At 46.3% G+C, this 83,509-nt stretch carries 67 protein-coding genes, 1 tRNA gene, 1 pseudogene and 3 riboswitches (1 of these 72 only partly in view); of the genes and pseudogenes, 27 read left to right on the top strand and 42 right to left on the bottom strand.

Annotated elements, in window-relative coordinates; genetic code table 11:
• Positions 1-241: 241 nt before the first annotated feature.
• The 6 genes from H6F56_RS05440 to fraC form a co-directional block, all read right to left on the bottom strand.
• Complete coding sequence (locus H6F56_RS05440) at positions 242-598, bottom strand: helix-turn-helix domain-containing protein (RefSeq protein WP_190665816.1); 357 nt, start codon at positions 596-598, stop codon at positions 242-244.
• A gap of 137 nt (positions 599-735) precedes the next feature.
• Entirely contained in the window at positions 736-1,422 is a 687-nt protein-coding gene (locus H6F56_RS05435; protein WP_190665815.1) for an SAM-dependent methyltransferase, read from the bottom strand.
• Between the two features lie 85 nt (positions 1,423-1,507).
• A complete protein-coding gene (gene larE / locus H6F56_RS05430) occupies positions 1,508-2,338 on the bottom strand; it encodes an ATP-dependent sacrificial sulfur transferase LarE (protein ID WP_190665814.1) in 831 nt (276 codons plus the stop codon).
• A 40-nt stretch (positions 2,339-2,378) separates the two neighbouring features.
• Positions 2,379-3,152 (bottom strand): ABC transporter permease, encoded by a 774-nt coding sequence (locus H6F56_RS05425; RefSeq protein WP_190665813.1) that lies wholly within the window; start codon positions 3,150-3,152, stop codon positions 2,379-2,381.
• A 47-nt stretch (positions 3,153-3,199) separates the two neighbouring features.
• A complete protein-coding gene (locus H6F56_RS05420; RefSeq protein ID WP_190665812.1) occupies positions 3,200-4,276 on the bottom strand; it encodes a DUF5357 family protein in 1,077 nt (358 codons plus the stop codon).
• Between the two features lies 1 nt (position 4,277).
• On the bottom strand, positions 4,278-4,892 hold the full coding sequence (gene fraC, locus H6F56_RS05415; RefSeq protein WP_190665811.1) for a filament integrity protein FraC: 615 nt from the start codon (positions 4,890-4,892) through the stop codon (positions 4,278-4,280).
• A gap of 115 nt (positions 4,893-5,007) precedes the next feature.
• Between fraC and H6F56_RS05410 the strand changes: the two genes are divergently transcribed.
• Positions 5,008-6,141, top strand: coding sequence for a cob(I)yrinic acid a,c-diamide adenosyltransferase (locus tag H6F56_RS05410; RefSeq protein WP_190665810.1), 1,134 nt, complete (start codon positions 5,008-5,010; stop codon positions 6,139-6,141).
• 295 nt (positions 6,142-6,436) lie between these two features.
• On the opposite strand, the gene H6F56_RS05405 is transcribed toward H6F56_RS05410, so the two are convergent.
• The 6 genes from H6F56_RS05405 to H6F56_RS05380 all read right to left on the bottom strand — a co-directional run bounded on the left by H6F56_RS05405 (position 6,437) and on the right by H6F56_RS05380 (position 11,559).
• Positions 6,437-7,075 carry a lysophospholipid acyltransferase family protein gene (locus H6F56_RS05405; protein WP_190665809.1) on the bottom strand — a complete coding sequence of 213 codons (639 nt, stop codon included), beginning with the start codon at positions 7,073-7,075 and terminating at the stop codon, positions 6,437-6,439.
• Positions 7,076-7,165: 90 nt separating this feature from the next.
• A complete protein-coding gene (locus tag H6F56_RS05400) occupies positions 7,166-8,089 on the bottom strand; it encodes a phosphate ABC transporter substrate-binding protein (RefSeq protein WP_190665808.1) in 924 nt (307 codons plus the stop codon).
• Between the two features lie 104 nt (positions 8,090-8,193).
• Positions 8,194-9,075 carry an ACP S-malonyltransferase gene (gene fabD, locus H6F56_RS05395; RefSeq protein WP_190665807.1) on the bottom strand — a complete coding sequence of 294 codons (882 nt, stop codon included), beginning with the start codon at positions 9,073-9,075 and terminating at the stop codon, positions 8,194-8,196.
• A gap of 33 nt (positions 9,076-9,108) precedes the next feature.
• Positions 9,109-10,107 (bottom strand): beta-ketoacyl-ACP synthase III, encoded by a 999-nt coding sequence (locus tag H6F56_RS05390; protein ID WP_190665806.1) that lies wholly within the window; start codon positions 10,105-10,107, stop codon positions 9,109-9,111.
• A gap of 116 nt (positions 10,108-10,223) precedes the next feature.
• Positions 10,224-11,261 (bottom strand): phosphate acyltransferase PlsX, encoded by a 1,038-nt coding sequence (plsX, locus tag H6F56_RS05385; protein WP_190665805.1) that lies wholly within the window; start codon positions 11,259-11,261, stop codon positions 10,224-10,226.
• Positions 11,262-11,349: 88 nt separating this feature from the next.
• Positions 11,350-11,559: a hypothetical protein gene (locus tag H6F56_RS05380; protein ID WP_190665804.1), complete on the bottom strand. Its 210-nt coding sequence runs from the start codon at positions 11,557-11,559 to the stop codon at positions 11,350-11,352.
• A gap of 93 nt (positions 11,560-11,652) precedes the next feature.
• On the opposite strand from H6F56_RS05380, the gene H6F56_RS05375 reads away from it, so the two are divergent.
• Positions 11,653-12,954 (top strand): D-alanyl-D-alanine carboxypeptidase, encoded by a 1,302-nt coding sequence (locus tag H6F56_RS05375; protein WP_190665803.1) that lies wholly within the window; start codon positions 11,653-11,655, stop codon positions 12,952-12,954.
• 105 nt (positions 12,955-13,059) lie between these two features.
• On the opposite strand, the gene lptC is transcribed toward H6F56_RS05375, so the two are convergent.
• The 4 genes and pseudogenes from lptC to metG all read right to left on the bottom strand — a co-directional run.
• Positions 13,060-14,265: an LPS export ABC transporter periplasmic protein LptC gene (gene lptC / locus H6F56_RS05370; RefSeq protein ID WP_190665802.1), complete on the bottom strand. Its 1,206-nt coding sequence runs from the start codon at positions 14,263-14,265 to the stop codon at positions 13,060-13,062.
• Positions 14,246-14,854, bottom strand: coding sequence for an NYN domain-containing protein (locus H6F56_RS05365; RefSeq protein WP_190665801.1), 609 nt, complete (start codon positions 14,852-14,854; stop codon positions 14,246-14,248). Before H6F56_RS05365 ends, lptC begins: the two co-directional genes overlap by 20 nt.
• A gap of 134 nt (positions 14,855-14,988) precedes the next feature.
• A complete protein-coding gene (locus H6F56_RS26125) occupies positions 14,989-15,615 on the bottom strand; it encodes a CAAD domain-containing protein (protein ID WP_242031875.1) in 627 nt (208 codons plus the stop codon).
• Between the two features lie 53 nt (positions 15,616-15,668).
• Positions 15,669-17,136 (bottom strand): annotated as a pseudogene (gene metG, locus H6F56_RS05360) (methionine--tRNA ligase); the annotation flags it as partial.
• Positions 17,137-17,895: 759 nt separating this feature from the next.
• Between metG and H6F56_RS05355 the strand changes: the two are divergent.
• The 3 genes from H6F56_RS05355 to H6F56_RS05345 all read left to right on the top strand — a co-directional run bounded on the left by H6F56_RS05355 (position 17,896) and on the right by H6F56_RS05345 (position 19,602).
• The gene (locus H6F56_RS05355; protein ID WP_190665799.1) at positions 17,896-18,618 is read left to right on the top strand and encodes a lysophospholipid acyltransferase family protein; all 723 of its coding nucleotides are present in this window, start codon (positions 17,896-17,898) and stop codon (positions 18,616-18,618) included.
• Between the two features lie 82 nt (positions 18,619-18,700).
• Complete coding sequence (locus H6F56_RS05350) at positions 18,701-19,540, top strand: alpha/beta fold hydrolase (protein WP_190665798.1); 840 nt, start codon at positions 18,701-18,703, stop codon at positions 19,538-19,540.
• Positions 19,531-19,602: transfer RNA gene (locus H6F56_RS05345), tRNA-Lys, on the top strand. Before H6F56_RS05350 ends, H6F56_RS05345 begins: the two co-directional genes overlap by 10 nt.
• A gap of 173 nt (positions 19,603-19,775) precedes the next feature.
• Here H6F56_RS05345 and H6F56_RS05340 read toward each other — a convergent pair.
• The gene (locus H6F56_RS05340; protein WP_190665797.1) at positions 19,776-19,940 is read right to left on the bottom strand and encodes a hypothetical protein; all 165 of its coding nucleotides are present in this window, start codon (positions 19,938-19,940) and stop codon (positions 19,776-19,778) included.
• Positions 19,941-20,666: 726 nt separating this feature from the next.
• Here H6F56_RS05340 and H6F56_RS05335 point away from each other — a divergent pair.
• The 3 genes from H6F56_RS05335 (at position 20,667) to H6F56_RS05325 (ending at position 26,458) form a co-directional block, all read left to right on the top strand.
• The gene (locus H6F56_RS05335; protein WP_190665796.1) at positions 20,667-21,086 is read left to right on the top strand and encodes a hypothetical protein; all 420 of its coding nucleotides are present in this window, start codon (positions 20,667-20,669) and stop codon (positions 21,084-21,086) included.
• Positions 21,087-21,089: 3 nt separating this feature from the next.
• Positions 21,090-23,234: an ATPase domain-containing protein gene (locus tag H6F56_RS05330; protein WP_190665795.1), complete on the top strand. Its 2,145-nt coding sequence runs from the start codon at positions 21,090-21,092 to the stop codon at positions 23,232-23,234.
• A 254-nt stretch (positions 23,235-23,488) separates the two neighbouring features.
• On the top strand, positions 23,489-26,458 hold the full coding sequence (locus tag H6F56_RS05325) for an EAL domain-containing protein (RefSeq protein WP_199312582.1): 2,970 nt from the start codon (positions 23,489-23,491) through the stop codon (positions 26,456-26,458).
• A 265-nt stretch (positions 26,459-26,723) separates the two neighbouring features.
• On the opposite strand, the gene H6F56_RS05320 is transcribed toward H6F56_RS05325, so the two are convergent.
• Positions 26,724-26,933 (bottom strand): RNA-binding S4 domain-containing protein, encoded by a 210-nt coding sequence (locus tag H6F56_RS05320; RefSeq protein ID WP_190665794.1) that lies wholly within the window; start codon positions 26,931-26,933, stop codon positions 26,724-26,726.
• A gap of 653 nt (positions 26,934-27,586) precedes the next feature.
• Between H6F56_RS05320 and H6F56_RS05315 the strand changes: the two genes are divergently transcribed.
• Positions 27,587-28,222, top strand: coding sequence for a methyltransferase domain-containing protein (locus H6F56_RS05315; protein ID WP_190665793.1), 636 nt, complete (start codon positions 27,587-27,589; stop codon positions 28,220-28,222).
• A gap of 140 nt (positions 28,223-28,362) precedes the next feature.
• On the opposite strand, the gene H6F56_RS05310 is transcribed toward H6F56_RS05315, so the two are convergent.
• The 3 genes from H6F56_RS05310 to H6F56_RS05300 form a co-directional block, all read right to left on the bottom strand.
• A complete protein-coding gene (locus tag H6F56_RS05310; protein WP_190665847.1) occupies positions 28,363-28,581 on the bottom strand; it encodes a hypothetical protein in 219 nt (72 codons plus the stop codon).
• Between the two features lie 110 nt (positions 28,582-28,691).
• A complete protein-coding gene (locus tag H6F56_RS05305) occupies positions 28,692-28,994 on the bottom strand; it encodes an NfeD family protein (RefSeq protein WP_190665792.1) in 303 nt (100 codons plus the stop codon).
• A gap of 480 nt (positions 28,995-29,474) precedes the next feature.
• Positions 29,475-30,644: a pyridoxal phosphate-dependent aminotransferase gene (locus H6F56_RS05300; protein WP_242031863.1), complete on the bottom strand. Its 1,170-nt coding sequence runs from the start codon at positions 30,642-30,644 to the stop codon at positions 29,475-29,477.
• A 243-nt stretch (positions 30,645-30,887) separates the two neighbouring features.
• Between H6F56_RS05300 and ptsP the strand changes: the two genes are divergently transcribed.
• Positions 30,888-33,419: a phosphoenolpyruvate--protein phosphotransferase gene (gene ptsP, locus H6F56_RS05295; RefSeq protein ID WP_190665791.1), complete on the top strand. Its 2,532-nt coding sequence runs from the start codon at positions 30,888-30,890 to the stop codon at positions 33,417-33,419.
• Positions 33,420-33,544: 125 nt separating this feature from the next.
• Positions 33,545-34,609: an ADP-ribosylglycohydrolase family protein gene (locus H6F56_RS05290; protein WP_190665790.1), complete on the top strand. Its 1,065-nt coding sequence runs from the start codon at positions 33,545-33,547 to the stop codon at positions 34,607-34,609.
• Between the two features lie 182 nt (positions 34,610-34,791).
• Here the strand turns inward: H6F56_RS05290 and H6F56_RS05285 are convergent, their stop codons facing one another.
• Both H6F56_RS05285 and acnB read right to left on the bottom strand, forming a co-directional pair.
• Positions 34,792-34,995 carry a hypothetical protein gene (locus H6F56_RS05285; RefSeq protein ID WP_190665789.1) on the bottom strand — a complete coding sequence of 68 codons (204 nt, stop codon included), beginning with the start codon at positions 34,993-34,995 and terminating at the stop codon, positions 34,792-34,794.
• Between the two features lie 147 nt (positions 34,996-35,142).
• Positions 35,143-37,749, bottom strand: coding sequence for a bifunctional aconitate hydratase 2/2-methylisocitrate dehydratase (acnB, locus tag H6F56_RS05280; RefSeq protein ID WP_190665788.1), 2,607 nt, complete (start codon positions 37,747-37,749; stop codon positions 35,143-35,145).
• Between the two features lie 696 nt (positions 37,750-38,445).
• Between acnB and H6F56_RS05275 the strand changes: the two genes are divergently transcribed.
• Positions 38,446-42,681, top strand: a complete 4,236-nt coding sequence (locus tag H6F56_RS05275; RefSeq protein ID WP_206753389.1) for an EAL and GGDEF domain-containing protein — start codon at positions 38,446-38,448, stop codon at positions 42,679-42,681.
• 39 nt (positions 42,682-42,720) lie between these two features.
• Here the strand turns inward: H6F56_RS05275 and H6F56_RS05270 are convergent, their stop codons facing one another.
• Complete coding sequence (locus H6F56_RS05270; RefSeq protein WP_190665786.1) at positions 42,721-44,856, bottom strand: GAF domain-containing protein; 2,136 nt, start codon at positions 44,854-44,856, stop codon at positions 42,721-42,723.
• 408 nt (positions 44,857-45,264) lie between these two features.
• Between H6F56_RS05270 and H6F56_RS05265 the strand changes: the two genes are divergently transcribed.
• The gene (locus H6F56_RS05265; protein WP_190665785.1) at positions 45,265-46,095 is read left to right on the top strand and encodes a pantothenate kinase; all 831 of its coding nucleotides are present in this window, start codon (positions 45,265-45,267) and stop codon (positions 46,093-46,095) included.
• Between the two features lie 152 nt (positions 46,096-46,247).
• Here the strand turns inward: H6F56_RS05265 and H6F56_RS05260 are convergent, their stop codons facing one another.
• Together H6F56_RS05260 and bcp are read right to left on the bottom strand one after the other, a co-directional pair.
• Positions 46,248-46,703 carry an NUDIX domain-containing protein gene (locus H6F56_RS05260; RefSeq protein WP_190665784.1) on the bottom strand — a complete coding sequence of 152 codons (456 nt, stop codon included), beginning with the start codon at positions 46,701-46,703 and terminating at the stop codon, positions 46,248-46,250.
• 130 nt (positions 46,704-46,833) lie between these two features.
• Positions 46,834-47,304, bottom strand: coding sequence for a thioredoxin-dependent thiol peroxidase (gene bcp, locus H6F56_RS05255; RefSeq protein ID WP_190665783.1), 471 nt, complete (start codon positions 47,302-47,304; stop codon positions 46,834-46,836).
• Between the two features lie 392 nt (positions 47,305-47,696).
• Here bcp and H6F56_RS05250 point away from each other — a divergent pair, with 392 nt between their 5' ends.
• Entirely contained in the window at positions 47,697-47,855 is a 159-nt protein-coding gene (locus H6F56_RS05250) for a hypothetical protein (RefSeq protein WP_190665782.1), read from the top strand.
• 189 nt (positions 47,856-48,044) lie between these two features.
• Here H6F56_RS05250 and tyrA read toward each other — a convergent pair whose 3' ends face one another.
• On the bottom strand, positions 48,045-49,130 hold the full coding sequence (gene tyrA / locus H6F56_RS05245) for a bifunctional chorismate mutase/prephenate dehydrogenase (RefSeq protein ID WP_190665781.1): 1,086 nt from the start codon (positions 49,128-49,130) through the stop codon (positions 48,045-48,047).
• A 392-nt stretch (positions 49,131-49,522) separates the two neighbouring features.
• On the opposite strand from tyrA, the gene H6F56_RS05240 reads away from it, so the two are divergent.
• From H6F56_RS05240 to H6F56_RS05225, 4 genes are all read left to right on the top strand, one after another.
• Positions 49,523-50,299 (top strand): cysteine hydrolase family protein, encoded by a 777-nt coding sequence (locus tag H6F56_RS05240; RefSeq protein WP_199312580.1) that lies wholly within the window; start codon positions 49,523-49,525, stop codon positions 50,297-50,299.
• Positions 50,300-50,373: 74 nt separating this feature from the next.
• A complete protein-coding gene (locus H6F56_RS05235; protein ID WP_190665780.1) occupies positions 50,374-50,829 on the top strand; it encodes a cupin domain-containing protein in 456 nt (151 codons plus the stop codon).
• A gap of 152 nt (positions 50,830-50,981) precedes the next feature.
• Positions 50,982-51,326 carry a DUF952 domain-containing protein gene (locus tag H6F56_RS05230; RefSeq protein ID WP_190665779.1) on the top strand — a complete coding sequence of 115 codons (345 nt, stop codon included), beginning with the start codon at positions 50,982-50,984 and terminating at the stop codon, positions 51,324-51,326.
• A 164-nt stretch (positions 51,327-51,490) separates the two neighbouring features.
• Positions 51,491-53,107, top strand: coding sequence for a cation:proton antiporter (locus tag H6F56_RS05225; RefSeq protein ID WP_190665778.1), 1,617 nt, complete (start codon positions 51,491-51,493; stop codon positions 53,105-53,107).
• A 6-nt stretch (positions 53,108-53,113) separates the two neighbouring features.
• On the opposite strand, the gene H6F56_RS05220 is transcribed toward H6F56_RS05225, so the two are convergent.
• From H6F56_RS05220 to H6F56_RS05190, 7 genes are all read right to left on the bottom strand, one after another.
• Complete coding sequence (locus tag H6F56_RS05220; protein ID WP_190665777.1) at positions 53,114-53,689, bottom strand: DUF3124 domain-containing protein; 576 nt, start codon at positions 53,687-53,689, stop codon at positions 53,114-53,116.
• Positions 53,690-53,694: 5 nt separating this feature from the next.
• Positions 53,695-54,372 (bottom strand): potassium channel family protein, encoded by a 678-nt coding sequence (locus H6F56_RS05215; RefSeq protein WP_190665776.1) that lies wholly within the window; start codon positions 54,370-54,372, stop codon positions 53,695-53,697.
• A 117-nt stretch (positions 54,373-54,489) separates the two neighbouring features.
• The gene (locus H6F56_RS05210) at positions 54,490-54,969 is read right to left on the bottom strand and encodes an ureidoglycolate lyase (protein WP_190665775.1); all 480 of its coding nucleotides are present in this window, start codon (positions 54,967-54,969) and stop codon (positions 54,490-54,492) included.
• Positions 54,970-55,128: 159 nt separating this feature from the next.
• Entirely contained in the window at positions 55,129-58,032 is a 2,904-nt protein-coding gene (clpB, locus tag H6F56_RS05205; protein WP_190665774.1) for an ATP-dependent chaperone ClpB, read from the bottom strand.
• 92 nt (positions 58,033-58,124) lie between these two features.
• A complete protein-coding gene (locus tag H6F56_RS05200; protein WP_309236442.1) occupies positions 58,125-59,753 on the bottom strand; it encodes an iron uptake porin in 1,629 nt (542 codons plus the stop codon).
• Positions 59,754-59,893: 140 nt separating this feature from the next.
• A complete protein-coding gene (gene gloA, locus H6F56_RS05195; protein ID WP_190665773.1) occupies positions 59,894-60,334 on the bottom strand; it encodes a lactoylglutathione lyase in 441 nt (146 codons plus the stop codon).
• A 33-nt stretch (positions 60,335-60,367) separates the two neighbouring features.
• Complete coding sequence (locus H6F56_RS05190) at positions 60,368-60,532, bottom strand: hypothetical protein (RefSeq protein WP_190665772.1); 165 nt, start codon at positions 60,530-60,532, stop codon at positions 60,368-60,370.
• Between the two features lie 90 nt (positions 60,533-60,622).
• On the opposite strand from H6F56_RS05190, the gene eno reads away from it, so the two are divergent.
• A complete protein-coding gene (gene eno / locus H6F56_RS05185) occupies positions 60,623-61,912 on the top strand; it encodes a phosphopyruvate hydratase (protein WP_190665771.1) in 1,290 nt (429 codons plus the stop codon).
• A 116-nt stretch (positions 61,913-62,028) separates the two neighbouring features.
• Here the strand turns inward: eno and H6F56_RS05180 are convergent, their stop codons facing one another.
• The gene (locus H6F56_RS05180) at positions 62,029-62,856 is read right to left on the bottom strand and encodes a PHP domain-containing protein (protein WP_190665770.1); all 828 of its coding nucleotides are present in this window, start codon (positions 62,854-62,856) and stop codon (positions 62,029-62,031) included.
• 216 nt (positions 62,857-63,072) lie between these two features.
• Between H6F56_RS05180 and H6F56_RS05175 the strand changes: the two genes are divergently transcribed.
• The 3 genes from H6F56_RS05175 (at position 63,073) to H6F56_RS05165 (ending at position 65,371) form a co-directional block, all read left to right on the top strand.
• Positions 63,073-63,657 carry a TetR/AcrR family transcriptional regulator gene (locus H6F56_RS05175; RefSeq protein ID WP_190665769.1) on the top strand — a complete coding sequence of 195 codons (585 nt, stop codon included), beginning with the start codon at positions 63,073-63,075 and terminating at the stop codon, positions 63,655-63,657.
• A gap of 147 nt (positions 63,658-63,804) precedes the next feature.
• On the top strand, positions 63,805-64,146 hold the full coding sequence (gene trxA / locus H6F56_RS05170; protein WP_190665768.1) for a thioredoxin: 342 nt from the start codon (positions 63,805-63,807) through the stop codon (positions 64,144-64,146).
• A 127-nt stretch (positions 64,147-64,273) separates the two neighbouring features.
• Positions 64,274-65,371: an alkene reductase gene (locus H6F56_RS05165; RefSeq protein ID WP_190665767.1), complete on the top strand. Its 1,098-nt coding sequence runs from the start codon at positions 64,274-64,276 to the stop codon at positions 65,369-65,371.
• Positions 65,372-65,564: 193 nt separating this feature from the next.
• On the opposite strand, the gene H6F56_RS05160 is transcribed toward H6F56_RS05165, so the two are convergent.
• Positions 65,565-67,436 carry a protein-arginine deiminase family protein gene (locus H6F56_RS05160; RefSeq protein ID WP_190665766.1) on the bottom strand — a complete coding sequence of 624 codons (1,872 nt, stop codon included), beginning with the start codon at positions 67,434-67,436 and terminating at the stop codon, positions 65,565-65,567.
• A gap of 301 nt (positions 67,437-67,737) precedes the next feature.
• Between H6F56_RS05160 and gatA the strand changes: the two genes are divergently transcribed.
• From gatA to H6F56_RS05140, 4 genes are all read left to right on the top strand, one after another.
• The gene (gatA, locus tag H6F56_RS05155) at positions 67,738-69,198 is read left to right on the top strand and encodes an Asp-tRNA(Asn)/Glu-tRNA(Gln) amidotransferase subunit GatA (protein ID WP_190665765.1); all 1,461 of its coding nucleotides are present in this window, start codon (positions 67,738-67,740) and stop codon (positions 69,196-69,198) included.
• Positions 69,199-69,280: 82 nt separating this feature from the next.
• Positions 69,281-70,180 carry an alpha/beta hydrolase gene (locus tag H6F56_RS05150; RefSeq protein ID WP_190665764.1) on the top strand — a complete coding sequence of 300 codons (900 nt, stop codon included), beginning with the start codon at positions 69,281-69,283 and terminating at the stop codon, positions 70,178-70,180.
• Between the two features lie 152 nt (positions 70,181-70,332).
• Positions 70,333-73,962 carry a DNA polymerase III subunit alpha gene (locus H6F56_RS05145; protein WP_190665763.1) on the top strand — a complete coding sequence of 1,210 codons (3,630 nt, stop codon included), beginning with the start codon at positions 70,333-70,335 and terminating at the stop codon, positions 73,960-73,962.
• Between the two features lie 147 nt (positions 73,963-74,109).
• Positions 74,110-75,255 (top strand): DnaJ domain-containing protein, encoded by a 1,146-nt coding sequence (locus H6F56_RS05140; protein ID WP_190665762.1) that lies wholly within the window; start codon positions 74,110-74,112, stop codon positions 75,253-75,255.
• Positions 75,256-75,340: 85 nt separating this feature from the next.
• Here H6F56_RS05140 and H6F56_RS05135 read toward each other — a convergent pair whose 3' ends face one another.
• The 6 genes from H6F56_RS05135 to H6F56_RS05110 all read right to left on the bottom strand — a co-directional run bounded on the left by H6F56_RS05135 (position 75,341) and on the right by H6F56_RS05110 (position 82,969).
• Entirely contained in the window at positions 75,341-76,093 is a 753-nt protein-coding gene (locus tag H6F56_RS05135; protein WP_309236441.1) for a universal stress protein, read from the bottom strand.
• Between the two features lie 136 nt (positions 76,094-76,229).
• A riboswitch (cyclic di-AMP (ydaO/yuaA leader) is annotated at positions 76,230-76,353 on the bottom strand.
• Positions 76,354-76,407: 54 nt separating this feature from the next.
• On the bottom strand, positions 76,408-77,247 hold the full coding sequence (locus H6F56_RS05130; RefSeq protein ID WP_190665761.1) for an ABC transporter ATP-binding protein: 840 nt from the start codon (positions 77,245-77,247) through the stop codon (positions 76,408-76,410).
• A 151-nt stretch (positions 77,248-77,398) separates the two neighbouring features.
• A complete protein-coding gene (locus tag H6F56_RS05125; RefSeq protein WP_190665760.1) occupies positions 77,399-78,844 on the bottom strand; it encodes an ABC transporter substrate-binding protein in 1,446 nt (481 codons plus the stop codon).
• A gap of 130 nt (positions 78,845-78,974) precedes the next feature.
• Complete coding sequence (gene ntrB / locus H6F56_RS05120) at positions 78,975-79,823, bottom strand: nitrate ABC transporter permease (protein WP_190665759.1); 849 nt, start codon at positions 79,821-79,823, stop codon at positions 78,975-78,977.
• 149 nt (positions 79,824-79,972) lie between these two features.
• A riboswitch (cyclic di-AMP (ydaO/yuaA leader) is annotated at positions 79,973-80,145 on the bottom strand.
• A 127-nt stretch (positions 80,146-80,272) separates the two neighbouring features.
• The gene (locus H6F56_RS05115; RefSeq protein WP_242031862.1) at positions 80,273-81,673 is read right to left on the bottom strand and encodes an SLC13 family permease; all 1,401 of its coding nucleotides are present in this window, start codon (positions 81,671-81,673) and stop codon (positions 80,273-80,275) included.
• 375 nt (positions 81,674-82,048) lie between these two features.
• A riboswitch (cyclic di-AMP (ydaO/yuaA leader) is annotated at positions 82,049-82,189 on the bottom strand.
• A gap of 429 nt (positions 82,190-82,618) precedes the next feature.
• Positions 82,619-82,969: a low temperature-induced protein gene (locus H6F56_RS05110; RefSeq protein WP_190665758.1), complete on the bottom strand. Its 351-nt coding sequence runs from the start codon at positions 82,967-82,969 to the stop codon at positions 82,619-82,621.
• 249 nt (positions 82,970-83,218) lie between these two features.
• Here H6F56_RS05110 and H6F56_RS05105 point away from each other — a divergent pair, with 249 nt between their 5' ends.
• Positions 83,219-83,509 carry the 5' portion of an ABC transporter substrate-binding protein gene (locus H6F56_RS05105; RefSeq protein WP_190665757.1) on the top strand. 1,353 nt of this gene lie beyond the right edge of the window, so the window shows 291 of its 1,644 coding nt (coding positions 1-291); it begins with the start codon at positions 83,219-83,221; its stop codon lies beyond the right edge, outside the window.

Raw genomic sequence — 83,509 nt, 5'->3', positions numbered from 1 at the left:
GGTCATGACTGCCAAAACCTTGTTTAAGCTGATTGCCCCAATCACACTCACTTTCGCGCCTCGGTAATAGGGCTTAAAGTCATAGACTCGGCTACCGCGATTGCTTCTGCCATGAGTTCGGGTCAGACCTAGTAAAATACCCATTTCGTCAATAAAGATCAGGTCTTCTGTAGCGATGTGTTTGACCTTTTCCCAATACTCTATCCTCCGCTTTTGGACTGACTCTGTCTTCGCTTGGCTACTACGTAACGTTTTTTTTTCGGGTTAGTTGTTGTTTTTGTAATGCACAGCACATCACACTGGCACAGACCCAAACGTTATATTGCTCTCCAAAATACTCGCAGTATTCTGCAAGAGTTGCGTCGGGATGGCGTTGAACCATTGCCGCTAATTCGCTCCCGTACCCATCTAATTTACCCTTCATTCCACCGCCTTGCTTTTTGGGTTCTAGATGACCTTGAGTTTTCTTAAGTTGGAGAAGCTTTTGTACATAGCTTTTCGCTACACCAAATTGAACGGCTACTTTTCTAACCGACGTGTCGCCTCTGTCGTAAGCATTGACTATTTTTTCTCGCAAATCTACTGAGTACGGTTTCATTATGATTCTCAATACCTTTAATGTTCCCTTGAGTGTACCTCATATCTCTCAAAAGCGCTGTATCAATCGGCAAGTTGATATTAAAGTTGGGAATGTAATAAGTTCCTCAGAGTTTTTAAAACTCTTTTAAACTGGGTTTACCCCGGCACACTCACGCGTAACATTTGATCGCCGCCCTTCTGAAATTCATAAGGCACCGGCTGGGTTTCTACTTTGTATCCCCGCGATTCCAATTCCTTCTTCACCGGCTCAACCCACGGCGACACCTCGCCAGATAGCATTAACAGGGGAAAAATCCGCACTTCTGTTGCAACACGGCACATTTCTAACAGTGCAGCTAGATGAAACTCTTGTGAAAGAATATCGGAATTCGTAAACAAAAAATGACCAGATAATGCTAAATCAAATTGGCCGGTGTTGAAGGGCAAAACCGGCAACTGTGCAGTTACATAGCGTCCTTGCTGAAGTCCTGCCGGTAAATCATCCAAAAATTGCCGCAACGCCGTCATTCCGGCTTCCTCAAGCTGCGTTGGCGACTGAGTTTCTCGCCAAATATAGCCGTCTCGATTTGCCTGCACACTTTTGAACACATTTGAATAACTTTCCTCGATGTGCTGGATAATTTCAGAGGTACTAAACTGATAAATTGGATCGCAAGAAATTATTTTGTAACCCAGGCGTGTCATCTCCAGATTAAAACTGGCAGCGCCCCCGGCACAATCAAGAATTAATCGCTGCCGATCTGCTGCGGAAAGGTCAAACATCCTGATATATTCATCAAGGCTGTGTCCCCACGGCACTACATTTCTTAGTTTCACACTCACCGGCTTTTTCCTCTGTCAAAACAAGTATGAGAGAAAACAGGAAGACTGCCGGTTAAGACAACGGCAATCTATGAGAAAAATCTCCTCAGATATTGCCAGATGAAACCAAATCTTTGGTTAAAACTTGATTGAGCTTGCCGCTGCGGTAGCCTTCCAAATCTAGCGTCACATAAAGAAAGCCGAATTCTTGAAAAGCTGCCACCAGTGTCGGCAAATCAGTTTTAATTGTAAATTCCTTGATTTGTTCTGCCGGCAATTCAATTCGTGCCGTTTCTCCTTCAGAACGAACCCGGAGATTTTGCCATCCTAACTGACGTAAATATCTTTCCGAACGACCGACTCTTTGCAGTTTTGCAACTGTAATTTCTTCCCCATAAGGAAACCGAGAACTGAGGCAAGGTTGTGCCGGCTTATCCCACCACGGCAAACCCAATTGTTTTGCGAGTTGGCGCACTTCTGCTTTGCTAACACCAACTTCTGCTAAAGGTGAGCGTGCACCGCGTTCTTTTGCCGCCTGAATTCCGGGCCGGTAGTCATGCAAATCATCTGCATTAACCCCATCTACTACATAAGGATATCCCCGTTGAATTGCCAGAGGCTTTAAGGTATCGTGTAGTTCGCTTTTGCAAAAATAGCAACGATTAACGGGGTTAGATGTGTAATTGGGATTTGCCATTTCATGGGTTTCAATTTCCTCATGAGCAATACCAATTTCAGCAGCTTGGATACGGGCATCTTCTAAATCTTCTGGCAGTAATGAAGGAGATACAGCAGTCACCGCTAAGGCTCGTTCTCCGAGTTCGTCCCAAGCTATTTTAGCAATTAAAGTGCTATCAATTCCTCCCGAATAGGCAACTAAAGCCCGATCCATTTCGGCGAAAATTGTTTTAAGTCGTTCGAGTTTGTCCATTATCATAATTCGATTTTTGTCCTTTGTATTTTAATTTTAGCTTCTCTTAAAACTCTCGACGCCAGAATATCAGGTTGGCGATTGCCAGCAGCAGGACAATGTAAAGCAGTCCATAGCCGGCGTTAAAAAGCAATTCTGTCGGTGGGGGTAAAATCCCATAAACTGCCTGATTTTTTAGATCCAGTCTAGCTAAGTCTGGCAAGACTAAATAAATGCCTTGCGTGACATTTTTGATCGTGGGGTTTTTGCTAATGTCGCCCAATTGCAATAAATCTCGGCTTAAATGCCCCATGACGTAAACAGAAATCGTAAGTGAGGTTGCTAGCAATGAACTGGTAAAAACACCAAAAAGAATGGCAACTGCTGCGAGCAAAGACAGCTCAAAGAAGAGGTAGAGGGCGGCTACTAGAATGCTACCTATGGGATATTTTACCTGATATAAACTCAATATAACCAAATAAATAACCGTCATGAGTGTAACCAGCAAAGCCAGCACGGCTGACAAGCCGAGGTGTTTACCAATAATAAACTCTGAACGGCTAACCGGCTTAGAGATCGTGACAAGTACGGTTCGCTTTTCGATTTCTTTGTTAATCAAGCCGGTGCCAACAAAAACTGCAACAACTAAACCCAATAGACCGATTAATGCGATCCCAAAATCAAGAATAATTTTTTTCTCCGTACCAACTGAAAATTCTTTTAACAAGAGTATTGCAGATGGAAACACAATAAGAAAAAAACCAACAATGTAAAGCACTCGTTCACGAAGCACTTCCCAAAAAACATGAATTGCAATTGTCAAAATTCTGGACAAATTCACTGGTCAATATCCTCTATTCAGTTCCAGATTATTTCTGCTATTTTAATTTAATTTTCTAGTTCAGTTGAGTCTTCTGCAATCGGAGGTTCAACCTCTTCGCATTGGAGGGGGCTGCTTACGCTTTGAGGGAAAGCGGGAAGCTGCTTTGTCGCCCGAGTTGGAGATTTTGTAATCGGCTTAACCCAACAAGTTTTTGTGAAATAATACTCTTCTTCACTTGCTCTCGGCCCTTGCCAAATCGCTTGCAAATTTAAGGTAGATTCTATATTAGATTCATTGACCTCGCTTTGAATGTACCACCAGAAATCTTCTTCAGCATCAGAAAGGCCAACTTGAAGTTTATTTTGTAAGTTATTTGACGGTCTCTCTAAAGTGACTAACCATTCCTTAACCTCTCGCCAAGGCTTTTTCTCCTGTAGGTTTTGTTGAATTTCTAATAGCCCGAGTTGCGCCTCTGTCCAAGATTTGCCTTCTAGTTTATTTTTTACAATTTGCTCAATAGAATTTAGCATTTCTTCGCCTCTTGTTAGTGCCTTTGCTGAAGAATCTAGCTGTACAACAAACCCACTTCTTGTAAAATCATCGATTAATAAACTCGGGTAATCTTCTAACCAATCTCGAATTAGGAAATTAAATTGAATCCAACAACTAATTAGGAAGTGGCATAAAACTATAATAATCAATCTTTGTGTGGTTAGAGTTGCCCTGTAGCTAGCGCGAGCCGGATAAAATAGGTGGGTAACTGTAATTAGGGCAGAAATGATCGGCCAGCTCACGAAGGGAACAGACGGAACCTCATTAGCAACTTCGTCAAACAAAAACACATATAAAAATAAACAAACTAAAGCTCCCGTCACCCAAGATCCTAAAGAAAAGCCGGCAAACCTGTAGGGGTGATCCATCGTCCACCAATCAAGCCCTACAATTAAAAATATCCAACCAAAAAATGATATGATGTCCGACGTTGCCGTTGTTTCAGTATTAAGGGCGTCAGCCAATGATCTTGACAAAAATGCCATCGACCAAGAAAACCCACTAAGTAAAAGTAAGGTTCGCCAGGAAAAAGGACGATTGGGTTTGAGGAAATCCAGCAAGCGCTGAAAAAGATCGAAGGTTTCTTTCACGTTATTGAGGCAATTGAGTTCGTAGAAATAAAATTACTAAGATTATACTGTTACTGCATAAATGTCCCCATAAAATCGCTAGAGATTGCCGCCGGCTAAAAAGCGTAATTCTTTCGGGACTTTTGTGAGTCAAGCTTTTAGTGAGCGGTGTCGAACCGAAAATAATTTTATTTCCAATGGTCAAAATAGCTTCCATAGAAAACTCATTAAGGTTAGCCGGCTTCGCACTGTCTTGAGGGGAATGACGCTCTAAAAAAAGCTGGAACACTTCAAGGGTTTTGTTTTTAATGACAAAGGTTGCCAGAAACGTGGCAAAACTCATTAAAAGCAACCAAGGCATAGGATTGGATGAGCGGTAAAGTGCCGAAAAATTATCATAAAAAATGTAACTGAGTAGTTGAGCTTTTAACTCTCCCGATAACCGGGAAACCATGAAGAAAAAAACGATCCATCCTAAAATGGCTGAAAGTAAATTCATGAAAGCGGCATACTCAACACTTTTTCTGCGGGCAATTTCGAGCCGGCTGTGCAAAACCAAAGCTTCAATAGCGATGGCAATCAGTAGAAATAACACTTGAAATACAATGGCTCGCAGGGGTAAGACAGTAAGAAACATGGCACGGCTGAGAATGAAGGTAAAAGGCTAAGCTTTGGGTGTTTCTATCTTTACCTGTATAGAACTGTACAAGACCTCCGCTAAGATTAAACTGCACCGGCACACACTTGAAACTATGACCAGGATTGGTATTGGCATTCGCACGGCTCAAGCGCGTCAAGAGCGTATCGTTGGCCAGATTCACGTCTACGACGGAGCCGGCAAGGGAAAATCTCAAGCAGCACTGGGCGTAGTTTTGCGCTCAATTGGCTTAGGTATCAACACGTCCCAGACGACTCGAGTTCTGCTGTTGCGCTTCCTTAAAGGGCCAGAGCGAGACTACGATGAAGACGGAGCGATAGAAGCGTTGCAACGAGGTTTCCCCCATCTGATCGATCAAGTTCGCACCGGCAGAGCAGAATTTTTTGGCCCTGATGAAATTACTCGCTTTGATCGGCTGGAAGCGCAACGCGGTTGGGATGTCGCAAAAGGTGCTATTGCCTCTGGTTTGTATTCAGTTGTGGTGCTAGATGAACTCAATCCCGTCCTCGATTTAGGCTTGCTGCCGGTGGATGAAGTTATCCACACTCTCAAGCATAAACCAGAGCACTTAGAAATTATCGCCACAGGTCGCTCGGCACCGGCAGCTTTACTGGAGATTGCCGATCTGCACTCCGAAATGAAACCCCACTACCACAAAAGCGCTGAAGAACACGGCATAGAAGGCATTGAAATTTACACCGGCGCTGGCAAAGGCAAATCCACAAGTGCCCTAGGCAAAGCCTTGCAAGCGATTGGCAGAGGCATCAGTCAAGATAAATCCCACCGCGTCTTAATTATGCAATGGCTCAAAGGCGGGAGCGGCTACACGGAAGACGCTGCCATCGCTGCCTTACAGCAAATTTATCCTAACTTAGTCGATCACCAGCGGTGTGGACGAGATGCGATTGTCTGGCGGGGACAGCAACAAGAACTCGACTATGTAGAAGCAGAAAGAGGCTGGGAAATTGCTAGAGCTGCGATGGCGTCTGGACTCTACAAAACGATTATCCTCGATGAACTCAACCCCACCGTCGATTTAGAACTGCTGCCGGTGGAACCGATTGTGGAAGCTTTGCTGCGTAAACCGCGAGACACAGAAATTATTATCACAGGCCGGTGTCATAATATCCCGGCCTACTTTGACCTCGCCAGCGTTCACTCCGAGGTGTTTTGTCACAAGCATTACGCCAATCAAGGGGTAGAACTGAAGCGAGGCGTAGATTTCTAGCAAATATAGGGGTTTTCAATGAGATGAAAGACTAAGGCAAGTCAGAAAGACATTGGGGGGAAGCCCCCCAAACCCCCATTGGGTGACGGTTGCGTCCCCCAAACCCCCTCCAAAAGGGCTGCTCTGTTGGGTGTCAATATCTCCCTTAAGAACATTCTCTGTTAAAGACTGGGAAAGTCGAGATGACTTTGGGAAGGAAAACTTAATTCATGATAAAATAAACGATTTCCTTTGATTGTCCCCTATCAATTGTTTTGTGACTAGAAAGGGGAGATTTCTCAATCCCCAAATTCCCTCAGCGCCCTAAATCAAGCATCCCGTTAATCGCCTCTGTACACTGGCGCGTTACCTCCTCTAACTCTTCCCGATTGCTGGAACTGGGCGTATCAATTAACTGGCCAATTCGCACCGTCACCGGCACCGGACGCGGCATCGTAGAACCTTTGTGTAAAATTGCCTCAGTCCCCCACAAGCTCACCGGCAGCAGGGGGACTTTTGCCTTCGCCGCAATCAGTGCTGCGCCTAGTTTCGGTTCAGTAATTCGCCCATCAGTTGTCCGAGTTCCTTGTAAAAAAACGCCGGTTGCCCACCCATTTTCCAGGGAAGTTAGCGCCGCCCGAATTGCCTTTCGATCTCCAGCACCTCGACTCACTGGGTAAGCTCCATAAAGCTCAATCACTTGCTTTAAAATCGGAACTTGAAACAACTCCTCTTTCGCCATAAACGCCACAGGTCGCTGCAGGGATGAAGATACAATTGGCGGGTCAAAATAACTGGCATGGTTGCACACCACAATCAGTGGCCCTTCTTTTGGCACATTCTCTGCACCATAAATGCGACCCCGAAGATAAGTGTGGAGCACCGGCGCAACGACTGACCACTTAAATAAGTGGTAGAGAATTAAACTCTCAACAGGTTCACGGGTTTTGGTCACAGAAAACACTCTCTGAGTTATGATTTTTGAGTGTTCAATTAACTCATCATTCAACACTCAATAGCTTATTACGTTTAGACAAACATTTTCTCAATTTGCACTTAACATCGCTTGTTGTCCTTGCGGCGAAGTTGTGTAGCCGAGAAATGCTTTAACAGCAGGACTAGCCGGCTGTTTATAGATATAAAATAGCGTCCGCTGGAAAGGATAATTGCCGGTTCCTGGCATTACTCCATTGATCGGAACGGTTCGCACTGTTTGCTGGTTGGCGACTTGAGCGTAAGTTGCATAACCAATGCCATTACTGCCAAGTGCTCGTAGCAGGCCGGTTGTTTCATCCCTTGGCAGTGTCGTAAAATTCGGGGTATCGCCAAAATTTCCCCCTTTGAGTACCAGTTCTTTAAACGCTTGATGGGTGCCACTAATGGCGGGGCGATTAATTACCTGGATTGCTTCTGCCGGCCCTCCAAGTATTGACCAGTTGTCGATTTTTCCTTGAAAAATATCTTTAACTTGATTGCCGGTTAAGTTGCCAGTGAATAAATTGCTTTTGCTCACCACAACTGCAATTTGATCTGTTGCCACCGGCACAGCGAGTAAACCCTGATTGGTTTCTCCAGCTGTTAACGGGCGTGATATGGCAGCGATCTCAACGTTTCCTGCTAAGAGATTCTCAATGCCGTTCTCTGTACCGCCGGCTCTTGTGGTGACTGTCGTGCCGGGAAACTGCTGTTGAAAGCTTCTCTTGAGGTTTTGATTGATAGTAACCATGCTGGTGGAACCATCAATTCTTACAGTGGTGCCGGCAGGGACAGAACCGGCTGCCGGCGGGGGAAAACGAACGTTATTAGCCGGTGCTGCGCCGACAACTGGCGCAGCCGGTGGTGCGCCAGGGAGTGTGCTGTTCTCCTCGGTTGCCGGCTGCCTCATGAAAAAGAACCAGTAGCCCCCGGCTGCGAGGGCGAGAAACATCAAGATGAAGATAATCGCAGAAGAACCGCTACTTTTAGCCATCGGATTTATTTTAATTAGGCTGTTTCGCGGGACTGACATTTTCCCGCATTCAAAGGCGACGGTAGACTTCTTTATCCTAGAGTTCGCTCGGCCTTTTCCCTATTTTAATCAGGCAATTGCTCAACGCCACTGATATTTTCTAAAGCGATATCAGGGCAGGTGCGTTTAATCAAGCCGGTGAGAACTTTACCGGGTCCGATTTCTACGGCTCGCTCAATGCCTTCTGAGGGCAATCTCAGCATGATTTCTCGCCACCGCACCGAGCCGGTCATTTGCCGCATCAGGCGATCTTTTAAGGCGGCTGCTTCAACTGCCGGTGTGGGATCTACGTTCGAGAGCACCGGCACGGAGGCGTCTACAAAGGGGATGGATTCCAAGACTTGCTGAAATTCTGCTGCTGCCGGTGCCATCAGGGGCGAGTGAAATGCACCCGAAACGTTTAATTTAACGCCACGTTTGCACTTGACATTGGCCAAAACTTGTTCCACTGCTTCTGGGGTGCCAGAAATGACCACTTGAGCGGAACTGTTATCGTTTGCCAGGACAATGTCAGGCGTTTGCTCAATTTCTCGATCTAGCTGCTCACGATCAAATCCCATTAGTGCTGCCATCTGTCCGCCGGCGGCACCATCCATCAGTTCAGCCCGACGTTTGACTAAGCGCAAACCTTGTTCAAAGTCAAGTACCTTTGCCGCATAAAGGGCGACATATTCTCCCAAACTGTGGCCGGCAACCAGATCCGGCTGATGCCCTTTTTCCCGCATCAAATCAGCCAGAATGCTCTCAACGACATACAAGCAAGGCTGAGTGTAAAGGGTGCGGGATAATTTATCTTCCTCGCTTTGGCAAATTTCTGGAACAGACCAACCTAAAATTCCCTCAGCCGCCTCAAATTTGGCTTTTGCTGCCGGCACTTCTAATAAATCGATTCCCATCCCAATGGCTTGAGAACCTTGTCCGGGAAACACCCATGCAGTTTTTGTCATTCGTCAGATTTCAGTGATTACTTGTTAATTGATTTATCGGCCCCATTCAAAAATCGTCGCGCCCCAACTTAAACCGGCACCAAAGCCAGCACTGGCAATAATATCGCCGGCTTTGACTTTGCCTTCCCGCACGGCTTCATCAAGCGCTAAAGGAATGGAAGCGGCGGAAGTATTGCCGTACTTTTCAAGATTGCTGATAATTTTTTGAGGGGGAATTTTTAGACGTTCTGCGACAGCATCAAGGATACGCTGATTGGCTTGATGCAGTAGCAGCCAGTCGATTTGCTCAACACCCAGATTTGCCCGATGTAAAGCTTTTTCGATGACTTCTGGCACTTTTCTAACGGCAAAGCGGTAGATATCTTGGCCGTTCATGGTAATCGGTTGGTAGGTGCCTTTGGCGATAGTGGTGCCTTCGAGCAACGCTTGCGGTTGGGGTTCGTAGGCAAGTTGAAGGCTGCTGTTTTGGGTGCCATCGCTGCGGAGTTCAAATCCCAGCAAGCGGTCGCGTTCATCGGCCTGCAAGATGACAGCACCGGCACCATCTCCAAATAATATGCAAGTGCGCCGGTCTGACCAATCGACCCAGCGAGAGAGGATATCCGCGCCAATGAGTAGGACGTTTTTGTAGACGCCGGTGCGGATAAACTGGCTGGCTGTGACGAGGCCAAAAATAAAGCCAGAACAGGCTGCTGTCATATCAAAGGCAACGGCTTGGAGAGCACCTAACTGGGCCTGAATTTTGCCAGCCGTGCCGAACAAGTCATCTGCGCTAGAGGTGGCCAGAATAATCAGATCAATTTCTGCCGGCGAGATCCCTGCCATCGCGATGGCTTGTTGGGATGCAACCGTAGCCAGATCGGACAATGATTGTTCCGCGTCGGCTAAATGGCGAGAGCGAATGCCGGTGCGAGCGCTGATCCACTCATCCGACGTTTCCACAATCTGACTGAGCCGGTGATTATCAAGGCTAGCTGCCGGTGTTGCTGAGCCACTTCCGGTGATGGCAACGCCTAACCCTAATTGATTCAAAGTTACTCTCCATTGGTGAGTGGGGGCACTATGGGGCTAGTAGAGATTAGGGATTAAGGGCTAGTCCTAAGTCCTGAGTTCTGAGTCCTGAGTCCTGAGTTTCTAGCCCCTAGTGCCTAGTCCCTAGTTACGGCTGATTGCCGGTCTTTTTTTTGATACTTGGACTGAATTCGCTCCAGCACCTGGTTATCAACGGCTTCCTTAGCCAAGCGAATTGCGTGAAAAATTGTGGGTGCTTGGGATGCGCCGTGGCTGATGATGCAAACACCGGCAACCCCTAACAGCAAGCCACCGCCATGTTCAACATGGTCAATTCGCTGCTTGATTCGCTTGAGGTTGGGTTTCAACAGTGCTGTGCCTATTTTGCCGTTAAGTCCCTGCACCAATTCATCACGCAGCACTTGCAGCACGACTTCTCCCACCGCTTCGGCAAACTTTAGCAAGATGTTGCCGGCAAAGCCATCACAAACGATGACATCGAACTTAGCCGATAGCACATCGCGGCCCTCGGCATTGCCAACGAAAGGAATTTGCGGGTTATCTTTCAGAATTTGGTAGGTACGCAGGGCAAGCTCATTGCCTTTACAAGGTTCTTCACCAATGTTGAGTAATCCCACCTTAGGTTCGCTTACACCCAGCACGTACTGACTGTAAATCGTCCCCATTACTGCAAACTGCTCTAAAAATTTGGGACGGCAATCAACATTGGCTCCCACATCGAGAATCAACACTGGTCGATCCGGCACGATGGTTGGTAAAACCGCACCAATTGCCGGTCGGTCAATTCCCGGTAGCCGTCCTAATCGCAACAGGGCGGCGGCCATTGCCGCTCCTGAGTGGCCGGCAGAAATGACAGCATCGGCTTTCTGTTGTTTCACCAAATCCATTGCCACATTAATCGAAGCTTTGGGTTTGCGTTTGAGCGCTCCCAAAGGCTCCTCATGCATTTCGATCGTGCCTTCAGCCGGCACAATTTCTGGCCGTGTGGAGTTGGTGTGTTGCTTGAGGGAGGCTTCTATTTGCTGGGGATCACCAACCAGCAAAACTTCTACGCCCAATTCCTCCTGGGCCTTGAGCGCTCCAGCAACTATCTCGTCGGGGGCGTGATCCCCGCCCATCGCGTCAATTGCAATCCGTGCTCGCGTCGATCCCATTGATCAAAGTCATAGAAACCTTAAAAATTTTACCAGTTGTAGGCCGTATTCAAAACATTGCAGGTCTTAGAGATTGAATTAAAAATTTTCAAATATAGAGATTGAGGGTGGCAAAGGAAGTGAGGAAGTGAGCTTCTTCGTAGGAATTTTTAACATTTAAGTTATGTATGAGGGGGCGAGGGTGAGCCAGGGAGCGCCAGGGTGAGGGAGGAGAGCCGGCACCATTTTGTATCAGTGCTTGGTAATATTCAGCAGGAATCTCAAGCGTAAGGGGTGAAAGGTAAAAGATAAAAGTCATTGGGCTAAGCACTAGAGCTTTGCATTAAACACTCACGAGATTTAGTGCTTTGTGAGTGTAATCGAGTTTAAGTTTTGTAAGGGGATCTGAGGAATGCTGACGTTATTGAGTTCAGGTTTGCTATCTGTGTGGCTGGATATGGCAGGAGTCCAAACACCTGGGCTAGATGCCTTCTCGCTAGTAGCCGGCCCAGGCATTCCTGGATTTGTGATTGCCGGCGATCCCGAACCGGCAACGGACGCCACACTCAAGCAATACCTACAATCTTTGGTGGCAAAGGGAATCGTTAAAGATACTCAAGGTGTATGGATTCAATCGGCTTCAACATTGCTAGCCAGCAACCAGGGGACGGTTCCTCTCCCCGCTGCCTCTCTGACGAAGATTGCCACGTCTCTAGCCGCGCTGGAAAAGTGGGGTCATGCTCATCAGTTTGAGACGTTTGTGAACGCGACTGGGCCGGTTAAGGATGGGGTTTTGCAAGGAGACTTGGTAATTGCCGGCGACAGTGATCCTTTCTTTGTCTGGGAGGAAGCTTTCGCCGTGGGGAACGCTCTCAACAAGATGGGAATCAAGCGGGTGACGGGCAATGTAGTGATTACTCGCAACTTTTCGATGAATGCTGAACCCGATCCCACGACAAGCGGGGAGCATTTCAAGCAAGCACTCGACCCCAGCCTTTGGGAAGAGGATGCAGAATTTGTGTTTTCCAGCTTGCCACCGGGAACCCCTAAGCCAAAAGTTGAGATTGCCGGCACGGTTAAAATTGGCAAAGCCGGCGGCACCCCTGTACTGCGACACCGTTCGCTTTCCCTGGCTGAAATCTTGAGGCAGATGAACATTTACAGTAACAATGAAATGGCTCAGATGTTAGCCGATGGAGTTGGGGGAGCAAACGTTGTGAAAGAACGCGCCGCAAAAGCTGCCGGTGTGCCCCCAGAAGAAATTCAGCTCGTTAATGGTTCCGGACTCGGACAAGAAAATCGCGTTTCCCCCAGAGCCGCCTGTGCCATGTTTATGGCGATTCAACGTTATCTGCAACCGTCTCATTTGACGATTGCTGATCTGTTTCCTGTATCGGGGCAAGATGGTGGCACCCTGGACTACCGGCACATCCCGCCAGCATCTGTGGTGAAAACCGGCACACTTTGGGATGTTAGTGCTCTTGCCGGTGTCCTTCCTACACGCACTCACGGGATTCTTTATTTTGCCATTATCAATCGCGGTGCAGATGTTGATGGTTTCCGCACCCAACAAGATAAGCTGCTACAGCGCCTCCAACAGCAGTGGGGAATCCCCTTAACCCCAGTTGCAGGGATTACAACAAAGCACCCGATTAATCCTGATTTCAGCAGTGCCGGTGCCGCTAACCGTAACGAAGTTCTATTGGGAGGATAGGGGCATGGGGCATGGGGCATGGGGCATGGGGCATGGGGCATGGGTAATCACTACTTTTCTCCCCCTCTCCCCCTCTCCCACTCAAGACTCAGGACTCAGCACTCCTTACTCCCTTCTCCCCTGCTGGGGAATAATCTCCGTAACCACCGGCCCGCCTTGATTGGTTACGGTGACTGTTTGGTCATTTAATTTCCCAACGGCTTTGGTGCCGGCGACGGTAAACTCTGGATCGAGTTGGCGATAAATGACATTGCCTTGAGCTTCAATTCCTTGCGTGGCAAGATTCCAAGTTGCTTGATCCGCTCTCAGTTGGGACTGCCGACGCTGCTCAAATCCCTGAACATTGCCATCTAGATAGCACATCTCTTTTTTTATGTCAAGTTTACCTGTGTCACTGGTAAAGATTAATTGCTCTTGAAGATGCACCACCTTCACAGGCCGGTCTGAGTTGACGATATCGGTTTCTAAGTTCCAACTGAGAGAGTCGCTGGCGACTTGCATAGCCGGTTCTAACAGCGTCACTAAAGCATTTTGTTTGAGCGTGGCAACTTTAGTTTTTAAATCCACCTCGCCTTGATCTGCGGTAGCCCTATCTGTAACGTTGTTTTCTAGATAGCGATCAATCTCAATCGGACGATCTGCGAGCACCAATTGCTTATCCATCTCCCAAATTAGGTGTTCGGTTCGCAATTGCAACACCGGCTCTTTTGTCGTTGCGACCACTTGTCCCGTTAATTCGATGCGACGCGCCCGACTGAACATCCGCCCTTCTTTGGCAGATGCGTCCAATTCTTGATGGGTGCCGGTGAGATTGTTGCGGACAATTAAAAGATCCTGATCAGGAAGCCACTCCAGCTCATCCCCACGCAACACGGCTCCAGTTCGGGTATCGGTGGCGATAATATTTTTCCTGAGAAATATCTTCTTGCCATCCTGCTGCACCTCTCCAGAGTTGCCCTGGATGCGGAAAACCAAGCTGCCATCTTGATACAGTTCCCCGTCAGGATTTTTAACCTGAGCGGTTTTCTGATCTTGGCTGTATTGAGCTTGAGTGGACTTAACTTTCCACTTCAGCCGGCCCTTTTCATCAGCTTGTTCCAGGGTGCTAGCGTTAAGAATTAAGGTGCCATCTAATTCTTTCGGGCGATTTGGAGATGGCTGAGCAACCGGGCTTTTTTGCTGGCCGCAAGCCCCTAAGAAAAGTAAAAAGGCCAAAGACAAAAGACCAAAGAAAGTAACGACTTTTTCCTCTTGCTTCGACTTTTTACTTTTTTTGCTTAACAGCTTTTTACTATCTTCCTTGTTGCTCATCCAGCATACTAATTCCAGACAGCGGGCGGTAAGTATAGTTGGTGTGACGTGGCGTTTTTTGGATATCTTCTTTGATTCCTTCTAAATCAATGTAGCGATCCGCAACATTGATCAAACTGTCGCTCGTCATTGAGCGCAGGCTCACCACTTCCACACGGACACCGCGATAGCTCACAGCGTCCACTGCATAAGCGAGATCCCCATCTCCACTGACTAAAACAGCAGTGTCATAAGCGCCCACCAAAGCCATCATATCAACCGCGATTTCGACATCCAAATTGGCTTTTTTAGAACCATCTGGGAGTTGCACCAGCTCTTTCGAGATCACGCGGTAGCCATTGCGGCGCATCCACAGCAAAAATCCCTGTTGTTTTTCATTGGTGGGATCAACGCCGGTGTAGAAAAAAGACCGCAGTAACCGAGATCCTGCTGTTAACCGGCAGAGCAACTTGGTGTAATCAATTTCAATTCCCAACTGCAGAGCGGCGTAAAACAAATTCGAGCCATCAATAAAAATGGCGACTCGGCCTCTATTTTCTAAAACTTGTTCTGGTGTGAATAAATCGCTGTTTTCTGGTGTACTCAACATGATTGTTATACCTCGGTTTGTTATGAAAAAATTGATACAGCCATTCCTAACGTTTTAGCTCTAAGTTTCCTTGCCATCAGGATAGAAACCTGATGGCTCAGGCACCGGCACTGTGTCGCCTGTGTTGGCGAGCGTTAGGAAGAAATGGATTCGACCGGCTCCAAGCGCTGAAACACCGGCTTAGGTTCGCCCAGCGGCTGGTTAGCCGGCAAGGTTCCCCAGCAAGCGTGGGTGCGATAAGGCGCTGCAACTGCCGTTTCTTGGGCGTCTGGAGCTGGTTGAGAACTTTGAGTTGTGAGCGCTAATGGTTGGGAGTCGCTTGCCGGTGAGAGAGAACTCGCACCCACAAATTGTTCCTTAAGCGCTTTAAACTCCTGATAAAAGGCTTGGCGACCGGCTGTAGAGGTTCCGTAGCGGTAAATAAACCAACTCGTGTATCCTATACCGATCAGTTCCAAAGCAGGAGCTATTAAAGGGATATCATTAATGCCTTCAATCAGTTCAACAATTACATTGCCCATAACAAGTGCGACTAGCACGCCCGCACCTGTCACCACAGGTCCTTTATACTCGTTGAAAAACTCACCCAAATAAGTAGGCGCTTTTAAAAATGGCTGGAGCACTTTTATCCAAACTGTCTCCTCGTCAAAGGAGGGGGGTTTTGGTTGAGATGGCTCCAATCCGCGAGACGCGAATGCTAGATTGACGGTTGTTGGGGGTGTTTGGGCTTTAACTGCCACTTCGCTGCTGTCGGCTCCCATTAGTGCGGGTTGCACCCCAGGAGATGACACTTTGATTGGCTGCTGAACTTTCAAATCCAGCTCAAAACCCAACTGCCGGTAAATATCATTGCTGATATTGGGAATAACCGGCGACAGGAGATATGCAGCAAGTCGCACAGACTCTAAAACGCTGTAGAGTACTTGCCCAACAGCCTCGTGCTGTCCCTGTTTATATAGCGTCCAAGGTGCCTGCTCATCAATATACTTGTTGCAGGCCCTAACGAGGGTTAAGATTGCTTCGCAGCCTTGACTAAAGGACAAGGATTCGTAAGCACTCGTTACTTTATCCCCCAAAGTTAACCCAATCGCTTTGAGGGGGTTATCGTTGGAAACGCTCTCACCGGCAACGTTTGGCACACAGGCGTTGCAGTATTTACGAGCCATCCCTATTGTCCGGTTGAGCAAATTGCCCAAGTCATTGGCCAAGTCCGCATTGAGATTATTAATAAACCGAGTTTCGTTAAAATCGCCATCTTGGCCAAATTCAATCTCCTTTAAGAAGTAGTAGCGGACTGCGTCGGAACCATAGCGGTTGACGAGGGCAATGGGATCAATGGTATTGCCCTGACTTTTCCCCATCTTACGGCCATCTTTTGTTAAAAAGCCGTGGCCAAAGACACAACCGGGCACAGGCAGTTGTGCTGACATTAACATGGCCGGCCAGTAAACCGCATGGAATCGCAGAATGTCTTTACCAATGAGGTGCAGGTTAATGGGCCACCAAGAGGAGAGGGCGTTCTCCAAAGTCGGTTCCTCATCTGGCTCTAGCAGCGCTGTCACATACCCCAGCAAGGCGTCAAACCACACATAAAGGGTGTGGCTGGGATCAACCGGCACCGGGAACCCCCAGTCCAGATTGACGCGAGAGATGGAAAAGTCTTGCAGTCCCCGCTCTACAAAGCTCAGCACTTCATTGCGCCGGCTATCTGGCTGAATAAAATCTGGGCGCTCTTGATAGAGGGTTTCGAGTTGAGTTTGATATTTAGAGAGGCGGAAGAAGTAGTTCTGCTCATCGCGCCACTCGGCTTCCTTGTTGGTGTGAATCGCACAGCGGTGTCCTTCTAGCAGATCCCGCTCTTCTTTAAATTCTTCGCAGGGAACGCAGTACCAGCCTTTTTGCTGGCCCAGGTAGATGTCTCCTTTGTCCCAGACGCGCCCAAAAAATTCCTTGACGATGGCTTCGTGGCGCTTGGCTGTAGTGCGGGTGAAGCGATCATAGTAAATGTCAAGTTTTTGCCAAAGCGCTTCAAATCCTGCTGCGATCTCATCGCAGTATTCTTGGGGAGGACGTCCTGCTGCTTCTGCTGTGCGCTCAATTTTTTGCCCGTGTTCGTCTGTGCCGGTAATCAACAGCACCGGCTTGCCCCGCAAACGTTGAAACCGCGCTAACGCATCCGCTGCGATCGTTGTGTAGGCGCTGCCAATGTGTGGCAAATCGTTGACATAGTACAGAGGGGTTGTCAGAGCAAATGTGGTTTTACTTGTATCGGTATCGTTCATAGTAATTGCCTAAAACAACCCTCATTCCTTGATGAGTATTCATCTATGAGGGGCTTGGAGCCTTTATTGGGTTGTGATTTTCCTGAGGAGGTTGACTCAGCCGTAGATTGGCAGAAAGCCGCAGTACAAGGCTGTGACAAATGTATCAGTATTTCCTTCCTCAATTGTAGACTTAACCCATAATAGGTCAATAAATCTTAAATAGATTAAAAGTCAGCACTCACAAGAATTGAAGATTGCCTAGTAATAAGCTCAAGGGTTCAATGTTTAGCTTTTGCATTAAGTTTGCATTCGCCAGAGGCGAGTTGGTAGGCAAAGGTCGCGGCAGACGGGTGAAACGATATATTTTTTCATCCTGTTAAATATTCAGGTTTTACCGACAGGCTGCTATAAGTATTCCCACAAGCATTCAAAAGTTATCTAACACTAAAGCGGTTGCCGGCTCTGTACTAAACCGTGCATAAGCTGAATTTTTAGGGGATATGTGTCTTTTCCCATTGCTCTATCGCTCACAAGCAACCCCAATTTCTGTCTGCTTCTACTGCCTCGGTTCCTTCCTCGCACTCTCGCTCTTTCACCGCATTGCTTATCAATTTATGAATGGGGTGTGTGAAAAAGATGCCAATCTGGTACAGAGGGAGCTTGGCCTGTAAGGGGTTGGGATGCCTACCTTAAGGTGGAGATTAAGGCCCGTAAAGGAATGTTAAGTTAAATTAGAGCAGATGTTAAATCCTTGGCTTGTATTCCGGGTTCTCAGGTATGTCTTTAGATAGCCCATTGCGTATATCTCAATCGCTGCTGACAGCAACCGGCACGCGAATGTTTGTTTACCATGAGGATCGCATTCCCAGTGGCAGTCCTGCGCTTGTGGTGAGCAATCATCGCAGCTTTATGGATGCGCCGGTGCTGATGGCAGGGGTAGGGCAATCAATTCGGTTTGCGTGTCATCACTATATGGCTCAAGTGCCGGTGTTGCGCGACCTAGTGAATCAGTTCGGGGCGTTTGCCCTAGAGGCACCGGCACACCGGCAGCAAGCATTTTTCCAACAAGCAACGGGACTATTGCAAGCGCGGCAAATGGTTGGGTTGTTTCCCGAAGGTGCCCAAACGATGGTACGAAGCACCCAGCCTGGAGGCATGGCGGAGTTTCATCGCGGCTTTGCCCATTTGGCTTTGCGAGCAAAGGTGCAGGATTTAGTCGTGCTGCCGGTGGCAATCGCTTCCTGCGAAGAAATCATTGTTCCCTGGGTGCCGGTGAAGCTCTTGAGTTTATTTGATCCAACTGAGCCGGCATTCCAGCAAGAGGGCTGGCACCCTATGGTAATTTATAAGCGGGTCAACGTTTTAATCGGGCGTCCGTTTTGGATTACTGCAAGTCAGCGAGAAAGCTACCAAGGCAAAAAGGCAAAAACAGTGGTTGATGACTTGCTCGGTCACACACACAGAGAGATTGCGGATTTACTTCACCAAGGGTGCTACTAAGTTTTTGTTAAACGTCCTGTGTCATTTGTCAGGGAGGCAAATGACCGGCGACCGATGACCCTATTAGATTTGAACGATTATCATGTCTGTAGTTAATAGCCGTCCTTGTTTCCTGACGCCAAAACCACCGAAACCCGACCATCCACTGTTCGTTTTCCTGCCGGGAATGGATGGCACCGGCCAGCTGTTACGCACACAGTTGGGTTATTTAGAGGTGGCTTTTGATATCCGATCTCTGGCAATTTCGCCGGCTGATCTAACGAATTGGGACGAATTGGCCGATCAAGTGGTGGAGTTGATTGCGGCAGAACCCAAATCAGGACAACGGCAGCCTGTTTATTTATGTGGGGAGTCCTTTGGCGGCTGTTTAGCGCTAAAGGTGATGCAGCGAGCTCCCCATCTGGTTGATCGGCTGATTTTGATCAATCCGGCTTCTTCGTTTCGGCGGCAAGCTTGGCTGAATTATGGATCGCATTTGGTTAACTGGTTGCCTGCCGGCATCTATCCGGTTTCGTCAATAGGGCTGGTGCCTTTTTTAACCGCCTATGATCGCATTGAACCCGATGTGCTGGAAGAAATGGTGACGACGCTGCACTTAGTGCCACAAAAAACCAGTGTCTGGCGGTTGTCGTTATTAAGAGAGTTTCAGATTACCGAAGAAGAACTGGCTGGGATCTCTGTGCCGGTGTTGGTGATTGCCGGTGCTGCTGATCGGCTGCTGCCTTCTGTTTCGGAAGCAAAACGTCTGGTGAACTGCTTTCCCAATGCTAAGATGGTTGTGCTTTCTGACAGCGGACACGCTTGCCTGCTGGAAACCGAGGTTGACCTCTACAAAATTTTGCGAAGTCAAAAATTTATAGAAGTCCCAGAGGTTGAACCGGCAGCAGAATCTGCTATCATAAGTAACTCGGTGGGTCACTAGCTCAATGGTAGAGCAGCGGACTCTTAATCCGGTGGTTGAAGGTTCGAGCCCTTCGTGACCCATTTCTCACCATTCTTTCCGTAGCCGGTTTTCATCTCTAACTGAGTAGGGTATGTCAGTCACGCACCCTATAATTGATGATTGGTAAATTTTAATCAAGAATTATTTGAGAAAAGATTTTGTCTAAAACTGTGTGTTTAAAATGACTAATCTTTCTCATGGTTCCACATCTATTTTATGAAAATAGCGGATAGGCAATAAATAGCGCCCAGCCGGCAATAAAGAAAGCAACGAACAAGCCGAGCATCAATGGCAGAGACCAGTCAAAGTCAAAAAGTCCTAAAAGCGGGGTTGCAGAAATCACCAACAGGACAGTAAAAACGAAGAACAGTAAAAACATAGCGCTGTCACCTTAACAATGTGATCTAATCTGTTTTGACGCTCAAACCTTCACTCCGAGAAAACTATCATCTCGTTTACTAAAGTGCTAGGTGCCGGTGAGCGCTTCTACCCTTCTATTTTACCAACGCATCCTTAACTCCAGCTAGCTTTTTAGAAAAACAATCACAGGAATTAAAGATCAGCTCAATTAAGTCCTGATTTTTGTTAAAAATACCCTAGCATTTTACTAAAATTTATGATGACTAGATATTCACAAATATCTGATGTCGGCATGAATTACGTTGATCCCTCATAATAATATTTCCCGAGCAGATTACGCAGCTCATCCAGAGAAAGGATCATTTCATAAGAGCGAGCAGACGGAAGGTACAGTTTCATTGTCAAAACCTTGCTACACAAATCCTAAAACTTCTGACAACAGATAAATTTGAGATTCCCAGTAAATTATCAAGAAAATGAACAATTAAATTAAATTTCAAACGTAATATAAATTATTAAAAATAATTATTAACTTTTTGCAAGAAACCAGAAGGGATCGTCGCGGAGACAACAGCTTCCCACGAGAACCAGAAAAGTCAAACTTTGCCTGAACGTAACTCAATGCTAGAATATAAAACAATAAATTGTGCTGGGTAAAACTGAGGTCGATCTCTGCTCAGCCAAACAGATTCGATAAAAATTTGTAATAAATTAGCGTATATTGTCAGCCATAAGAAGGGTGGACATGACCGAATCCACTGAACAAGGTAAGCACGAAGCAGCACTCCGCCAAATGCAAGCGGAGATGGCACAAGCCGGCAAGCAAGAAATCCTAGAAATTTTCAGTGAGCTTCTAGACCGGCTGTGGGAACGCATCAACTCGCTCATTGGCGAAACTGCCTGTGTTGCTGTGTTCCGTAGTGCCCTCTTAGAAGCCAGTCGCGATCACGCGCTGTTGCAACCCATCGAGATCCATAGCAGTGGGATTAGCCTGGATGGGTTGAACACAACCTTAGATGCCTTAGAGCGCACCGCAGTCCGGACGGGACTTATGGCGTTTACAGATAACGTGATGGCTCTACTAATCGACCTAACCGGAGAAATCCTCTTAGGCAAGGTGGAACCCCTGGTGCAGCAGTTCAAACAAAAACTTGATAAGAGCTAGACCATGAGCAACATCAAACTGGTGCCCACAGGTGTGCCCAATTTAGACACAGTCATGGGTGGAGGCATCCCTGTTTATTCGCTGAATATTGTAGCCGGCCAACCAGGAACGGGAAAAACCATCCTGGTTCAGCAAATGCTCTTTAACCACATCCGCACGAATAGTGCCGACAAAGCACTTTATCTCACCACGCTTTCGGAACCGACGTTAAAAGTGGTGCGCTATATGCAGTGCTTCAGCTTTTTTGACGCAGAAGTGTTCGGTGAGCGAGTAATCTATCAAGATATTGGGCCGTTTATCCGTCAACATTCCCTCGCTGAATTAGCCGATCATATTCTCAACTTAGTTGAAAAGCACCAGCCACAAGTTCTCGCAATTGATTCTTTTAAAGCAATTCGCGATTTATCAACAGATGTTAGCGAGTTTCGCCGCTTTTGCTATGATCTTTCGGTGCGGCTAGCAAGTGCGCGATGTACTGCTTTTCTATTAGGAGAATATGACCGCTCTGACATTGCGGAAGGGGCTGAATTTGCCGTTGCCGATGGAATTCTCTATTTAAACATTGCGCTTCAGGAAGGGGAACAGAGCCGGTTCTTACAGGTATATAAATTGCGGGGTCGGGCGAGTGAAATGGTGCCGTGTCCCTTTCTCATCACAGAGGATGGGGTGCGCGTTCTGAGTTCGATGCTCTCACTCAAGCGCCGAGAAACAGGGCTAGAAGCGGAAAAGCAGGAAATTTCCACCGGCATTGCGGGATTAGACGCTATTTTGCGAGGCGGTATCCCCGGCGGGCGCTCTATCCTGCTCTCTGGCGTTTCTGGAACCGGCAAGACAACTCTAGCTTTGCAGTTCTTGATTCATGGCGCTCAACAGGGAGAAAAGGGGCTGATCATTTCTTTTGAAGAAACTGCCGCTCGTCTGCACCAAATTGCCCAAGGTTTCGGCTGGAATTCGCAAGAGTTGGAAGCCAAGGGTTTATTACGCATTGTATTTATTGCTCAGACTGATATTCGGGTAGAAGAACATTTAGAGTTGATGGTGCAGGAAGTTGAGAATTTTCAACCGGCTCGCATCGTGATGGATTCTTTTTCGGTGTTCCTGCATAAAGTCAAAGACTTGGGAGTGCAGCGAGAGAAAACCTTCCAAGTGGCAACTCTGGTACAACGTGCTGGTGCAGTAGGTTTGCTAATTTCTAATATTCCTGCCGGCGACGCTCACCGGCTATCGCGTTTTGGTGTAGAAGAAACGGTTCTCGATGGCACAATTATCCTCTCAACAGAAATCATTGGTTTGCAGCGCAAACGCTATCTCGAAGTTTACAAGATGCGTGCCAGCGATCACGTTGCCGGTCGTCACCGCATGGAAATTAGAAAACAAGGTTTAGAAGTTTTTTTCCTCTCAACAATGGAGGCGACGGCAAGCGAGACAAAAGCACCCCAGGCACTGACATTTTCTCCCTTAAAAGCAATTGTGCCGGCAGGCATCCTGTACGGTTCTGCTTGGTTGGTGCGTGGGGATCAGGGCGTGGGCAAAACCACTCTCACCCAGCAATTTGCGATGGAAGGGCTGAAATTGGGGGAAAGCGTGCTTTATCTCACCACCGATGCACCGGCTTATCTGCTGCGCCCACAAATGGAAGTTTTCGGCAGCAATATCGATTCCTACCTAGAGTCAGGACATTTGCGGATTTTAGACACCCATGCAACTGCCGGTGAAGACTTTATTGATCTTACAGATATGGATCGCTTTCTTTACGATATCGAGCAGCATCTGCGTTTGATCCCTAAACCGTGCCGGTTGATCATCGACTCTCTTACCCCCCTAGCCATTCAGTACAAAATTAACGATTTCATTAGCTTTATCGAACGTAAAAACCGCCTGTTGCGCCGGCTGGATGTAGCGTTGCTCGATACAATCCTCATCAAAACTCTGGATGAGAACGTCCTCTATAGCCTGCTCAACAGTTACGATACCGTCTTGGATGTTTATATCCCGAACTGGGGCGAAATGGGTCAGGCAGGACAGGGCTTTCGGGCGCTGCAAGTGCGTAAAGCGAGAGGCACGATCGCCGATACCCGTCCCTTTCCTTACAATATCCGCGCCGGCAAGGGAGTGGTGGTGCAGGAAAACTTTTATGGTGACAAATAGAAAACTCAAGAGGGGGCGACACGAACGAGATAACCCTTTGCCCTCTCACGGAGCCGACGCCACAGACTCTAGCGCTCTCCCACTCTTTAGCTCAGGGTATACACGCTTGTTTTATTTTACTGTGTCGAGCAATACTAAAAATATTTAGAGACGTTGACACGGTTCAGCTCGTCAAGCAGAATCCACCTATAACAAACATTTAATTAAATATTAAAATTTAATTAAAATCACAAAATGCTAGCGGGGGCTATGAGATGAAAGATCCGCCTCTCAACGTCTTAGTCATTATAGATAACTTGGAAAATGCCAGTTTCATAAAAAATACTTTAGCCAATTTTGCTGCGGTTTACGTCGAGCTGCTGGACATTCATCAGGTAGAAATAGGGATACAGCGTTTAGCGAAAGGCGGCATTGACGTAATTTTGCTGGATCTCTGTTTGCCAACTATGTGGGAATTGAGCTACCGGCTCACAACTCACGCTCACACTTTAAAAATACCGATTATTATGCTTACAGAAAAAAATGAGGGACAAAACTTCCTCAACTCAAGTGAAATTGATACTCAAGCTTGTATTCTCCCGTACCCCTTCAATGGAGCTGAGCTGATTCATTCCATCGATTGCGCCATCACCCGGCAGCAGTTGCTCACAGAAATAGAAGAGCAAGCTCTACAGATAGAAATAGCCGAAAAGCGAGCACGGAAGTTCGAGGTGCTCTACGAGCTTTCCCGGCAACTGGCTTACACCCTTAACTACGAAGAATTGGTTCGTCGAATGCTAGCGCACCTTTACCGCGCGGTGCCACATGACATTTCAGCGAGCATCTTGAGCGCCGACGACTCGTGCCATTTTTTCATGCAACCAACTTGCCAGATCGAGCCGGCGATTCATGAGCAGATTCAAAAGCGTTTGTTCAAAACCTTTACCCGCATGAGGGGGAACAAAACCCAAGGAGAAGAACAATCATGCGCCATCATCACGCTGCACTCAGACACATTTGATGCCACACGAAAACCCCTGAGTGCTTTGGGTTCGTCTTTCCAAGTCCCGATCATCGATGCCGATAATAACGAAGTCGTGGGGTTGCTCTTTGTTGGCGCACAAGCCGAAGGCGCATTCACCGAAGATCAAGTCAGATTGCTGTACACGGTTGCCACTCAAGCTTCCCTCTCGATTCAGCGCTTGCGAACACTCTTGGCGGTTGAGCAACAACATTTAGAAAGTTTAGTAGAAAATTTACCTGAAGGCGTGTTGCTGTTGGATGCCGGCAGACGTATCGTTTTGGCTAACCCAACTGCTCGCAAATACCTGGCGCTGCTGACAACCCAGAGCGTTGGGGACGCACTGACTCACTTAGGAACACAATCGCTGGAGGTACTGCTACAGCCAAATCCCAAAGAAATTAGCTGTCATGAAGTGGTGCTAGAGGGTGTAACGCGCTCAGTGTTTGAAATCGTGGCGCAACCCCTGAGCGTGAAAGCCGGTTCTCAAGCGAGTAACTGGGTACTCGTGATTCGCGATGTCACAGAGCGTCAACAAGCCGAGGAAATTTCACGACTGCGTGATCGTGCCATCGCCGCTAGCAGTAATGGCATTGTCATCGTTGATGCTAGATTGCCTGATTTACCCGTTATCTATGTTAATCCTGCCTTCGAGCGGATCACGGGTTACAGTGGCGCAGAAGTGATTGGACGCAACTGCCGGTTTTTGCAAGGAAATGACAACAATCAGCCGGCTTTAGAGGAAATGCGTGCTGCTTTAAAAGAAGGAAAAAGCACTAGCGTCGTCTTACGCAACTACCGCAAGGATGGCTGCCGGTTCTGGAATGAGTTGCATATTTCACCGATTTATGACGCTGGCGGCACTTTAACTCATTTCGTCGGGATTCAAACAGATATTACTGAGCGCAAGCAAGTTGAAGAACAACTGCTGCACAACGCATTTTACGATGCGCTTACGAATTTGCCTAACCGCGCCTTGTTTATGGAACGCCTAGAGCGCGCCTTTGAGCGTGCCAAACGATCTGAAAATTATTTATTTGCCGTTCTTTTCTTGGATCTGGATCGCTTTAAAAATGTTAACGACAGTTTAGGACATCTTGCCGGCGACAAGATGCTCATAGAGAGCGCTAAAAGATTAGAGGCAAGTCTGCGAAGTGGCGATACGGTTGCACGTTTGGGGGGGGATGAATTTGCTATTTTGCTGGAAGATATTAAAGGGGTTGGTGAGGCTATCCATGTTGCTGAGCGCATCCATAAGGAATTAACCCTGCCGCTGAAGTTAGATACAGATGAAGTCTTTACCACAGTCAGCATTGGCATTGCCTTGAGTTCAACAGGTTATAACCAGCCTGAAGATATCCTGCGCGATGCTGATATTGCGATGTATCGGGCGAAAGCACTGGGGAAAGCACGTCATGAAGTTTTTGATAAAAATATGCACGCGCGTGCGGTGGCTTTGTTGCAATTAGAAACCGATTTGCGACGAGCGATTGAGCGTCAGGAATTTGAAGTTTACTATCAGCCTATCGTATCTTTAGCAACTGAGCAAATTACTGGTTTTGAAGCCCTAGTGCGTTGGCAACATCCAGATCGGGGCGTCATTTCTCCAGGTGAATTTATCCCCTTAGCTGAAGAAACCGGACTGATTAATTTGATTGGCTGGGGGGTACTCCGCAAAGCTTGCTACCAACTTCGCGCTTGGCAGTTACAATTTCCAAATCATCGACCTTTGAGTGTCAGCGTGAATCTTTCGGGGAAACAGTTTTCTCAACCAAATTTAGTGGAACAAATCGCTAATATTCTTAAGGAAGCGGATTTGGATGCCAGCAATTTGAAGTTAGAAATTACTGAAAGCGCGATTATGGAAAATGTTGAATCTGCATCCGCGATGCTCTGGAAATTAAGAAAGTTGGGTGTTCAACTATATATGGACGACTTCGGCACCGGCTATTCATCTTTGAGTTATTTACGCCGCTTTCCGATTGATACTTTGAAAATTGACCGCTCTTTTGTGAAGCAGATGATGGTGGATGATGAAAGCTTGGAGATTGTACGGACGATTGTAGTCCTAGCAAAAAATCTAGGAATGAATGCGATCGCAGAAGGCGTGGAAACACTGGAGCAATTAACTCAGTTAAAAGCACTGCAATGCGAGTTTGGGCAAGGATATTTTTTCTCTAAGCCGCTAGAGGCTAAGCGCGTGTCTCTTACTTTGTCAATCTAGGGCTTTATCCAGTAAGGGAAGGTGCTTTTCGTCTCTACCTTCCTGGCTAAAGGTTTATTTCTAAGCACAGATAAATACAGATAAATTAACTTAGTTTTAGGCTTCCGCCTCAGCTTCAAATCCCGCCAATCACTGAATTTCCTTGCGGGTCATGTGATCGACACTATTTGTTTATCTGTGGTTTTATCCGTTTAAGATTAAAAGCTGTCCCGGAATAATTTAAGGGTTCAATAACTCGCTGTTGGCACAAAATTATTATAAAGTATCAAGCATTATTTAAATCAACTTCAAAAGTTTCGCCCCCAACGGTAACGCGATCACCTGATACTAATTGCCTGCCACGTCTGGTTTCAAGGATGCCGTTGACTAAAACTTCTCCGCCTTGAATCATTAGCTTTGCTTGCCCGCCTGTATCCACGATTCCTTGCCATTTTAAAAACTGATTGAGCCTAATTATATTCTCATTTTTCGGCATAATTTGTGTTGAGCTAAGCCATAATTGTATTCTTTCTAATTTTAATAGAAAGTGAGGCGCTCTAACCTACCGTTAGTCTTTTCTACAACAACTGGTACAAGCAGTCGAATACTATCAAAATCAGCCGCCTATGCTGAGGGGTGACCCACCCAAGAGAAATACCGCCGGCTCTTTTGTGATGCCGGCGGCTAGGAAACATCTATATTGTCTGGCTTATAATGTACAGCTTGCTTGCTGTGGTTAAATTTAGCCGACTCAGCTGTAGCACCAGAATGATTAATAATGGATTGCCGGCCTCACTTGGGAGGCGTGACAACCACCCAGCGACCCGTTTTGGGGTCGCGATAAGTGGTAAAAGGGTTTTGGCGCAATATTGGGGTTGTGGTTGTAGTTTTGGTTGTTGTTGTAGTCATTTCGATGCACTCCTAAAAGACCTTAAAACTTTCACCCATACAGGGTATTCTATACCAAAAAAAAATGCTGTCTAGTGACTAAAGGAGTATAGGAGTGTGACCGGCTTCATAGTATTATTGTGATTTTAATCGCACTCAAATCTTGCCGGTGATCGCATTAATGCACGCTGACTTCTGCTAAGTCACACGAAACCGTTTGTTCGAGAGTCCAGCTCCCTCTTTATAAGGATAAAATTTCCTATGCACTTACAACAAATACTGCTTTCGATAGTTGCCTTGAGCAGTGTTATCGGCTTAGGGGGAGCTGCACATACTCAACAACTAAAAGTTGCGGCTGAACAGTTTCAAGTTCAGAATGCCGCACCCGTTATTCAACCTCAAGAAAAGCTCTCTGATGTGCCTTATGTGCCAACCCCTTCTAAGGTTGTAGAAGAAATGCTTAACGTTGCGGGGGTCACAGGCAATGATATCCTCTACGATCTTGGTAGTGGCGATGGGCGGATCGTGATTACAGCAGCCCAAAAATTGGGCACCCAAGGCGTTGGAATTGATATTAATCCGAAACTAATTCAAGAAGCTTTTAATAACGCCCAAAAAGCTGGCGTAACAGATCGGGTTCAGTTTTTACAACAAGACTTGTTTACGGCTGACTTAAGTAAGGCAACCGTTGTGACGCTTTACCTGCTTCGCAGTGTAAATTTGAAGCTTCGCCCTAAGTTGCTTAAAGAACTCAAACCAGGCACTCGCATTGTGTCTCACAGCTTTGATATGGGTGACTGGAAACCGGATCGGGTCGTAATTGTTGAAAATAGGGAGCGCAAGCACGTTCTTTACTACTGGGTTGTGCCTGAAACTATCCCAGATCACTTAAGATAAACGGTTCTATAGCGCAGTTGCGGTGAACGGTTTATTTAAAAATCAGAAATCGTAACACGATTAAAATTTGGTGCAAAGTTAAGCAATCAATGCCGGCCTTACAAACTCTACAAAAAAGTGGGGCGTGATGAATTCATCTCTCAGCCGGCGCTGCGATTGATAATATTAATCTGACGATCAACAACGTTTGGATTGTCGGCGGTTCCTGAACCTTCAGGAACCGGAACATCTACATTTTCATCATCGTGACTAGAATCATTCCGGTCAAGATTTAGCGCATCGGAGTAGCTAGCGCGAGAAGTATCGGGTCCCGCATCCGGCGTGAGAAAGCCGGAATCGTTCTGTGGGTTAAAAACCATTTTTGCCACCTGCTCAAGTTCTCTCACAAGTATTAGGTTTATTGGTGAACCGGACATCAGTCTTAGGTAAGAATCTATTTTTGATGACTTTAAGCCGGCTAACCAGAAGACTATTCATTGTCACCGAAGGGTTCAACTAGCAGAGTGATGCGATCAATGCCAACAACCTTAACAACTTCTCCAGGATTTAAAACGGCTTCCAGTGTACACACAGCCGGCCACCAAGTTCCTTGAAAATACACTCGTCCTTTTTTCTTACCGGGGCCTTCGATTACTTCATCAACGGTGGCTTCCGCGCCGGCTGAACCCAAGAAATTGCTGATATCAGAATTGGAAGAATCTACTGTATCTAGCCCGGAGTTGGAGTCTGTATCTTGGGGATTTGGAGCGAATAACTTAGAAAGGTTAAACATTTTCTGTGCCCTGATTGAAGGTTGGTAGTTTTACGGAGAAAGTGAGTGAATTTTTCCTGTCAAATCGGTTTCCTGGAAATTCCTAGCTCATTCAAGTTAAAAGACTTTTTCAAAGGCTGTAGAGTTTTATTGATTTTATTCAATTCTACGGCTTTTGAATTACTCCTTTTAACTCTATTCAAGAAGGCTAGAAATTGGATTCGGCGGTGCTTTAACTCGACCCTTTTAATATATAAAACTTTGAAGAACTGAAGGATCGTTACTGTGCCACAAGCCAAGTCGGTGAAAAACGTTCAGGCGGCAGTCAATTTTACCCAGAGACACATCCAGACAGGCTATATCTTCTAAGGTTGCCGATGGAAGTTAGCGCTACAAAAAGAATGGACAGTTTGCCAACTGGCACCCCCTAATTGTTGAGGCTGAAGGTCTAGCATTTCTAGTGCTTTCATGCTCGACGCCGGCAGTTCAGTTTCTACAGCTTTAGGTACTTAAAATCGCTTGCAACCCACACACCAAGCGTGTAATGCCTTCGGATGCAGTTTCCTGTTGCAAGGCACCGTAGGCAACCCGTAAATAGCACCCATCCTTTATGCCAAACGTTGTACCTGGAATCACCGCCACACCATGTTCGCGAATTAAACGTTCGACTAACTCAATATCATTCTGCTGAGTGTGAATTTTGAGCAGAAAATAGAAAGCACCATCAGCAGGTGGCACGCTGCATACATCAGAGATAATGCTGAGTTTTGCCAGAACAGTTTCTCGAACTTCAGTAATAGTACGGAGCTTTTCATAACAGTAGTCGGCTCCGATTTGCAACACTCCCACAGCCGCGTACTGGGAAACAACCGGCGGACAGATCAAGATCGTATCTTGAATTTTTTTAACTGCAATCAGTAAATGTTCTGGGATTACCATATAACCAATGCGCCACGAAGCAAACCCATAAGCTTTAGAGAGTGAGTAAAGCGAAATCGTATGGGCATTGCTTTTGGGAATAGAGCCGGGAGAAAAATGCTTGACGCCATTATATGTGAAATATTCATACGCTTCATCACTGATGTGATAAATACCATGCCGGCAGCAAATTTCATTCACAGCACGCAGCGCTTCTGGAGGATACACCGCTCCTGTGGGATTGTTAGGTGAAATGGTAACAATAGCACGGGTTTTCTCTGTAATCGCTTGCTCAATCGCATCTAAACGCAATTGATAATTGTTATCCGTTGCAACCGGCACCGGCACGCAGCTTGCCATTGTAATCGCCATTTCATGGTTAAAATAATAGGGCGTTTGAATAATAATTTCATCGCCGGGAGATGTAATAGCGAGAATTGCATTCATAAATCCCATATTGCTGCCGGCAGTAACAACAATGCAGCATTGAGCATTAATGTCAATGTCATTTTCACCCTTGAGTTTGGCGGCAATCGCATCAACTAACTGGGGAATTCCTGCGACAGGTTTGTATTTATGGTTGTCTGGATCGGCCAGAAATTGAGGAATTTGCTCGAAAGCGGCAGCCGGCGGCCCGTAATAGACCACACCCTGTCCCAAAGAAATCGTTCCGGGATAAGCGCGAATGAGTTCTCCCACAACGGGAATAATGGGTGACTGCACAGCCTGCATTCGAGGATTTTCAAAGTACATCAACGTTTAAAGGGATAAATAGAGAAAGCGCACACAGCGCTAGCCAATCGTGGCAGAAAGTGGGTGCCGGTTCAAGGGCATTTTTCCCCTACAATTGGGATAACTTTCTCGTCTGGGTATTCATTTTTGGGCTAATCAAGAAAGTTTTCTTTAGAGAATTGAACTCACCGGCACTCTTTTGGGCTGCTTAAAAATGAGGTGACGATGTCAGATTTAAGCGATTCCTTTAAAAAGGCATGAACAATGGTTGGAATTGTGATTGTGTCTCACAGTGCAAAGCTGGCAGAGGGAGTGCGGGAACTGGCGCTACAAATGGTTCAAGGGGATGTGAAAAGTGCCATAGCCGCCGGCATGGATGATGCGGAAAATCCCTTTGGCACGGATGTGATGCAAGTTTATCAGGCAATAGAGTCTGTTTATAGTGACAGTGGCGTTGTGGTTTTGATGGATCTGGGCAGTGCGGTGATGAGTGCAGAAATGGCTTTGGAATTTCTGCCAGAAGAGCGCAGATCTAAAGTTAAACTGTGCGAAGCGCCGTTGGTTGAGGGAACGATTGCGGCAATGATTCAGGCATCTGCCGGCGCGGATATTGAAGAAGTCATGGCTGAAGCGCGGGGGGCGCTAGGAGCAAAGGCGGCGCAGTTATCAATTGAAATCAGTCACTCAGAGATTGCGACAGATGAGGTAAAGCATCAACAGAGTGAAGTGCAGCTTACGGTTAAAAATCAGATGGGTTTGCACGCCCGCCCTGCTGCGAAATTCGTTGCCACAGCTTGCCGGTTCGAGTCTGAGATCACGGTGCGAAATGTGACTGCATCGAGGATGCCGGTGAATGCCAAGAGTATCAATCAGGTGATCACGTTAAGCGTGCGCCAAGGACAAATGATTGCAATCTCGGCAGATGGATCGGATGCAACAGATGCGTTGGCAGCCCTGCAAGCCCTGGTTGAAGCGAATTTTGGTGAGGAAGTTCATCAGCCAAAACAAGTTTCAACGCCCAACATTGTGCGATCGGGCGCACTTTCGGGCATACCGGCATCAAAAGGCATTGCCATCGGGCCGGTTATTTTATACCACGCTACGGTTCCGGAAATACAGACGCAGTACGCAGAAAATCCTGAAAGCGAATGGCAGCAGTTACAAACAGCCATTCAAACCGCTCGTACTCAAATTCAAATTCTCCGCCAAAAGGCAGCCGCGCAAGCGGGGGAAGCGAAGGCAGCAATTTTTGACGCGCATCTACTGTGCTTGGAAGATCCAGCAATTTTAGCAGCGACGCGAAAGGGCATTTTTGAGGGAAATTTGAGTGCTGCGGCTGCGTGGAAAGCTGCAATTGATGAGATAGTGGCGGCTTACGAAACCCTGGAAGACAATTATTTACAGGCAAGAGCGGCGGATGTGACAGATGTGAGCCGGCGCGTTTTGAGATTGCTTGCCGGCGAGGTATCTACAGCCATTGATTTGAAAGCGCCGGCAATTCTAATCGCAACTGATTTAAGTCCTTCGGAAACCGCACAGTTAGATTTAACTCAAGTGTTAGGTATTTGTACTGTTTATGGCAGTACAACTTCTCACAGTGCGATTTTGGCACGATCTCTAGGCATTCCGGCTGTGATGGGTGTAGATGCACAGTTGTTGCGCTTGGAAAATGGCACGGTGATTGCTTTGGATGGGGAAACGGGACAGATTTGGGTGGAACCTGACGCGGATCTGTTGGGGGAATTGCAAGGAAAACGGGAGAGTCTGGAGGCGCTAGGGCGGGAATTGGCAGCGGTGGCACAGCAGCCGGCAGTTACCCGCGACGGGCATCAGATCCGGGTGATGGCAAATGTTTGTGGGCTTCCTGATGCCAAAAGCGCTATTGCTGCCGGTGCTGAGGGAGTGGGATTATTGCGAAGCGAGTTTCTTTATTTGGATAAAGCGAGCGCTCCGACTGAGGAGGAGCAAGTGCGGGTATATGAGGCAATTGCAGAGAGTTTAGCGCCCCATCCTCTGATTATTCGCACGCTGGATATTGGCGGGGATAAGCCGGTGTCTTATTTAGATTTAGGGCAAGAAGCCAATCCTTTTTTGGGATGGCGGGGAATTCGTTTGCTGTTAGATTATCCGGATTTGCTGATAACTCAGTTACGAGCAATTTTGCGGGTGAGTCACCGGCATCCCATCAAGGTGATGTTTCCCATGATTAGCTGTGTGCGGGAAATCCAAGCGGCTAAGGAGATTTTAGCCACCGCTGCGGCACAGTTGCGATCTGCCGGCATTCCGTTTAATCAAGCGATGGAAGTAGGAATAATGGTGGAAGTGCCGGCGGCAGTGGTGATGGCGGATCAACTGGCTGTAGAGGTGGATTTTTTCAGTATTGGCACCAATGATTTGAGCCAGTATGTTATGGCAGCGGATCGCACAAATCCCAAGGTGGCAAGGCTTGCAGATGCTTTTGAGCCGGCAGTGTTGCGGATGATCGCACAAACAATTGCAGCGGCGCGTCATGCCGGCATTTGGGTGGGGGTATGCGGTGAGTTGGCGTCATCTTCCTTGGCGGTGCCAATTTTGTTGGGATTGGGGGTAGATGAGTTGAGTGTGAGTGTGCCGGTAATCTCTGCCGTTAAGGCAGCGATTTCACGTTTAACGATGGGGGAGGCACAAGCGATCGCCGGTGAGGTGTTGCGGTTGAATTCTGCGCCGGCAGTTAGAGATTATGTTGCCGGTCAGTTGGCAGGGCTAATTCATTGTGATGAGAGGAAATTAGCTAGTAGTCCGCCACAGCAACTTTGACGAGTAGCTCCTCTCAGGAGTAAACTGCTTTCATCCCAGCTATTGCGGTCAAAGCGAAGAAATATATTGTGAATTTGAGTTAAAAAGAAACAAGCTGGGTTTCTAAAGTAAATCTCACTCGTTAAATGCTGTTTCCAACTTCCAACTCAATCATTGGCTGTTTACTGGGAACCGCAGTCGGTGATGCCATTGGGCTTCCCTACGAAGGCTTATCTAAACATCGGCAACGTCGTCTTTATCCGACTGTAACCGGACACCAGTTCCTCTTTGGCAGAGGCATGGTTTCTGATGATACAGAACACATCTGCATGGTAGCTCAAGCCTTAATTATTTCATCTGGGGATGTCCAGACATTCAAGAAAGATTTAGCAAAGCGATTACGTTTTTGGTTACTCGGTTTGCCAGCCGGCATTGGATACGCCACTCTCAAAGCTATCTTAAGATTGTGGTTAGGATTTAAACCTGAACACTCTGGTATTTTCTCTGCTGGCAATGGCCCAGCCATGAGAAGCGCTATTATCGGTGTTTGTTATGGCGATGACTTCCAAAAGTTACGCGAATTAGTCAGAGCATCTACAAGACTTACACATACTGATCCTAAAGCGGAATTTGGAGCTTTAGCTGTGGCGATTGCTGCCCACCTATCCAGCCAACAATCAAATATTTCTCCTCAAAACTACTATCAGACTCTCCAAGAAATTATAGGAGCAGAAGCCAGTGAATTTTTGCAACTAATCAAGAAAGCTTGCAACAGCGTAAACGCTCAACAAACTACAGAATCATTTGCCGTTGAGTTAGGACTTGCGCGAGGTGTTAGCGGCTATATTTATCACACAGTTCCAGTTGTCATTCACGCTTGGTTGAGACATCAGCAAGATTACCCAGGAGCCATCCTGGAAATTGTTCGTTGTGGCGGTGATACAGATACCACTGCGGCAATTTTAGGAGGTATTATTGGGGCATCTGTAGGTCAAGAAGGTATTCCCATTCCTTGGCTTGAGGATTTGTGGGAATGGCCCAGAACTGTCAAGTGGATACAATTGCTGGGAAAGAGATTGGCTAATGTTTCTCATCAAGATGCCGTTTGCACCCCTTTAGAACTTCCGCTCTATAAACTTTTCTGGCGAAATCTTTTGTTTATGATTGTGGTCATTGTTCATGGCTTCCGTAGAATGTTGCCGCCATATTGAGCAACTTCGTGCCGCTCGCCTGCGAAGAGTCTACGCCTAATAACTGCAATGGGTACATCTGATTCCTTCAAAACTTGAACTATTAGGAATTTCTTCAAATAGCAAAGTTTTAATAGACTCAAAAGCTTGCGTACTTTTAAGAGCTTTGATATTTTTCAAAAAGCTCGGTTGATTGAGTGTATTCACTCTTTTTCAAGCTCTGCCAGTGCTGCATCCAAAGTTAGTGGACTTTCCTCTTTGACTTCTATCATGGCACCGATTAGCCCCTCATCCTCAATGGCTTCGAGAAGACGCTGATAATCATTGAAATCGATAATGACCTTCTGGATATGACCTTCGGTGTCAACAATTAATTCTTTGGCAAATGGATAGTTTTCAGCTTTCATTAAGTTTCTAATAATAAGAGGAATGTAACGTGAAGGTTTTTTTGCCTTTGTCTTATTTTTAGGCTATTTTAACAAAAAAAGCCCGCATTGGCGGGCTTAATTGCTATAACCCCAGATTTTTTTAAACCGAGGGGCATAGATTTATGCTTATCGCGTAGCCGCCGGCATCCCCAAAATATCCTCAATTCGGGGCATATCTTCCAGCGCAATCACACGTCCTTCATCCTCAAATCCCGTAATTTGATCGAAATTCAAATAGCGATACAAATCGCCGGCAAAAGGATGAATTTTTTTCGCCACAATATCCATGTATTCCTGGACAGTGGGAACCCGCCCTAACAGCGAACAAACTGCCGCTAATTCAGCAGAACCGAGATAAACTCGCGCATCTTTTCCCATGCGATTGTTAAAGTTGCGAGTCGAAGTAGAAAACACCGTTGTTGCATCCGCAACACGCGCCTGATTCCCCATACATAAACTGCATCCCGGCATCTCAGTTCGCGCGCCGGCAGCTCCAAATGTGCCATAAACGCCTTCTTCTTTCAACTGATACTCATCCATGCGAGTTGGAGGGCAAATCCACAAGCGTGTCTTCACGGCTCCTTCCCCTTCCAAAACTTTCGCACTTGCCCGATAATGACCAATATTAGTCATGCAAGAACCGATAAACACTTCTTGCACAGGATCATTCGCAACTTCAGACAGTAACTTCACATTATCCGGGTCATTGGGTGCGGCAACAATTGGCTCTTTGATTTCATTCAAATCAATCTCGATAATGGCTGCATACTCCGCATCCGGATCGGCTTCCATCAAGACTGGATTTGCTAACCATTCCTCCATTTTTGCTACGCGGCGCATAATCGTGCGAGCATCTTGATAACCTCGCGCCGCCATATTTTTCAACAGCGCCACATTAGATCGCAAATACTCAGAAACCGTTTCCACACTCAACTTAATCGTAGAACCGGCACAGGAACGCTCAGCCGTGGCATCTGTCAATTCAAAGGCTTGCTCAACCTTTAAATCTGGCAAGCCTTCAATCTCCATAATCCGCCCAGAAAAGATATTTTTCTTATTCTGTTTATCGGCAGTCAGCAAACCTTTTTGAATCGCCACATAAGGAATTGCATTCACAATATCCCGTAAGGTAATACCAGGTTGCAATTCACCTTTGAATCGCACTAAAACTGATTCTGGCATATCCAAAGGCATCAACCCTAAAGCCGCAGCAAATGCCACCAAACCTGAACCGGCCGGGAAGGAAATTCCTAGGGGAAAACGCGTATGAGAATCACCGCCGGTGCCTACCGTATCCGGCAATAACATCCGGTTCAACCAAGAGTGAATAATGCCATCACCGGGACGTAAAGCAACACCGGCACGCTGGGCAAAGAAATCAGGCAATTCATGGTGAGTCTTTACATCCACCGGCTTGGGATACGCCGCAGTATGACAGAAACTTTGCATTACCAAATCAGCCGAGAAACCCAAACAAGCAAGTTCTTTCAACTCATCCCGTGTCATCGGCCCTGTGGTATCTTGAGAACCAACGGTTGTCATCATTGGCTCACAAGAAGTGCCGGGACGCACACCGGATAAACCGCAGGCTTTGCCCACCATTTTCTGTGCCAGGGTGTAACCTTTGCCGGTATCAACCGGGGGGCGAGGGCGAACAAAAATTGGGCTAGGATCTAAGCCGAGAGCAATTCGCGTTTTATCGGTGAGTGCTCGCCCAATTAACAGCGGAATTCGCCCACCGGCACGCACTTCATCTAAAATCGTGTCAGGCTTGAGCGTAAATGTTGAAATCACTTCCCCCGTTTCATTGGTGATTTCACCTTTGTAAGGATGAATGGTAATCACCATGCCGGTTTCCATCTGGGTAACATCGCACTCGATGGGCAAGGCACCCGAATCTTCAGCGGTGTTGAAGAAAATGGGGGCGATCGCAGTGCCTAAAATGTATCCCCCAGAGCGTTTATTCGGCACGAAGGGAATATCATTGCCAATGTGCCACAGCACTGAGTTAATAGCAGATTTACGCGAGGAACCTGTTCCGACGACATCCCCGACATACGCCACAGGATGCCCTTTCTGCTTCAACTCTGCAATGGTTTGCACCGCTCCTGGCAGCCGCGATTCCAGCATGACTGCGGCGTGTAAGGGAATATCCGGGCGCGTGGTAGCGTGGGGTGCCGGTGAAAGATCGTCTGTATTTGTTTCTCCCGGCACCTTAAACACGGTGAGGGTGATGGCTTCTGGCAGCTTTGGACGCCCGATGAACCAATCTGCTGTTGCCCAAGAGTCGATGACTTGCTTGGCATAGGGATTGACATCAGACAAAGTTAAAACGTCGTGAAACGCATCAAATATCAGCAATGTTTTGCTTAAGGCTGCGGCGGCGGAGGCAGCGATCGCCGGCTCACTTGACTCTAGTAAACTCACCAACGATTGCACGTTGTATCCACCCATCATGGTGCCGAGAAGTTTCACTGCACCTTGGGGCACAATCAGGGGGCATTCAATCTCGCCTTTCGCAATCGCTGTTAAAAAGCCGGCTTTGACATAAGCGGCTTGATCAACACCGGGCGGGACGCGATCGCGCAATAACTCCAGCAGCGTCTCTTCTTCCCCTGCCGGCGGGTTTTTTAGTAACTCGCACAACTCAGATGTTTGTGGGGCATCCAACGGCAGTGGCGGAATTCCCAAAGCCGCCCGCTCAGCAACGTGTTTCCGATAAGATTCCAGCATTTTGGCACTCTCCACAGATGGCATCAGCACAAGGATTGCAGTGATCGTCGGTGCGTATTCTAATACGCCCTTGTTCTTGAGGTTACTGCCACCTCAAAGCTCGTTACAGTTGGCAGTGAACGAAATTATCAATTCTCGTAAAGTTTTTCACTGTCTTCTTCTCTCCTGCCGTTACGGTTAATTAATATAGGAGAAAATTTAGGCGGGCTATTGTTCTGTAAGCTTTTTAGGTTACTTCGCATTTTTATATAAATTAAGTAATCAAACAGACTTAATCAAAAAATACCCTCTCTCGCCCTACTTTCTTCCCACTCTCAGATTACCGATATCGGTTATTCTTTTTCTCGCTCTCCCCCTAGCCCCTAATCCCTAGCCCCTATTTTGCGGAATCGTTGCATTTTTTTGCCGGCAAAACTTTTTTTCTGGATAAAATTTAAAAAGGCAAGACCGAGACTTTTCTAGCTGTTTTCCGGGATGTTGAATTCAATCTCACGAACTGATCGGCTGACTTAGCGCTTACCACCATCATATCATTGCCCGGACTATTTAATTTCTAGATGAATATATAGATTTTAAATCAGACATAAAAATTTAATTTATGTTTAAGATTAATTAAATATCTTTTCAGATTCATACTCAACGTGTTGAAATTGTCAGCAAAATCTTAATAGATAGCATTTATCATAGATAAGCACTTTGTTCAGCTCCAAAGAACCGTTTGAAATCAAACCTAGCAGTTGGTTGCCGCAATCCAGGCAGGTAGAACAAGTAAACCCAAAACTGGCAAAACTCATGAGCGATAGCCGTGAAGGGGGTATTTCGCCTGTTGTAGCGCAGGCATCCTTGCCGCCCGCCCAGGAAACTAGGCAGGAATGTTGTGGCAAACAGTCTGAATTACCCGGTGATTTTCAGGCATTTGTCAAGTTGATGCCGGTGCCGGTGGCGATCAGCCATGTTGCCACCGGCACGATTTTGGATAGTAATGAACTTTTCTGCCAAATTATAGGAATTTCGCGTCAGCAATTAATTGGACGCAGCAAAACAGACTTTTATTACGATCCGAGTGATCGTCAAATTCTGTTAGAGGCACTGAAGCGAGACGGATCGGTTCATAATTATGAAGTCCGCTTCAAAAAAGCAGACGGCACCCCCTTTTGGGTTGCTGTGTCATTGCAGTCGATAACCTTCAACGACGAACCGGCAATTCTAAGTACCTTCTGCGACATTACCGAACATAAGCGTTCACAAGAGTTGCAGCGTGAAAGTGAAGAACGCTATCACCGACTCTGCGAACTTTCTGCCGATGCGATCATTATCCACGCTCACGGCAAATTGGTTAACATCAATGCTGCCGCGATGAAATTAATGGGGGCGGCGGAACCCCAAGAACTCATCGGAAAACCGATTTTAGATTTTATTCATCCCAACTCACAAAACAATTTTAAATCTTCACTTTTGGATTCTGAACTACAATCTTCAACTCAAAAGATAAAATGCCAAATTCAAAAAATATCGGATAGACAAATTATTGACGTTGAAGTAGTGGGTGCGGCGGTCACTTATGAAACTCAACCGGCAACCCAGCTCATTCTGAAAGACCTCACAGAACAATGTCAGACTCAACAGGCACTCGCGCACGCGAATGAGCAACTCCAAACTATCCTAGAAGCTGTGCCGGGAATTGTTTCTTCGATTAGCTCAGATTTGCGTTATTTGGGAGTTAACCGGCATTTAGCTAAACTTTACAACTTGAACCCAGAAGCTTTTGCCGGTCGAGACATCGGCTTTCTCGGTTCTAGCCCAGAGTTTAACGAATTTGTGCGTCAGTTTTTTGCAAGTTCCGCAACGGAATCTATCCAAGAACTGCCAGCAGAAATTAATGGGGAATTGCGAAATTATCTGATTGTGACTCAAAAATACAATCAGGGCAAAGCCGCATTTTTAGTAGGCATTGATATCACGAACCGCAAACAAGCACAGGCATCACTGCAACAAAGCGAAGCGCGGTTAAAGTTTGCCCTGAAAGCAGCCCGCATGGGGGTTTGGGATTGGGATATCCAAACCGATACCATTAGATGGTCAGATGAAGTTGCAGCCATTTTTGGAATTCAGGATAATTCATTTGCCGGCACTTATAAAGACTACTTGCAATTTATTCATCCTGAAGATTTTGATCGGGTGAGAAATGCCATCGCCCAAACCCTACATGAGGGGGAAGACTATGCGATTGAGCATCGCATTATTTGGTCAGATGGGACTATCCGCTGGGTGGGTTGTCAGGGTGAAGTTTGGCGGGACGATGCCGGCGAAGCGATCCGCCAGATCGGGACAGTTATCGACATTACCGAACGTGCCTCCACAGAAGCCGCTTTAAAAGAATCGGAAGCCAACTTAAAAGCCGTTTTTAACAGTAGCTTGCAGTCGAGCATCCTGATTGACCGCAATTATAAAATTCTGGCCTTTAACAAAACCGCTAATCAAGGAGCCAAAGCAATTTGGCGGCGAGAAATTCAAGTCGGTGATTCTATTTATGACTACGTTTCCCCTGAAGATTTAGACAACTTTAATCGCCATTTTCAAGAAGCTATGCAGGGACGCTCGGTAAAGGTAGAGCGTAATGTCAAAGGAATGACAGACACCGATAATTGGTTTGAAGCCAATTATAATCCTGTGTTTAATGAGCAAGCAGAAGTTAACAGCGTTTGTTTTAGTGCAGTTAATATTAATGATCGGAAACAAGCGGTAGAAGCTCTCGCGAAAAGCGAAGAAGGTTTTCGTTCACTGGTTCAAAATTCTTCGGATTTAATTACTATTTTGGAAGCTGACGGAACCATCCGTTATGAAAGCCCTTCAATAGAAAGAATTTTAGGTTACCAACCTGAACAATTAATTGGCCAAAAAGCCTTTGATTACATTCACCCCGAAGATACGCTAACGGTTCAAAATGGATTTGCTACGGCTATTCAACAAACCGATATTAGTGTAAAAATTGAGTTTCGCTTTCGCCATGCAGACGGTTCTTGGGTGTATTTAGAAGCGATTGGCAGTAACCGGCAGGACAACTGCGTGATCGGCGGTTTTGTTGTCAACTCTCGCGACATCACAGAGCGCAAACAACAGGAAGAACGGCTATGCTTGCTAGAACGCGCCATACATAGTAGCAGCAACGGCATTGTCATCACCGACGCGCAACAACCAGACAATCCAGCGGTTTATGTCAATGCCAGCTTTGAAACCATGACGGGTTACACGGCAGCAGAAGTGATCGGGCGTAACTTGCGGTTTTTGCAAAGTGATGACATCACTCAGCCGGCCTTAAATAAATTACGAACGGCAATTCGAGAGGGAAAAGATTGCAGGGTAACTTTACGAAACTATCACAAAAATGGCGAGCTGATGTGGTTGGAACTGCACGTTGCGCCCGTGTATAACGCTCAAGGTCAGCTAACTCACTTTATCGGTGTACAAACCGACATCACCGAGCGTAAAATGGCTGAGGAACAATTAATTTATAATGCGTTCCACGATGCGCTGACAGGGCTGCCCAACCGAGCATTGTTGATGGATCGGCTAGGACAAGCAATGGCACGAGCCAAACGATCTCCCGATTATTTGTGTGCCGTCCTTTTCCTCGATCTTGATCGGTTTAAAGTCGTCAATGACAGTCTCGGACATACCGTTGGAGATCGGTTGCTCAGAGCAATTGCCAGTAGACTGGAAAGCTGTCTCAATGACTTTAATCCTTCCATTTTTAATTCAGTATTCACTCCAACTTCAAACTCTGAAATTCAAAATTCTCAAAATTCTCTCATAGCACGTTTGGCGGGAGATCATTTCGTCATCTTGTTAGAAGGTATCCAGCAAGTCGATGATGCGATCACTTTGGCTGAGCAAATTCATAAGGAAATGCTCGCTCCTTTCAGCCTCAACCGGCATGAAGTCTTTATCACAACCAGCATTGGCATTGCTCTCAGTTCAAGCGATTATGGCTGGCAGGGCGATGTGCTGCGCGATGCCGACATTGCCATGTACCATGCTAAGGCGCGAGGCAAAGCACGCTATGCAGTGTTTGACAAAGCCATGCACGATCGGGCTGTGGCGTTATTGCATTTAGAAAATGACCTGCGACGGGCGTTAGATCGGCACGAGTTTGTGCTTTACTACCAGCCAATTATCTGCTTAAGCACCGGCAGGATTGCCGGCTTTGAGGCGCTGGTGCGCTGGCTGCACCCAACTCGCGGCATGGTTCCCCCAAGCGAGTTTATCCCAGTGGCAGAAGAAACAGGTCTTATCCTCCCCTTGGGTGTCTGGGTGCTGCGGGAAGCTTGCCGGCAGATGGCTTGCTGGATCGAGCAATTTTCTCAGAAAGCCGGTGAACATGGAACCGCAAATGGGGGGGAAATGAATAATCTCAATCCCTTACCCCTAACTATTAGCGTGAATCTTTCTGGAAAACAGTTCTTGCAACCCAATTTGGTAGAACAAATTGACCAAATTTTGACAGAAACAAATTTAAATGCCGGCTGTTTAAAGCTAGAAATTACTGAAAGTGCGATTGTCGATAATACTGAATCTGCAACCGACACCTTGTTGCAACTCAGAAGCCGGAATATTCAATTGTGCCTTGATGATTTTGGCACCGGCTATTCATCCTTGAGTTATTTGCATCACTTTCCCATCAATACCTTAAAAATTGACCGCTCTTTTGTCAGTCGAATCGGCCTTGAGGGCGAACATACAGAGATTGTTCGGGCGATTGTGATGCTGGCTCATAGTATGGGAATGGATGTCATCGCTGAAGGGGCAGAAACTCTAGAGCATATGTTACAAATTAGGGCTTTGGGCTGCGAATACGGTCAGGGATTCTTTATTTCCAAACCCCTAACTTCTGAAGCGGCAGAGGCGTTGCTGGTTGCTGAGTTGCAATGGTGATATGGATGCGTACAGGCGAAGCATTGGGAGAGAAATTGATCATTGCCCCTCGCCTTTCGCTTTAACCGGCAATTCCACAATAAACTCTGCACCTTCACCAGATGAACTAATGCAGCATAGCCGGCCTCCATGACCTTTTACAATCACCTGATAGCACATCGACAGCCCCAAACCCGTACCTTGTCCTATCGGCTTTGTGGTGAAGAAAGGGTCAAAAATCCGCTCTTGAGTATCTGCAGAAATGCCGGCACCATTATCACGAATAGAAATTGCTATCCAGTCGGGTGCGCTTTGCCAAGTGCGAATTGTTAATTCACCCAACTGATCGGTTGCTTCAACCGCATCTAAGGCGTTGTTGAGTAGGTTGAAAAACACTTGATTAATCTGGCCGGCGCAACATTCCACCTGCGGCAGATTCCCATATTCTTTATGAATAGTCACACGATCTTTGAGCCGGTGTTGCAGCATTGCCAAACTGCTTTCCACCCCCTCATTTAAATTCACCGCTTTAGATTCGGCTTCATCTAAGCGAGAAAAATTCCGCAACGTCAACACAATTCCGCGAATTCGCTCACTTCCTTGCTGCATAGACTTGAGCAGTTGGGGAAAGTCTTGTTGAATGTAATCTAACTCTAATTCCGCATTCAGCCGATCAACGGTTGCGGAGGAATCAGGACACAAATCTGCAACAACATTGATCGCCTGACTCAACACACCTGCATACTCTTGAGCATGGTGCAAATTGGCAAGAATAACGTTGTTTGCATTGTTCATTTCGTGGGCAATGCCGGCTACCATTTGCCCTAAACTGGATAACTTAACACTCTGAATTAACTGCATCTGAGCTGATCGCAATTCCTCTAAGGCTGCCTGCAACTGTTGAGCTTGAGCTTGAGATTTGGCAGCCGTGTCTTGAACTTTCGCGTAGAGTTCAGCTTGCTGAATTGAAATTGCTATTTGATCAGCCAGATCGGACAGCAACTCTATTTCTGAGGGTTGCCAGTTCCGGGGACTGCTGCATTCATGAGCGATCAACAGCCCCCACAAACGATTGGGGAGGGGCGGTTTTTCTGGGTTGTTCAAGTCTTGTGCCGGCTGGGAAGTTGCAGATTTCTCGCAAGTCTGCCCACCCCGACCCATAACAATCGGCACAATTAAATTCGCTTGAACTTGCAAGCTCTCTAAATATTTAACATGACACGGATTTAAACCGGCCTTGTGAATATCCGGAATGCTTCGCACACGCCCTTGCTGATACAGATGCGCGTACTCTTGGGAAAAGCAATTATCCGCTACCATGTCCCTAAAAATCGACGGCCAAGGGATAATTAAATCCTCAACCACTATCTCCCCGTGCCAGTTTTCTTTGAACTGGTAAATGACCACCCGATCTGAGTTGAGGATCTGACGCACGCCTCGCACCGCTGTTTGCAAAATCGTGTTTAAATCCAGGGTGCTGCGAATTTGATTTGTGACTAACCGCAACAAAGACTCTCGCTCAGCTTGACGCCGGCTTTCACTGTAAAGCTGCGCTTGATTAATCGCAATCGCCAGTTGACTGGCAACGCCTTCTAAAAGTTGCTGTTCCCACTCTGTCCACGCACGTTCGCGATCGCATTGCTGCACACCAATTGCCCCATTAACTCGTCCTTGGCAGCGAGTTGCAATCGCCAACATCGACCGAATGCCTAGGGTTCTTCCCAGTCCTCGCGCCCGCCGGCCCAACCCCGGAAACTCCTGAAAGTTTTTTACTGCCAGCGGCTCCGGTTGTGACACTAAAATCTTTAGGTGAGGGTTATCTGCAATAGGCACCTTTACCCCCAACTGCACGGGATAGCCACCTTGGTTATACTCCCCTCGTGTGATAAATGTATCTGCCTCTTCTAACTCATTGACCAGAATGCTCACGCGACTGCACTTGAGGGCTTGACCCAACAATCGGCACGCAGACGTCAGGATTTCTTCAAGATCCAGGGTGCTGCGAACAGAGTTGTTAATTTCATTGAGTAAAGCAGACATCTGAACTTGTTGTTTTAGTTGCAAGGTTTGAATGTCTTGTCTCTCACTATTTTTTGTCAGTGAAGGTGAGTCTTGGGATACTGACTTGTTTCCCTCTGGTAGGTATGAAGTTGAAAGAGGCCAGGGACATGAAGGTGCGTATATTTTGAAAGACATAGGACTTTCCACGAGGAAGTTGGCAATTTGAACCCGTGAAGTAGCTGCAACTTTATTTAAAACCTGAATCTTAAATCTTTATTAAAATTATATAATAGTATTTATAGTTTTGGTAAAGAAACTTCATTTTTAAAAGTAGGGAACCCGATAAAATACTGAGCGTCAAATAATCACAAACAATTAAGATAACGGTTCGTACTTGCATTCATCCGGAAAGTAAAGGGCATAATGCTTAGATGCCTTACTTTGCGCCTCAAAAGAGAACTCGCTCATAATAGAAGATTGCTATATAAAATTGAATATAATATAAATCTAAATTATAAAAATGCTAACGTCAAATGTTTCCTCTCCTCATGGGGTTGCCCCTCCAGCCGGGCAGATCCGGGTATCTGACAAAATATTCCTTCCATGAATCAAGCAAAGCGAGATGGCAAAAGCTGGTTAGCATTGGCAATCGGCAATTCTCGGCTGCACTGGGCGCGGTTCACCGGCAGCACCCTTGAGGGATTTTGGGATACACCTCACCTGCCGGCATCTATAGTTCAGCAGTTGATAGAAAGCAATTTTGAGGCGAATGTCTGGTTGCAAGAAATCCCTGATCTTGTAGAGACAAAGATATTGCTATCAGACAGCAAACCTCCGGCACTTTGGATCGCTTCTGTTGTCCCAGATCAGCTCAAACTTTGGCAAACTTATTCAAACGCGCAGATCATTACGTTGGATAATTTACCGTTATTGGGTATGTATCCCACCTTGGGAATTGACCGCGCTTTGGCTTTGTGGGGTGCCGGCAACCAGTTAGATTGGCCGGTTTTAGTCATTGATGCCGGTACTGCTTTAACCTTTACCGGCGCAGATCAATACCGGCAGCTTGTCGGTGGTGCAATCTTGCCGGGTTTGGGCTTACAGTTGCAGTCTCTTTCACAAAAAACTGCTGCGTTGCCACTTGTCAATACGTCCTCTGAAGCATCTCTTCCCTCACGCTGGGCATTGAATACTCCAGATGCCATTCAAAGCGGAATTATTTACAGTCTTTTAGCCGGCATCTGTAATTTTATTGAGGATTGGTGCCGGCGATTTCCTGATAGTTGTGTCGCACTTACCGGCGGTGATAGTCAGGTTTTATTTATCTATCTTCAAGTCTTTTCTAGGGAAATTGCAGCTAAAATAGTTGTTGATCCTCACCTAATTTTTTGGGGAATTCGTGAGCGAGTTTTTGCTGAGAATTCATCACAGTAAAGTTAAGTCAAGATGAGGGATTAAAAAGGAAAAAAATAAACAACTTTTATTTCTCGCGCAAATCGATAATTTAGGGGCTAACTAGCTAAGTCAGAGTTTTGTTTAGGTGATATAAAATTAGTTGGGATAAGGTTGAGAGTCCCAAATTTTGGTTAAGCTAAGGTAGTGACACCGTTTAAATAGTCTTGTAATTGTTGGGTGTGATCGTGAGCAAGTTTACCTTCTGGCAAGTCTGCCGGCAAAAATGCCCGAACTTCTCCAATTTCTAGACTATCCTCAATTTGCATATTTCCTTGCACTTCTGCTTCTATGAGAATGCAAATAGAATGAATTCTCGGATCGCGATCAGGTGCAGAATAAACGCCAACTAATCGGCGAACTTTTACTAATTCCAGCCCCGTTTCTTCTGCGAGTTCGCGTTTAGCAGCAGTGGCAATATCTTCTCCCCAATTCACAATGCCTCCCGGCAAACCCCACTCACCTGTATCTTGCCGGCGAACTAAGGCAATCTTGCCATCAGGTAATATGGGGATGATGGTAGTGCCGGTGATTGGATGACGGAAAATAATCCCCAGCACGGTTTGCACGAACTGCCATAAACGACGCATAAGTTAGGAAGCTTTCGCTCTACAAGAAGACATTGTTCAGGACGTTTGGCTAGGGTGGGTTGTGCCACACCGGCATCTTTGAAGGTTTTATCAGGATAACTCAAATAGATTCGCTTTAAACAACGTCCCCTCACCCCTTCTCTTGTCCCAAGTCAGCGAGGATTTGGGCGGCGTGGGATTCCGGTTTCACTTTGCGGTAGATTTTTTCAATCCTACCATCTGCACCGATCACAAACGTCGTGCGGTGAACGCCCATAAATTCTTTCCCCATAAATTTTTTAAGTCCATAGCTTTCATAAGCAGTCGCCACTTTGGCATCGAGATCGCACAGGAGGGGAAAGGGCAGTTGAAATTTCTGAGCAAATTTTGTGTGGGATTTGGCATCATCTGGGCTGATACCCAATACCACCACATCTTGAGCCTGATAATTGGAGTGGGCATCTTTAAAACCGCAAGCTTCTTTCGTGCAGCCTGGAGTGTTATCGCGGGGGTAAAAGTAGAGTACAACTTGCTTTCCCCGAAAATCTGCTAAACGAACTGCGTTGCCACCGGCGTCGGGCAGGCTAAAGTCGGGAGCGATATCACCAGGTTGAAGGGTCATCTGTGAATTTTGTCAATGAGTATAAGATTAAATTTTGAGTCGGCAAATTAAGAAAAGAGAAACGAATCTCTGAAGGCTCCGTCACCAAACTGTTATCATATACCTTGCAGATGCGAGTTTGGTAACGTCAGTCGTTGAGCGATCCGGTTGGAGAAAAGTTCAACATTGAGCGGTTGAGAAGTTCACAGAAAGCTTTAGCTGTCAGCCGGCCAAAGTAGTTGAACCTCTCTCACGAGAAAGGAGAACACTCCTAAGTTGGAAAGACCGATTTCTGAGCAAGAAATAGATAACTCTCCACTCAGAACGCTCGTCAAACGCCTGAGTAAGGCACACAGGCAACTCGCACAGCAAAAGTTTAGAAAAGTTCTTGTTTTTTATTTATTGAGGTAAACATGGCAAAACGCCGCAATCCAAAGAAAGAAAAAGCACTGCGTAATCGAGAATATGCACGGCAGTTTCGGAAACAAACAACGACGGGTCGCTTTTCTAGAAGAGAGCGCTCACCCATGAATGCGACAGATCAAGAAGAGTCAACGGGTGGTGAAGAGTAAAGGGTGAAGCATGGCACCGTCATGCTTGTAAAAGCCTAAAGTAGGTTTTTTGTTAGTCCCGTTTCCTTTGTTTCCTTAAAGAGAAAAAGCTGCCAGTATCAACCGGCAGCTTTTTTTACGAGTCGTAAGAAACAGGTCTACAGTTTAGTAAAGTTGTCTGGAATTGAAAAATTTATTTCTGCTAAATAATTAATACTTGCCTTGTTCAACCTCACCGGCAGCGATGATTGCACTCAAAGCATTGAGGACGTGGTTGCTTTCTCGCATGGCGCGATCAGCCTCTTCTCTATACACACTGTGAACTTGTTCAAATTGGCTCAGCAAGGCATCCCGATCTTTTTCTGTGACTAAATTTGCCAGCCGGCTGATGGTGGTTGCCAGTCTCGCAATCGCTTCACAGCGTTCTTCTGTTGCCAGCATGATGTCTACATACAGCGAGGCATCCTGAGCGAAAAGCCGGCTCACTAAATTAATTCCTAGGCGATAAATCGGGCTTGAAAATTCTAAACTGCGAGTAATGTCAACGCCTTCTTCTGCTAAGAAAACACCTAAGCTAAACGTAGAAAAATGCCGAATCGCCTGAACCGCAATCATCATTTGATCATGTTCTTCTGCTGGACAGACAATTAAGTTACTGCCCAGGCTTTTAATTAACTCTAAAAGCCATTGAAACGCTGCTTCGCCCCGCCCCGGACAAGCGACAACTGTTTGAGATAAAAATGATTTAACACCAGGGCCAAACATCGGATGCAAGCCCACAACCGGCCCGCTATGGTACTTCAGCATCGCCTCCACAAAGGGAGTTTTAATGCTAGTAATATCAGCTAGCACAGCAGTCGGTGAAAGATATTTAGCAGTTTGCTCAATTATTTCTATTGTCCGTTCAATCGGAACGCAAACCAAAACAAATTCTGCATCACCTAGCAGGTTCTCAGCTTGGTTCCAGTCATTGCGCCCTAAACTTTTAACTTGATGTCCTGCTGCGGTTAGCTGCTGCGTGAAAAATTGCCCCATCATGCCCCGCCCACCAACCACAACCACGCGTCGCGGAGTGACGTTTGTTGCAGATAAGGGGGCAGTGGCAAGCGCAGCCGCGCAACTGGTAATGACGTTTTCCCAGACAAATTCAGGAACGCCCTCTTGGACAAGTAGGGGTTTCGATTGAGACAGTTGTTCTTCTAGAGAAGGACGTTCAGATTCAGCTAATAGCGAAATTCTTTCCTTTAATAGCTTAATTAGATTTTGGTCGATTTGTTCGAGTTTGTTATTCGTCATTATATATTCCAAGAAAAATAGGTTGGCGGCTCTTCAACACTATTTATATCATTCTCTTTGCCGATTTTACAGCTCTGCACCGGCTCTAATCAGCAGGCAAACGCCAATTTGTTTCAATGCAACAGAGAAAACTGTCAAGCACATCTGTATTCGCTCGTCTTTCCGAGTATGACCCTATTTATAAGTTTTGTTTCATCGGTCGCGCTTCTATAGCCTTCACTGCCAAATTGTGAGTTAAGCTAATGTCTTAAAAGATGGCAGCAATATCGCCAGTATTTTACTGAGTGTTATAGGCAAAAATCATGAGGGAGGCAATCTCTATTTCTAAATGTCAACAAATGTGGAAAGTTACAAAAACTCTTAAAAGAGATTTGGCATGAGCCGGCTTGCTTATGAATATAAATCCCGATTTACGCATTTTAGGAGTTCCCCCTAACGCTTGGGCAGTTGATGAAGCGATTGCAGATATCACCCGCCCTCCCTTGGAACCGCACCCAGTTAATTTAGTAACAGAAACTAAAAAATTACGCCTAGACTTGGCAAAAGCAGCCATTCTTGTGATTGATATGCAGAATGACTTTTGCCACCCAGATGGTTGGTTGGCGCATATTGGCGTGGATGTGACACCGGCACGATCTCCTATTGAGCCTTTACAAGCATTGCTGCCGGCGCTGCGAAAAACCGGCATTCCTGTAATTTGGATTAATTGGGGTAATCGACCGGATTTGTTAAATATTAGCGCTGCCTCACGTCATGTTTACAACCCTGCTGGGAACGGCGTTGGACTCGGTGATCCGTTGCCGAATAACGGTGCGAAGGTATTAGAAGCCGGCAGTTGGGCCGCCGCCGTTGTTGATGAACTTGAACCGTTACCCCAAGATATCCGAGTGGATAAATATCGAATGAGTGGGTTTTGGGACACGCCTTTAGATAGCATCTTACGGAACTTGGGAAAAACCACTTTATTCTTTGCCGGCGTAAATGTCGATCAGTGTGTGATGGCAACCCTGCAAGATGCAAATTTCCTCGGTTATGACTGTATTTTAGTTAAAGATTGCGCCGGCACCACGTCCCCAGACTTTTGCCTGCAAGCAACCCTTTATAATGTTAAGCAGTGCTTCGGATTTGTGACAGATTCTCAAGGGATTTTCGATGCCCTTGAAAATTGAAAATTAAGGATTGAGAATCGAGAAAGAAAGTAAATCAGTTATTCATTCTTTATTCTTCACAGGAGAAACCCCAGATGGATGCCTCTCGTTGCGTGATTCCGGTGGTCAAGTCTCCCAAGGACTATCAAGCATTTCGCATTAGTCCTAATGATACGAATCGTTTAGCCATTGTATTTGAGCCAACAACTGCAAATTTTTCTGTGACGTTATGTGTGGAAATCTTTGATGTTGGCGGAAAAACGCCTCCTAACCGGCATCAATACGCCACTGAAATGTTTTTCATTCTCAAAGGAGAAGGACAAGCAAGCTGTGATGGAAAAACCGTTCCAATTCGTGCCGGCGATAGTATTTTAGTGCCACCCACGGGTATCCATCTGATTGAAAATACAGGTTCTAGCCGGCTGTATGCCTTGTGTATTATGGTGCCGAATGAAAACTTTGCTGAACTGATTCATAGTGGAGTGCCGGTGGAACTGGATGAAGAGGATTTAAGCGTTTTGCGTAGAACAGCAGTGCCGGCTTTTCGCTAATGGCTACGTTAACTATCTGATGGACTAAACTCAAAATCCTGGATAAATTCTTAAAACTGCCGGGATTGCGGTTACAATTACCAAATCTCTTTATTCAGAAGGGTGGGCTTTTAAGGAAAAGATTAAGCGATATCTATCTTGAGGACGTTTAAGTGAGTGTTATTTTACACATTACAAAGCGCGAACAGTGGGAACACGCAAAACCGGCAGGAGTTTATTACAGCCCAACATTAGAGACAGAAGGCTTTATTCACTGCTCAACCCCTCAGCAAATTATCCAAACTGCTAACCTTTTTTTTAAGAATCAAAAAGGCTTAGTTATTTTTTGTATTCAAGAAGAACAAGTTCAATCAGAAATTCGATATGAAGCGGTAGAAAGTAAGCATTTTCCTCACATCTATGGGCCGTTAAATCTTGATGCCGTTATCCAAGTGATAGATTTTGAACCTCAAGAAGATGGTAAATTTGAGTTGCCAGATGCCGTTGCTAATATTTAGCAAGAAACTTCGCTGCTTCTCTCTTGACTATTGGTAATTTTAATTTTTTTTAAATATGGAGTTTCAGCTTATCAAAAAAGCTGAAGTTGAGAGCTAAAGAGGCTTTTCATGGCTAATCTATAACCTTACCAAGCGTTTGGGGTTTATTTCAAGTGACACAAATCATGCCATGCCATTTAGGGCAGTTACTCCTAGCCAACCTAGATGCCGCAGTTAGCAACAGTCAGGAAAATGTTGCTGAATTAGTTATTACTCTAATCATTTTGCTCTTGGGTGCTACCGGCGTTGCCCTTCTAACACGCCGGTTTCGTCTTCCCTACGTTACGGGTTTAGTATTAGCCGGCTTAGCTGTTACTGATTTGCTACCCCGCCGTACTGGACTAGATCCGTCCCTAGTGTTGAATCTTTTCCTGCCTATTCTCATCTTTGAAGCCGGCATCAATACAGATATTAGCCGTCTCCGCAGCACCTTTAAACCAATTGCTCTCCTAGCTGTGCCAGGATCTGCGATCTCATCAGGTATTATTGCTATTCTATTGAAATTTGGCCTCGGACTCGCTTGGATACCCGCGATACTTCTAGGAGTCATTTTGGCAAACACTGATACAGTTTCAATGATTGCCATTTTTAAAGAAATGCCTGTCCCCTCAAGACTTTCGACAATTGTTGAAGGAGAAACCTTATTCAATGATGCCACAGCCCTAGTTTTGTTTAACCTAGTTTTACAAGTTTATTCAACCGGCTCACTGACATTTCTAGAAGGAGTCCAAGGGTTTTTATTTATCGCTATCGGAGGCATCATTATAGGGTTAATCTTAGGTTATTTGAGTATCCCTATATTTGCTCGCTTAGATGACCCCCTAAGCAGTCTTTTACTAACAGTTGCCGTTGCCTTAGGAACTTTTCAGGTCGGCCAATCTCTCGGTGTTTCCGGTGCTGTCGCAGTCGTTGTGGCTGGATTAATTTTTGGGAATCTGGGGCTTTCTCGTACCACTTCTGCTTCAACTCGCATTACCTTATTAAGCTTTTGGGAATATGCAAGTTTTAGCGTCAACACCTTTATTTTTCTGCTGATTGGTGTAGAAATAGATTTAATCACGCTCTGGAACGCGTTACCAGCTGTTTTACTTGCTGTTTTGGCTTTTCAAGCTGGTCGTATTCTCTCAGTTTATCCGCTGCTGGCAGGGATTCGTTGGATAGATCGCCCAATTCCCCTACCCTGGCAACATTTACTCTTTCTAGGTAATATTAAAGGTTCGCTTTCAATGGCTTTGGCATTAAGCTTACCCACCACACTACCAGGGCGTGAAGGTTTTATCGCTATAATTTACGGCTGTGTGTTACTGTCCTTAGTCGGACAGGGTTCAAGCTTGCCTTGGGTAGTAAAACGCTTAAATTTATCTAAGTTTTCAGAAGCAAAGCAGCAGATTGAAGAATTGCAAGCTCAGTTAATCACGTCTAAGGCAGCACAAGATGAATTAGACACCTTGTTGAAGTCAGGAGTATTGCCAAAATCTGTTTATGAAGAGATGCGCTCAGCTTATCAAGTGCGGGTAGCCGGCGCGGAAAAATCGCTACGGGAAATTTACAATCGCCGCCCAGATGAGTTTGATAACAAAAGTGGTGAAATTGGGAAACTTGATGCTATTCGTCGGCGTTTATTGCTAGCAGAGAAAGCAGCACTCAACGAAGCAATCCGCACGCGAATTCTTTCAGAAGAAATTGTGCGAGGCCGGCTAACAAAACTAGATGAGCAGTTACTTATATTAGAAGATGATTGATAATTTTTAGGAATTATCTTTTGGTGGGTAAAGCTTAGAATTTTTTTGAGTTTTAATCACCCGGCCAGAACTCACAAAAGAAATTCCTTGAGTTGATTCAGCTCCTATCATCACGGCTTCAATTACAGGCCCAGATACTTCTTTTTCAGCTATCCACTCCACGATAAAGTTAGCTCCTACACCTCCAGTGGTGTCAGTTCTACGAACAACAAAATCTGTAGATGCCATCGCATTGAGTTGAATGGGTTTCTCTAAATATTGCTTAACTAATTTACCGTTTGAATCATAATATTGGACGGAAGTGATAATGATAGGATTGATAAAATCTGTGTTACGAAGACTGAGAGTTGCAGCTAAATTAAGAACTTTATGCTGATCTTCATAATAAATATGCGAATACACAGGAACATATAAAGTTTCACCGGCAGCTATTTTTATATTTTCATCCAAAGTAACTATCTGGAGTTGAGATTGAGTTGAATTATCAGGATTGGTTGCTTGCTTGGTTGAAATATTAAGCGAGTTGCAAGAAGAAAGCAAAACAACAAAAATCAATACCAAAAAAGTTAGGAATCGCTTCATTAAAGTTATTTACATCCTTCAAAGAAATCAATAACTTGATGTAATGACCCTGGCTTAGTTACAATCAGCACAGTTGAACCTGGTTCTAGTACGGTACTGCCGTTAGGAATCATCAAATTTTCTTGGGGATGGGGTTGATAGCCAATAATCAGGGAGCCGGTAGGGAATCGAGAATCTTGAGCAATTTCAGCAACGCTACGACCAACAACATAGCAATTGTTGGGGATAGGAAGTTTTAAAACCTCAATTTGTCCCTGCTCAAAATGCATCATTGATTCAACTTGAGGGTATTCAATAGCATTAACCATTGTTGAAACCCCTAGCTCAACGGTACTGATAATATGGGTAGCTCCAGCTAGACGAAGCGGGGGAGCAAAATCAGGATGACGCAATCGAGTCAAAATGTGGGAAACTCCGTAATGTTTGGCAAGCGTCACCATTGCTAGATTTAAGGCATCGTTTCGCAGAACTGCTGCTAAGGAGTCGGCTTTACGAATTCCAGCTTCTAGCAGCACTTCCGTACTAACAGCACTACCTTCAAAAGCCATTGCTCCCACTTGTTCGCGGACATACCGGCAAGCGTTAGGATCGATGTCAATGACGGCAACAGTATGCCCAAGTTCTACCAATTTTTGCGCCAAAGTTAACCCCACTAAGCCGGCTCCGCCAATTAGCACGTACATGGTTGTTTTCTCATACGCTTAAACTTCCAACTTTACTTTACAAGCTAGCAAGGCTGTCTGCCGAGGGTAGCGAAAAATTAAAATTTTGCTTTAAAAAGTCTGTCGGCTTCCAGCCAGTTAAACCATTTCTAACTCAACACGATAAGTTTCCAGTAAATTACAAGTGTCGTGATCGTTAATATTCGTGTCACTGAGTTCCAAATTGTAAAAATCGACAAATTCATGGTCGAAATAAGGGCCGGCGTGCCAAGTCCCCAAGTGTAATTTAATAAAACAATTACCGGGAATCCGAAAAGCCGCAATTTCTTCTAACACGGGCTTGTCACGAGCTGCCGGCGGTGCAACTGCCATCAACCACTCTTTCCCTTCCAAAGCACCCAAACATTGAGTGCAGTTAAGATGGCGAGTAATTTTGTGAAATTTCCGGCCTTTTTCACCCAGTCGCATGATATAAAATCGGGGAATTCCACGATCAAGTATCAATTGAGCGTCTTCTGAATTATAGGTTTCACCGTCTTTACTAGCGTAGATTACTTGGCCGTAAGGCTGAAAGTTTGCCGGTGTAATCCAATTTGCTTTTAACTGTTGAACGAGCATTTGTTAATTGGGGAATGGGGCAGGGCTGCGCCAACCTAAAGGTATGGGCATTGGGCATTGGGTATTGGGCATGGGGAATGGGGCAATATAAATTGATATTTCTTGCCCCTCGCCCCTTCGTGACAAGGGTGTAAAGTTAATGCCTAAATGCCTTATGCCTCACTCAATTTTTTCACCTTTCACTTCTACTAATTGAATAGAGGCAGGTGAATCATCAACAAATGCCGGCCCCACCGACTTAGGAAGCGGTTCAGCAACCGGCTTAGAAACTGGTTCAGCAGCAATCGGCTCAACAACTGGCTTAGCAACTGGCTCAACAACTGGCTCTGAAGTCGGCTCAGTAACCGGCTCATCACTCCCCGGCATTTTATGAGTAAAAGTTAAAGTTCGATCCACACAATTAATCACAATTGTGTCGCCGGCAACAAAGGTATTTTCCAACAGCTTTGTCGCAATTGGATTTTCCACCTCTCGCTGAATTGCTCGCTTCAGAGGACGTGCACCATACACCGGATCGTAGCCGGCATCTGCTAGATAATCTTGGGCGGCGCTCATCAAGTGGAAGCTAATTTTTTGATCCGCCAAAAGTTGCTCAATGCGTTTAATTTGAATGCCGACAATTTGACGCAATTCTGCGCGGTTAAGGGGATGGAACAGGATAATATCATCAACCCGATTCAAAAATTCTGGGCGAAAATGACCGCGCAATGACTGCATTACGCCTTTCCGCATCTCCTCCTCTGGATCTTGATTTTTAGATTTGGACTTTTTGGGATTTTGGATCGATAACTTTTCCTGACGCCCGTTTTCTGCCTGTTGCTTTTCTCCCAGCGCCTCGAAAATGCGATCGCTGCCGATGTTACTCGTCATCACAATCACTGTATTGCGAAAATCTACGAGCCGGCCTTGAGAATCCGTAATTCGCCCATCATCCAACACCTGCAACAAAATATTAAACACATCGGGGTGAGCCTTCTCCACCTCATCCAGCAGCAGTACCGAATAAGGATGCCGGCGAATTGCTTCCGAAAGTTGACCCCCTTCTTCATAACCTACATATCCCGGAGGCGCACCCACCAAGCGTGAAACCGCGTGCTTCTCCATGTACTCCGACATATCAATCCGCACAAGGGATTCTTCGCTATCAAAAAGAGACTGGGCTAATGCCCTTGCTAGCTCGGTTTTACCCACCCCCGTTGGCCCCATAAACAAGAAGGAACCAATCGGACGACCGGGATCTTTCATGCCGGAACGAGCGCGACGAATTGCCGCTGAAACAGCTTCTACGGCTTCCTGCTGCCCGATTACCCGCTGGTGCAATTGAGATTCTAATTGCAGCAATTTCCGCCGTTCCGACTCTAGCAGCCGATTAACGGGAATGCCGGTCCATTTTGCGACAATTTCCGCAATATCGGCTTCTGTGACTTGTTCCCGTAGCAGCGTCGAGCCTTGAGATTGCAGTTTCAACAGTTCCGCTTCCTTGGCTTCACGATCTCGCTGCAAAACCTCTAAGCGCCCATATTTTAGCTGCGCGGCTGTATTGAGATCATAATTACGCTCTGCCCGTTCTATTTTCACCCGGAGCTGATCTTCTTCTTCCTTCAGAGTGTTGATTGCTTGCAAAATCTGCTTCTCGCCTTGCCACTGGGAATTCAGGTGCTGCTGTTTTGCTTTTAAATTGGTAATTTCTCGTTCGATACGCTCCAACCGCTCACCGGCACTTCGACTTCTCTGCTCACCGGCTGCTCGGCTTGCCTGCTCTGCTTCTAGGGAAAGTTTTTCCATCTGTAGTTGCATGAGCCGGCGATCTACACCTTCGAGTTCTTCTGGTTTCGAGGTGATTTCCATCTTCAACTTCGCCGCCGCCTCATCCACCAAGTCAATCGCTTTATCGGGCAAAAATCGGTCAGCAATATAGCGTGCAGACAGGGTGGCAGCCGCAACCAGAGCGGAGTCGAGGATTTTTACTTGATGGTGAATTTCATAACGCTCTTTCAGTCCCCGCAGGATAGAAATCGTATCTTCGACGGTGGGTTGATCGACTAATACCTGTTGAAACCGGCGCTCTAGGGCGGCATCTTTTTCGATATATTTGCGGTATTCATCCAGGGTTGTTGCCCCAATGCAGCGCAATTCTCCGCGTGCCAGCATCGGTTTGAGCAAGTTGCCGGCATCCATCGAACCTTGACTATTTGCGCCGGCACCGACAACCGTGTGCAACTCATCAATAAACAGCACAATTAGCCCGTCAGATCCCATGACTTCCCGCAGCACCGCTCGCAGGCGCTCCTCAAATTCCCCCCGGTATTTTGCGCCGGCAATCAAGCTGCCCATATCCAGAGCGATCAGCCGCCGATTTTTCAAAGATTCCGGTACATCGCCGTTAATAATTCGTTGGGCTAACGCTTCTGCAATGGCCGTTTTTCCTACCCCAGGCTCTCCAATTAGCACCGGGTTATTCTTCATGCGGCGAGAAAGAACTTGGATAACGCGGCGAATTTCTTCATCCCGCCCAATAACGGGGTCAAGCTTGCCACCTTTTGCCTGTTCTGTCAAGTCTCGCCCGTATTTTTCCAGAGCTTCGTAACTGTTTTCCGGGGTTTGATCTTGAACCTTAGCGGTGCCTCGGGTTGCTTTAATCGCCGTTTCCAGCGATGCGCGGTCGCAATTGAAAGTTTTCAGCAGCCGCCGGCCTACACGCTCGTCATCGGCTAAGCTCAGCAGTATATGTTCAATCGAGATATACTCATCCTGCAAAGCTTGGCGAGCCTCTTCAGCTTTGTCTAATAAGATGTCTAAGCCGCGTCCCAAGTACAGTTGCTCAACTTTAGCGACCTTTGGCTGGCGCTGAGCAAAAGCTTTTAATTGCTGTACCAGTTGCTCAGTATTGACGCCGGCGCGACTCAAAATCCGAGGTGCAAGTCCTTCGGGTTGTTCCAGTAGTGCAGTGACGACGTGCTCTACCTCCAGCTGCTGATTCTGGAAGCGACGGGCAACTTCTTGGGATTTAACAACGGCTTCCCAGGCTTTATCGGTAAATTTTGTCGAATCAGTTGGCTGCATTATTTGTCAGGCTCAGAGGTCAGAGGTCAATTGTCAGGTTCTATTGAGATCGCTCAGCATTCGGTTACAAAGGGACAACGGACTGTAGACAACTAAAACGAAATCACGGTGCGAAGTGCGAATTGCCAAGTTAATCCGTTATCGCTGTCATTGTCAGCATTCCACGCCGCTAGCAAAGCTGGGGTCACACTAATATTGTCACTCAGCAAGAGATTGTAAAACGCCTCAAAATTAGTTTGTGTTGCATCACCGACACTGCCGGTAATAAATGGCTGGCCGATCGCTACACCGGCAAGCGTTCCCGGAAGCGGCGCATTCCGCAGCGTCACCCCCACCGCCCAAGTCCAGGGATGTGCATCCAAGTCTCTGTCGAGTTCGGTATTAAAGCCGGTGTAGCTGCTAAAACCGAGGCGACCAAACACAGCAAGTTGAGAGTTGTAAGCCCATTCTCCATTAACGCCAAACGCATTAATATCGGTGTTATTAATTGCAGCACTGGTGTATTGCAACCGCACAGCTAAACTTGGGTTAGGGGAGTATTGTAGCTCGAGGCTGCCTTGGTTGCGATCTTCAAAAAACCCCCCATCTGCCGCGTCTGGATCGCCGGCATCTGTGGCAATGTAGAGGGCATTCACACGAAAAGGAGTGCCTTTAAGGTTCCAATTAATCGCCGCACCGGCACCCCCAGGCCGGTCAATCTGATTCTGTACAATTAAAGGATTATTCAGAAAAAAGCTGGAATTAAAATCAACGGCTTCATTATTGGCAAATCGGTTGCGATCAATAAAATCTCTGGGCGACATTTTTGCGCCAACCGTCAGAGAAACATTTGACAAAGGCTCAAATGTGAAGTAAAGCTTGCGTAAGCGGACAGATTCATCTACCCCGACATAATCAAGTCCGCCGGCACCCGCAAACGAGCCGGTGCTGCCCAGCAAATTTAGCCCCTCATTTTGAGCACGGCTGATGGCATCTCCTCCCCCGGAACCCATTTCTAACTGAGTGGTTAAAAAACCGCCGGTTTCTCGCCAGTCGGTGAGCAGGTTCAGCCGCAACCGAGAGACTACTGTTGCGGCAGCATCCCTGCCAAACGTTGGCGTTGAAATAAATTCACCCGCCATCTTAGTCGTAGCGGAAACCCGGCGTTCCTCAAGTTCTGTTGTCCGCGCGGTAATATTATCCAAGCGGTTTCGCAGTTGGGCTAAAGCCTGGGCAAAGTCTCTTTGCAGTCTTTCCAGCGTCACGATGTCTTCTTGCAGCACCTCTTGCTCAGAGACAAGCAGGGGTTTAATCTTCTCCAGCACAGCCTCTAAAGCCGCCGCAAATTCATATCGCGTCATCGATTGATTGCCACGAAACGTCGCGTCAGGATAACCCAAGCTGATGCCGTAGCGCTCAATCAAGGATTTCAAAGCCTGATAAGCCCAATCTGTCGGTTGAACGTCAGCTAGCTGCTCTACAGAAGTGACTTGGGCCATCGATTCCTGATCTGCACTCTCAATGAGAGCCGGCATTTGGGAATTTGGAAATTCAGAGGTGGGAATTTCTTCATTTACCGGCCCGCTTTCTTTAATTTCAAAAGAAATAGACTCAGCAACAGTTGGGATAGATTGTAAACCGGCTTTTTTCACCGGCACAGCAGATTCTGCAAATGCCGGCAGCATCTGACTCAGCATGACGACTACTCCCAGAGAGGGGAGCTGCCAATCAGCGTGTTTCACATTGTACTCCTCACACTAAAGCGGTCTTTTGCCTGTCGCTCTTATTTAACCTAGGGGGCATGGGGCAAGGCTTCGCCAACCTAAAGGTATGGGGATTGGGGATTGGGCATTTTCACTCCCTACCCTAGTCCCTTTAGCTCCTAGCCCAGGCTTGCCGGCTGTGGTGTGGCTTCTTCTTGCTTGCCGGCTGAGCTATGGCTGCTTAGCTGGATGAGTTCGACTTTGTAACCATCTGGATCTTCAATAAAGGCAATGACTGTAGAACCATGCTTCATTGGCCCAGGTTCGCGGGTGACTTTCCCTCCGCCGGCTTTGATTTGCTCGCAGGTGGCGTAAATGTCATCCACGCCCAGTGCAATATGACCGTAGGCGTCGCCTAAGTTATACTGCTCAACGCCCCAGTTATGAGTCAATTCCAAGACGGCTGTGTCAGACTCATCGCCGTAGCCGACAAAGGCGAGGGTAAATTTGCCGCCCGGATAGTCTTTTTGGCGCAGTAACTTCATGCCTAAGACGTTGCAGTAGAAGTCGAGGGATTTTTCTAGGTTGCCGACTCTCAGCATTGTGTGTAGCAATCGCATGGCCAACTCCAAATTTGTTAACTATGTCCCATTCTACCGGCACGCCACCGGCTCTATGGCAGATCGCCAATTCAGGCCGGTTGGTAAAAATAAAGACCGGCAAAATTCATAGACTTCTTTAATATCAACCAACAGAAGTCTATTTAGTCGGTATTCTAACGATTGGGCAAAAAGATTGTTGAAGCTTGCTAAAGACACGGATTTCGCCCAAAAAGACTCCACCAGCGCTCATTCGGGTGCAAATTGGAGTTTCAATGATTACCAGGTTATGGAGTGAGAGTGCTGAACATGGAAGATACCGCGATTATCAAAATTGAGGCCCGCGAAATTCTCGACTCGCGCGGACGCCCCACGATTGAAGCCGAAGTTTACCTGGCTGGCGGCTATGCAGGATTAGCCCAAGTGCCCAGCGGTGCCTCCACCGGCACGTTTGAAGCCCATGAACTGCGGGATGGAGATGCCCGACGTTACGGCGGCAAAGGTGTAATGAAAGCCGTTGATAATGTGAAGCACAAAATTGAAGCCAGCCTCTTGGAACTTGATGTGCTTGACCAAGTGGCCCTCGACTATGCGATGATTCAGCTCGATGGATCTCCCAATAAATCGAACCTGGGAGCGAACGCAATTTTAGCGGTTTCTCTGGCGGCAGCCAAAGCCGGCGCGAATGCTTTGGGATTGCCGCTTTACCGCTATCTGGGCAGTCCCCTGTCTAATGTGCTGCCGGTGCCGCTGATGAATGTGATCAACGGCGGAGCACACGCAGACAATAATGTGGATTTTCAGGAATTCATGATCGTGCCGGTGGGTGCGCCATCTTTTCGGGAAGCCCTACGCTGGGGAGCTGAGGTGTTTGAGGCTTTAGCGAAGGTTTTGAAAGATAAAGGGTTACTCACCGGGGTGGGGGATGAAGGCGGCTTTGCGCCGAATTTAGAGTCCAATCAGGCGGCTTTAGAGTTGCTGATGGCGGCGATTGAAAAGGCCGGCTACAAACCGGGTGAGCAAGTGGCCTTAGCGATGGACGTGGCGGCCAGCGAGTTTTACAAAGATGGCCAGTACACTTACGATGGTGCGGCTCATTCGCCGGCAGAATTTATCGATTATCTCGGTAAATTGGTAGACCAATACCCGATTGTTTCCATTGAGGATGGACTGCACGAGGAAGACTGGGAAAACTGGACGCTTCTGACGCAAAAGTTAGGCAGTCGCATTCAACTCATCGGTGATGACTTGTTTGTTACCAACCGCGAACGGTTACAAAAAGGCATTGATACGGGTGCCGGCAACTCGATTTTGATTAAGCTCAATCAAATCGGCTCATTAACGGAAACCTTGGAAACCATCGAACTTGCCACGCGCAAAGGCTTTCGTTCGATCATCAGTCACCGTTCTGGGGAAACTGAAGATACAACCATTGCCGATTTAGCCGTCGCCACTCGTGCCGGCCAAATTAAAACCGGCTCTTTGTGTCGCAGTGAACGGGTTGCCAAATACAACCGCTTGTTGCGAATCGAAGATGAATTAGGCGAACGCGCCCTTTATGCCGGCGTTGCCGGTTTAGGGCCAAGCGGCTCCAAGTAGCATCATAGGACTTAGGCATTTGTCTCCCCAGTTTAAGAGGGGGAGATGGGGCGAGGGGGAGATGGGGTGAAATAAATGCCCCATGCCCCATGCCCCATGCCCCATGCCCCATGCCCCTAATCCCTTAAATCAAGCGCGGCTTGTTTAATCGGTTCCAACAAATCCAGCGGCAAATTGAGCATATTCAGGCGGATGGCCTCTTTTCCTTTCAAATCACAAGGGCCATGATAATCACTGCCGCCGGTCATCAGTAAATTATGCTCAGCACAGAGTTTCTTTAAATTATCAACTTGTGAGGGAGAGTGGGTAGGATGGTAAACTTCAACCCCCATCAAACCGGCTGCCACCATCTCCTCTAACACCGGCTCAACTGTACCGCCTCGGAATAAATAGGGATGTGCCCACACCGGCACCCCTCCGCTGCGGCGTAACAAAGCAATGCCTTCAACGATTGAAAACTTTTCATACTCAACGCAAGCCGGTTTACCATCAGCCAGCCAACGATCAAACGCCTCACGACTCGAGTGCACGTAGCCGGCATTTACCATTGCTGTTGCAATATGAGGGCGTCCTGGTGCCATTCCCTCTCCCATATCCGGCAACTCGATGTGATAGCCTAATTCAGCTAACTTCTCCACCATTTGGGCGGCGCGGCGTTTCCGTCCTTCCACACGATCCTGCAGATCACCCCGTAACTTTTTGGCATCTGGATAAAAGCCCAAAATGTGCAGAGAACGGTCATTGTGAACCGTGCTTAATTCTACTCCGGGTACAATTTCTAAAGAATGCGGCTGGGCAGCAGCCAACGCTTCATCCCAACCCGATACCGTATCGTGATCGGTAATTGCTAGCGCAACCACTCCAGCTTTCACCGCAGCAGCAACAAGTTCTCCAGGTGTGAGTGTGCCGTCAGAATAGGTTGTGTGACAATGCAGTTCAATCATTTCTTAATTATTGCAAAATATCGCCCGCTTCGGATATCCTCACCCCAGTTTTAGCAAACACAACAACTCCCACACCGGCAAGATTTTCTCATAACTGCTGAAACCGTCTTTAATTTCCTCATCTCTTAAGGGCGGTAAACCCGGCTAAATCAGCAACGATACAGATAGCACCCCTAATCCTTGACATTTATAGACGACCAGTCTACTATATTAAACATGGGCAAAGAAACAACCAAAACAACGCTTCTTGAGATCGGCACACGGATCATTCTAGAAAAAGGCTTTAACCACACCGGCATTCAGGAGATTTTGCAAACAGCCGGCGTGCCGAAAGGCTCGTTCTACTATTACTTCAAAAGCAAAGAAGATTTTGGTCTTCAAGTGCTTGAGAACTACGCGCAAGCTTATCAGGCCACTTTAGAACGCTGTTTGGAAGATCAAACCCTGACACCACTTTCGCGCCTGCGCCGGCACTTCGAGGAAAGCTGTAAGCGCTTCGAGTCTCGGCAGTGCCGTAACGGTTGTCTAATTGGTAATTTAAGCCAAGAACTTGCCGATCAAAGCGAAATTTTTCGCTCACGACTGGAAGAAATTCTCAGTCATTGGCGAGAGCGCTTTGCCAAATGCTTGTACGAAGCTCAAGAAGCCGGTGAAATCCCTTCTGATCTTAACCCTCACGACTTAGCAGAATTCCTGTTAAACAGTTGGGAAGGAGCGATTCTCCGAGCCAAAGTTACCAAAACTATCGCTCCCTTAGAAGCTTTCATCCAGATTGTGTTTGAATCAACTCTCAAAGGTTGACTGATTAATTATGAAATCAGTCAAAACTTTACTTGAAAAATTTGTAGTAGACTGGTCTAATTTTATGCAAACTTGATTGATCTTGTAAATCTTGAACCTGGCTGTTTTAATTTTCCAAATTTCATTACTATGAACGGAGTAAAAATCATGGCAGGCAATAGCAAATCGATTAAACTCACAGACGAAAACTTCCAAAGTGAAGTGATCGAAAGCCAAGAACTCACTTTAGTAGATTTCTGGGCACCTTGGTGCGGCCCATGCCGGCTCATAGGACCCACCATTGAAACAATGGCTACCCGATTTGCCGGCCAAGCCAAAGTGGGAAAATTGAATGTTGACGAGTCCGAGAAGATTGCCAATGATTATGAAATCCGCTCAATTCCAACACTTGTTTTTTTCAAAAATGGCTTAGTTGCTGATCGGATGGTTGGTGTAGTAACAGAACAAGCCCTGGCTGCAAAACTAAATGCGTTGATCGAGAAAAACTAGACAACCGATGAAGAAGTCGCCTAAACTTATTCTGTTTAAAAAAAAGCAGCCAGAAAGCAGCCAGACTTAGAAGATTAGGCGATTTAGAAACAAGCCTGAATACTGTTAATTAATGGAGACTGAACCCATGAGTACAAACGTTAATCTACTCTCACCTATTCAAGTTGGCGCATACACACTACCGAACCGGCTCGTGATGGCACCCCTGACGCGCAACCGTGCCGGTGATGGCAATGTGCCAGGGCCAATGAATGTAACCTATTATGTACAAAGAGCATCAGCCGGCCTGATCATCTCCGAGGCAACCCAAGTTTCGCCACAAGGACAGGGGTATCCACTCACGCCAGGAATTCACTCATCCGAACAGGTAGAAGGATGGCGGCTGGTGACAGATGAAGTTCATAAACATGGCGGGCGAATCTTTTTGCAACTGTGGCACGTTGGGCGCATTTCTCACCCATTGCTGCAACCTGATGCAGCGCTGCCGGTTGCCCCTTCCGCCGTCAAACCAGCCGGTGAGGCAATGACTTTTTCAGGATCGCAGCCGTTTGTCACACCTCGCGCTTTAGAAATAGACGAGATACCAGGAATTATTGAGCAGTATCGCCAAGGCGCTGAAAATGCTCTCGCTGCCGGCTTTGATGGCGTTGAGATCCACGGTGCAAATGGCTATTTGCTGGATCAATTCCTTCGCGATGGCACAAACAAGCGCACAGATGAATATGGCGGTTCTATTGAAAATCGCGCCCGTCTACAGTTGGAAGTCACAGAAGCCGTTGTGAAGGTGTGGGGGGCGAATCGTGTCGGAATTCGACTTTCACCCAGCAGTACCTTCAACGATATGCACGACTCGAATCCAGAGGCAACCTTTGGCTATTTAGTAGAGGCATTGAATCGTTTTAATTTGGCTTATCTCCACTTAATCGAGGGCACTGAATCCGATACCCGGCATGGAGGAAAGGTTGTCCCCACAAGCTATTTCCGCTCGATTTACAAAGGCATTTTGATGACAAATGGCGGCTTCGATCAGCAAGCAGCAGATGAACTGATTGCTGCCGGCGGCGCTGACTTGATTTCATTCGGCAGACTCTTCATTGCAAATCCCGATTTGCCTGAACGCTTCCGGTTAAACGCATCTTTAAACGAGCCAGATCCGTCAACTTTCTATGGCGGCACAGAAAAAGGGTATATCGATTATCCGGCACTCGCATTACAAGCCGGTTAATTAACCTGGTGCAAAAACCCCAAAATCTCAAAATAGTTGGCGATAGTCTACATCTGCGGATGCCCTACAGTAGACTATTGCCAACTTCTGTTTATACTTGCCGGCACTAATAAAGCAAAAAAACTCCTTCGCATAAAATCAACAAAATCCACTTAAGGAGTGCCGGCATTTAACATCATCGGCACTCCCAAAATTAACGCTGAGACAGCCAAGCCGGCAAAGTAGACCAAAACGGCGTATCTAAGCCTTTGCGCCGCGTATTTGTCGCACAGTGCGTATTGCCCCTGAGTTCTTGATAATACAAATCTTCCAAAAAATAAACTTTAAGCGCAGAACGCGCTACGCGTTGGCGAAATGCCTCCTGAGTGTAATCTCTGCCATTAACAATCGCCCCGCGTGGATTTGACGCCATAATCTGACCATTCACCGCCACCGAATTCACCATATTAGGCCACCAAGAATAGCCACCATAACCATACATTGCAGGAATGCGAACAATCTGGTCGTCTGAGAGATTAAATTCCTGTTTCAGCTTGGCGATAATTGGGTTAAGATGCTGACTTTGTAGCTTGAGATTGTGTTCGATTAAATTCTTGTTATTGAGCGCTCCACTCACCGTTGTTTGCGTACTCAAACCGCGATTCATGAGTTCATTTCCATAGCCTTTACTGTTGAGTTCTTTGAGCAAATTTACACCTTCCTCTGGGCTAACAATCATCATCAGAGGTTTTCCAGACGGTGTAGGAATAAAACTAATAATTTCGTCAACATGGCGGATCATTAACCAAGACGTATCGATATCCACCGGCGGCCCTTGAATTTCCTGGGCAGTTAAGAAATCCACCACCTCTGGATGAAAGGCGACAGTGCCGGCATTGCCATAATAAATTCGCCCGTGGGGATAGCCAGGAATGGGAGGTGTTACCTCCAAGTTGCCGAACCAATCTGTCCACTGATTAAGAGCGTCCAAGCGTCGGGGTTTTCCCATTTCAAACCAACCGAAATCACGACTGAGCAAGGATCGCGGATAATAGTCCATGCTCCCGCCTCGATTTCCGTTAAGCACAACGTTAAAATTTTGTAGGGACGACTGTTTGGGGAATTGAACATAGCCAATTTCCATTGTGTCTTGCTTCCAAGCCGTACCACCGGCAATAACATTAACCTTAGCGCCGGTCGCTTCAACGCCGGTTTTAAGCTGAGAAATAAATTCACGATTGCCGATGCCGCGATCACTGACATATAATTCAGTAACTTTTGCGGTATTTGGCAACATAATCCACGGTGCTACGCGCATTTGGATGGAATCTTCAGCAACGACTTTGCCTTTGTTTGTAGCTACCGTTTTTAAGTTGACTAAACCGTTCCAGTTGCGGTTGGCAAATTGTTTTGCCTCAACCCCAAGTAAAATATCACTGCTGTAGGTGATAGGCTTTGATCCGTTTAAATCTACCGGCTGCCATCCTTTATCAGTTTTTTGAAAAATATTGATATAGGGACGGGCTTTTTCGTCGGCAACCAGTAACAATTGACTGTCGGCAAAGTCTTCGCCTAACTTTAAGTGGATTTTGGCCAGATCCTCTACATCGTTGTCGCCGTTAACGATATTATCTTGCCAATCAGGGATTGCGTTGCGGTCATCATCGTCGTTGTTAAATAACATGAGCGCACCGGCATCCCAAGACCAAGGTTGCCGAATCCTGAAGTCATTGTCGTCCACCTTTCCATCACGGTTAGTGTCGCCGTAAACACTAAAGCTGTTTCGCTCAATGCGAGTTTCTGTCGTTTGCAGCGCTTGTGAAAGCGTTTGATAGGGCTGCAACAGACTCTTCGGTTGGGGCGATTTCGAGTATAAAGCGTAATCTAACCCGTAAGCGCATCGATTGGTCTGGGGGCGGGCACTGCCTTGGCTGTTTTGAGGAACAGACTTAGTAGATGACGACACTACGCTCGATGAACAAGATTCGGGGGGGGCAATGGATAGGGGAGTGTACATTAACTCCATGCTGCCTACCATGCCTAATGCACTCGTTATGGCGATTACCCAAGACCGCAGCCGGTGCATAGTTTATCCTCACACACAGAACACATAGATACTCAGAAAAGAGATTGTACTAAATCTCTTGTTGACTGTAGATGCAATTAACCCTTTTTGAACCTTAATTGTCAAAAATCTGCCTGAAAATGAGTCGATGCCGGCCTTTTTTTCTTTGATGGGAGTTTTTAACAAAAATTTAACAGAGTGTGATATAGAAAGACGCATTGTCTTGCCGGCAGCAGCCTTTAGTCAAAAGCGCTGTGCAGCAGGTACAGATTGCCAGCTATATTGGCTAAGGGTCTGAAAGTTGAGTCAGTGAAGGTACAACATGGCATCCATCCGCGAGTTGCACAAACAACTTGTCCGCAAAGAACGCTCTGCTGTGGAAATTACCAAGGAAGCCTTGGATCGCATTACGCAGCTGGAGCCGAAACTCCATAGCTTCCTGTGCGTGACGGAGGAAAAAGCTTTGGAGCAGGCTCGCCAGGTGGATGCAAAAATAGCCGCCGGCGAGCAAATTGGGCTGTTAGCCGGCATCCCAATTGCGATTAAAGACAATATGTGTACGCAGGGGATTCCCACCACCTGCGGTTCGCGAATTCTAGAAAACTTTGTGCCGCCCTACGAGTCTACCGTGACGCAAAAACTGGCAGACGCCGGCGCGGTGATGGTGGGCAAAACTAACATGGATGAGTTTGCGATGGGCAGTTCTACGGAGACTTCTGCCTATCAGCAAACATCTAACCCGTGGGATTTAGAACGCGTTCCCGGTGGATCATCTGGAGGTTCAGCCGCAGCGGTAGCCGCAGACGAGTGCGTGGTGGCCACCGGCTCAGATACCGGCGGTTCAATCCGGCAACCGGCTGCTTTTTGCGGGGTGGTGGGAATGAAACCGACTTACGGGTTGGTTTCTCGTTATGGCTTGGTGGCTTATGCGTCTTCCCTGGATCAAATTGGGCCATTTGGCCGAAGCGTGGAAGATGCGGCGATTTTGCTGAATGGGATGGCCGGCTACGATCCGAAAGATTCCACCAGTCTAAACGTCCCGATCCCCAACTACGTGAAAGCCCTGCAACCCAACTTAAGGCCCAGAGGTCAGCGCCGAATTGGGGTGATTAAAGAAACCTTTGGGGAAGGTTTAGACCCGGTGGTGGAAAGGGCTGTGACGAAAGCCATTGAGCAACTGCAACATTTAGGCGCGGAAATTCAAGTGATTTCCTGCCCGCGATTCCGCTATGGGTTGCCCACTTATTACATCATCGCGCCTTCGGAAGCATCGGCCAATCTCGCCCGTTACGATGGCGTTAAATATGGCTTGCGGGTGCCAGATGCGGATAATCTACTCTCGATGTATGCTCAAACTCGCGCCCAAGGCTTTGGGACAGAAGTGAAGCGCCGAATTATGATTGGCACCTATGCGCTGTCTGCCGGCTATTACGATGCCTACTATCTCAAAGCTCAAAAAGTCCGCACGCTGATTAAACAAGACTTTGATCGCGCGTTTGCTCAAGTGGATGTGCTGGTAACGCCAACCGCACCTTCAACGGCATTTAAGGCGGGTGAAAAAACTGACGATCCCATCAGTATGTACCTGTCGGATTTGATGACGATCCCAGTGAATTTGGCGGGGTTGCCGGCATTAAGTTTACCGTGCGGTTTTGATGATGATGGTATGCCCATTGGCTTGCAACTGATTGGTAATGCCTTGCAAGAACCGACGCTGTTTGAAGTAGCCTACGCCTACGAACAAAGCACGGAATGGCATCTACGGAAGCCGGTGTTGGACTAGGAACAAAGGGCGAGGGGCGCAATGTATTGCGCCCATAATTTTCTGTTTTCGATGTTTTGCGTCCGATGTCATTTCGTTTCTGATGCCCACTTCTGTGCGATTGTTTATCAAGTTTCTCCAAACTCTTATGGCGGTGTTGATCATCGCATACGCAGGGGCTTGCCTGTACCTGTGGCTGCGGCAAACGCGATTTATCTTTTTTCCTTCAGCGGTGATAGAAAAGACGCCGGCAGCTTTGCAAATGGCCTATGAAGATGTCTGGCTGCCGGTGAAATCTGGTGCCGGCACAGTTGAACGCATACATGGGTGGTGGATACCGGCTGCCGGTGATGCTGCCGGCGTTGTGCTATATCTGCATGGCAATGGTATTAATGTTGGCGCGAATGTCAATCATGCCAATCGCTTTCACCAGATGGGTTTCAGTGTGCTGCTGATTGATTATCGGGGATATGGTCTCAGTAAAGGTAGTTTTCCCTCGGAAGCCCAGGTTTATCAAGATGTGGAAACGGCTTGGAATTACTTGGTGAATGAAAGGAGGGTGAATCCTAGGGAAATTTTCCTCTATGGACATTCTCTCGGAGGTGCCATAGGAATTGAGCTAGCGACGCGGCATCCAGATGCCGGTGCGTTAATTGTGGAAGGCTCGTTTACTTCGATGCGGGCGATGGTAGATTATCGCTACGGGGTGTTTCGGGTGTTTCCGGTGGATTTGTTACTGCATCAGCAGTTTAATTCGATTGCTAAGGTGGGAAAATTGCAGATGCCGGTGCTGTTTATTCACGGCACATCGGATGAGGTGACCCCATACACAATGAGCCAACAGCTATTTGCGGCTGCAAATGAACCGAAACAGCTATTTTTGGTGCCGGCAGGCGATCACAACAATGTGGCCACAATTAGCGGCGATCCCTATATTCAAACGGTTCGCCGGTTTATTGAACAGGCGAAAGCCCGACAGCAGCAAGAGCCGGTGAAACCTTAAGCTACATAATTTAACAGCATTAAGTAAGCGCTTTATCTACAATTAAAACCATGTATTGTCCGACCAGCACGCTGCCAGCTCATCTGGTAACGCTTTGCCATTCAATCTGCCTAAATCTGATTAAAATATAAAATTTAAAATCGGGAGTATTTATGTCTTTTGTCGGTTTGCATATTCACAGTGATTATAGCTTGCTCGATGGTGCTAGCCAGTTGCCCCAGTTAATAGATAGAGCACTTGAATTAGGAATGCCGGCGATTGCCCTCACCGATCACGGCGTGATGTATGGCGCGATTGAGTTAATCAAAGTCTGTCGCGGCAAAAATATTAAGCCAATTATTGGCAATGAAATGTATGTGATCAACGAACCGCTAGACACACCGAAGCGATGCCGGAAATATCACCAAGTTGTTTTAGCAAAAAATACTCAAGGTTATAAAAATTTAGTTAAAATTACAACAATTTCTCACCTTCAAGGATTTCAAGGAAAAGGAATTTTTGCCCGTCCTTGTATTAATAAAGACTTATTGGAAAAATACCATGAAGGTTTAATTGTCACCAGTGCTTGTTTAGGTGGCGAAGTGCCGCAAGCAATTCTCCAAGGCCGGCTTGATATCGCTCGGAGTGTTGCCAAGTGGTATAAAGAGGTATTTGGGGAAGATTACTATCTAGAAATTCAAGATCACGGTTCTCCAGAAGACCGAATTGTTAATGTTGAAATTGTCAAAATTTCGCGAGAGTTAGATATAAAAATTGTTGCGACCAATGACTCGCACTTTATTTCTTGCTACGACGTTGAAGCTCACGATGCGCTGCTTTGTATTCAAACCGGCAGGAAAATTATCGAAGACAAACGCCTGCGCTACAGTGGCACAGAATATCTAAAATCCGCTGAAGAAATGGCAATGCTATTTCGCGATCATCTGCCCGATGAGGTGATTAAAGAAGCGATTGCCAACACCTTAGAAGTTGCCGAAAAAGTTGACCCATATAACATTATGGGTGAGCCTCGCCTTCCTAACTATCCTATTCCTCCAGAACACACCGCTGATACTTATGTGGAGGAGAAAACTTGGGAAGGACTGCGAGAACGCATGGGCGCTAAATCCAACGCTGAAATTAAGCCGGTTTATAAAGAACGGCTAGAGTATGAGTTGAAAATGCTCCAAAAAATGGGATTTTCAACTTATTTTTTAGTGGTTTGGGATTATATTAAATTTGCCAGAGATCGGGGAATTCCGGTTGGCCCTGGAAGAGGAAGTGCGGCAGGTTCTCTGGTAGCCTATGCCTTAAGAATTACAAACATTGATCCGGTGCATCACGGATTGCTATTCGAGCGATTTTTGAACCCGGAACGTAAATCTATGCCAGATATTGATACAGATTTCTGCATCGAAAGACGAGATGAAGTGATTCAATACGTCACAGAGAAATATGGCGCAGATCGGGTGGCGCAAATTATTACATTTAACCGCATGACATCTAAAGCTGTCTTGAAAGATGTCGGGAGAGTATTAGGAATTCCCTACGGAGATACAGACAGAATGGCTAAGTTAATTCCGGTGGCGCGGGGTAAGCCAGAAAAGCTTAAGGTGATGATTTCAGATCGCACCCCGGCACCAGAATTTAAAGAAGCTTATGAAAATGCTGTTTATGAAATTCAAGAAACCGGAAATCAAGTAACGGCGCGTCAGTGGCTTGATATGGCGATCCGCATTGAAGGAACGAATAAAACCTTTGGAGTTCATGCTGCCGGTGTGGTGATTTCCTCTGAACCCTTAGATGAAATTGTCCCGCTACAAAAGAATAATGATGGATCGGTGATTACTCAGTATTTCATGGAAGATTTGGATTCACTCGGACTGTTGAAAATGGACTTTCTCGGTCTGAAAAATTTAACGATGATCCAAAAAGCTGTCGATTTGATTAAGAAAACACAGAATATTGATCTTGATCCCGATCAGTTACCCCGTGAAGAAAGAAAATTTCAGCAAATATTCTCTAAAGGAGAAACTCGAAAAATTCCCCAAGATATTCTGAAGACTTATAAAACTTTAGAACAAGGAGAACTGGAAGGAATTTTTCAATTAGAATCATCGGGAATGCGACAGGTTGTGAGAGACTTAAAGCCATCTAGTATTGAAGATATTTCTTCAATTTTAGCGCTTTACCGGCCAGGGCCACTCGATGCCGGTTTGATTCCTAAATTTATTGATCGCAAGCATGGGCGAGAAGAGATTCAATATGAGCATCATTTATTAGAACCCATCCTGCAAGAAACTTATGCAGTGCTGGTTTATCAAGAGCAAATTATGAAAGTTGCTCAAGATTTAGCCGGCTATTCTTTGGGGCAAGCTGACTTATTGCGCCGCGCGATGGGGAAAAAGAAGGCAGAGGAAATGCAGAAGCAGCGAGAAACTTTTATTGATGGGGCAACCAAGAAGGGAATTAAAGCTAGAATTGCCGAACAATTGTTCGATCAAATGCTTAAGTTCGCTGAATATTGCTTTAATAAATCCCATTCAACTGCCTATGCTTATGTTACCTATCAAACGGCTTATTTAAAAGCTAATTTTAAAGTTGAATACATGGCAGCGCTGCTGACGGCAAACAGCGGAGATCAAGATAAAGTGAAAAAATACTTGGCAAATTGTGCAAGTATGAATATTGCTGTGGAACCGCCCGATGTTAATCGCTCTGAGATGGAATTTACGCCGGCACAAGGAAAGATTTTGTTCGGACTCTCGGCAGTGAAAAGCGTAGGAGAGGGGGCGATTAAGTATATATTAGAAGCGCGGGAACGGGGAGGGGCGTTTAAATCCTTAGCTGATCTGTGTGATCGCGTCGATCAGCGCACGGTTAACAGCCGCGCTTTAGAAGCCTTAATTAAATGTGGGGCTTTTGACAATATTAACCCAAACCGGCAGCAATTAGTTGAAGACATGAAGCTGGTGATGGCTTGGGCACAAGATCGCGCCAAAGATCGAGATAGTGGACAGGGCAATTTATTCGATCTTTTGGGAACGGTAGCAACTGATAACGGATTTGAATCCGCGCCCAAAGCGCCGCCGGTTCCTAATTACAGTCAGAAGGAAAAGTTGCAATTTGAAAAAGAATTGCTAGGCTTATATGTATCCGATCATCCCCTTAAAGCTGCTCTAAAAGCTGGCCAAAAACTTGATCCTGCTCCAATTACGCTTGGTCAACTTGAGGAAAAGCGAGGGAAAAAAGTCAGTGTGATTGTGATGCTAACAGAAGTTAAAAAGATTACGACAAAAAAAGACAATCGCATGATGGCATTTCTGCAATTAGAAGATTTGGAAGGTCAAGCAGAAGCCGTGGTTTTTCCAGATACTTATGAACAAATTCATTCATTCTTAAGTGTAGAAAACCCCTTAGTTTTATTCGGAAAAGTCGAGCGCAAGGATAAGGACGAGAAACCCCAGCTAATTGTTGATAAAGCAGAGCCTGTTAAGGAAGACTTAGAGCCTGTTGGAGAGGAGGAAGAATCGATGGTGCCGGATCAAATCGTGATGCTAGAACTAACGTTAGATCAAGTGAAAGAAACTCAAAAATTAGATAACTTAAAAGTAATTTGGGGGGATTACTCAGGGGAAACCAACAAGGAAAATGTGCCGGTGATAGCAATGATAATATCTGGAGAACGGCGTAAATTCGTTCGTTTTGGCCCAGAATTTCGAGTGCAAGATTGCGAATTATTTATCAAGAGGCTTCAGGATGCTGGGTTCACAGCCAGCGTGAATTCTGTGAATTGTAATTGACACCGAGCTGGCTTCATAACTATAGTGACGTATAGCCTCTACTCACACATCTAAATGTAACTCGGTATGAGATAGTTATGTTTAGAACTTTCCAGGCGAACGCGCAGCGCATTAATCAATCCTGAGACTACAGTAGAATTGGCATCTATGAACCCTCAGCCGGCTCAGTTATGGAAATGTGTGAATATCCTTAAAGGGCACAGCGCTACCATCAATTCTGTTGCGATGAGTGCTGATGGTCAAATTCTTGCCAGCGCCAGCGACGATAAAACCGTCAAGTTGTGGGATCTCAAAACAGGACAACCGCTTTATACATTTTTTGGGCATTCCAAAGAGGTTTATTCAGTTGCCATTAGTCCCGATTCACAAATATTGGTTGCGGGTGACTTCAACAAAAAAATTACAAGCTGGAATTTGCCTAAAAGAGGATTACTCAGAAGTTTTTATTATTTAAACACGCCTTATAGCCATTCAAGTTTTGTTTATTCCCTTGCTTTTAGTCCTGATCAAAAAACTTTGGTGAGTGGAAGCGCGGATAAAACAATCAGGCTTTGGAATTTGGAGACCGGCAAACTAATTCGGATTCTCAATGGACATTTAAATACGGTTTCCTGTCTAGCAATCGATCCAAGTGGACAAACCCTAATTAGTGGGAGTGCCGATCAAACAATTAGGCTATGGGACTTAAAAAATTATCAACAAACCCAGGCAATTGTCGAGCATTCAGATTGGGTTTTTTCGGTTGCGATTAGTCCAGATGGAAAGATGTTTGCCAGTGGAAGTGGAGATACCACCATTAAGCTGTGGAATCTGCAAGCCGGCGCGGATGAAAAAGCGCAAGGATTGCCCTTGCAAACCCTAACAGGACACTCGGATGCAGTTTATTCTGTGGCCTTCAGTCCTAACGGTCAAACGCTTGTGAGTGGCAGCAGGGATGGTATAATGAACTTCTGGGATGTAGCCACCGGCAGCCTCACCGGCACGCTTCCCGGTTGCAATCCGGTTGCGATTAGTCCAGATGGGCAAATTTTAGTCAGTGGTGGGGACACCGGCACGCTGAAAATTTGGCGTACAAACGTTAAGAGAAGTGAACACAACCCAGAAGCGTATTTATGTGGGGAATGGTGGGAAGTTTTAGGCGTTAATCAAGGTGCAGCTTTGGAAGAGGTTAAGGACGCTTACCGGCGCTTAGTGAAGCAGTATCACCCTGATGTGAATAACGCTGCCGGTGCAAAAGCCAATATGCAAGCAATTATTGAGGCTTATCAGGCATTTCAGAAGCAACTCATTTAGCCGTTACTCTAGCCACTGCCGGCAGCACTGCAATCTAACCGCTTAACCTCATATTTGTGAGAATTTCTTAGCCACAAATTCCCCCTTAAATAGCGCTGAATTCTGATGAAAAACTACATTTTTCCTCCGAACACAACGCCGATGGAATCCCCAAGACGGAACACGGAAATTTAGCGCCGAGTTTTCGGATAATCGGATGATCGGCAGAATGACACCCTAAAAACAGTACATCCGCTGCTTCTGATTCCACCACTTTTCTCAGTTCCTCCGCCACGCAGCCAAACCGCAGATGCGCCGTAAAAGAACCCCGCCATTCTTCAGCCAAGCAGCGGGCTTGCCATAAAATTTTATCGGCTTGCTCAAATTGATTGCTTGGTGAGAGCAGTGTTTTGTAGTTGCGCCGATCTACAGATGTCATTCGCGCATTTGCGGCTAATGCTTTAACTTCGGGTTGAGCTAAAACAGCACTGGCACTAAATGCCGGTGCTTTTGAAAGTTCTGAGGGAATTTGCGATTTTGATGAACTGCCGGCCCCCGGTAAGCTAAAAATATCTAAACCCCGAGCGTTTGTCTTTTCATCAACAACGTAAACAACTTGAACAGTCACTTTTTTGCGACTGACTAAACGAGTTTGGTGGGCGATCCACAAGGTGAGGTCTAGAGCTGTTTGACTTCTGGGTGAGCTATTATAACCAACCACCAAATTCATTGGTTTTGCAGAAGATTTTTCTGAATGAGAATGTGAAGAAGCCGGTTCTGCCAGCAAAACCATTTGTTCCACTAAATCATGACGGCCCATTGCGCTTTCTAGACGCGCTAACATTGGCTTGATCTTCACAGCTTAAACCTCTCTCAAATCAATGGATAACGGATGAGAGGTGGGTTAAGAACGGATAGCCACTTCTTCTGTGTATTTGCAGTGACATCCTCAAGGAGATTCCCATGACAACTGCTATAAAAGCCAAAGTCTAGGGTGCTCCTCCCATTGCCGACGGAGTTAGCTGACGGGCTAAGACTGGAAGGTGTCTCTCTCGTAAGATTAGCCCCAAAAATTGGTTCCTCCGTTCCATATCCCAGCCTGACCGGCATAAAATGTCAGTCTGGATTGGATTAGGCTACCCACTCAATAAATGAACCTAACCCTAGTGTAATCTACTCTTCTTGATTAAAGTAGCGATCTAAGAAATCTAAAGCATGATTTCGCAGTTCATAATATTCCTTAGATTCTCGCAATTCATGGCGATCTCGTGGATGCGCGAAAGGAACGTCTAAAATTTCGCCAATTGTCGCAGCCGGCCCATTTGTCATCATCACAATGCGATCAGACATATAGATCGCTTCATCAACATCGTGTGTGATCATCATCACAGCCTGCCGCTGGGTTTCCCAAATATCAAGTACCTGTTTTTGCAATTTGCCCCTCGTCAATGCGTCGAGTGCTCCAAATGGTTCATCCATTAACAGCATTTTGGGGCGAGTTGCCAAAGCTCGTGCAATTCCGACGCGCTGTTTCATCCCCCCAGAAATTTCATCAGGATATTTCTCAGCGGCTGGTGTTAAGTTCACCATAGCTAGATGTTCATTAACAATGCTAATTTTTTCCGCACGATTGGCTTTTTTTAACACTTCATCAACCGCAAGCCGGATATTTTCGCGCACCGTCAACCACGGCAGCAGTCCATAGTGTTGAAAGACCATCATGCGCTCTGCGCCCGGTTTACGGATTTCTTTGCCATCCAGCCGCACCGAGCCGGAAGTCGGTTTTTCCAAGCCGGCAACCATTTTCAGTAGGGTTGATTTACCACAACCCGAATGACCAATAACAGAAATATATTCATCCTCACCAACCGTAAGGTTGACACCATCTAAAACCACCGTCTCCTCGCCATTCGGATTGGTGTAACTTTTGACGATGTTTTCAATTTCTAAAAATCCCGCATTGCGAACACTTTTCTCATTAGCACCCATTGGAAAAGAACTAGATTTCGTCATAACCTTACTCCTGATTTCTCGTTTTCAGCGCTTATCACTGCTCTATCGGCCTGTGAGTTTATCTGCGTGTATCTGCGGTCAAAAATCCAAAAAATTAACTATCTTGTGCAGAAAAGATAATGATTAAAGCTTAGCCATTCCCAACTCCCAGCTAAGACATGAACAAAGATTGGGGGCGATTTGCTCTAATTTCAAAACTGTTGAGATAGCCCACCGGATCGCTAGGGTCGAAGCCTTTCTTATCGATAAACACCTCTGGGGGTTCGACCTTATAATCATCTTTTGGGCAGGGAATTCCCAACTCTGCCGCTACCTCCCGATAAATATCTGATCTCCAGCCTTTGCTGGCTAGTTCTTCCGCATTTTTGGGAACCTGTTTAATTTGTCCCCAGCGAGCGGCTTGAGTCATTAACCAGATACTTCGAGAACGCCACATAAACGTGGAGTGTTCTCCGGGTTGTTGAGGAATGTTAGGGGGAATGTTAAAAAATACTGTGGTGTCCGGTGATTTCACAATCCGCTCTTTGCCATCAAACCCACCATAATTATAGTCCCCTACAATTGCCGGTCGCGTGAATTTATCAACTGGCCCAGTTTTCGGTTTTGCGCCAGTAAAAGAGCGTTCTGTCAGCAGTTTTGCCACTTCGTCGCCATTGTTGGGATCACCGCAATACTGGCAGGCTTCAATCATCGCCTTGAGCAGCGAACGATAAGTTTTAGGGTACTTTTCGATGAAAGATTCCATGACTCCCAGCAGCCTATCTGGATGTCCCAGCCAAATTTCTTTACCTTGAGCAAAGGTAAAACCAATTCCCTGATCCCCATTCGTTGCTTTTTCGTAAATGGCTCGTGTGTTCCAGGGTTCTGCCACCATGTAAGCTTGCATTGCCCCAATTCGCACGTTTGTTACCATTTGCGGCGGGGGAACAATAATCACGCGAAATTCTTTCAGCGGATCGATACCGGCAGCCGCTGATAAATAGCGGATAAAGTATTCGTAAATAGAAGAACTCAGCACAACAGCCCAGACTCTATTTTCTGTTGACTGGCTTTCAAAATAAGCTCTAAATTGTTTGCCGAATGCTTCCAAGTCGCCATTGTATTCGTACCAAGGACGCAACCCAAAATCCCACATTTTCCGGTTCATCGTCATGGCATTGCCGTGCCGGTGAATCGTCATGCCGGCACACAGGGGAGCGTGACGTGCGCCTTCCGCTCCAATTCGGGCGTTCGTAACAGCACCAGACACAACGGGTGCGGCATCCGTTCGGCCAAAAATCACGCCATCACGAGAGGTTGCCCAACTGGCTTCGCGGTTAAGTGTGACGTTTAAACCATACTTGCGGAAAAGCCCTTTTTTCCAGGCGATCGCAAAGGGGGCGCAGTCGTTCACCGGCACATATCCAACGGTGAGATTGGGTTTTTCTAGGGTTTTGGGATCGACGACTGGTTTAATTTCCAAGGCTTCTTCGGTGAGTCCTTTGGCAGAACGATCACCACTAATGGCACAAGAAGAAAGCGCCATTCCCGCTGCCGCTGCACCCATTCCTGTCAAAAACTCGCGCCGACTCCAGTCTTTTGGGGAGATATCACTCATATTTCAGTCTCATCCTCGCTTTCACAGCGATTACTGTTTTGTCAGCTTTCAATTATTTTTTGCCACTGATTGCTGACAGCAATAAGCTAATCGCTACTTGCTGAAAATTATTAACAATGACGGTTTACGTTTAGGTGCTGCGTGAGGGACGGTGCGTGATCAATTCCTCTATTTTGCCAACCGCCCAGTCTAAGAGAAGTCCGGTTAATCCAATAACCAGAATGGCGAGAAATACAGAACTTAAATTCAGCCGGCTCCATTCATCCCACACGAAAAAGCCAATACCAATGCCGCCGGTGAGCATTTCCACCGCAACGATCACCAGCCACGCAATCCCTAAGCTAATTCGCAAGCCGGTGAAAATATAAGGCAAACTTGCCGGCCAGATAATTTTAGTAATCCGTCGCCAGCGCGGCATTTCTAACACCCGCGCCACATCCAAATAATCTTTGGAAACGCTAGAAACACCAAGGGCAGTGTTAATAATTGTTGGCCACAAAGAGGTGATAAATATCACAAAGATTGAGGATGGCTCGGCCAAGTTAAAGATCGCTAAGGCAATCGGCAGCCAAGCAAGCGGTGACACTGGCTTGAAGATTTGAACAAGCGGATTGAGCGCCATCATTGCTTTTTTGGACATCCCAATCAAAAAACCGAGTGGGATGGCAACCAGAGCGCCTAAACCAAAGCCGAGTAAAACCCGGCGGATACTGGCAATTAATAACCAACCAATGCCTAAATCTCCTGGGCCGCGCTTATAAAATGGATGAGTAATGTAATCCCAATTTGCGGCCAGTGCTTGAGGGGGTGTGGGAATTAATTCCTTGTGGAACAAAGCCACAATCCACCACAGCACAATAATTCCTAAAAATCCGGCTGCCGGGAGTAACACCACATCCCGGACAATCATAGGTTTAGCCCGTTTCCAAGTGGCTTGTCCAGCCACCGCAATCATCGACAAATTCAACTGAATTGCCATATAAAAAAACTCCTCAGAGCCAGGGGTAGGTACAACAAGACAGACCCATACCAACCGGAGACACTTCGGAACTATGAATTATGAACTATGTATGATAAATCCCAAATCTGGCGCTTCATCGCTCACTGTTCACTGTTCATTACTTTCCTAAGTCTCCTCTCAGTGCCTGCGAAGTTAGCTGACGGGCTAGGGCTGAGAGATGCCCTTCTCGATGCCTCTTTTTAAGAATAATAAGAGATAGAGATAAGCCCCATGAATTGGTTCCTCCGCTCCGATTTCATCCGTTGATTAGATAAAACTTTGGATTAGGCTGACTTTACTTATTAGATTTTTTTAAGTGTAGCTTTAGAATTCCAATTCGTCAATCCACCTTTTTGTATAGCAGTTTACAGAACACAGACTTTTGAATAATTAATCTCCCTTGAGGAGTAAATCTATTCAATCTTTACTTAAATTAGAAATCGAAACGTCATATACAAAGCAGCAACTAGCAATTGCATCGCCATTACTGGGATGCCGTAACGCAGAAACGTTTTAAATGAAATCCGGCGTCCGTGCAGCTCTGAAACCCCCGCCGCGACGATATTAGAAGAAGCGCCGACTAGGGTTCCATTTCCTCCCAAAGTTGCGCCAAACATCATGGCATAAAACAACGGAAGAACCACAGGGGGAAACTGCCCCTGAAAGTTAGGATCTAGCACTTCTGGGGCTGCTAAACCAATATTGACAACGTATTGTTTAAGTAATGGCACCATTGCCACCACAAGCGGAATATTGGGGATCACACTGGACAGTAAACCCACGAAAAATAGGAGAAACAGTGAACCTAAGGCAATATTTTTTCCCAGTATCACGGCGAGTACCCCAGACAAACCTTTGATGACCCCTGTTTTTTCCAGTCCGCCTATCAGAACAAAGGTACACATAAAAAATATTAAGGTACTCCAGTCTACATCCCGCAATATATTGTTGACAGAATCAATGTTGCTGTGATGAGCGAGAAGCAAAGCTAAAGCCGCTCCTAATAAGGCAACGGTTGCCGGTGAGATGGGTATCGGGAGCGATTCTCCTACAACAAAGAACACTAAAACAAAGGCGACAATTAAAGCCCCTACTGCTAAAATTCGGGGGTGATTAATTTGAGGATGGGGTAATTCCTCCAAATTATCCAATTCTTTGCGCCAAGTTTTGGGAAATAACCACGGTAGCATGATTAAGATCGTTCCGATTGCCAGAATTCCACCAAAACTTAATTGGAGTAGATAATCTACAAAGCTAATATTGACGGCATCACCTACAATAAACGTCGCAGGATCGCCAACAAGTGTCAGCAGTCCCGCGCTGTTAGCCACAAACACCATCAGAATCAGTAAAGGAACAAAATCAACGCCTATTTCTGCTGCCATTGGCGGCAGTAAAGGCGCAAGCAGCATCACGGTTGTGGCATTGGGTAAAACTGCACAAATGGGGGTTGTAATGCCGACAATGGCAAGCAAAAGTCGCTTGCCTTTTCCTTGAGCCAAGATAACTATTTGAGTCCCTAAGTATTCAAAGATTTTAGTCGGCTCAAATGCTCGCACCAGTACCATGACTCCGAAGAATAAACCCAATGTTGCGTGACTGCGGCTGATATAGCCGATCGCTTCGTTTAAAGTCATGATGTGGGTAAACACCAGGATTAATGCCCCCAAAAAAGCTGCAATCACTAGGTGCAACCACTCAGTCATAATTAAGAAAATTACGCTGATAAAGGTTACTGTGGCGACAATAGCTTGCCAGTTTTCCATTGAGCTAAATAGTAAGTTGGGTTTAACAGACTGGAGCGATTTCTCTGCCGTATCAAGTTTCAATCTGGAAAAGAACCCATAAGCGATGTAGCCCTGTGAGCAACGCGAGTATTTTTAGTTGCCGGCTTGCCAGTAGGTATTAAGATTGAAGATTGATGCTAACAAGGATGGTAACGATTAAATTTGTTAGCTGGTCTTACAATCAAATGCCGCGCAAGAGCACAGGGCAAATTTCTATTACACTCCACACAGTTACAGCGGCTACAGCTCTTAAAGACTATGCTATAAAACCTCATAAAGCCTCCCTGGCTCAAAGCCGATAATTATGCAAAACATCCGCTCGCTCTTGAGGGGATGTTAAGTTTATTTGAGCGCACCGGAATGCGCCGGGGAAGCTGATGAGATCAGACCACTTTTGATGGAAAAATGCTGTCTCTTCAGTCCCCTCTCATTGCCTGCGAAGTTAGCTGACGGGCTAGGGCTGAGAGGTGCCCTTCTTCTGTTTTCCCAAGAAGATAAGCCCCAAAGAAGGTTTTTGGTTCCTCCGCTCCATTATTAGGCTTCAAGTAAATTTTGCTTGAAGTTAACTAAAATGGATTAGGCTGACAAGATGTGAATTAACTAAATGAATTTTATCATTTTGGTTAACTTCAGTCAAGGTTGTGATGAAGTGAACCCTGCCGGCAACTCCTGATTCAGGCAATTCGGTTTATTTAAAAATCAATGAATAAGTTTGATCAGTTAAATCCAAGCTAGAATCTGCCGGTTTAAACAATTTAAAATTTGCCTATTTATCATTAAAAATGAATATCCCCGACCTGCTTCGTTGAGGTCGGGGTTTTCATACCGATCTGCTTCGCTAATCAGTGTCGTCCGGCTCTACTTGTGCCGCTGCTTAACAGTCTTAGCTTAAACCTCCTGTTGACTGCTTAGCGCTCTAGTTACGTTTACCAAACCTGATTCAATTCAGTTGGTATAGATTTTTAACAAAATCGGCACAGATTACGATTAGTCGTCTTTACCAACGACCTTTTCTAAAAAGTTCTTCGCTTGCTCCTCAACAGAGGTAGCAGTGGTATTCTCAGGGGTGATCATCTTGTCAAGATCGGCATCTCCCTGAACTTCATTGATACCCTTATTTGCTTCGGTCTGGGTTTTTTCCAGCGAGTAAGGGTCTGAGAGAGTCACTTCTTGCGACTTCCGCTCAATTCCTAACAGTTTATCTTCCCCTTTTGTAGGGCTGCTGGTGTTGGCAAAAGCCGGGAAGGCGGTGGAAACGAACATCAAAGCGCAAATGCAGACGGCCATCAAAGCACTAAACAGACGCCGTACAGGTAGGTTGAAGCGCATAGATTGCATAGAGACTTCTCCAAGTTTGTAAGTTTTTAAGCTTCAGGTTGTTAGAAGATTTAGACTAATCGGCATCCTCCAACCACCTTTGCATCTACTCTACATCTACATTGACATGGTATTGACTCTCAATCTTCCCAAGGATAGATTTCAAGAATATGAACTATGGTAATATGCCTCGCAGTTACAACTTGTGGCATAGGTTCGTGAGATTGTAAAGATTAAATGTGAACGCTCAAATATTAAGGCACTTTCGCCATGAACCGGCAACGCCTATCGATCCAGCCGTGGCAGCAAATTGGACAATTCCTCTGTTTATTCTGCATTTGCTGTTTTCTCATTCTTAGTTGTACTCAAAAACCGGCAGATCGAACACCCAATGCCGGCAATCAGCGCATTAGCATCGGCACAACCTTAAAAATTCGCACAATTGATCCCGCGGATGCCTACGAACAGGCAGCAAGCACTTGGATCAGCAACCTCGGCGAACGCCTCTACACCTACAAACCGGGCACAACCGAGATTCAACCGCAACTCGCCACAGCCTTA

This window comes from Microcoleus sp. FACHB-672 (assembly GCF_014695725.1).
In the GTDB taxonomy this organism is placed as follows: Bacteria; Cyanobacteriota; Cyanobacteriia; order Cyanobacteriales; family Oscillatoriaceae; genus FACHB-68.
The sequence above is the reverse complement of the archived record's forward strand: the minus strand, read 5'-3'. Positions and strand labels throughout refer to the sequence as shown.

Excerpts from the sequence above, each read along its gene's own strand:
- fabD (WP_190665807.1), bottom strand. The coding sequence starts at position 9,075 with ATGACAAAAACTGCATGGGTGTTTCCCGGACAAGGTTCTCAAGCCATT.
- clpB (WP_190665774.1), bottom strand. The coding sequence starts at position 58,032 with ATGCAGCCAACTGATTCGACAAAATTTACCGATAAAGCCTGGGAAGCC.
- ntrB (WP_190665759.1), bottom strand. The coding sequence starts at position 79,823 with ATGGCAATTCAGTTGAATTTGTCGATGATTGCGGTGGCTGGACAAGCC.
- H6F56_RS05320 (WP_190665794.1), bottom strand. The coding sequence starts at position 26,933 with ATGCCGAAAAATGAGAATATAATTAGGCTCAATCAGTTTTTAAAATGG.
- eno (WP_190665771.1), top strand. The coding sequence starts at position 60,623 with ATGGAAGATACCGCGATTATCAAAATTGAGGCCCGCGAAATTCTCGAC.
- H6F56_RS05355 (WP_190665799.1), top strand. The coding sequence starts at position 17,896 with ATGTCTTTAGATAGCCCATTGCGTATATCTCAATCGCTGCTGACAGCA.
- trxA (WP_190665768.1), top strand. The coding sequence starts at position 63,805 with ATGGCAGGCAATAGCAAATCGATTAAACTCACAGACGAAAACTTCCAA.
- H6F56_RS05340 (WP_190665797.1), bottom strand. The coding sequence starts at position 19,940 with ATGTTTTTACTGTTCTTCGTTTTTACTGTCCTGTTGGTGATTTCTGCA.
- acnB (WP_190665788.1), bottom strand. The coding sequence starts at position 37,749 with ATGCTGGAATCTTATCGGAAACACGTTGCTGAGCGGGCGGCTTTGGGA.
- H6F56_RS05440 (WP_190665816.1), bottom strand. The coding sequence starts at position 598 with ATGAAACCGTACTCAGTAGATTTGCGAGAAAAAATAGTCAATGCTTAC.
- ptsP (WP_190665791.1), top strand. The coding sequence starts at position 30,888 with ATGGTTGGAATTGTGATTGTGTCTCACAGTGCAAAGCTGGCAGAGGGA.
- H6F56_RS05400 (WP_190665808.1), bottom strand. The coding sequence starts at position 8,089 with ATGGCTAAAAGTAGCGGTTCTTCTGCGATTATCTTCATCTTGATGTTT.
- H6F56_RS05210 (WP_190665775.1), bottom strand. The coding sequence starts at position 54,969 with ATGCTCGTTCAACAGTTAAAAGCAAATTGGATTACACCGGCAAACTTT.
- H6F56_RS05180 (WP_190665770.1), bottom strand. The coding sequence starts at position 62,856 with ATGATTGAACTGCATTGTCACACAACCTATTCTGACGGCACACTCACA.
- H6F56_RS05335 (WP_190665796.1), top strand. The coding sequence starts at position 20,667 with ATGACCGAATCCACTGAACAAGGTAAGCACGAAGCAGCACTCCGCCAA.
- H6F56_RS05110 (WP_190665758.1), bottom strand. The coding sequence starts at position 82,969 with ATGCAATCTATGCGCTTCAACCTACCTGTACGGCGTCTGTTTAGTGCT.
- plsX (WP_190665805.1), bottom strand. The coding sequence starts at position 11,261 with ATGGGATCGACGCGAGCACGGATTGCAATTGACGCGATGGGCGGGGAT.
- H6F56_RS05140 (WP_190665762.1), top strand. The coding sequence starts at position 74,110 with ATGAACCCTCAGCCGGCTCAGTTATGGAAATGTGTGAATATCCTTAAA.
- lptC (WP_190665802.1), bottom strand. The coding sequence starts at position 14,265 with ATGAGCAACAAGGAAGATAGTAAAAAGCTGTTAAGCAAAAAAAGTAAA.
- larE (WP_190665814.1), bottom strand. The coding sequence starts at position 2,338 with ATGATAATGGACAAACTCGAACGACTTAAAACAATTTTCGCCGAAATG.
- bcp (WP_190665783.1), bottom strand. The coding sequence starts at position 47,304 with ATGACCCTTCAACCTGGTGATATCGCTCCCGACTTTAGCCTGCCCGAC.
- H6F56_RS05225 (WP_190665778.1), top strand. The coding sequence starts at position 51,491 with ATGCCATGCCATTTAGGGCAGTTACTCCTAGCCAACCTAGATGCCGCA.
- H6F56_RS05125 (WP_190665760.1), bottom strand. The coding sequence starts at position 78,844 with ATGAGTGATATCTCCCCAAAAGACTGGAGTCGGCGCGAGTTTTTGACA.
- H6F56_RS05315 (WP_190665793.1), top strand. The coding sequence starts at position 27,587 with ATGCACTTACAACAAATACTGCTTTCGATAGTTGCCTTGAGCAGTGTT.
- H6F56_RS05250 (WP_190665782.1), top strand. The coding sequence starts at position 47,697 with ATGGCAAAACGCCGCAATCCAAAGAAAGAAAAAGCACTGCGTAATCGA.
- H6F56_RS05265 (WP_190665785.1), top strand. The coding sequence starts at position 45,265 with ATGAATCAAGCAAAGCGAGATGGCAAAAGCTGGTTAGCATTGGCAATC.
- H6F56_RS05380 (WP_190665804.1), bottom strand. The coding sequence starts at position 11,559 with ATGACTTTTATCTTTTACCTTTCACCCCTTACGCTTGAGATTCCTGCT.
- H6F56_RS05150 (WP_190665764.1), top strand. The coding sequence starts at position 69,281 with ATGCCCACTTCTGTGCGATTGTTTATCAAGTTTCTCCAAACTCTTATG.
- H6F56_RS05285 (WP_190665789.1), bottom strand. The coding sequence starts at position 34,995 with ATGAAAGCTGAAAACTATCCATTTGCCAAAGAATTAATTGTTGACACC.
- H6F56_RS05350 (WP_190665798.1), top strand. The coding sequence starts at position 18,701 with ATGTCTGTAGTTAATAGCCGTCCTTGTTTCCTGACGCCAAAACCACCG.
- H6F56_RS05220 (WP_190665777.1), bottom strand. The coding sequence starts at position 53,689 with ATGAAGCGATTCCTAACTTTTTTGGTATTGATTTTTGTTGTTTTGCTT.
- H6F56_RS05165 (WP_190665767.1), top strand. The coding sequence starts at position 64,274 with ATGAGTACAAACGTTAATCTACTCTCACCTATTCAAGTTGGCGCATAC.
- H6F56_RS05325 (WP_199312582.1), top strand. The coding sequence starts at position 23,489 with ATGAAAGATCCGCCTCTCAACGTCTTAGTCATTATAGATAACTTGGAA.
- H6F56_RS05290 (WP_190665790.1), top strand. The coding sequence starts at position 33,545 with ATGCTGTTTCCAACTTCCAACTCAATCATTGGCTGTTTACTGGGAACC.
- H6F56_RS05410 (WP_190665810.1), top strand. The coding sequence starts at position 5,008 with ATGACCAGGATTGGTATTGGCATTCGCACGGCTCAAGCGCGTCAAGAG.
- tyrA (WP_190665781.1), bottom strand. The coding sequence starts at position 49,130 with ATGACGAATAACAAACTCGAACAAATCGACCAAAATCTAATTAAGCTA.
- H6F56_RS05175 (WP_190665769.1), top strand. The coding sequence starts at position 63,073 with ATGGGCAAAGAAACAACCAAAACAACGCTTCTTGAGATCGGCACACGG.
- H6F56_RS05305 (WP_190665792.1), bottom strand. The coding sequence starts at position 28,994 with ATGTTTAACCTTTCTAAGTTATTCGCTCCAAATCCCCAAGATACAGAC.
- H6F56_RS05310 (WP_190665847.1), bottom strand. The coding sequence starts at position 28,581 with ATGGTTTTTAACCCACAGAACGATTCCGGCTTTCTCACGCCGGATGCG.
- H6F56_RS05240 (WP_199312580.1), top strand. The coding sequence starts at position 49,523 with ATGAATATAAATCCCGATTTACGCATTTTAGGAGTTCCCCCTAACGCT.
- fraC (WP_190665811.1), bottom strand. The coding sequence starts at position 4,892 with ATGTTTCTTACTGTCTTACCCCTGCGAGCCATTGTATTTCAAGTGTTA.
- H6F56_RS05130 (WP_190665761.1), bottom strand. The coding sequence starts at position 77,247 with ATGACGAAATCTAGTTCTTTTCCAATGGGTGCTAATGAGAAAAGTGTT.
- gatA (WP_190665765.1), top strand. The coding sequence starts at position 67,738 with ATGGCATCCATCCGCGAGTTGCACAAACAACTTGTCCGCAAAGAACGC.
- H6F56_RS05300 (WP_242031863.1), bottom strand. The coding sequence starts at position 30,644 with ATGTACTTTGAAAATCCTCGAATGCAGGCTGTGCAGTCACCCATTATT.
- H6F56_RS05215 (WP_190665776.1), bottom strand. The coding sequence starts at position 54,372 with ATGTACGTGCTAATTGGCGGAGCCGGCTTAGTGGGGTTAACTTTGGCG.
- H6F56_RS26125 (WP_242031875.1), bottom strand. The coding sequence starts at position 15,615 with ATGGGAGCCGACAGCAGCGAAGTGGCAGTTAAAGCCCAAACACCCCCA.
- H6F56_RS05160 (WP_190665766.1), bottom strand. The coding sequence starts at position 67,436 with ATGCACCGGCTGCGGTCTTGGGTAATCGCCATAACGAGTGCATTAGGC.
- H6F56_RS05235 (WP_190665780.1), top strand. The coding sequence starts at position 50,374 with ATGGATGCCTCTCGTTGCGTGATTCCGGTGGTCAAGTCTCCCAAGGAC.
- H6F56_RS05375 (WP_190665803.1), top strand. The coding sequence starts at position 11,653 with ATGCTGACGTTATTGAGTTCAGGTTTGCTATCTGTGTGGCTGGATATG.
- H6F56_RS05145 (WP_190665763.1), top strand. The coding sequence starts at position 70,333 with ATGTCTTTTGTCGGTTTGCATATTCACAGTGATTATAGCTTGCTCGAT.
- H6F56_RS05365 (WP_190665801.1), bottom strand. The coding sequence starts at position 14,854 with ATGTTGAGTACACCAGAAAACAGCGATTTATTCACACCAGAACAAGTT.
- H6F56_RS05330 (WP_190665795.1), top strand. The coding sequence starts at position 21,090 with ATGAGCAACATCAAACTGGTGCCCACAGGTGTGCCCAATTTAGACACA.
- H6F56_RS05260 (WP_190665784.1), bottom strand. The coding sequence starts at position 46,703 with ATGCGTCGTTTATGGCAGTTCGTGCAAACCGTGCTGGGGATTATTTTC.
- gloA (WP_190665773.1), bottom strand. The coding sequence starts at position 60,334 with ATGCGATTGCTACACACAATGCTGAGAGTCGGCAACCTAGAAAAATCC.
- H6F56_RS05270 (WP_190665786.1), bottom strand. The coding sequence starts at position 44,856 with ATGTCTTTCAAAATATACGCACCTTCATGTCCCTGGCCTCTTTCAACT.